Annotated in this window: 106 protein-coding genes and 2 pseudogenes (1 of these 108 running past the window's edge); 44 read left to right on the top strand and 64 right to left on the bottom strand. The window is 70.3% G+C overall.

Features of this window, described 5'->3' with window-relative positions:
- Together J7E87_RS20460 and J7E87_RS20455 are read left to right on the top strand one after the other, a co-directional pair.
- A protein-coding gene (locus J7E87_RS20460) for an ABC transporter ATP-binding protein (RefSeq protein ID WP_215095917.1) crosses the window boundary here: on the top strand, positions 1–432 show its end. It extends 1302 nt beyond the left edge of the window; the window shows 432 of its 1734 coding nt (coding positions 1303–1734); its start codon lies off the left edge, out of view; it ends in the stop codon at positions 430–432.
- Positions 429–2354 (top strand): ABC transporter ATP-binding protein, encoded by a 1926-nt coding sequence (locus J7E87_RS20455; protein WP_215095916.1) that lies wholly within the window; start codon positions 429–431, stop codon positions 2352–2354. Before J7E87_RS20460 ends, J7E87_RS20455 begins: the two co-directional genes overlap by 4 nt.
- A 126-nt stretch (positions 2355–2480) precedes the next feature.
- On the opposite strand, the pseudogene J7E87_RS20450 reads toward J7E87_RS20455, so the two are convergent.
- The 5 genes and pseudogenes from J7E87_RS20450 to J7E87_RS20430 form a co-directional block, all read right to left on the bottom strand.
- Positions 2481–3699 (bottom strand): annotated as a pseudogene (locus tag J7E87_RS20450) (RNA polymerase sigma factor).
- A 94-nt stretch (positions 3700–3793) separates the two neighbouring features.
- Positions 3794–5698, bottom strand: coding sequence for a DNA primase (gene dnaG / locus J7E87_RS20445; protein ID WP_215095915.1), 1905 nt, complete (start codon positions 5696–5698; stop codon positions 3794–3796).
- Positions 5699–5733: 35 nt separating this feature from the next.
- Positions 5734–6996: an FAD-dependent oxidoreductase gene (locus J7E87_RS20440; RefSeq protein ID WP_215095914.1), complete on the bottom strand. Its 1263-nt coding sequence runs from the start codon at positions 6994–6996 to the stop codon at positions 5734–5736.
- A gap of 129 nt (positions 6997–7125) precedes the next feature.
- The gene (locus tag J7E87_RS20435; protein WP_215095913.1) at positions 7126–8478 is read right to left on the bottom strand and encodes a deoxyguanosinetriphosphate triphosphohydrolase; all 1353 of its coding nucleotides are present in this window, start codon (positions 8476–8478) and stop codon (positions 7126–7128) included.
- A gap of 46 nt (positions 8479–8524) precedes the next feature.
- The gene (locus J7E87_RS20430; protein WP_215095912.1) at positions 8525–9517 is read right to left on the bottom strand and encodes a sirohydrochlorin chelatase; all 993 of its coding nucleotides are present in this window, start codon (positions 9515–9517) and stop codon (positions 8525–8527) included.
- Positions 9518–9891: 374 nt separating this feature from the next.
- On the opposite strand from J7E87_RS20430, the gene J7E87_RS20425 reads away from it, so the two are divergent.
- The 3 genes from J7E87_RS20425 (at position 9892) to J7E87_RS20415 (ending at position 13414) form a co-directional block, all read left to right on the top strand.
- Positions 9892–10506: a vancomycin high temperature exclusion protein gene (locus J7E87_RS20425; RefSeq protein ID WP_215096050.1), complete on the top strand. Its 615-nt coding sequence runs from the start codon at positions 9892–9894 to the stop codon at positions 10504–10506.
- A gap of 51 nt (positions 10507–10557) precedes the next feature.
- The gene (locus J7E87_RS20420; RefSeq protein WP_215095911.1) at positions 10558–11139 is read left to right on the top strand and encodes a TIGR03086 family metal-binding protein; all 582 of its coding nucleotides are present in this window, start codon (positions 10558–10560) and stop codon (positions 11137–11139) included.
- Between the two features lie 166 nt (positions 11140–11305).
- A complete protein-coding gene (locus tag J7E87_RS20415) occupies positions 11306–13414 on the top strand; it encodes a molybdopterin oxidoreductase family protein (RefSeq protein ID WP_215095910.1) in 2109 nt (702 codons plus the stop codon).
- A gap of 7 nt (positions 13415–13421) precedes the next feature.
- On the opposite strand, the gene J7E87_RS20410 is transcribed toward J7E87_RS20415, so the two are convergent.
- The 3 genes from J7E87_RS20410 to J7E87_RS20400 form a co-directional block, all read right to left on the bottom strand.
- Positions 13422–13853: a gamma-glutamylcyclotransferase family protein gene (locus J7E87_RS20410; protein ID WP_215096049.1), complete on the bottom strand. Its 432-nt coding sequence runs from the start codon at positions 13851–13853 to the stop codon at positions 13422–13424.
- A gap of 2 nt (positions 13854–13855) precedes the next feature.
- Positions 13856–14179 (bottom strand): divalent-cation tolerance protein CutA, encoded by a 324-nt coding sequence (gene cutA / locus J7E87_RS20405; protein WP_215095909.1) that lies wholly within the window; start codon positions 14177–14179, stop codon positions 13856–13858.
- A 135-nt stretch (positions 14180–14314) separates the two neighbouring features.
- Positions 14315–15001, bottom strand: a complete 687-nt coding sequence (locus tag J7E87_RS20400) for an NADPH-dependent FMN reductase (RefSeq protein ID WP_215095908.1) — start codon at positions 14999–15001, stop codon at positions 14315–14317.
- Positions 15002–15358: 357 nt separating this feature from the next.
- On the opposite strand from J7E87_RS20400, the gene J7E87_RS20395 reads away from it, so the two are divergent.
- Complete coding sequence (locus J7E87_RS20395; RefSeq protein ID WP_215095907.1) at positions 15359–15865, top strand: hypothetical protein; 507 nt, start codon at positions 15359–15361, stop codon at positions 15863–15865.
- 97 nt (positions 15866–15962) lie between these two features.
- Complete coding sequence (locus J7E87_RS20390; protein WP_215095906.1) at positions 15963–16592, top strand: class F sortase; 630 nt, start codon at positions 15963–15965, stop codon at positions 16590–16592.
- 46 nt (positions 16593–16638) lie between these two features.
- Here the strand turns inward: J7E87_RS20390 and J7E87_RS20385 are convergent, their stop codons facing one another.
- Positions 16639–17424, bottom strand: a complete 786-nt coding sequence (locus J7E87_RS20385; RefSeq protein WP_215095905.1) for a TSUP family transporter — start codon at positions 17422–17424, stop codon at positions 16639–16641.
- A gap of 110 nt (positions 17425–17534) precedes the next feature.
- Positions 17535–18341, bottom strand: a complete 807-nt coding sequence (locus J7E87_RS20380; RefSeq protein ID WP_215095904.1) for a putative protein N(5)-glutamine methyltransferase — start codon at positions 18339–18341, stop codon at positions 17535–17537.
- A gap of 285 nt (positions 18342–18626) precedes the next feature.
- Between J7E87_RS20380 and J7E87_RS20375 the strand changes: the two genes are divergently transcribed.
- The 5 genes from J7E87_RS20375 to J7E87_RS20355 all read left to right on the top strand — a co-directional run bounded on the left by J7E87_RS20375 (position 18627) and on the right by J7E87_RS20355 (position 25418).
- Positions 18627–19880: an NAD(P)/FAD-dependent oxidoreductase gene (locus J7E87_RS20375; protein WP_215095903.1), complete on the top strand. Its 1254-nt coding sequence runs from the start codon at positions 18627–18629 to the stop codon at positions 19878–19880.
- A gap of 10 nt (positions 19881–19890) precedes the next feature.
- Positions 19891–22473 (top strand): nitrite reductase large subunit NirB, encoded by a 2583-nt coding sequence (gene nirB, locus J7E87_RS20370; RefSeq protein WP_251017712.1) that lies wholly within the window; start codon positions 19891–19893, stop codon positions 22471–22473.
- Positions 22470–22853 (top strand): nitrite reductase small subunit NirD, encoded by a 384-nt coding sequence (gene nirD, locus J7E87_RS20365; protein WP_215095902.1) that lies wholly within the window; start codon positions 22470–22472, stop codon positions 22851–22853. Before nirB ends, nirD begins: the two co-directional genes overlap by 4 nt.
- Positions 22854–22901: 48 nt before the next feature.
- A complete protein-coding gene (locus J7E87_RS20360; RefSeq protein WP_215095901.1) occupies positions 22902–23825 on the top strand; it encodes an oxidoreductase in 924 nt (307 codons plus the stop codon).
- A gap of 435 nt (positions 23826–24260) precedes the next feature.
- On the top strand, positions 24261–25418 hold the full coding sequence (locus J7E87_RS20355; RefSeq protein WP_215095900.1) for an alkaline phosphatase PhoX: 1158 nt from the start codon (positions 24261–24263) through the stop codon (positions 25416–25418).
- On the opposite strand, the gene J7E87_RS20350 is transcribed toward J7E87_RS20355, so the two are convergent.
- From J7E87_RS20350 to dusB, 3 genes are all read right to left on the bottom strand, one after another.
- Positions 25415–26407, bottom strand: a complete 993-nt coding sequence (locus J7E87_RS20350) for a helix-turn-helix transcriptional regulator (protein WP_215095899.1) — start codon at positions 26405–26407, stop codon at positions 25415–25417. The two genes, J7E87_RS20355 and J7E87_RS20350, sit on opposite strands and share 4 nt — an antisense overlap.
- Before the next feature lie 522 nt (positions 26408–26929).
- A complete protein-coding gene (ppdK, locus tag J7E87_RS20345) occupies positions 26930–29662 on the bottom strand; it encodes a pyruvate, phosphate dikinase (protein WP_215095898.1) in 2733 nt (910 codons plus the stop codon).
- A 584-nt stretch (positions 29663–30246) separates the two neighbouring features.
- The gene (dusB, locus tag J7E87_RS20340) at positions 30247–31392 is read right to left on the bottom strand and encodes a tRNA dihydrouridine synthase DusB (RefSeq protein WP_215095897.1); all 1146 of its coding nucleotides are present in this window, start codon (positions 31390–31392) and stop codon (positions 30247–30249) included.
- Positions 31393–31444: 52 nt separating this feature from the next.
- On the opposite strand from dusB, the gene J7E87_RS20335 reads away from it, so the two are divergent.
- The 4 genes from J7E87_RS20335 to J7E87_RS20320 all read left to right on the top strand — a co-directional run bounded on the left by J7E87_RS20335 (position 31445) and on the right by J7E87_RS20320 (position 37636).
- On the top strand, positions 31445–32899 hold the full coding sequence (locus tag J7E87_RS20335) for an MFS transporter (protein ID WP_215095896.1): 1455 nt from the start codon (positions 31445–31447) through the stop codon (positions 32897–32899).
- Positions 32900–33050: 151 nt separating this feature from the next.
- Positions 33051–35552, top strand: a complete 2502-nt coding sequence (locus tag J7E87_RS20330; RefSeq protein WP_215095895.1) for a LuxR C-terminal-related transcriptional regulator — start codon at positions 33051–33053, stop codon at positions 35550–35552.
- A 155-nt stretch (positions 35553–35707) separates the two neighbouring features.
- Positions 35708–36436 carry a dioxygenase gene (locus tag J7E87_RS20325; protein ID WP_215095894.1) on the top strand — a complete coding sequence of 243 codons (729 nt, stop codon included), beginning with the start codon at positions 35708–35710 and terminating at the stop codon, positions 36434–36436.
- Positions 36437–36466: 30 nt separating this feature from the next.
- Positions 36467–37636 (top strand): hypothetical protein, encoded by a 1170-nt coding sequence (locus tag J7E87_RS20320; protein WP_215095893.1) that lies wholly within the window; start codon positions 36467–36469, stop codon positions 37634–37636.
- Here J7E87_RS20320 and J7E87_RS20315 read toward each other — a convergent pair.
- Positions 37626–38489 carry a helix-turn-helix transcriptional regulator gene (locus J7E87_RS20315; protein WP_215095892.1) on the bottom strand — a complete coding sequence of 288 codons (864 nt, stop codon included), beginning with the start codon at positions 38487–38489 and terminating at the stop codon, positions 37626–37628. The two genes, J7E87_RS20320 and J7E87_RS20315, sit on opposite strands and share 11 nt — an antisense overlap.
- A 101-nt stretch (positions 38490–38590) precedes the next feature.
- Here J7E87_RS20315 and J7E87_RS20310 point away from each other — a divergent pair, with 101 nt between their 5' ends.
- Positions 38591–40030, top strand: a complete 1440-nt coding sequence (locus J7E87_RS20310) for an MFS transporter (protein WP_308312981.1) — start codon at positions 38591–38593, stop codon at positions 40028–40030.
- An 87-nt stretch (positions 40031–40117) separates the two neighbouring features.
- On the opposite strand, the gene J7E87_RS20305 is transcribed toward J7E87_RS20310, so the two are convergent.
- Positions 40118–40318: a DUF6243 family protein gene (locus J7E87_RS20305; protein ID WP_215095891.1), complete on the bottom strand. Its 201-nt coding sequence runs from the start codon at positions 40316–40318 to the stop codon at positions 40118–40120.
- 252 nt (positions 40319–40570) lie between these two features.
- Here J7E87_RS20305 and J7E87_RS20300 point away from each other — a divergent pair, with 252 nt between their 5' ends.
- Positions 40571–41587 carry an aldo/keto reductase gene (locus J7E87_RS20300; protein WP_215095890.1) on the top strand — a complete coding sequence of 339 codons (1017 nt, stop codon included), beginning with the start codon at positions 40571–40573 and terminating at the stop codon, positions 41585–41587.
- Between the two features lie 50 nt (positions 41588–41637).
- Positions 41638–42222, top strand: coding sequence for a TetR family transcriptional regulator (locus tag J7E87_RS20295; protein WP_215095889.1), 585 nt, complete (start codon positions 41638–41640; stop codon positions 42220–42222).
- A gap of 71 nt (positions 42223–42293) precedes the next feature.
- On the opposite strand, the gene J7E87_RS20290 is transcribed toward J7E87_RS20295, so the two are convergent.
- Positions 42294–42497 (bottom strand): hypothetical protein, encoded by a 204-nt coding sequence (locus tag J7E87_RS20290; protein ID WP_215096046.1) that lies wholly within the window; start codon positions 42495–42497, stop codon positions 42294–42296.
- Between the two features lie 198 nt (positions 42498–42695).
- Complete coding sequence (locus J7E87_RS20285; protein ID WP_215095888.1) at positions 42696–44078, bottom strand: glycine--tRNA ligase; 1383 nt, start codon at positions 44076–44078, stop codon at positions 42696–42698.
- Positions 44079–44222: 144 nt separating this feature from the next.
- On the opposite strand from J7E87_RS20285, the gene J7E87_RS20280 reads away from it, so the two are divergent.
- The 4 genes from J7E87_RS20280 to J7E87_RS20265 are packed head-to-tail and all read left to right on the top strand — an operon-like array spanning position 44223 to position 47400.
- Positions 44223–45212, top strand: a complete 990-nt coding sequence (locus J7E87_RS20280) for a metal ABC transporter substrate-binding protein (RefSeq protein WP_215095887.1) — start codon at positions 44223–44225, stop codon at positions 45210–45212.
- Between the two features lie 38 nt (positions 45213–45250).
- Positions 45251–46015, top strand: a complete 765-nt coding sequence (locus J7E87_RS20275) for a metal ABC transporter ATP-binding protein (RefSeq protein WP_215095886.1) — start codon at positions 45251–45253, stop codon at positions 46013–46015.
- Between the two features lie 2 nt (positions 46016–46017).
- Positions 46018–46911: a metal ABC transporter permease gene (locus tag J7E87_RS20270; RefSeq protein WP_215095885.1), complete on the top strand. Its 894-nt coding sequence runs from the start codon at positions 46018–46020 to the stop codon at positions 46909–46911.
- A gap of 54 nt (positions 46912–46965) precedes the next feature.
- Complete coding sequence (locus tag J7E87_RS20265; RefSeq protein WP_215095884.1) at positions 46966–47400, top strand: Fur family transcriptional regulator; 435 nt, start codon at positions 46966–46968, stop codon at positions 47398–47400.
- A 217-nt stretch (positions 47401–47617) separates the two neighbouring features.
- Here J7E87_RS20265 and J7E87_RS20260 read toward each other — a convergent pair whose 3' ends face one another.
- The 3 genes from J7E87_RS20260 to J7E87_RS20250 are packed head-to-tail and all read right to left on the bottom strand — an operon-like array spanning position 47618 to position 49554.
- Positions 47618–48463 carry an isoprenyl transferase gene (locus J7E87_RS20260; RefSeq protein WP_215095883.1) on the bottom strand — a complete coding sequence of 282 codons (846 nt, stop codon included), beginning with the start codon at positions 48461–48463 and terminating at the stop codon, positions 47618–47620.
- 22 nt (positions 48464–48485) lie between these two features.
- The gene (gene recO / locus J7E87_RS20255) at positions 48486–49232 is read right to left on the bottom strand and encodes a DNA repair protein RecO (RefSeq protein WP_215095882.1); all 747 of its coding nucleotides are present in this window, start codon (positions 49230–49232) and stop codon (positions 48486–48488) included.
- A gap of 52 nt (positions 49233–49284) precedes the next feature.
- Complete coding sequence (locus J7E87_RS20250; protein ID WP_215095881.1) at positions 49285–49554, bottom strand: DUF1905 domain-containing protein; 270 nt, start codon at positions 49552–49554, stop codon at positions 49285–49287.
- A gap of 106 nt (positions 49555–49660) precedes the next feature.
- Between J7E87_RS20250 and J7E87_RS20245 the strand changes: the two genes are divergently transcribed.
- From J7E87_RS20245 to J7E87_RS20235, 3 genes are all read left to right on the top strand, one after another.
- Positions 49661–49912: a type II toxin-antitoxin system VapB family antitoxin gene (locus J7E87_RS20245; protein WP_215095880.1), complete on the top strand. Its 252-nt coding sequence runs from the start codon at positions 49661–49663 to the stop codon at positions 49910–49912.
- A complete protein-coding gene (locus J7E87_RS20240) occupies positions 49913–50326 on the top strand; it encodes a PIN domain nuclease (protein ID WP_215095879.1) in 414 nt (137 codons plus the stop codon).
- 135 nt (positions 50327–50461) lie between these two features.
- Complete coding sequence (locus J7E87_RS20235; RefSeq protein WP_251017710.1) at positions 50462–52978, top strand: SpoIIE family protein phosphatase; 2517 nt, start codon at positions 50462–50464, stop codon at positions 52976–52978.
- On the opposite strand, the gene J7E87_RS20230 is transcribed toward J7E87_RS20235, so the two are convergent.
- The 4 genes from J7E87_RS20230 to J7E87_RS20215 all read right to left on the bottom strand — a co-directional run bounded on the left by J7E87_RS20230 (position 52958) and on the right by J7E87_RS20215 (position 55739).
- Entirely contained in the window at positions 52958–54601 is a 1644-nt protein-coding gene (locus J7E87_RS20230; protein ID WP_308312980.1) for a transposase, read from the bottom strand. The genes J7E87_RS20235 and J7E87_RS20230 overlap by 21 nt on opposite strands.
- The gene (locus J7E87_RS20225; protein ID WP_215095877.1) at positions 54598–55170 is read right to left on the bottom strand and encodes an IS607 family transposase; all 573 of its coding nucleotides are present in this window, start codon (positions 55168–55170) and stop codon (positions 54598–54600) included. The genes J7E87_RS20230 and J7E87_RS20225 overlap by 4 nt, the downstream gene beginning before the upstream one ends.
- 117 nt (positions 55171–55287) lie before the next feature.
- On the bottom strand, positions 55288–55503 hold the full coding sequence (locus J7E87_RS20220; protein WP_215095876.1) for a hypothetical protein: 216 nt from the start codon (positions 55501–55503) through the stop codon (positions 55288–55290).
- Entirely contained in the window at positions 55500–55739 is a 240-nt protein-coding gene (locus J7E87_RS20215) for a hypothetical protein (protein WP_215095875.1), read from the bottom strand. The genes J7E87_RS20220 and J7E87_RS20215 overlap by 4 nt, the downstream gene beginning before the upstream one ends.
- Before the next feature lie 206 nt (positions 55740–55945).
- Here J7E87_RS20215 and J7E87_RS20210 point away from each other — a divergent pair, with 206 nt between their 5' ends.
- Together J7E87_RS20210 and J7E87_RS20205 are read left to right on the top strand one after the other, a co-directional pair.
- Positions 55946–56689, top strand: a complete 744-nt coding sequence (locus tag J7E87_RS20210; protein ID WP_251017747.1) for a DUF5753 domain-containing protein — start codon at positions 55946–55948, stop codon at positions 56687–56689.
- The gene (locus J7E87_RS20205) at positions 56671–56946 is read left to right on the top strand and encodes a DUF397 domain-containing protein (protein WP_215095874.1); all 276 of its coding nucleotides are present in this window, start codon (positions 56671–56673) and stop codon (positions 56944–56946) included. Before J7E87_RS20210 ends, J7E87_RS20205 begins: the two co-directional genes overlap by 19 nt.
- Here the strand turns inward: J7E87_RS20205 and J7E87_RS20200 are convergent.
- Positions 56897–57739, bottom strand: coding sequence for a hypothetical protein (locus tag J7E87_RS20200; protein ID WP_215095873.1), 843 nt, complete (start codon positions 57737–57739; stop codon positions 56897–56899). The two genes, J7E87_RS20205 and J7E87_RS20200, sit on opposite strands and share 50 nt — an antisense overlap.
- Positions 57740–58061: 322 nt before the next feature.
- Between J7E87_RS20200 and J7E87_RS20195 the strand changes: the two genes are divergently transcribed.
- The gene (locus J7E87_RS20195) at positions 58062–59423 is read left to right on the top strand and encodes an FAD-dependent oxidoreductase (protein WP_215095872.1); all 1362 of its coding nucleotides are present in this window, start codon (positions 58062–58064) and stop codon (positions 59421–59423) included.
- Between the two features lie 276 nt (positions 59424–59699).
- On the opposite strand, the gene J7E87_RS20190 is transcribed toward J7E87_RS20195, so the two are convergent.
- Complete coding sequence (locus tag J7E87_RS20190; protein WP_215095871.1) at positions 59700–60392, bottom strand: TerB family tellurite resistance protein; 693 nt, start codon at positions 60390–60392, stop codon at positions 59700–59702.
- Positions 60393–60760: 368 nt separating this feature from the next.
- On the bottom strand, positions 60761–62521 hold the full coding sequence (gene leuA, locus J7E87_RS20185) for a 2-isopropylmalate synthase (protein WP_215095870.1): 1761 nt from the start codon (positions 62519–62521) through the stop codon (positions 60761–60763).
- A gap of 297 nt (positions 62522–62818) precedes the next feature.
- Between leuA and J7E87_RS20180 the strand changes: the two genes are divergently transcribed.
- Positions 62819–63886: a M4 family metallopeptidase gene (locus J7E87_RS20180; RefSeq protein ID WP_215095869.1), complete on the top strand. Its 1068-nt coding sequence runs from the start codon at positions 62819–62821 to the stop codon at positions 63884–63886.
- Positions 63887–63911: 25 nt separating this feature from the next.
- On the top strand, positions 63912–64178 hold the full coding sequence (locus J7E87_RS20175) for a protealysin inhibitor emfourin (RefSeq protein WP_215095868.1): 267 nt from the start codon (positions 63912–63914) through the stop codon (positions 64176–64178).
- 183 nt (positions 64179–64361) lie between these two features.
- Here J7E87_RS20175 and era read toward each other — a convergent pair whose 3' ends face one another.
- The 18 genes from era to hrcA form a co-directional block, all read right to left on the bottom strand.
- Positions 64362–65312: a GTPase Era gene (gene era / locus J7E87_RS20170; protein ID WP_374195203.1), complete on the bottom strand. Its 951-nt coding sequence runs from the start codon at positions 65310–65312 to the stop codon at positions 64362–64364.
- 242 nt (positions 65313–65554) lie between these two features.
- A complete protein-coding gene (locus J7E87_RS20165) occupies positions 65555–65908 on the bottom strand; it encodes a cytidine deaminase (RefSeq protein ID WP_215095866.1) in 354 nt (117 codons plus the stop codon).
- An 85-nt stretch (positions 65909–65993) separates the two neighbouring features.
- Positions 65994–66677 (bottom strand): hypothetical protein, encoded by a 684-nt coding sequence (locus J7E87_RS20160; RefSeq protein ID WP_215095865.1) that lies wholly within the window; start codon positions 66675–66677, stop codon positions 65994–65996.
- Positions 66678–66815: 138 nt separating this feature from the next.
- Positions 66816–67172 carry an MmcQ/YjbR family DNA-binding protein gene (locus J7E87_RS20155; RefSeq protein WP_215095864.1) on the bottom strand — a complete coding sequence of 119 codons (357 nt, stop codon included), beginning with the start codon at positions 67170–67172 and terminating at the stop codon, positions 66816–66818.
- Positions 67169–68452, bottom strand: a complete 1284-nt coding sequence (locus tag J7E87_RS20150) for a hemolysin family protein (RefSeq protein ID WP_215095863.1) — start codon at positions 68450–68452, stop codon at positions 67169–67171. Before J7E87_RS20150 ends, J7E87_RS20155 begins: the two co-directional genes overlap by 4 nt.
- On the bottom strand, positions 68449–68946 hold the full coding sequence (ybeY, locus tag J7E87_RS20145; RefSeq protein WP_215095862.1) for an rRNA maturation RNase YbeY: 498 nt from the start codon (positions 68944–68946) through the stop codon (positions 68449–68451). The genes J7E87_RS20150 and ybeY overlap by 4 nt, the downstream gene beginning before the upstream one ends.
- Before the next feature lie 12 nt (positions 68947–68958).
- Positions 68959–70017, bottom strand: coding sequence for a PhoH family protein (locus tag J7E87_RS20140; RefSeq protein WP_251017709.1), 1059 nt, complete (start codon positions 70015–70017; stop codon positions 68959–68961).
- 139 nt (positions 70018–70156) lie between these two features.
- Positions 70157–71266: a PfkB family carbohydrate kinase gene (locus tag J7E87_RS20135; RefSeq protein WP_215095861.1), complete on the bottom strand. Its 1110-nt coding sequence runs from the start codon at positions 71264–71266 to the stop codon at positions 70157–70159.
- A gap of 288 nt (positions 71267–71554) precedes the next feature.
- Entirely contained in the window at positions 71555–72853 is a 1299-nt protein-coding gene (locus J7E87_RS20130) for a glucarate dehydratase family protein (protein ID WP_215095860.1), read from the bottom strand.
- Between the two features lie 623 nt (positions 72854–73476).
- Entirely contained in the window at positions 73477–74478 is a 1002-nt protein-coding gene (locus J7E87_RS20125) for an adenosine deaminase (RefSeq protein ID WP_215095859.1), read from the bottom strand.
- A 16-nt stretch (positions 74479–74494) separates the two neighbouring features.
- Positions 74495–75403, bottom strand: a complete 909-nt coding sequence (locus J7E87_RS20120) for a ribonuclease Z (RefSeq protein ID WP_215095858.1) — start codon at positions 75401–75403, stop codon at positions 74495–74497.
- Positions 75404–75418: 15 nt separating this feature from the next.
- Positions 75419–75778 (bottom strand): histidine triad nucleotide-binding protein, encoded by a 360-nt coding sequence (locus J7E87_RS20115; protein ID WP_215095857.1) that lies wholly within the window; start codon positions 75776–75778, stop codon positions 75419–75421.
- An 88-nt stretch (positions 75779–75866) separates the two neighbouring features.
- Positions 75867–79064, bottom strand: coding sequence for a S41 family peptidase (locus tag J7E87_RS20110; protein WP_215095856.1), 3198 nt, complete (start codon positions 79062–79064; stop codon positions 75867–75869).
- A 46-nt stretch (positions 79065–79110) separates the two neighbouring features.
- On the bottom strand, positions 79111–79644 hold the full coding sequence (locus J7E87_RS20105) for a hypothetical protein (RefSeq protein WP_215095855.1): 534 nt from the start codon (positions 79642–79644) through the stop codon (positions 79111–79113).
- Between the two features lie 292 nt (positions 79645–79936).
- A complete protein-coding gene (locus J7E87_RS20100; protein WP_215095854.1) occupies positions 79937–80680 on the bottom strand; it encodes a 16S rRNA (uracil(1498)-N(3))-methyltransferase in 744 nt (247 codons plus the stop codon).
- Entirely contained in the window at positions 80680–81750 is a 1071-nt protein-coding gene (locus J7E87_RS20095; RefSeq protein WP_215095853.1) for a nitronate monooxygenase, read from the bottom strand. Before J7E87_RS20095 ends, J7E87_RS20100 begins: the two co-directional genes overlap by 1 nt.
- A gap of 247 nt (positions 81751–81997) precedes the next feature.
- The gene (gene dnaJ / locus J7E87_RS20090) at positions 81998–83131 is read right to left on the bottom strand and encodes a molecular chaperone DnaJ (protein WP_215095852.1); all 1134 of its coding nucleotides are present in this window, start codon (positions 83129–83131) and stop codon (positions 81998–82000) included.
- Positions 83132–84157, bottom strand: coding sequence for a heat-inducible transcriptional repressor HrcA (hrcA, locus tag J7E87_RS20085; RefSeq protein ID WP_215095851.1), 1026 nt, complete (start codon positions 84155–84157; stop codon positions 83132–83134).
- A gap of 163 nt (positions 84158–84320) precedes the next feature.
- Here hrcA and J7E87_RS20080 point away from each other — a divergent pair, with 163 nt between their 5' ends.
- Entirely contained in the window at positions 84321–85040 is a 720-nt protein-coding gene (locus J7E87_RS20080) for an MBL fold metallo-hydrolase (protein WP_215095850.1), read from the top strand.
- A 10-nt stretch (positions 85041–85050) separates the two neighbouring features.
- The gene (locus J7E87_RS20075; protein ID WP_215095849.1) at positions 85051–85863 is read left to right on the top strand and encodes a DUF3097 domain-containing protein; all 813 of its coding nucleotides are present in this window, start codon (positions 85051–85053) and stop codon (positions 85861–85863) included.
- A 38-nt stretch (positions 85864–85901) separates the two neighbouring features.
- Here the strand turns inward: J7E87_RS20075 and hemW are convergent, their stop codons facing one another.
- Positions 85902–87134 (bottom strand): radical SAM family heme chaperone HemW, encoded by a 1233-nt coding sequence (gene hemW / locus J7E87_RS20070; RefSeq protein WP_215095848.1) that lies wholly within the window; start codon positions 87132–87134, stop codon positions 85902–85904.
- 40 nt (positions 87135–87174) lie between these two features.
- Positions 87175–89127, bottom strand: coding sequence for a SpoIIE family protein phosphatase (locus J7E87_RS20065; protein ID WP_215096043.1), 1953 nt, complete (start codon positions 89125–89127; stop codon positions 87175–87177).
- A 230-nt stretch (positions 89128–89357) separates the two neighbouring features.
- Between J7E87_RS20065 and J7E87_RS20060 the strand changes: the two genes are divergently transcribed.
- Positions 89358–93482: a HAMP domain-containing protein gene (locus J7E87_RS20060; RefSeq protein ID WP_215096042.1), complete on the top strand. Its 4125-nt coding sequence runs from the start codon at positions 89358–89360 to the stop codon at positions 93480–93482.
- Between the two features lie 10 nt (positions 93483–93492).
- The gene (locus tag J7E87_RS20055) at positions 93493–94077 is read left to right on the top strand and encodes a two-component system response regulator (protein WP_215095847.1); all 585 of its coding nucleotides are present in this window, start codon (positions 93493–93495) and stop codon (positions 94075–94077) included.
- A gap of 89 nt (positions 94078–94166) precedes the next feature.
- Here the strand turns inward: J7E87_RS20055 and J7E87_RS20050 are convergent, their stop codons facing one another.
- Positions 94167–96056 (bottom strand): long-chain fatty acid--CoA ligase, encoded by a 1890-nt coding sequence (locus J7E87_RS20050; protein ID WP_215095846.1) that lies wholly within the window; start codon positions 96054–96056, stop codon positions 94167–94169.
- 406 nt (positions 96057–96462) lie between these two features.
- Complete coding sequence (gene lepA, locus J7E87_RS20045) at positions 96463–98331, bottom strand: translation elongation factor 4 (RefSeq protein WP_215095845.1); 1869 nt, start codon at positions 98329–98331, stop codon at positions 96463–96465.
- Between the two features lie 212 nt (positions 98332–98543).
- Between lepA and rpsT the strand changes: the two genes are divergently transcribed.
- Positions 98544–98810 (top strand): 30S ribosomal protein S20, encoded by a 267-nt coding sequence (gene rpsT, locus J7E87_RS20040; protein WP_215095844.1) that lies wholly within the window; start codon positions 98544–98546, stop codon positions 98808–98810.
- A 425-nt stretch (positions 98811–99235) separates the two neighbouring features.
- Here the strand turns inward: rpsT and holA are convergent, their stop codons facing one another.
- From holA to J7E87_RS20020, 4 genes and pseudogenes are all read right to left on the bottom strand, one after another.
- The gene (gene holA / locus J7E87_RS20035; protein ID WP_215095843.1) at positions 99236–100222 is read right to left on the bottom strand and encodes a DNA polymerase III subunit delta; all 987 of its coding nucleotides are present in this window, start codon (positions 100220–100222) and stop codon (positions 99236–99238) included.
- 43 nt (positions 100223–100265) lie between these two features.
- A complete protein-coding gene (locus tag J7E87_RS20030; RefSeq protein WP_215095842.1) occupies positions 100266–100511 on the bottom strand; it encodes a hypothetical protein in 246 nt (81 codons plus the stop codon).
- An 11-nt stretch (positions 100512–100522) separates the two neighbouring features.
- A complete protein-coding gene (locus J7E87_RS20025) occupies positions 100523–101299 on the bottom strand; it encodes an arylamine N-acetyltransferase (RefSeq protein WP_215095841.1) in 777 nt (258 codons plus the stop codon).
- 101 nt (positions 101300–101400) lie between these two features.
- Positions 101401–104100: pseudogene (locus J7E87_RS20020) on the bottom strand (ComEC/Rec2 family competence protein); the annotation flags it as partial.
- A gap of 185 nt (positions 104101–104285) precedes the next feature.
- Between J7E87_RS20020 and J7E87_RS20015 the strand changes: the two are divergent.
- Genes J7E87_RS20015 through J7E87_RS19985 form a run of 7 tightly spaced genes read left to right on the top strand, consistent with a single transcriptional unit; the run spans position 104286 to position 106658 of the window.
- Entirely contained in the window at positions 104286–104636 is a 351-nt protein-coding gene (locus J7E87_RS20015; protein ID WP_215095840.1) for a hypothetical protein, read from the top strand.
- A complete protein-coding gene (locus tag J7E87_RS20010; protein WP_308312979.1) occupies positions 104633–104995 on the top strand; it encodes a hypothetical protein in 363 nt (120 codons plus the stop codon). Before J7E87_RS20015 ends, J7E87_RS20010 begins: the two co-directional genes overlap by 4 nt.
- Positions 104992–105288: an HNH endonuclease gene (locus tag J7E87_RS20005; protein WP_215095839.1), complete on the top strand. Its 297-nt coding sequence runs from the start codon at positions 104992–104994 to the stop codon at positions 105286–105288. The genes J7E87_RS20010 and J7E87_RS20005 overlap by 4 nt, the downstream gene beginning before the upstream one ends.
- Positions 105285–105560 (top strand): hypothetical protein, encoded by a 276-nt coding sequence (locus J7E87_RS20000; RefSeq protein ID WP_215095838.1) that lies wholly within the window; start codon positions 105285–105287, stop codon positions 105558–105560. The genes J7E87_RS20005 and J7E87_RS20000 overlap by 4 nt, the downstream gene beginning before the upstream one ends.
- Positions 105557–105709 (top strand): hypothetical protein, encoded by a 153-nt coding sequence (locus J7E87_RS19995; RefSeq protein WP_215096060.1) that lies wholly within the window; start codon positions 105557–105559, stop codon positions 105707–105709. Before J7E87_RS20000 ends, J7E87_RS19995 begins: the two co-directional genes overlap by 4 nt.
- 8 nt (positions 105710–105717) lie before the next feature.
- Positions 105718–106260, top strand: coding sequence for a hypothetical protein (locus tag J7E87_RS19990; protein WP_215095837.1), 543 nt, complete (start codon positions 105718–105720; stop codon positions 106258–106260).
- On the top strand, positions 106257–106658 hold the full coding sequence (locus J7E87_RS19985; RefSeq protein WP_215095836.1) for a hypothetical protein: 402 nt from the start codon (positions 106257–106259) through the stop codon (positions 106656–106658). Before J7E87_RS19990 ends, J7E87_RS19985 begins: the two co-directional genes overlap by 4 nt.
- 154 nt (positions 106659–106812) lie before the next feature.
- Here J7E87_RS19985 and J7E87_RS19980 read toward each other — a convergent pair whose 3' ends face one another.
- The 4 genes from J7E87_RS19980 to J7E87_RS19965 all read right to left on the bottom strand — a co-directional run bounded on the left by J7E87_RS19980 (position 106813) and on the right by J7E87_RS19965 (position 109939).
- Positions 106813–107388, bottom strand: a complete 576-nt coding sequence (locus tag J7E87_RS19980) for a hypothetical protein (protein ID WP_215095835.1) — start codon at positions 107386–107388, stop codon at positions 106813–106815.
- A gap of 970 nt (positions 107389–108358) precedes the next feature.
- The gene (locus tag J7E87_RS19975; RefSeq protein ID WP_215095834.1) at positions 108359–109201 is read right to left on the bottom strand and encodes a helix-turn-helix transcriptional regulator; all 843 of its coding nucleotides are present in this window, start codon (positions 109199–109201) and stop codon (positions 108359–108361) included.
- On the bottom strand, positions 109198–109734 hold the full coding sequence (locus J7E87_RS19970) for a DUF6879 family protein (RefSeq protein WP_215095833.1): 537 nt from the start codon (positions 109732–109734) through the stop codon (positions 109198–109200). Before J7E87_RS19970 ends, J7E87_RS19975 begins: the two co-directional genes overlap by 4 nt.
- Before the next feature lies 1 nt (position 109735).
- Positions 109736–109939, bottom strand: a complete 204-nt coding sequence (locus tag J7E87_RS19965) for a hypothetical protein (protein ID WP_215095832.1) — start codon at positions 109937–109939, stop codon at positions 109736–109738.
- 178 nt (positions 109940–110117) lie between these two features.
- Here J7E87_RS19965 and J7E87_RS19960 point away from each other — a divergent pair, with 178 nt between their 5' ends.
- On the top strand, positions 110118–110432 hold the full coding sequence (locus J7E87_RS19960) for a hypothetical protein (RefSeq protein ID WP_215095831.1): 315 nt from the start codon (positions 110118–110120) through the stop codon (positions 110430–110432).
- 293 nt (positions 110433–110725) lie between these two features.
- Here the strand turns inward: J7E87_RS19960 and J7E87_RS19955 are convergent, their stop codons facing one another.
- From J7E87_RS19955 to J7E87_RS19925, 7 genes are all read right to left on the bottom strand, one after another.
- Complete coding sequence (locus tag J7E87_RS19955; RefSeq protein WP_215095830.1) at positions 110726–111370, bottom strand: hypothetical protein; 645 nt, start codon at positions 111368–111370, stop codon at positions 110726–110728.
- Positions 111367–111687 carry a PadR family transcriptional regulator gene (locus J7E87_RS19950; protein ID WP_215095829.1) on the bottom strand — a complete coding sequence of 107 codons (321 nt, stop codon included), beginning with the start codon at positions 111685–111687 and terminating at the stop codon, positions 111367–111369. The genes J7E87_RS19955 and J7E87_RS19950 overlap by 4 nt, the downstream gene beginning before the upstream one ends.
- A 237-nt stretch (positions 111688–111924) precedes the next feature.
- A complete protein-coding gene (locus J7E87_RS19945) occupies positions 111925–112146 on the bottom strand; it encodes a hypothetical protein (protein WP_215095828.1) in 222 nt (73 codons plus the stop codon).
- 79 nt (positions 112147–112225) lie between these two features.
- On the bottom strand, positions 112226–112600 hold the full coding sequence (locus tag J7E87_RS19940; RefSeq protein ID WP_215095827.1) for a hypothetical protein: 375 nt from the start codon (positions 112598–112600) through the stop codon (positions 112226–112228).
- Between the two features lie 14 nt (positions 112601–112614).
- Positions 112615–113298, bottom strand: a complete 684-nt coding sequence (locus J7E87_RS19935) for a hypothetical protein (RefSeq protein ID WP_215095826.1) — start codon at positions 113296–113298, stop codon at positions 112615–112617.
- A gap of 5 nt (positions 113299–113303) precedes the next feature.
- The gene (locus J7E87_RS19930; RefSeq protein WP_215095825.1) at positions 113304–113936 is read right to left on the bottom strand and encodes a helix-turn-helix domain-containing protein; all 633 of its coding nucleotides are present in this window, start codon (positions 113934–113936) and stop codon (positions 113304–113306) included.
- Positions 113920–114324, bottom strand: a complete 405-nt coding sequence (locus tag J7E87_RS19925) for a hypothetical protein (protein WP_215095824.1) — start codon at positions 114322–114324, stop codon at positions 113920–113922. The genes J7E87_RS19930 and J7E87_RS19925 overlap by 17 nt, the downstream gene beginning before the upstream one ends.
- Positions 114325–114391: the final 67 nt, after the last annotated feature.

Raw genomic sequence — 114391 nt, 5'->3', positions numbered from 1 at the left:
GGCGCGAGCGACGACGAGCTGTGGCAGGCGCTGGAAGTCGCGCAGGCCGCCGGCTTCGTACGGGATCTTGAGGGCGGGCTCAACGCGCCCATCGCGCAGGGCGGCGCCAATGTCTCCGGCGGGCAGCGCCAGCGCCTCGCGATCGCCAGGACCCTGGTGCAGCGGCCGGAGATCTACCTCTTCGACGACTCCTTCTCGGCGCTGGACTACGCGACGGACGCGGCGCTGCGCGGGGCGCTGACGCGCGAGACCGCCGAGGCGACTGTGGTGATAGTCGCCCAGCGGGTGTCCACCATCCGCGACGCAGACCGCATCGTGGTCCTGGACGAGGGGCAGGTCGTGGGGACCGGCAGCCACCACGAGTTGATGGAGAGCAATGAGACCTACCGAGAGATCGTGCTCTCGCAGCTGACGGAGGCGGAGGCCGCATGAGCGGGCCGGGCGGACGGATGATGATGGGGCCGGTCGAACGGTCCATGGACTTCATGGGTTCGGGCAAGCGGCTGCTGCGGCAGCTCGCGCCGGAGCGGGCGACGCTGTGGGTGATGCTCGCGGCGGCTGTGCTGAGCGTCGCGTTCGCGGTGGTCGGGCCGAAGATACTCGGGCAGGCGACCGACCTGGTCTTTGCGGGGGTCGTCGGCCGGGAAATGCCGGCGCAGACCAGCAAAGAACAGGCGATCGCCGACCTGCGGGACAAGGACCGGGGCGCGCTCGCCGACATGCTGTCCGGTGTGGACTTCACGCCCGGCGACGGCATCGACTTCACCGCCGTGGGCCATGTGCTGCTGGTGGCACTGGTGGTGTATCTGGCAGCGGGGCTGCTGATGCTGGTGGCGACGCGGCTGTCGATCCGGGTGATCAACCGGACCGTGTACCGGATGCGGGAGGACGTGCAGGCGAAGCTGTCGCGGCTGCCCCTGTCGTACTTCGACCGGGCCAAGCGCGGCGAGGTGCTCAGCCGGGCGACGAACGACATCGACAACATTTCGCAGACGCTGCAGCAGACCATGGGGCAGCTGATCAACTCGCTGCTGACAATCGTGGGCGTGCTGGCGATGATGTTCTGGATCTCGCCGCTGCTCGCGCTGGTCGCGCTGGTGACGGTGCCGGTGTCGGTCTTCGTGGCCACGAAGGTCGGCAAGCGTTCGCAGCCGCACTTCGTGCAGCAGTGGAAGACCACCGGCAAACTCAACGCCCATATCGAGGAGATGTACACCGGCCATGCGCTGGTGAAGGTCTTCGGGCGCCAGAGCGAGTCGGCGCAGGGCTTCGCCGATCAGAACGAGGAGCTGTACGAGGCGGGTTTCAGGGCCCAGTTCAACAGCGGGGTGATGCAGCCGCTGATGCTCTTCGTCTCGAACCTCAACTATGTGCTGGTGGCGGTCGTCGGCGGACTGCGGGTCGCGTCCGGAGCGCTGTCCATCGGCGATGTGCAGGCGTTCATCCAGTACTCCCGGCAGTTCTCGATGCCGCTGACGCAGGTCGCCTCGATGGCGAACCTGGTGCAGTCGGGCGTCGCGTCGGCCGAGCGGATCTTCGAGCTGCTGGACGCGGACGAGCAGGAGGCGGACGCTCCGTCGGCCGAGGGCCGGTCCGGGCAGCCGCTGGGGCAGGTCTCGCTGGAGAAGGTCGCCTTCCGGTACGACCCGGACAAGCCGCTCATCGAGGATCTGTCGCTGAGCGTGGAGCCGGGTCATACGGTCGCGATCGTCGGCCCGACGGGTGCGGGCAAGACGACGCTGGTGAATCTGCTGATGCGGTTCTACGAGGTCACGGGCGGCCGGATCAGCCTGGACGGCATGGACATCGCGAAGATGTCGCGGGAGGAACTGCGCTCCGGCATAGGGATGGTGCTGCAGGACACCTGGCTGTTCGGCGGCACGATCGCGGACAACATCGCGTACGGCGCGTCCCGCGAGGTAACCCGCGAGGAGATCGAGGAGGCGGCGCGCGCGGCGCACGCCGACCGTTTCATCCGTACGCTCCCCGACGGCTACGACACGGTGATCGACGACGACGGCTCGGGCGTGAGCGCGGGCGAGAAGCAGCTGATCACGATCGCGCGGGCGTTCCTGTCCGACCCGGTGATCCTGGTGCTCGACGAGGCGACGAGCTCGGTCGACACCCGTACCGAGGTGCTCATCCAGAAGGCGATGGCCCGCCTGGCCCACGGGCGTACGAGCTTTGTCATCGCGCACCGGCTCTCCACCATCCGGGACGCGGATGTGATCCTGGTGATGGAGAGCGGCGCGATTGTCGAACAGGGCACGCATGAGGGACTGTTGGCGGCGGGCGGGGCGTATGCGCGGCTGTACGCGGCGCAGTTCGCGCAGGCGGTGGTGGAGGTGGAGTAGGGGGCAGGGGGTGCCGGGGGCGGGGGCGCCTGCGGCGGGCTTCACCCCACCCCGCCCTCCCCCTACGGCCTGGCGGCCGTGGGAGGGCGGGGTGGAGAACAAGCCCCGCGCAGCGGACCGCGCCCCTCAGTCCAGGTAGCCCCGCAGCTGGTCCGCGAACGCGTGGTCGCGCAGCTTGTTGAGGGTCTTGGACTCGATCTGGCGGATGCGTTCACGCGTCACGCCGAAGATCCGGCCTATCTCCTCGAGCGTGCGCGGCCTGCCGTCGACCAGCCCGTACCGCAGCTGGACCACCTTGCGCTCGCGCTCGCCGAGGGTGGAGAGCACCGCCTCCAGGTGCTCGCGCAGCAGCAGGAAGGCGGCCGACTCGACGGGGGACGCCGCGTCGCCGTCCTCGATGAGGTCCCCGAGGGCGACATCGTCCTCCTCCCCCACCGGCGCGTGCAGGGAGACCGGCTCCTGGGCCAGCCGCAGTACCTCGCTGACCCGCTCGGGCGCCAGGTCCAGCTGGACGGCGACCTCTTCGGGGGTGGGTTCGTAGCCGCGCTCCTGGAGCATCCGGCGCTGGACCCTGATGACCCGGTTGATCAGCTCGACGACATGGACCGGGACACGGATGGTGCGTGCCTGGTCCGCGAGAGCCCGGGACATGGCCTGGCGGATCCACCAGGTCGCGTACGTGGAGAACTTGTAGCCGCGGGCGTAGTCGAACTTCTCGACCGCCCTGATCAGGCCCAGGTTTCCCTCTTGGACGAGGTCGAGCATGGTCAGCCCGCGGCCTACGTAGCGCTTGGCGACGGAGACGACGAGCCGGAGGTTCGCCTCGATCAGCCGGCGCTTCGCCATCCGGCCCATGACCACCAATTTGTCGAGGTCGACGGCGAGTTGGGAGTCGTCGATGTCGGGGGTCTTGCCGAGTCGCTCCTCGGCGAACAGACCGGCTTCGACGCGCCGCGCCAGTTCGACCTCCTCGACGGCCGTGAGCAGCGGAATTCTGCCGATCTCCCGCAGATACTGACGGAACAGGTCGGATGACGGCCCGCTGCTGTCGATGCGGCCGACCCGTCGTTCCGGAGGCTCGGGAACTTCCACCGGATCCTCGACGACGGTCTCCGGGACCGCTTCGGGAACGGGAACCTGCGCGGAGACGGCCGCGACAGCATCGGTCTCGGTCAGGGTCTGGGTCTGCACGGGGGCGACCTCCAGGTGATCGCTGCCGGTTCGGGGGCGTGCGGCAGCGGGACGGAGGCGGCCGGGCCGCTTTCCGTCCCGTACACGATGAACGGATCCGCGGGGGTGAGGGGCCCACTGGTGTGGACCGGCCGCGCTCCGGGGACTCAGGCACCGCACCCCAGTGTGGGGTACGACACATCGCTGCCACGAGGGGCGTGCGGCTACTTTTTGAGTCCAGTGCGTGACCGGACGGTTACCCATGCACGCTAGAGGGCGGCGGCGCCCTGGTTGCGCAGGGACTGTGCGTACTGCTGGAGCACCCACAGTTCGTTCGCCACGGCCGTGTGGTGTTCCGGCTCGGCGTTCGGGCCGAGGCGGGCGAGGGTGCCCTGGACATCGCCGATGCGGCGGTCGACCGCGCGCAGGCGGACCTGGACCAACTGGGTGCCGGCGTAGGTCTCGTCGACCGTCCTGGCGTGGATGGCCTCCACGGCGAGCTCGGTGACCATGGCACGCACCGTGTCGTTCGGTGCGACGTCGCGGACCCGGGCGAGGTAGTCGGGGCTGTCCTGGGTGCCCTGTTCGGCGCCGCCCGCCTCGGCGATGGTCTGGCGGACCGCGGCGTACGGCGGGGCGGTGAACTCGTCGACGCCGTACGCGTCGAAGGCCGGGGAGACCAGGTCCGGGTGCTGGAGAGCCAGCTTGAGCAGTTCGCGTTCGGTGCGGTGGGTGGGGCTGCGCAGATTGAGGGCGGGGCCCGCGGGGGTCTGGTGGGCGCCCTGCCGCTCGTACGACTGAGGGGCGCGGGACGGGGTCGCCGGGCCGCGGCCGCCGCGGTCGCGGGCCCAGCGGGCGAGTTGGGCGACCCGCTTGACCACGAACTGGGTGTCGAGGATGCCGAGAATGCCGGCCAGTTGCACCGCCGACTCGTGCTGGATGGCGATGTTCTTGATGCCTGCGACGATCGGCGCGGCCTCGTCCAGCGCGGCGGCCCGGCCGGCAGGCGTCTCCAGATTGTGGCGCAGCACGCTGTGGCGGATGGCGAACTCGAAGAGCGGCGTGCGCGTTTCGACCAGTTTCTGAACCGCGTCGTCGCCCTCGGCCAGGCGCAGTTCGCAGGGGTCCATGCCGCCGGGTGTGATGGCGATCGAGGTCTCGGCGGCGAACTTCTGGTCGTCCTCGAAGGCGCGCAGCGCGGCCTTCTGCCCGGCCGCGTCGCCGTCGAAGGTGAAGATCACCTCGGCGGTGGCGTTGTCCATCAGCAGTCGGCGCAGGATCTTGATGTGGTCGCCGCCGAAGGCCGTTCCGCAGGTGGCGATGGCGATGGTGACCCCGGCCAGATGGCAGGCCATGACGTCGGTGTAGCCCTCGACGACGACGGCCCGGCTGGTTTTGGCGATCTCCTTCTTGGCGAGATCGATGCCGTACAGCATCTGGGACTTCTTGTAGATGCCCGTCTCAGGGGTGTTGAGGTACTTCGGGCCGTTGTCGCTCTCGTACAGCTTTCGTGCCCCGAAGCCGACAACATCGCCCGAGATGTCGCGGATCGGCCACATCAGCCGCCCGCGGAAGCGGTCGATGGGGCCACGGCGGCCGTCCTGGGCGAGGCCGGAGAGGATCAGCTCCTTGTCGCTGAAGCCCTTCCCGCGCAGAAAACGGGTGAGGTGGTCCCAGCCCTGCGGGCTGTAGCCGACGCTGAAGTGCTGGGCGGCGGCCTGGTCGAAGCCGCGCTCGGCGAGGAACTTGCGGCCGGTCTCGGCCTCGGAGCCGTTCTCCAGCTGCTCGATGTAGAACTGCGCGGCGATCTTGTGCGCCTCGACCAGGCGGATGCGCTCGCCCCGCTGGTGGGTGGGGTTGTACCCGCCCTCCTCGTAGCGCAGGGTGATGCCCGCCGTCGCGGCGAGGCGCTCGACCGTCTCGGAGAAGGAGAGATGGTCGATCTTCATCACGAAGGCGATGGTGTCGCCGCCTTCCTGGCAGCCGAAGCAGTGGAAGAGACCCTTGCTCGGGCTGACCTGGAAGGAGGGGGACTTCTCGTCGTGGAAGGGGCAGAGCCCCTTGAGGTTTCCGCCACCGGCGTTGCGCAGCTGGAGGTACTCAGAAACGACGGCGTCGATCGGGACCGCGTCCCGGACCGCCTTCACGTCGTCATCGTTGATCCTGCCTGCCACACGCGGAAGTCTACGGTGGCGCGATGACACTCCCGTCAGCTGTTGAGGGAAGTCAGCGGTACTGAAGGGTCGGCGAGGGCGTCCGGGGCCACCGGGCCGCCGGAGCGGATCAGCTGCTGGATCGGGTCGGTGACATCCCACACATTGACGTTCATCCCGGCGAGCACCCGGCGGTCCTTCAGCCAGAAGGCGATGAACTCCCGCTTCCCGACGTCGCCGCGGAGCACCACCTGGTCGTACGAGCCGGGCGGCGCCCAGCCCGAGTACTCCAGGCCCAGGTCGTACTGGTCGGAGAAGAAGTACGGGATGCGGTCGTACGAGACGTCCTGGCCGAGCATCGCGCGTGCGGCGGCCGGGCCACCGTTGAGGGCGTTCGCCCAGTGCTCGACCCGCAGCCTGGCCCCCAGCAGCGGGTGGTGGGCGGCCGCCACGTCGCCCGCCGCGTAGATGTCGGGGTCGGAGGTGCGCAGGCTGCCGTCGACGGCGACGCCGCCGCCGTGTGCCCGGTCCGCGAGCGCGAGGCCGGCGGCTTCGGCGAGGGCGGTGCGCGGGGCGGCGCCGATCGCGGCGAGTACGTCGTGCGCCGGGTGCTCCTCACCGTCGTCGGTACGGACCGAGAGGACCATGCCGTCCTGGCCGGTGATCTCGGTGAGGCGGGCGCCGAAGCGGAAGCGGACGCCGTGCTCGCGGTGCAGTTCGGTGAAGACCTGGCCGAGCTCCGGGCCGATGACGTGGTGCAGCGGGGTGGGTTCCGGTTCGACGACGGTGACCTCGGCGCCGTAGCCGCGGGCGGCTGCCGCGACCTCCAGGCCGATCCAGCCCGCGCCCGCGATGACCAGATGGCCGTTGTCGCGGCCGAGCGCCGTGAGCACCTGGCGCAGCCGGTCGGCGTGGGCGAGGCGGCGCAGATGGTGGACGCCGGCCAGCTCGGTGCCGGGAATGTCCAGGCGGCGCGGCTCGGCGCCGGTGGCCAGCAGCAGCTTGTCGTAGTGCAGGACTGTGCCGTCGCCGAGGCGCACGGACTTGGTGTCGCGGTCGACCGCGACGACGGTCTGGCCGAGGTGCAGTTCGACGTCGGCCCGGGCGTACCAGGCGGGCTCGTGGACGAAGACGCTGTCGCGCTCCTCCTTGCCCGACAGATAGCCCTTGGACAGCGGCGGCCGTTCATAGGGGTGGTCGCGTTCGTCACCGATGAGGATCACGCGGCCGGTGAACCCTTCGGCGCGGAGGGTCTCGGCGGCCTTGGCTCCGGCGAGTCCACCACCGACGATGACGAATGTCCGATGTGCGTCGACCACTTGATGCCTCCTCTTTGCTTCTACGCTGCGCAGCCTTCAGCGAGCGTCCCGCACAGAGCGTTATGGCGAAAGAGGGAGTGCGCCTTGGGCGTGTCATCCCGGACGCGCCCCGGGGGCCCTCCCGGATGCTCAGCGGCGGGCCGTGAGCTGGGCGTGGAGGGTGCGGGCGGAGTCGTCGGTGAGCGAAGCGAGCTGGTCGACGATCACCCGCTTGCGCGCCCGGTCGTCGGGAGCGGCGTCGAACAGGGCGCGGAATTGCGGGTCGAGGCTCTCGGGTGCGCGGGCGGTGAGCGCCTCGGCCAGTTCGGCGAGCACGATCCGCTGGTCGGCGCGGAGCGTCTCCTGTTCGGCGCGCTGCATCACATAGCGGTCGGCGACAGCCTTGAGGACGGCGCATTCGTTGCGGGCTGCGCGCGGAACGACCAGCTCGGCGGCGTACCGGGTGAGCCGCCCGGATCCGTACGCCTGGCGGGTCGCGCCCTCGGCGGCGAGGCAGAAGCGGCCGATGAGCTGGCTGGTGGCGTCCTTCAGCCGGGCCTGCGCGACCGACGAGCCGTCGTAGTGGTGCGGCCACCACTCCTGGTCGATGAGCCGGTCCAGGGCCTCGGCCAGCTCCTGCGGATCTGTGTCCTCGGGTACGTACCGCCCGATCGCCACCCGCCAGATGTCGCTGCGCTCCGGTTCCGCGAGGAGGAGGTTGGGGTCGATATGGCCGGCGTGCAGTCCGTCCTCGAAGTCGTGCACGGAGTACGCCACGTCGTCGGCCCAGTCCATGACGTGGGCCTCGAAGCACTTGCGGTACGCGGGGGCGCCTTCGCGGGCCCATTCGAAGACCGGCAGGTCGTCCTCGTAGACACCGAATTTCACCGAGTCGGGGTCGGTGGGGTGTCCGCCGCGCGGCCAGGGGTATTTGGTGGCCGCGTCCAGGACTGCCCGGGTGAGGTTGAGGCCGACACTGACGAGCTCGCCGGTCCCCGCCGCGGCGGGGGCTGATGTCGCCGTGCGGTGGACGAACCGCTTGGGCTCGATACGGGTCAGCAGGCGCAGCGACTGGGCATTGCCCTCGAAGCCGCCGCAGTCCTTGGCGAAGTCGTTCAGCGCCTGCTCGCCGTTGTGTCCGAACGGCGGGTGGCCCATGTCGTGGGCGAGGCAGGCCGCCTCGACCAGATCGGCGTCGCAGCCGAGCGCCGCGCCCAGTTCCCGTCCGACCTGGGCGCATTCCAGGGAGTGGGTGAGCCGGGTGCGGGGGCTGGCGTCCCAGGCCTGGTTGCGGGTGCCGGGGGTGACCACCTGGGTCTTGCCGGCGAGCCGGCGCAGCGCGGAGGAGTGCAGCACGCGCGCGCGGTCACGCTGGAAGGCGGTGCGGCCCGGGCGCTTGTCCGGCTCGGGAGCCCACCGTGCGGTGGCCGCCTCGTCGTAAGCGCCGTCGAGGGCGTCGGATGCGTCGGGGCCGGATGAGGTGGTGCCGGTGGTGCCTGCCATGCACCGAAGGTAACCGGAGCCGGTGACAGGCGGGCGACGTGGTGGGCTAGGCAGGGGCGAGTTCGCGCCGCTGCGAGGGGTACGCGGTGCTCAGGGCCTCGTCGTAGCGCTGCAGCAGCAGCCGGGCCAGCGCCGGGTGCGGGCCGAGCGGGTCGGCGGCGATCCAGGGCGCGGCGGCGGCGCTGCGGGTGGCGAACAGGCCGGGGAACGCGAAGTAGGAGGCGACGGCGATGCGGTGGCGGCCGCGGGCGGTGAGCGCGCGCACGGCCGCGGGGACGGTGGGCCGGGCAGCCGAAGCGTAGGCGGGAACGACCGGCACGCCGCCGAGGCGCTCGCTGAGCAGTTCCGCGGTGCGCCGGGTGTCGGACGCGGAATCGGGGTCGCGCGAGCCCGCTGCGGCAAGGACCACTCCGGCGCCGCGGCTGGTGCCGTCCTCGGGCCGCCAGCCGGCCTCGGCCAGCCGTGAGCAGAGCGCCTCCACCAGGAGGGGGTGCGGGCCGAGTGGGGCGGCGATGCGTATGTCCGCGCCGGGTACGGCCGCCACTGCCCGCGGCAGATCGTGCTTGACGTGGTAGCCGCGGCTGAGCAGCAGCGGTACGAGGACGGCACGGGTGCCGGCCGCGCGCCGTTCGCCTTCGAGCGCGGCGAGGGTGGCGGGCAGCAGCGGCTCGTTCAGCTCGATGTGGCCGAGGCGGACGTCGAGTCCGGGGCGCAGTTCGCGGACCCGGTCGAGGAGCTCGGTGGCGGTGTGCAGGGCGCGCGGGTCGCGGCTGCCGTGCGCGACGGCGACGAGGGTGGGCCGTTCGGTCGGGGGCATACGCCTGCGGGCTCCGTTCAGTGTGACGTGGCTGAGTTGGCTGCCGAGCTGGTCGGTGATGCGCAGGAGCAGCTGCGCCGTGGTGTCCAGCGGCGCGGCGTCGAGGGGCCGCGGATCGAGGAGCTTCGTGTCCAGGGACCGCGGGTCGAGGGGCGTCCGCTCGAGGGGCACGGACTCACGGTCGGGTGGCAGGGACTCGTGAAGGTACGCCGGCTCCGTCATGGACCGATCCTGACGTGCCGAGGTTGCAGGGTCATTGCGTGAGGGTGACGGGTGTTTTCCGCGGGCTCACCGGCTCCCCCGCGGCGTTGTCAGACCCGTCTCCTACGGATCGAGCGCGGCGGGAGAGAGAACTGCGCGCCGGGACCGCCCTTCGGGACCGGATCACGTCACGCCGGCCCACGGCGTGCAGCCGCTCAGGCGGCGCCACGGCCGGCCCACAGGCGCGACCGTGATCAGAACGCCGATCAGGCCAAACAAGTGCCCGGCCGAACCGATCCGGCCCGATCCGCGTCTGACCAGGCGTGAAGGTGACACTACGACTTCCAAAAGCACCCCGGACCCGGCACGCCCAGCGGCGGATCGCGCAGACCGTCATGCTCGCCTGCGTCCTCGCGCTCGCGCCCGCGACCTGGATGCACGCCGTCGCCGACAGCCGCGTCCGCACCGTCGCTCAGGTCCCCGCCCAGGATGTCGCCGTCGTCTTCGGGGCCGGGCTCTGGAAGGGCCGCCCCATGCCCTATCTCGCGCACCGGCTGGACGCCGCCGCCGAGTTGTACCGGGCAGGCAAGGTCAAGGTCGTGCTCGTCACCGGCGACAACAGCCGCGTGGAGTACGACGAGCCGGACGCCATGCGCACGTATCTCACCTCCCGCGGCGTGCCGGACAAGCGGATCGTCAGCGACTACGCCGGGTTCGACACCTGGGACTCCTGCGTACGCGCCAAGAAGATCTTCGGGGTCCGGCGCGCGGTCCTGGTGACCCAGGGCTTCCACATCCGGCGGGCCGTCGCGCTCTGCCGGGCGGCGGGGGTCGAGTCGTACGGCATCGGGGTCGCCGAACCCCACGACGCCACCTGGTACTACGGCGGGACACGGGAGATGTTCGCGGCCGGCAAGGCGGCGCTGGACGCCGCGTTCACGCCGGATCCCCGCTTCCTGGGGGCCGAGGAGCCCGGTGTGAGGGAGGCGCTGGCCGCAGCCGCCCGGTGACACGCGGCGACAGACTCGCGTCGGCATCCGCGGCGCGCGACAGTGAACCGTATGGAAAACGACGTAGCAACCCTGCTCAACCGGCACTCCGAGGCGCTCGCGCTCTTCACCGAGCGTGTGCACGCCGTACGGGCCGATCAGTGGGACGACCCGACGCCCTGCACCGAGTGGTCAGTACGCGATCTCGTCAACCATCTCACCTCGGAACAGCTGTGGGTGCCGGACCTGGTGACCGACGGAGTCGGCATCGACGACGTGGGCGACGCGTACGACGGCGATGTGCTCGGCGCCCACCCGCGGGCCAGTTGGGACGCGGCGGCGCGCGCCGCGCGGAGGGCGTTCGGGGCGTCGGGGGCGCTGGAGCGGACCGTGCTGCTGTCGTACGGCGAGACCCCCGCGGTGGCGTACTGCGCGCAGATGATCACGGATACCGTCGTGCACAGCTGGGACCTGTCCCGTGCGATCGGCGCGCCGGAGCGGCTGCCGGACGCGCTCGTGAGCTTCGCGCTCGACGAGGTCACTCCGTACGCCTCGGAACTGTCCAAGTCCGGTCTTTTCGCCCCGCCGATCGAGCCGCCGCCGGGCGACAGCCACCAGACCGTGCTGCTGGCGCTGCTCGGCCGCCGCGCGTGAGGAGTGGCGCCCGGGCGAGGCGGCTCGGGGCGGCGCGGTCCGGGGCGGCGAGCGTCGGGGCGGGGAGAGTTCCTCACGGGGCGGCAGGGCGCGGGCGGAGATGGGCGTACCCGGACCGTAATCCGGCGCGCCCGTCCGCGTAACACGGGCGTCCCAACCTGGCCGTATGTCCGAAACCACCACCCAGGCCGCCGGCCCGGCCACGCCGACCCACTGCCCCTACTGCGCCCTGCAGTGCGGGATGAGTCTGCGCGGCGGACCCGAGGCGGTCGAGGTGGTGGAGCGCCCGGACTTCCCGGTGAACCAGGGCGCGCTGTGCGGCAAGGGCCGCACCGCGCCCGCGCTGCTCTCCTCCCGGGTGCGTCTGACCGAGCCCCTGGTCCGTCGCCCCGCCACAGGCAGGCTCGAGCCGGCCACCTGGGAGGAGGCCCTTGGTACGGTCGCGGCGGGACTGCGCCGTACGAGAACGGAGTACGGCCCCGACGCGGTCGGCGTCTTCGGGGGCGGGGGCCTGACCAATGAGAAGGCGTACGCGCTCGGGAAGTTCGCGCGCGTCGTGCTGGGCACCTCACAGATCGACTACAACGGGCGCTTTTGCATGTCGTCGGCGGCAGCCGCGCATCAGCGCGCGTTCGGGCTCGACCGCGGGCTGCCGTTCCCGCTGGAGGACATCCCGCGCACCGGGTGTGTGATCCTCGTAGGCTCGAATCTCGTCGAGACGATGCCGCCCGCGCTGCGGTATCTGACCGAACTGCGCGACAACGGTGGCACGTTGATCGTCGTCGACCCGCGGCGGACCAGGACGGCGGAACAGGCCGACCTGCACCTCGCGCCCCGGCCCGGGACGGATCTGGCGCTCGCGCTCGGGCTGCTGCACCTGGTGGTCGCCGAGGGGCGTACGGACGAGGACTTCATCGCGTCGCGCACGAACGGCTGGAGTGAGGCACGGGCCGCGGCGATGGCTCACTGGCCGGAGCTGGTGGAGCGGATCACGGGCGTGGGCGTACCCCAACTGCGAGAGGCCGTGGGGATGTTCTGCGGCGCGGAGTCGGGCATGGTGCTGACCGCCCGCGGTCCCGAGCAGCACTCCAAGGGCACGGACACGGTGAGCGCGTGGATCAACCTCTGCCTGGCGACGGGCCGCGCGGGCCGGCCGCTGTCCGGCTACGGCTGCCTGACCGGTCAGGGAAACGGTCAGGGCGGCCGCGAACACGGCCAGAAGGCTGACCAGTTGCCGGGCTATCGCAAGATCGACGACCCCGCGGCGAGGGAGCACGTCGCCCGGGTCTGGGGGGTTGATCCTCAGACGCTGCCCGGCCCGGGGCGCAGCGCGTACGAGCTGCTGGACGCGCTGGGCGGGGACGTGAAGTCGCTGCTGCTGATGGGCTCCAACCCGGTGGTCTCCGCGCCCCGGGCCGGGCATGTGGAGGAGCGGCTGCGCTCGCTGGACTTCCTCGCGGTCGCGGACGTGGTGCTGTCGGAGACCGCGGCGCTCGCGGATGTGGTGCTGCCGGTCACGCAGTGGGCGGAGGAGACGGGCACGACGACCAGCCTGGAGGGCCGTGTCCTGCTGCGCCGCCAGGCGGTGGCGGCCCCGCCGGGCGTACGGAGCGACCTGGAGGTGCTGGGCGGGCTGGCGGCTCTGCTCGGCCACGAGAAGGGCTTCCCGGCGGACCCGGAGGAAGTCTTCGAGGAACTGCGCAGGGCGTCGGCGGGCGGTCCGGCGGACTACTCGGGCATCACATACCGGAGGATCGCGCAGGAGGACGGGGTGTTCTGGCCGTGCCCCGAGGAGGGCATCGGAGACCACCCCGGCACGCCCCGGCTCTTCCTCGAACAGTTCGCGACCCCCGACGGGCGCGCCCGCTTCGTCGCCGTGGCGCATCGGGCAGCGGCCGAAGAGGCCGACGAGGCGTATCCCGTGCTGCTCACCACCGGGCGGGTCGTCTCGCAGTACCAGTCCGGGGCGCAGACCCGGCGGGTCGACGAGCTCAATGCCGCCGCCCCCGGGCCCTTCGTCGAGCTGCATCCATTGCTCGCCGAGCGCCTCGGGGCGGTCGAGGGCGAGCCGCTCGCCGTCGTGTCCCGGCGCGGGAGGGCCGTCGGGCCCGCCCGGATCAGCGCGGGGATACGGCCCGACACCGTCTTCATGCCGTTCCACTGGCCGGGCGAGGGCCGGGTCAACTCGGTGACGAACCCCGCGCTCGACCCGACCTCGCGGATGCCGGAGTTCAAGGTGTGCGCGGTCCGGGTGGAACGCGCGCACGGGGCGTAGCCGCAGTTCAGCTGCTCAGCCGGCCGCACCAGTCGCCGCCCCGGATGCGTGTGCCCTGCGCCCGCAGCTCTCCGGCCACCCCCGGCGCCGCGACGTACACCCAGGCGCGTACGGCCGTGCCGTCCGGGCGCAGGACGTCGCGGGCCAGCCGCTCGTACAGATTGCGCGGGTGGCCGGGCGCGGTGTACTCCTCCAGGTGGTCGAGTACGGACAGCAGCTCGCGGTACTCCCCCGGGGCGGCAGTCACCAGCTCCCCCGCGACCGTGCCGTCACCGGCGTCGAGGACGGCGTACGGATAGCCGGGGCCCTCGTACAGCACCGCACCCGCGAGCACCGCGGGCTCTTCCGTCGCCGTTCGGCCGTGCAGGAACAGATCGTGGTTGCACTCGCCCGGGCGCAGCGTGCCGTAGACGAAGAACGGGAGCTCGTGCGCGGACATCGTCACGGTGCCATGGTCTCCGCGTCGATCCACGCCAGATACGCGGCGCTGCCGCCCACCACCGGCGTCGCGATGATTTCCGGCGTCTCGTAGTCGTGCGCGGCGGCCAGATGCGCCTCCAGCGCCGGATAGCAGGCCTGCGTGGTCTTGAAGAGGACCTGCCACTCCGCCGCGGTCTCGATCGCGTCCTTCCATCGGTAGACGGAAGTGACCGGCGCGGAGATCTGCGCGCACGCCGCCAGTCTCGCCTCCACCGCGCCGCGCGCCAGATCCTGCGCCTTCGCGGCGCTGTCAGTCGTGGTCAGTACGGTCAGCGCCTGGGTCACTGACGGGCTCCTTCTGATCGCGGTCCACTACCGGTCAGACCACCGTACGCACGGCTGCAGCGCAGCGTCACGGCACCCGCGACACGCCCTTCCGGCGGCGATCGTCCGCGTGCGTCGATCATCGTGGTCCGCCCCTCAACCGGCGTACGGGTGGCTGGACTTGGCGATCCGCAGGGCGTGCCCCCACCAGGCGAGCCGGTCGAGCATCGTCTTGGCGGCGGCGTCGCAGGCGGCGGGGTCCTTGTGCCGGCCCTGTGCGTCGAAGTGGGCGCCGGCGTGATGGAAGGAGACCGTGTCGCGGACGGTGACGGCGTGCATCTCGGCGAAGACCTGGCGCAGCTGCTCGACGGCACGCAGGCCGCCGGAGATTCCGCCGTACGAGACGAAGCCGACGGGCTTGGCCTGCCACTGCGTGAAGTGCCAGTCGATGAGGTTCTTGAGGGCGGCCGGGAAGGAGTGGTTGTACTCGGGGGTGAGGACGACGAAGGCGTCGGCGTCGGCGAGCTTCGGGGAGACCTTGGCCAGTTCGGCGCGGACGGCGGGGCCGGGGTTGTAGGAGAGGACGGTGGGCAGGTCGGCGTCGGCAAGGTCGATCAGTTCGACGGTGAAGTCCTCGCGCTCGGCGGCCCGGGAGAGGAACCAGTCGGCGATGACGGGGCCGAAGCGGCCTTCGCGGTTGCTGGAGAGGATGACGGCGAGCTTCAGCGGCGCGGCGCGGTCGGGCCCGGTTCCGGACGGGGTCCCGGGCGCGGTGTCAGGCGTCGTTTCAGACGTGGTTTCAGGCGTGGTTTCAGGCGTGGTTTCAGGCGTGGTGAGGTCCATGAGGATGAGACTCGTATCTCAAGCATGGTTGAGGTCAAGCCCTTGCCTGCCGCGCACGGATGGACGGATGGACAGATGAAGGGCCTGACCCCGGGGCGGGGGCCCGGACACCCCGCCCCAGCCGCCTGGCCCGTCGGCCGGGATCCGCCCTCACCCGTTCGGCACGGCCGGGGCAAACTCCCCCATCTGATTCACCATCACACGCAATGACCTGCGACAACGTCCCATGTCCAGCACGACACGCCGATCCTGCCCGTCAAATCTGATTGCCCATCAGCAGGCGTGGTCGGCGGGCTGCGCCTTACCTCAAGGAGAAGACGCTCAAGTCGCACCACCGCGCTTCTCCGGAGGACCGCCATGCGCACCACCGCCCGCCTGCTGGCCGCTACCGCGGTGGCAGCCGCCACGATAGGGCTCGGCGCCCACGGGGCGTACGCCGGGGACTTCGCGGTACTGGAGGTGTTCCCGTCGATCGTCGCGCCGGGCGCGATCATCACCGTGAACACCCCCGCCTGCGGTCCCGGCGGCCGCGGCGTCGGAAACGCGCGGGCGCTGGGCGCGGGCGAATTCCGTCTGGCGCCCAGTACGCACAAAGAGGTCGCGGTAGGCCGGTTCACGGTCCCGCACCACACCGAGCCGGGGACCTACGCCATCGAGGTGAGCTGTAAGAACGGCAAGCGGGTCACCGGGGACCTCGTGGTGCGCCACGACAAGCAGCCGAGCGGCCGTGTGCATACCGGCGTCGGCGGCAGCGTGGGCCCGGACACAACCCAGATCGCGGCGGGCGTGGCCGTACTGGCCGCGGCCGCCGTCGGCGGAACCCTGCTCCTGCGCCGCCGGGCGAGCGGCGCGCAGGGCAGCTGACGGGGCGGTCTTGACCGCCCCGGGGGACCGCCGTGTCCCCGCTCCCGTCAGGCCCCCGGGCCTGCCGGGAGCGGGCGAGACCGCACCCGGAGGACCGATGAGCGCCAAGGGCAACGGCTGGTTCATAGCCCTCGCCGTCTGCGCCGGCCTGTGGCTGGTCCAGAACGGCTCCGAGAACGTGACCCCGCCGGTCCCGTCCGCCGCGGAGGCCTTCGCGGCCGGTCCCGGCCACCACACCGACGCGGCCGCCGACCCGCTGCCGCCGTCTCCTCCCCTGCGGCTGCGCATACCGGAAATCAGGGTCGAGGCCCCGGTCACGGGTCTGGGCCTCGACAGCGAGGGCAGCCTCGAGGTGCCACCTGCCGCCGACCGCAACCTCGTGGGCTGGTACCGGGACGGCACGCCCCCCGGCGCCAAGGGCACGGCGATCGTCGCCGGCCATGTCGACAACGCGAAGGGCCCGTCGGTCTTCTACAACCTGGGCGCGCTGAAGAAGGGCCACCGGATCGAGGTGACCCGGCGGGACGGCCTCACGGCCGTGTTCACTATCGATGCGATCGAGGTGTACGAGGCAGCCGCGTTCCCGGACAAGAAGGTGTACGGGCCCAGCGGCCGGGCGGAGCTGCGGGTGATCACCTGCGGGGGCGGCTTCACGCAGCAGACGGGCTACATGGGGAATGTGGTGGCGTTCGCGCACCTGATCGGCGTACGGCCACCGCCGGCGTGATCGTCCGCGCTACGGCGCCGATCCGCCTGAGTCGGCCGGCACCCCGCTACGCGGTCCACTGGTCGAAGGCGAGCTTCGCGACGAGCGAGAAGACCACGACGAGCAGCACTCCGCGGACGAACTCGCTGCCCTTCCTGAGCGCCATCCTGGCGCCGAACATGCCGCCCGCCAGGTTGAACACCGCCATCAGCGCAGCCAGTTGCCACATCACCGTGCCCTGGTAGGCGAACATCGCGAGGGCCCCGCCGTTGGTGCAGACGTTCACGATCTTGGCGGTGGCGGACGCGGTCACCAGATCGAGATGGAGTACGGCGGTGAGCGCGAGCACCAGGAACGTGCCGGTGCCCGGCCCGAACAGGCCGTCGTAGAAGCCGATTCCGCCGCCGACGAGCACGATCGCGGCGATCATGCGGGCGCGGCCGACGGTGCGCCGGTCCGCGTCCGGTGCGGTGCCGAAGGTGGGGCGCAGCATCACAAAGGCCGCCACGCCGAGCAGCACCACCATGATCACGGGCCGGAGTACGTCGCTGCTGATCCCGGCCGCGAAGAACGCGCCGCCCATCGAGCCCGCGAGGGCGGCGAGCCCAATCCGTACCGCCGTCTTCACCTGAACCGGGGCCTTGCGCACATAGGTGATCGCGGCGCCCGATGTGCCGACGATGGCGACGGCCTTGTTGGTGCCGAGGATCTGCACGGCCTGGACGTGCGGCAGGCCGAGCAGCATGGCCGGCAGGAGGAGCAGCCCGCCGCCGCCCACCACCGCGTCGACCCAGCCCGCCGCGGCGGCGGCGAGGCAGAGAAAGACGAGCATGGTCAGCGATATGTCGGGCATGATCGCGACCCTACGGACGAGATGGGTGTGGCGTCCATCAATCCCGGGAGAGTTGAGCGACGTCTGAGGTTCCGCCGGCGGGCGAGCAGTCGGCACAGGTCGGCCGCGGATCAGGCCCGGGAGAATTCCGCGGGCCTGGTTCCGATGACGACGGTGGCGTACAGCTCCTCGCAGACAGCCACCCGCGGCACCAGCCCGCTGCCGGCGAAGGCCTCGACGGCCCGCGGCGCCTGCCGCTCGCTCGTCTCGACGAGCAGGCACCCACCGGGCGCCAGCCACCGCGGCGCCTCACCGGCCACCCGCCGCAGCACGTCAAGCCCGTCCGCACCCCCGTCCAGCGCCACCCGCGGCTCGAATTCGCGCGCCTCCGGGGGCAGCAGCTCGACCTCCTCGGTCGGTACGTACGGCACATTCGCGGCCAGCACATCGACCCGGCCCCGCAATGCCGCGGGCAGCGGCGCGAACAGGTCGCCCTCGTACACCTGGCCCCCGACAGCCCCGACATTGCGCCGGGCGCACCGCACCGCGGCCGGGTCGACATCGGCGGCGTACAGCTGGGCCTCCTGCAGTGCCGCCGCCAGCGCGACGCCCACCGCACCGGAACCGCAGCACAGATCGACGACGACGGCGCCCGGCCCGGCGAGCCCGACGGCCTGCGCCACGAGGAACTCGGTGCGCCGGCGGGGCACAAAGACCTCGGGCTCCAGGACCACCCGCAGACCGCAGAACTCGGCCCACCCGAGGACGTGTTCAAGGGGCAGCCCGGCGACCCGGCGGTCCACCATGGCGGCGAGTTCGGACGGCGTCAGTGCCGTGGAGAGAAGCAGTCGCGCCTCGTCCTCGGCGAATACACAGCCGGCGGCGCGGAGTTTGGTGACAATGACGGATTGAGCAAGAAGTGACGGTGAAGCCGACATGGAAGCCTTTCGGGAAGCCTGTGGGCGCTCCCGCGGGGCGGTCACCTATGCCGGATCGACCGCGCTGCCGTGAGATGAGAGCACCCAGCCTGCACGTGCGGTAATGGGTCTCACCTCCTAGGACGGTCCACTGCTGGAGAGGGGAACACTACCCGAGCGGGCGGGCGGCGGGCGCGCGTATCCCGGTTCCCCTCACACACTCGCCGCCGGCGTGCTGAGGGCAGCGTTCCTCACGGGAAACAGACGAGAACCTGCCGGGTAACAACGAAGCCGCAGGCTGCGAGCATGGCTTCAGAGATCGTGGTGATCGGCGGCGGCACGGCGGGCGCAGAACTGGCCCGCCGGCTCAGCTGCGCGGGCGTGCCCGTCACCGTTCTCGGCGAGGAGCCGCACGCTCCGTACAACAGGGTGCTGCTCGCGGAAGTCCTCGCCGGGCGGTACGGCCCCGAGGTCATCGCCCTGCCGGAGGTTGCGGTACGCCGCGGCGTGCGGGCACTGGAGATCGACCGGGACCGGCGTCTTGTGCACTGCGCGGACGGCACCTCGGTGGCGTACGACCGGCTGGTGCTGGCGACCGGTTCCAACCCGGTGCTGCCGCCCCTTCGCGGCATCGGCGACGGGCTCCCTGACGGGGTGCACCCCTTCCGTACGCTGGACGACTGCGCGGCACTGTCGGCCGCCGTACGTCCCGGCATCCGCGCGGTCGTCGTCGGCGGCGGGCTGCTCGGCGTCTCGGCGGCCAGGGCGCTGGCCGCGCGCGGCGCGAAGGTGGTGCTCGCCCAGCAGGGCGAGCACATCATGGAGCGCCAGCTGGACGTTTCCGCATCGGATCTGCTCCGCCTCCACCTGGAGGCACTGGGTGTGGAGATCCACACGGAGTGCCGGGTGAGGGGCCTGCACTGCGGCCCCGACGCGGCGGTCAGTGCCGTCGAACTCGCCGACGGGTACGCACTGGACGCGGAACTCGTCGTCCTCGCGTGCGGCGTGCGCCCCAGGGTCACTCTGGCGCTGGACGCCGGGCTGGAAGTCCGCAAGGGCATTATCGTCGACGACGAGCTGCGCACCTCGGACCCGTACATCCACGCCATCGGCGACTGCGCGGAACACGCGGGCATCGTCCAGGGCCTGGCCGGCACGGCACTGGAGCAGGCGGACGTCCTGGCCTCCGTACTCACCGGCACAGCCGCCCGCTACACCGGCACCCGCGCCCTGACCCGGCTGACCCTGACGGGCCTGGCAGTCCCGCCCGCGGCAACCGCAACCATCACTTCCGGCGCGGCCGGCACCGCCGCCGGCCCTCTCGATCTCGCCGCTTTCGGCGATCCGACGCCCCGCCCGGGGGACGACGTCATCCAGCTCGCCGACGCCACCCGGGGCGCGTACCGCAAGGTCGTCGTCCGCGGGGACCGGCTCGTCGGCGGGGTGCTGCTCGGGGATCTCGCCGCGGTCGGCGCGCTCGCCCGGGCCTGGGAGGGCAACGAGGCCCTGCCGGACTCCGTACCCCTGCTCCACCTGCTCACCAATGATGGAGGCCTCTGACATGCCTGCGATGCCCACCCCCGCAATCGTGGTCGTCGGCCACGGGATGGTCGGCCAGCGATTCCTGGAGGCCCTCGCAGAGCGCGGCGTCGCCGAGCGGGCGCGGATCGTCGTGCTGTGCGAGGAGCCCCGCGCCGCGTACGACCGGGTCCAGCTGACCTCGTACTTCTCGGGCCGCACCCCGGACGACCTCTCCCTGGTCGAGGGCGACTTCATGGAGCGCCACGGTATCGAGCTGCACCTCGACGACCCGGCCGAGACCATCGACAGGGCGGCCCGCACGGTCACCTCGCGCGCCGGGCGGACCTTCACCTACGACACGCTCGTCCTCGCCACCGGCTCGTACCCCTTCGTACCGCCGGTGCCGAACAAGGACGCCGCGGGCTGCTTCGTCTATCGCACGATCGAGGATCTGCTCGCGATCGAGGAGTACGCGAAGACGGCCACCACCGGCGCGGTCGTCGGCGGCGGACTGCTCGGCCTGGAGGCGGCGGGCGCGCTCAAGGGGCTGGGCCTCAAGACGCACATCGTGGAGTTCGCACCCCGGCTGATGCCGGTGCAGGTCGACGACGGCGGCGGCGCTGCCCTGCTGAAGACCATCGAGCGCATGGGGCTGACCGTCCACACGGGCACCGGCACCCAGGAAGTCACCGTCGACGAGTCGGGTGCCGTCAACGGCATGGCCCTGTCGGACGGTTCGGTCCTCGCCACCGACCTGGTGGTCTTCTCGGCGGGCGTACGGCCCCGGGACCAGCTCGCCCGCGACGCGGGCCTGGCGGTGGGCGGGCGCGGCGGCATCGTGGTCGACGACCAGTGCCGTACGTCCGACCCCGCGGTGTTCGCGATCGGCGAGTGCGCGCTGGCGTCGGACGGCCGGGTGTACGGACTGGTGGCACCCGGCTACGAGATGGCCGAGACGGCGGCTGCCGCGCTGGAGGGCTCGCTGGAGGGCGACGTCAAGTCCTTCACCGGCGCGGACATGTCGACCAAGCTCAAGCTGCTGGGCGTGGACGTGGCCTCCTTCGGTGACGCGCACGGCGCGGCCGACGGCTGCCTCGACGTCGTCTACTCCGACTCCCGCTCCGGCGTCTACAAGAAGCTGGTCATCGGCCCGGACGGCGAACTGCTCGGCGGCGTACTGGTCGGCGACGCCGACTCGTACGGCATGCTGCGCCCGCTCACCGGCTCCGTCCCGCCGATCTCGCCCGAACAACTGGTGCTGCCCGCGGGGCTCGGCGCCCCGGTCGCGCTCGGCCCGTCCTCGCTGCCCGACGACGCGGTCATCTGCTCCTGCCACAACGTCACCAAGGGCACCATCCGCGGCGCGGTCACCGAGCACTCCTGCACGACCGTGCCCGAGGTGAAGAAGTGCACCAAGGCCGGTACGGGCTGCGGCAGTTGCGTCAAGGTGCTCGGCCAGCTGGTCAACGCCGAGCTGGAGGCGTCGGGCGTCGAGGTCGACAAGGGCCTGTGCGGCTGCTTCGGGCAGACCCGCCAGGAGCTGTACGAGATCGTGCGTGCGCTGCGCATCACCTCGTACGCGGCACTCCTCGACTCGCACGGCCGTGAGGCGGCGAAGGGCGGCAACGGCTGCGAGATCTGCAAGCCGACCGTCGGCTCGATCATCGCCTCGCTGGCCCCCACTATCGGCGCCGACGGCTACGTCCTGGAAGGCGAGCAGGCGGCGCTCCAGGACACCAACGACCACTTCCTCGCCAATATGCAGAAGAACGGCTCGTACTCGATCGTGCCGCGCATCCCGGGCGGTGAGATCACCCCCGAGAAGCTGATCGTGATCGGCGAAGTGGCCCGCGACTACGGCCTCTACACGAAGATCACGGGCGGCCAGCGGATCGACCTCTTCGGCGCGCGCGTCGACCAGCTCCCGCAGATCTGGGCGCGCCTGGTGGACGCGGGCTTCGAGTCCGGGCATGCGTACGGCAAGGCGCTGCGCACCGTGAAGTCCTGCGTGGGCCAGACCTGGTGCCGCTACGGCGTGCAGGATTCGGTCAAGATGGCCATCGATCTGGAGCTGCGCTACCGGGGCCTGCGCTCCCCGCACAAACTCAAGTCCGCGGTCTCCGGCTGCCAGCGCGAGTGCGCGGAGGCGCAGAGCAAGGACTTCGGCGTCATCGCCACCGCCAACGGCTGGAACCTGTACGTCGGCGGCAACGGCGGCGCGACCCCGCGCCACGCGGATCTGCTCGCCCAGGATCTCTCGGACGCGGAACTGGTCCGGCTCATCGACCGGTTCCTGATGTTCTACATCCGCACCGCGGACCGGCTCGAACGCACCTCGACCTGGCTGGAGCGGATCGACGGCGGGCTCGGTCATGTACGGGATGTGGTCGTCCATGACTCGCTGGGCATCTGCGCCGAGCTCGAAGCGCTGATGGCGGACCATGTCGCCGGCTACCGCGACGAGTGGGCCGAGACCATCAACGACCCGGAGCGGCTGCGCCGCTTCGTCTCCTTCGTGAACGCGCCCGAAGTCCCGGACCCGACGGTGAAGTTCGTGCCCGAGCGCGACCAGGTCAAGCCGGACCTGCCGGTACTGCAAATCCGTACTCTGGAAGGAACCGCTGCCCGATGACGATCGCCCCTGAGAAGACGGACACGCAGGTCCAGCTCCGCCTCGGCGGTGAGTGGCTCGCACTCTGCTCACTTTCCCTGCTGACCCCGGGCCGCGGCGTCGCGGCGCTGCTGCCCGACGGCCGCCAGGTCGCGGTGTTCCTGGGCCGCGACGGCAGGTCGTACGCCATCGACAACCGGGACCCCTTCAGCGGGGCGCAGGTCCTGTCCCGGGGTCTGGTCGGCTCGTCGGCCGGGAGGCCCTTCGTGGCGTCGCCGCTGCTCAAGCAGCGGTTCGACCTGGCGAGCGGGGACTGTCTGGACGACGAGTCGGTGTCGGTGACGTCATACGAGGTACGGCTGGGCACGGACCTGGCCGTCGACAGTGGCTCCGCTGCCTGATCGTTCGTAGGGTGGACCTACCAAGGTTCCCTAGCGAGGAGTTCAGCCATGTCGGGCTGGAACGCGAGCGACATCCCCGACCAGGGCGGACGTACCGCTGTGGTCACCGGAGCCAACAGCGGCATCGGACTCGTCACCGCACAGGAGCTGGCCCGCCGCGGCGCGCGAGTGATCCTCGCGTGCCGCAGCGAGGCCCGCGGCAAGCAGGCACAGGAGCACATAGCCCGCCGGGTCCCGGGCGCCGACGTACATTTCCGGCCCCTTGACCTGGCGGAACTCTCCTCCGTACGGGAGTTCGCGGCGAGCTATCCCTACGAGAGCCTCGACCTGCTGATAAACAACGCCGGTGTGATGGCCCTGCCCTACGGCAGGACGGCCGACGGCTTCGAGACGCAGTTCGGCGTCAACCACCTCGGGCATTTCGCGCTGACCGGGCTGCTGCTGCCGAAGCTGCTCGGCACCCCGGGCGCGCGGGTGGTGAGCCTGTCCAGCTTTATGCACGCTCTGGCCAATGTCGACATGGGCGATCTCAACAGTGAGCGCCGCTACCGCCGCTGGGTCGCCTACTCCCGCTCCAAGACGGCGAACCTGCTCTTTGTCCACGAACTGGCCAGGCGGCTGGGCGCGGCGGGCTCCGACGTCGTCGCGGCCGCTGCCCATCCGGGCTACGCGGACACCAATCTGCAGACCGCGGGCGCGCGGCTGGAAGGCAAGAAGGCGACCGAGCGGTTCATCCGGGCCGGCAACCGGATCATGGCGCAGCCTGCGGAGTCGGGCGCGCTGCCGACGCTGTACGCGGCCACCGCGCCGGGCGTGCGGCCGGACTCCTTCACCGGGCCGAAGCTCCTCTGGCGGGGTGCGCCCGCGCCGTCGAAGCGGGCGAAGTGGACGCGCAACGACGCGGCGGGCGAGCGGCTGTGGGTGGCGTCCGAGCAGCTCACGTCGGTGACGTACGAGGGCCTCAAGGCCTGAGGAGCAGGCTGGGCGCCGACTGCAGCCCTCCGCTGGTGCCGCTCACGGAGATCCAGGCGCCCGGCCCGTACGCGACGTGGACACTGCCGGCTTCGCTGCCCTGCTCCACCCGGATGAGCAGGGCACGCTGCTGCCGATCTCGTACGAGTAGCGGCCTTCCTCTTCGCTGTCGGCGCGACGCCCCTCGTCGGCCGCGTGTACCGACATTCCGCCTGATCCCGGCACAACCCATGTAGCGGACACGCCCTGACGGTATGCCCGATCGGTTCCGGACTCCCGGCAACGGTGCCGATGGCCGAAACCCCGCACATTCGACCGCTGTGCGTCACCTGTCGTTGACGTACAGTCAATTCGCCACTCGTAGGTTCCGGAAGCGCGGGACCCCATGGCGCCGACCGGTGCCACGGGGCGGTCACCACCACCCTGGAGTGACAAGTGGAACGTCGCAGCTTCCTGCGCGGAGCAGTCATCGGCACTTCCGTGGCCGCCTTCGGCGGCACCCTGATGCGCGGTGCCGCGTACGCGGCCCCCGCCCAGAACGGCCCCGGCCCGTACGGCTCACTGGGCGCGGCCGACGCCAACGGCATTCAGCTGCCGAGCGGGTTCACCAGCCGGGTGATCGCCCGCTCCGGGCAGACCGTCTCCGGCACTTCCTACACCTGGCACAACGCCCCTGACGGCGGCGCCTGCTTCGCCGACGGCAGCGGCTGGATCTATGTCTCCAACTCGGAGATCAACCCCGGCGGCGGCGCCAGCGCCGTGAAGTTCAACTCCTCCGGCACCATCACCAGCGCGTACCGGATCCTCTCCAACACCCGGCAGAACTGTGCCGGCGGCGCCACCCCTTGGAACACCTGGCTGTCCTGCGAGGAGGTCTCCCTCGGCTACGTCTACGAGACCAACCCGTGGGGTGGCACCAGCACCCGCAGAGACGCCATGGGCAAGTTCAAGCACGAGGCCGCCGCCGCCGACCCGGTGCGCCAGGTGATCTACCTGACCGAGGACGAGTCCGACGGCTGCCTCTACCGGTTCATCCCCACCACCTGGGGCAACCTCTCCTCCGGCACGCTCCAGGTGCTCAAGGCCGGCACCGGCACCTCCGGCAGCTTCACCTGGGGGACCGTGCCCGACCCGGACGGCTCGCCGACCGCGACCCGCAACCAGGTCTCCGGCGCCAAGCGCTTCAACGGCGGCGAGGGCTGTCACTACGCAGGCGACACCGTCTGGTTCACCACCAAGGGCGACAACCGCGTCTGGCAGGTCAACCTGCTGAACAGCACCTACGAGCTGGCCTACGACGACAACCTGGTCAACCCCGGTCCCGCCCCACTGACCGGCGTCGACAACATCACCGGCTCCTCCTCCGGCGATCTCTTCGTCGCGGAGGACGGCGGAAACCTGGAGATCTGCATCATCACGCCGAACGACGTCGTCGCAGTGTTCCTGCGGATCACCGGCCAGTCCTCCTCCGAGATCACCGGACCGGCCTTCTCTCCGAACGGCCAGCGGCTGTACTTCTCCAGCCAGCGCGGTACGAGCGGCTCCTCGTCCGGCGGCATCACCTACGAGGTGACCGGGCCCTTCCGCTCCTAGCCCGCGGCCTCCGCAGTGGCGCCGCCCCGCAGCAGGGCGGCGCCCAGCGGAGTGAGGGTGTGCAGTACGGCGTTGCCGTGGCGCAGCGTCACCACCAGGCCCGCCTCGCGCAGGACCGCCGCGTGCTGGCTGGCCGAGGCGAGCGACACCCCTGCCCTGCGGGCGAGTTCACTGGTCGTACAGCCGAAGCGGATGGCCTGCAGGATGGCCGAGCGGGTGTGTCCGACCAGCCGGCCGAGCGACGGGCCGCCCGTCTCGCCGAAGGCGGGGGCGCAGCTGTGGACGGCGGGGTAGACCAGGACCGGCGGGAGCGCGGTGTCCCGGTAGACCACCGGGTTGCCGCGGCAGAAGAACGAGGGCTGGAGCAGCAACCCCCGACCGTCCAGGTGCAGTTCGCGCTCCACAGGATAGTCGGCCTCCAGCACCGGCGCCCGCCAGCGCAGTACCGGCGGCAGCGAGTCGAGCAGTTCGCCCGCGCCGCCGTCGAGCAGCGCCCGGCCGCGTACGGCACGCTCCGCCTCGACCCTGGCCTGGATGTGCGGCCAGTACGGCTCGACGGCGGCGCGGTAGTAGCCGCGCAGGCCTCCTACGAGCCGGGCGAGCGGCTCAGAGCCGCCTTCGGCGAGCGCGGCGAGCGGGCCGGGCAGCACTGGCACACCGCCCCGTCCAGAGGCCGCCAGAGCCAGCTCGGAGTGCAGCCGGGCGGGCGGGGTCGCCCGCACCGCCTCCAGCCCCGCGTCCAGCCCGCAGCCCCCTTCGGGAGGCGTGAGAAAGTCCGGGAAATAACCCCGTTGCGGAACCAGCGGAGCAATCAGACGTGTTTCACCATTCAACCGGGCGCGGGCTTCCGATCGCCATTCTCCGAACACGAGCACGCGGCGGCGCTCCCGCAATCGGTGAAAGCTGAGAATCGTTTCCCACAACACATCAGGGCGGACCGCCATCCGCACTCTGGCTAGGTCGTCGCCAGTGAAATGGATACGTAGCACCGAACCCCCACATGTTGCATCCGCAATCGCCCCCGCCACTGAGTATGCACGCCATCACAGGACGTTACCACGGTGTTTCAGCCACAGTTGAAACGCCTCGCGAGGGGTGGGTGGGAACCGAAAGGCTGTACGACGTCGGGCAGGAAACTTTCTGTCACCGATGGACGTGCGAAGACCGTGGGGGGCTTTGCGCGACCGGCGGCGGGCGACAGAGGGTGCGGCTCCCTGTCCGGCACGGGTAATGGGGCGCGGTCGGCGGATGGGGATCCGCGGGCCGCGCTCCGCCCGTTGATTTTCGCGTAGCGAAATGGCAGGAATTCGATTGCCGGAAACGGCCCGTCGGGCAATGTCAAGAATTCAACGGGACTTTACCGAAAGGTCGAAAGAACATGGAAGGGGCGGGCGCCCCGCACAAGGCGCCCGCCCCTTCCCCTTCGGTGTTCCGGAGCCGCCACCGGGTCGGTGAGGGTCGGGGTACCGACTGGGGGCGAACCCCCAGACCCCGGCGACGGCTCCGGCGTCTTATCGCGAGTCGCTGCCCCGCTCCTTCGCGGACGCGGACGCCGCGCGGCCGGCCTCCAGGCGCGCCACCGGGATGCGGAACGGCGAGCAGGACACGTAGTCCAGACCCACCTCGTGGAAGAAGTGCACCGACTCCGGGTCGCCGCCGTGCTCGCCGCACACGCCCAGCTTCAGGCCGGGGCGGGTGGCCCGGCCGGCTTCGACCGCGCTGCGGACCAGCGCGCCGACGCCGTCCCTGTCGATGGTCTCGAACGGGGAGACCCCGAAGATGCCCTTCTCCAGGTACGCGGTGAAGAACGAAGCCTCCACGTCGTCGCGGGAGAAGCCCCACACGGTCTGGGTGAGGTCGTTCGTGCCGAACGAGAAGAACTCGGCGGCCTCAGCGATCTGGCCGGCCGTCAGCGCGGCGCGCGGCAGCTCGATCATCGTGCCGATGGTCAGCCTGAGGTCGGTGCCGGTGGCTGCCTGCACCTCGGCGATGACCCGGTCGGCCTCCTCACGGACGATCTCCAGCTCCTGAACGGTGCCCACCAGCGGGATCATGATCTCCGGGCGCGGGTCGCCCTTGGCGTTCTTGCGCTCGGCCGCGGCCTCGGCGATCGCCCGTACCTGCATGGCGAACAGACCCGGGATGACCAGACCGAGACGTACACCGCGCAGGCCCAGCATCGGGTTCTGCTCATGGAGCTTGTGCACGGCCTGCAGCAGGCGCAGATCGTTCTCGTTGTGGTCCTTGCGGGCCTCGGCGAGCGCGACTCGTACCGAGAGCTCGGTGATGTCGGGCAGGAACTCGTGCAGCGGCGGGTCGAGCAGCCGGACCGTGACGGGCAGTCCGTCCATCGCCTCGAACAGCTCGATGAAGTCCTTCTTCTGCAGCGGCAGCAGCGCGTGCAGTGCATGCTCGCGCTCGTCGTCGGTGTCGGCGAGGATCAGCTTCTCGACCATCTCGCGGCGCTCGCCGAGGAACATGTGCTCGGTGCGGCACAGGCCGATGCCCTGCGCGCCGAACCGCCGTGCGCGCAGCGCGTCCTCGGCGTTGTCGGCGTTGGCCCGTACGCGAAGGCGGCGTACCCGGTCCGCGTAGGCCATGATCCGGTGCACGGCGGCGACCAGCTCGTTGGCGTCGTCGGCGCCCGCGTGCATCCGGCCCTCGAAGTACTCGACGACCGGGGACGGCACGACGGGCACCTCACCGAGGTAGACCTTGCCGGTGGAGCCGTCGATGGAGACGACGTCGCCCTCCTCGATGACGGTCCCGTTCACGGTGAGCCGGCGCCGCTTGGTGTCGACCTCGAGCTCCTCGGCGCCGCAGACACAGGTCTTGCCCATGCCGCGGGCGACGACGGCGGCGTGCGAGGTCTTACCGCCGCGGGAGGTCAGGATGCCCTCGGCGGCGATCATTCCGTCCAGGTCGTCGGGGTTGGTCTCACGGCGGATGAGGATGACCTTCTCGCCGGAACGCGACCACTTGACCGCGGTGTACGAGTCGAAGACGGCCTTGCCGACGGCCGCGCCGGGCGACGCGGCGATGCCACGGCCGAGCAGCTCGGGCCCCTTCCCGCCGCGTGCTCCTTCGTCTGCGAAGCGGGGGAACATCAGCTGCGCGAGCTGTGCGCCGTTGACGCGCTGAAGGGCCTCGGCCTCGTCGATCAGGCCCTGGTCGACGAGCTGGGTGGCGATACGGAAGGCGGCGCCGGCGGTGCGCTTGCCGACCCGGGTCTGCAGCATCCACAGCTGGCCGCGCTCGATGGTGAACTCGATGTCGCACAGGTCCTTGTAGTGCGTCTCGAGGGTTTCCATGATCTGCATCAACTGGTCGTACGACTTCTTGTCGATCGACTCCAGATCGGCGAGCGCCACGGTGTTGCGGATGCCCGCGACGACGTCCTCGCCCTGCGCGTTCTGCAGGTAGTCGCCGTAGACGCCCTGGTGGCCGCTGGCGGGGTCGCGGGTGAAGGCGACACCGGTGCCGGAGTCGGGGCCGAGGTTGCCGAAGACCATGGAACAGACGTTGACCGCGGTGCCGAGGTCGCCGGGGATGCGCTCCTGGCGGCGGTAGAGCTTGGCGCGGTCGGTGTTCCAGGAGTCGAAGACCGCGTGGATGGCGAGGTCCATCTGCTCGCGCGGGTCCTGCGGGAAGTCGCGGCCCGCCTCGCGGGAGACGATCTTCTTGAACTGCTTGACCAGCTTCTTCAGATCGGCGGCGTCCAGGTCGGTGTCGACGGTGACCTTCTTGGCGGCCTTCGCATCCTCGAGCGCCTCCTCGAAGAGCTCGCCGTCCACTCCGAGGACCGTCTTGCCGAACATCTGGATCAGGCGGCGGTACGAGTCCCAGGCGAAGCGCTCCTCGCCGGCCTGCTTCGCGAGCCCGACGACCGACGCGTCGGAGAGGCCGATGTTGAGGACGGTGTCCATCATGCCCGGCATGGAGAACTTCGCGCCTGAACGCACCGATACGAGAAGGGGGTTGTCGGCCTGGCCGAGCTGCTTCCCCATCGTCTTCTCGAGGGCGTCGAGGTGGGAGCTGACCTCGTCACGCAGTGCCGCGGGCTCCTCGCCACTGTCGAGGTAGACCTTGCACGCCTCGGTGGTGATCGTGAAGCCCGGAGGGACGGGCAGCCCGAGATTGGTCATCTCGGCGAGGTTCGCGCCCTTGCCGCCGAGCAGGCCCTTGAGGTCCCTGTTGCCCTCGGTGAAGTCGTAGACGAACTTCTGATCTTTGTTTTCCGACACGGGTCTCGACTCCTCGAGGACTCGGTGGCTGCCCTGACGGCGAGGAACATACCCAGATCGAAGGCGTCTGGGTACGTCCACCTGGCCGTCATACGGCCGTAACCACTCCTCCGCCACCAGATCGAAAGTACTTGGTGGACTGTTGGAGCATCAGTGTGTTTTCAAGACTCGAAGCCATCGATACTCAAGGTGACGGATACCGCGGGTAGCGCCACGCATGGCGACGAGTCGCCCGACCGAATGAACCCAGGAAGGGTGGCACTGCGTGCCACTCCTCCGAGAGGTGCAGTCGTCGTCAATTTGCTCATCTGAGCGCCACCCTTATCAAGGGTGGCGAGAATCACGCGACAAACGAGCGTCCTGTCCCATCATCCGGACCCGCGTAACACACCGCAACACACGGCTGAGTCCGTACTGCTTGCCCGGCCGGGAGCGCTAACCCACGGCCGCCGAGGGGTGGCACTCAGGGCCACCTGATCCGCGTCTCGGTGCCGCCGGCCTGCATCAGATGAGCGCGCTACGGGTGCGCCGGGCCCCGGGCGGACCCGGGCCGCCCCTCAGCCCGGTCGGACCCGGGCCGCCGCTCAGCCGCCCGACGTGTCCAGTTCCGCTTCCGCGCTCACGCCCGCGCAGTCGTACGGGTCCTTCAGCCAGCCGTCCGGCAGGACCACCCGGTTGTTACCGGACGTACGCCCCCGCGGGCCGTCCGCGCCCGCCGGCCACGGCTGGTCCAGGTCCAACTCGCCGAGAAGCGCGTCCAGTTCCGCCAGCGACGATGTGATCGCCAGCTTCTTGCGCATCTGAGAGCCCACCGAGAAGCCCTTCAGATACCAGGCCACGTGCTTGCGGAAGTCGATCACGCCGCGCGCCTCGTCACCGATCCACTCCCCCAGCAGCTCCGCGTGCCGCCGCATGACGACCGCGACCTCATTGAGCGTCGGCGTCGCATAGTCGTCCCTGCCCTCGAAAGCCGCCACCAGATCGCCGAACAGCCACGGCCGCCCCAGGCACCCGCGCCCCACGACCACCCCGTCGCACCCCGTCTCGCGCACCATCCGCAGCGCGTCGTCCGCCGACCAGATGTCGCCGTTGCCGAGCACCGGGATCTCCGGGACGTGCTCCTTCAGCCGGGCGATCGCGTCCCAGTCCGCCGTGCCGCCGTAGTGCTGCGCCGCCGTACGCCCATGCAGCGCAATCGCCGTCACACCTTCCTCGACCGCGATCCGGCCCGCGTCGAGATACGTGATGTGGTCGTCGTCGATGCCCTTGCGCATCTTCATCGTCACCGGCAGATCTCCCGCGCCCGTGACCGCCTCGTTCAGGATCGCGCGCAGCAGTGGCCGCTTGTACGGCAGGGCAGAGCCGCCGCCCTTGCGCGTCACCTTCGGGACCGGGCAGCCGAAATTCAGGTCGATGTGGTCGGCCAGATCCTCGTCCACGATCATGCGAACGGCCTTGCCTACGGTCGCCGGATCCACTCCGTACAGCTGGATGGACCTGGGCGTCTCCGTCGCGTCGAAGTGGATGAGCTGCATGGTCTTCTCATTGCGCTCGACCAGCGCCCGCGTCGTGATCATCTCGCTGACGAACAGCCCCTTACCGCCGGAAAACTCACGGCAGAGGGTGCGGAAGGGCGCATTCGTGATGCCGGCCATGGGCGCGAGCACCACGGGGGGCTGCACGGCGTGCGGGCCGATCCTGAGCGTCGAGGAAGGGGCGAGCGAGGTCATTGGCCCATTGTCGCGCACTGCCGAAGTCGTTGGTCAGCCGTACGATCCGCGTATGCCCGAGCTCACACACCGGCGGCAACTGCTCGTGCTGGCGATCTGCTGTATGAGCCTGCTGATCGTCAGCCTGGACAACACGGTCCTCAATGTCGCGCTGCCCTCCATGCGCGAGGAACTGGACGCCTCCGTCGCGGGCATGCAGTGGACTCTCGACGCATACACCCTGGTCCTGGCCTCCCTGCTGATGCTCGCCGGTTCCACCGCCGACCGGATCGGCCGGCGCAGGGTCTTCCAGGCCGGGCTCGCGCTGTTCACCCTCGGCTCGCTGCTCTGCTCCCTCGCCCCCAACCTCGAATCGCTCGTGGCCTTCCGAATGGTGCAGGCCGCCGGTGGCTCCATGCTCAACCCGGTCGCGATGTCGATCATCACCAACACCTTCACCGACCCGCGCGAGCGCGCTCGTGCCATCGGCGCGTGGGGCGGTGTCGTCGGCATCTCCATGGCCGCGGGCCCCCTCGTCGGCGGACTGCTCGTGGACAGCGTCGGCTGGCGGTCGATCTTCTGGCTCAATCTGCCCGTCGGCCTCGCCGCAATCCTGCTGACCTGGCTCTACATCCCGGAGTCCCGCGCTCCGAAGCCGCGCCGCCCCGACCCCGTCGGCCAGCTGCTGGTCATCGCGCTCCTCGGCTCGCTCACGTACGCGATCATCGAGGCGCCGTCGGCCGGCTGGACCTCGCCCCTCATCCTGGGCTTCAGCGCGCTCGCCGTCCTCTCGCTCGCGGGACTGCTGCTGTACGAGCCGAGGCGCGCCGAACCGCTGATCGATCTGCGCTTCTTCCGCAGCGCGCCGTTCAGCGGGGCCACCGTCATCGCGGTCTGCGCCTTCGCCTCGCTCGGCGGGTTCCTCTTCCTGAACACGCTCTATCTGCAGGACGTCCGCGGCCTGTCCGCACTGGACGCGGGGCTGTACATGCTGCCGATGGCCGCCATGACCCTCGTCTGCGCACCCCTGGCAGGTCGGCTCGTCGGCAGCCGCGGCCCCCGTCTCCCCCTGGTGATCGCCGGCATCGCCATGGGCGCGACGGGCGTGCTGTTCGCCGCCTTCGAGGCCGAGTCCTCCGATGCGATGCTCTTCGCCGGATACGTCCTGTTCGGCCTCGGCTTCGGCATGGTGAACACGCCGATCACCAACACCGCCGTCTCCGGCATGCCCCGCGCCCAGGCCGGGGTCGCTGCCGCCGTCGCCTCGACCAGCCGGCAGATCGGGCAGACCCTCGGCGTCGCCGTCATCGGAGCCGTACTGGCCGCCGGGGTCTCGTCCGCCTCGTACGCGGAAGGCTTCGTCGCGGCGAGCCGCCCCGCCTGGTGGGTCATCGCCGGATGCGGCCTGTGCATCCTGGTGGTCGGCGCGCTGACCAGCGGTGTCTGGGCGCGGGAGACGGCACGGCGCACAGCGGACCGCCTGGAAGTGCGGGACCTGGACCACACGCCGTCCACAGCGGCCGCATAGTCGGCGCCGAGCCCGGCGCGTAGGGCAGTGGGGCCCGTACGCAGTAGGGGGGCCCGTACGGCATCGTGGGGCGCGGCCGGCAGTGGGGCGTGGCTCACCTTCGTACGGACACGGTGGTGCCGGCCACGGTCGTTGGGCAAGGATTCGGGAGATGAGCCCGAGTCGCACGTGCGAGACATGCGGGAGAGAACTGCCCGGTCGTGGCCGGCGTCCGGGCGGCAAGCCGGCACAGGGCGGCCGGCCCGCCCGCTACTGCTCGGACGCATGCAGACAGCGCGCCTTCCGCCGACGCTCCGCACGGCAGCACGGCGCGGCCACCCCGGCCACGCCCGCCCCCGGCCGGGACCTGCCGAGGGCACTGGACTCCTTCGTCGGCCGCGGGCCCGAACTGTCCCGGCTGCGCGCCCTGTCGAGGTCGTCACGGCTGCTGACGCTCACCGGCCCGGGCGGGGTGGGCAAGACACGTCTGGCGCTGGAGTTCGCCGCCGGTCTGCGCGGGGCCGGGGACGGCCGGGTCCGTCTCGTCGAGCTGGACTCGCTCCACGACGGCGGCCGGCTGGCTCAGGCCGTGGCCGCCGCGCTCGGCGTGGGCGAACGCGGCGGCAGGACCGGCGTCGAGGTGCTCGCCCATGCTCTGGGCGACCGCTCGACGCTGCTGATTCTGGACAACTGCGAGCATCTGGCCGAGGCGTGCGCACAGCTGGCCGCGGCCCTGCTGAGCCGGTGCCCCCGGCTGCGTATCCTCGCGACCAGCCGAGAGGTGCTGCGCGTACCCGGCGAAGTCGTGTTCCGGGTCGGCGAGTTGTCCCTGTCGCCGCCCGGCGGGGACGACGACCCGGCGGCCGTACTCCGGGCGGACGCGGTACGGCTCTTCGTGGAGCGTGCCTGCAGCCGCGCCCCCGGATTCGCGCTGGACGCCGCCAACGCCCGTACGGTCGCGGAGATCTGCCGACGGCTGGACGGCATGCCGCTGGCCATCGAACTCGCGGCACGCCGCACGGGCGCCCTCCCGCTGACCGACGTCCTGACCGGACTGGACGACCAGCTCGCCCTCCTCACGGACGGCAGCAGAACGGGGCCCGGGCGGCACCGCGAGCTGGCCGCCGCGATCGACTGGAGCCATCGATTACTGGATCCCCAGGAGCAGACGCTCTTTCGTCGGCTCGCCGTTCTCGTCGGCGGATTCGACGCGGAGGGAGCGGCCGCGGTCTGCGCGGACGGCGAGATGCAGCCGCGGCACGTCCTGCCGGTGCTGTGCGCGCTGGAGGCCAAGTCCTTGATCGTACGGCTGCCGGGCGACGGCGAAGGCACCGCGAGATTCAGGCAGTTGAGCGCCATCCGCGCCTACGCTCTGGACCGCCTCGAGGAGTCCGGCGAACTGGACGGCACCTGGCAGCGGGCCGTCGACTGGCTGACCGGACTGACGCGGCCGACCGCGGACCAGGTGTTCGCCGACCAGGCCGACGGGCCGCTGACCGAGGAACGGGACAACCTCGCCGCGGCCCTCGCCCACACCGCCGACCGCGACGGCGCACCGCACATCGGGCTCGCATTGGCGCTGGCGCGGGTGCGCTTCCAGCAGGAACAGCTGACGGCCGCCCGCGCACTGCTGACGGAGGTGCTGGCGCGGGACAGTTGCTCCCCGCAGGGCGGTGCGGCTCTGGCGCTCGCCGCGCGGGCGGCCTGTCAGCAGGCGGACCCGGCGGCCGCACTGCGCTTCGCGGAACAGGCGGTGGCCGCCGAGCGACGGCGTGACAATCCCGCGGGACTCGCCAACGCGCTGGACGCGCGGGCTGCCGCCAAGCTGAGCCGCGGCGAGTTCTCCGAGGCGGTCGCCGACTTCGCGGAGTGCCTGGCCGTCGTCGTCACGCTCTGCAGCCCCCGGGACGAGGCGTGGTGTCGGCATCACCTGGCCTGGGCGCTGCTGCATGCCGGCAAGGCGGCCGAGGGCGACGCGCTGATGGCTTCCTGCCTGCCCGTGCTGAGGAAGCGGCAGCCCTGGTGCCAGGCGTCGGCCGCGCTGCACACCGCCGGTGCGATACGGCTCGCCCTGGGCGAACTCGAAGCGGCGCGGGGGCTGTTCGCCGAGTCACTGCGCACCGTGCCCGGCGAGAGCTTCCACGCGCTGTATCCGCTCGAAGGACTGGCCATCGTGGCGGCCGAACAGGGCGACATGAAGCGGGCGCTGCGGCTGTTCGCCGCCGGCGCGCAGGCGCGACGGCGATTGGACACCGAGCCGGAAGCCGAGTGGCAGCGGCAGGTCGGGGCGGCGGCCGCCCGCGCGAAGGCGGCGCTGCCCGCCGCGGCGCGGGAGCGGGAGCTGGCCGGCGGACGCGGGCTGCGCTGGGAGGCGCTGCTCGCGTACGCGCTACGGGCGGGCGACGACGCCACTTCCGTCGACGGCGCCGACGCCGGCGGCGTCTCCCCGCTCACCGGCCGGGAGACGGCGGTGGCCGCGCTGGTCGCCGAGGGCCTGACCAACCGCGAGATCGCCGCACGGCTGGACCTGTCGGTGAGCACCGTCGCCACGCACCTCGACAAGGTCCGCGACAAGCTGGGCATGCGGTCCCGGACGCGGATCGCGCTGTGGGTGGCCGGAAGGGAACGGCGCGGCGCCGCGGACGACGCGCTGCGCCGGGACGAGCTTTCGTAACGCCGAGAACCCACCGGTCATCTGATCGATCCGCTCGGTCACGACAGCGGCCAGGCTGACTCGGAACAGGGCATTCCAAGGACTCGTAGGCGTGAACCCGGTCCTTCCCCCCACGGAATGCCCTGCCTGGCGATCGAATCCGGCAAGGAGACGCGATGCGGCACGACCACGATGCGGACGGCGAACACACCGGCTCACGAAGGGCGTTCATCAAAGCGAGCTCGGTGGGACTGACCGCCGCCGCCCTCGCGGCGACGGGAGCCGCGCCCGCAGCCCCCGCCCCAGCCTCCGCCCCCGCGGCCCCCGTGACCGCGGTGACCGCGGCACTTCGGGCGGGGCGACCCCTGGCCGTCACGCCCGCCTGCGACGGTCACGAGACCCCGGAGTCGACGGAGGGCCCGCTCTTCAAACCGCAGTCCCCCGAGCGGGGAGACTTCATCACCCCGGCCATCCGCGGAGTGCGGCTCGACTTCACCGGTGTCGTCTACGACACCACCTGTAAGCCCCTGCCCGGGACGCTCATCGAGTTCTGGCAGTGCGACCAGAACGGCGACTACGACACCGCCGGCTTCTCGCTGCGCGGCCACCAGTACACCAACAGCAGGGGCGGCTTCCGGCTCAGCACGATCATCCCCCGTGACTACTGGGGCCGTTGGGGCCGACGAGCGCCCCATATCCACACCCAGGTCCAGGCCCCGGGCGGACCGGTGCTGATCACGCAGCTGTACTTCCCGGACGACACCCAGGCGTACGGCAGGGACTTCGCCGCGCTCAACGCCGCCGACGGGCTCATCAACCGGGCCTGCACGATCGCCCTCACAGGTCCGCAGAACAGCGCCTACACCGGCGCCTTCGACTTCGTCATCAAGACCACGGTCCAGTAGCCGACCGCCGATCACCGAAGGATTTCCGTGATGCATACGAGCAAGTCATCCGGGCGCCCGCACCTCGGCCGGTCGCCCATTCTGGCGGCGCTGGCCGCAGGCGCCATCGCGACCGGCGGCCTGGTCGTCGCCGGCACGGGCTGGGCCGGTCCCGCACCCGCCCCCACCGGGTCGGACGCCGCCCTCCCCTCGTCACCGGCGCGGGCCGGGCAGTGGAGCCCAACACCGGTCCCCGTGACGAAGGGCGACCTCACCGCCGTGGCCGCCCTCAGCGACAAACAGGCGTGGGCCGTCGGCTACCGGCTGAAAAGCTCGACCGAAGTGGAGGCGCTGGCCCTGCGCTGGAACGGCACCTCCTGGGCCCAGGAGTCGACCCTGCCGGGCGGCAGCTTCCCGCAGGCGCTCGCCGTCCGCTCGGCCAAGGACATCTGGGCGGTCGGCGCCAACACGGCGCACTGGGACGGCACTTCGTGGACCACGCGCAACCTGGACCGGGACCCGGCCGGCCGGGTAGTGCCCGACGCGGTGGCGACGACGTCCGACGGAAAGGCATGGACAGCCGGCCGGGCGGTGCCGCAGTCCATCAAGAACGCTGTACCGGCCATCCAGTCGTGGGACGGCTCGGCCTGGCGCCGGCAGTCCTTGCCCGACGTCGGCAAGGGCGAACTCACCAGCCTCGCCGCCGTCGCGCCCGACAACATCTGGGCGGCGGGCACGGTCTACGGCACCGGCACCACCGATCAGACCGCCCTGCTGCTGCACTGGGACGGCACGTCCTGGAAGCGCGTCGACGCTCCCGCGGTCAAAGGCGGCGAAGACCCCTTCCTCAGCGCCATCACCGCACTGGGCGCCGACGACATCTGGGCCGTGGGCGGCGTGAACTCCAAGGGGCCGGATCGCCCCTACGCGCTGCACTGGGACGGCAAGAAGTGGGCCGCCGTCACCACACCCGACATCGCCGACGGCCGGCTCCGGGCGATCGGACGAGCCGGGGACGGCACGCTGTGGGCGGTCGGCGGCAAGGGCGCGGTCTCAGTCGCCCTGCGCTGGAACGGACAGCAGAGCCGCTGGGAACAGAGCGCCGACCCCGCCGTGGTGGTACGGGGATTCAGCACGGTCCCGCAGAGCGCCGACCTGTGGACCGTGGGCATCGCCAAGCAGGGCGACCTGGTCCCCGCGGTGACCCGCTTCACGGGCTGACGCCTGCGACCGCGAGCGCCTGAAGCTTCTCCAGGCGCTCGCGGGAGTCGTCGTCGAGGGGAACGTAACTGACCAGGCGGGGACCGGCCGCGGGCCCGAGCCAGAGGTTGTTGTGCTCGAGGTGCAGCAGGCCGACATGGGCGTTGTGGATGTACTTCGTCCTGCCGCCCTGGCCGACGACCTCATGGCGCGCCCACACCTCGCGGAACTCCGGCGAGGCCGACTCCAGCCGGGCGAGCAGCGCCTTCCAGGCGGGCTCGGCGAGATGTTCGGCCATCGATGCGCGGAACCTCGCGGCCATCATCCGGGTGGCGTCCGCGAGATCGGCGACCGCCGCCCGCCAGCCGTCATTGGTGAAGGCAAGGATCATGCAGTTGAGGTCCTCCCGAGGCAGGGAGTCGAGGTCGCAGAACAGCCGTCCGTAGGTGCGGTTGTACGCGAGGATGTCGTAACGGCTGTTCATGATGCAGGCGGGAATCGGCTCGAGCTGCTCAAGCACCTGCCGCAGCGCCGGGGTCACGGTCGGGCAGGGCGTGCCGGGCGCCGGGTCGGCGATGCCGGACAGCGCAAAGAGATGGGAGCGCTCGCTCGGGTCGAGGAGCAGGGCGCGGGCGATGGCGTCGAGGACCTGCGGGGAGACCTGGATGTCCCTGGCCTGTTCCAGCCAGGTGTACCAGGTGACTCCGACGGCCGAGAGCTGCGCGACCTCCTCGCGGCGCAGACCGGGAGTGCGCCTGCGGCGGCCGCGCGGCAGGCCGACCTGCTCGGGGGTGATGCGCTCGCGACGGCTGCGCAGAAAACCCGCGAGCTCATGCCTGCGTACGTCGGACTCCTGCACCATCGTCGTCGTCATACTCCCAGGATGCCGAACGCCCCACCCCATTGCCAGGTACCGCCTGTACCAGGATAGAGAGACTCTGGTACCAGGCTACGCGGCCGAGCATCGTTGAGGACGTGAGTAAGTCCAGTGTCCTTTCTCCAGTCCCCGTCCGCGCCGCCGCCGGCCCGAGCGGACCGGCCCTCGGTCCGCTCGGGCTGTTCACCCTGCTGCTCGGCGCGGCACTCCCACTGATCGACTTCTTCATTGTCAACGTCGCCCTGCCGACCATCGACCACGACCTGGCAGCGGGCCCCGCACTCCTCGAACTGGTCGTCGCCGGCTACGGGCTGTCGTACGCCGTGCTGCTCGTCCTCGGCGGACGGCTCGGGGACATGTACGGTCGCCGCCGGCTCTTCCTCGTCGGCATGGCGGCCTTCGGGCTGACCTCACTGGCCTGCGGACTCGCTCCGGACGCCTGGACGCTGGTCGGCGCACGGGTGGCACAGGGCGCGGCGGCCGCGCTGATGCTGCCACAGGCGCTGGCCACCATCCAGGCGGCGACGGCCGGACCGCGCAGGGCCAGGGCGATGGGCCTGTACGGAGCGACCGCCGGTCTCTCCATGGTCGCCGGACAGATCCTGGGCGGCGTGCTGGTCGCCGCGGACATCGCGGGCACCGGCTGGCGGGCGATCTTCCTGGTGAACGTGCCGGTGGCGCTGCTCGGCCTGGTGCTCGCGGCCCGCTCGGTCCCGCGGACGCGCTCGGAGTCCCCGGCCCCCGTCGACGTCCCCGGCACCGCGCTGCTCGCCGTGGCCCTGCTGACGCTGCTGGCGCCACTGACGGAGGGACGGGCCGCGGGCTGGCCGCTGTGGACCTGGATCTCGCTCGCGGCCTTCCCCCTCGCGGCGGTCGCCTTCTACCGGGTGGAGCGGCGCGCGGACCGGCAGGGGCGCACACCGCTGGTGCCGCCGAGCCTGTTCGCGCTGATCCCGCTGCGGCGCGGGCTCGCACTTGTGCTGCCGTTCTCGATCGGCTTCGGCGGCTTCATGTTCGTGATCGCGGTAGCGCTGCAGCAGGGGCTCGGGATGGGGGCCGTGGCGTCCGGCATGGCGCTGGTGCCGATGGCGCTGGCGTTCTTCGTGGCGTCGCTGGCGGGGCCGCGCCTGGTCGTGCGGTACGGGACCCGGATCGTGACGGCGGGCGGAGTGCTGCAGGGCCTGGGCATCGCGCTGCTGGTGCTGGCCGTGTGGCGCGGCTGGCCGGACCTGGGCTTCGTACAACTGCTGCCGGGCGTCGCTCTCGCCGGGTTCGGCCAGGGGCTCCAACTGCCCGTCATCTTCCGCATCGTGCTCTCCGAGGTGCCGACGGAGCGGGCGGGCGTGGGCAGTGGGGTGATGGTGACGACGCAGCAGTCCGCACTGGCACTGGGCGTGGCCACACTGGGCTCGCTGTTCCTGGCGCTGGCCGCGGAGGCGGGGATGCGCCAGGCACTGTCCGTCACGCTGCTGGTGCAGCTGGCGATGGTCGCGCTGACTGTGCTGCTGAGCCTGCGCCTGCCGCGCACGGTGGACTGACTCGGTGGACTGACCCGGTGGGCTGACCAGCACCGGACATGGCCGTGGGCCCGGACCGCATCGCGCGGTCCGGGCCCACGGTCCTGATCAGGCCTGCTGCTCCTGCGGCGCATCGGGCGTGCTGTCGCCCAGGGCGCGCTCGCGCATCTTGCGCACGAGGTCCTGCTTCTGGTCTGCGGCCGTCTTGCGATCGGCGTTGCGCGCGGGACCGTTGCCCTGCTGGTCGGCTCGGGACAGCTTCTTCCGCTGTCCGCCCACGCCGAGGAGGTTGTTACGGCTCTTGGCCACGGGGTTCTCCCATCGTGGTGAGAAGTGACTCGGGAATCATCAGACGGGGGCGGGACTGGGCCGCCGCCCTCTCACTCGTAGATCTGGAAGAACGAAGACATGCAGGTGACGGTACCTCGCCAGGGAGCCTCGCGATAACCAGTTTTCGGACGAGGCCCACGGACTGAGGACGCATGACGAATGACAGATATTGAAATCTGTCATTCGTCATGCCATAGTTGATATCCGTCACCTCACCGAACAGGAGCCGTCATGACCACCCCGCTCCCCCTTCACACCCTCGGATCCACCGGCCCCCAGGTCCCCCCGCTCGGCCTCGGCTGCATGGGCATGTCCGCGCTGTACGGCGAGGCCGATCGCGCCGAGTCCATCGCCACCATCCACGCTGCTCTCGACGCGGGCATCACGCTTCTCGACACCGGCGACTTCTACGGCATGGGGCACAACGAGCTGCTGATCAACGAGGCGCTGCGCACCGCCCCCGCGGCCCTGCGCGAACAGGCGCTCACCAGCGTCAAGTTCGGCGCCCTTCGCGACGCGGCCGGCGGCTGGGGCGGTTATGACGGCCGGCCCGCCGCGGTGAAGAACTTCGCCGCGTACTCCCTCCAGCGGCTCGGCACCGACCACATCGACATCTACCGCATCGCCCGCATCGACCCGGACGTCCCGATCGAGGAGACGGTCGGCGCGATCGCCGAACTGGTCGAGGCGGGCCATGTGCGCCACATCGGTCTCTCCGAGGCCGGCGCCGAGTCGATCCGCCGGGCCGCGGCCGTGGCCCCGATCTCGGACCTGCAGATCGAGTACTCCCTGATCTCGCGCGGCATCGAGGAGCAGATCCTGCCCACCACGCGCGAGCTGGGCATCGGCATCACGGCGTACGGCGTGCTGTCCCGCGGTCTGATCAGCGGCCACTTCGCCCGCGACCGTGAGCTCGCGCCTGGTGACTTCCGCGGGATGAGCCCGCGCTTCCAGGGCGAGAACCTCCAGCACAATCTGGATCTGGTCGAAGAGCTGCGCAAGATCTCCGAGCAGAAGGGCGTCAGCGTCGCGCAGATCGCGATCGCCTGGGTGCTCTCCCGCGGCGAGGACATCGTGCCGCTCGTCGGGGCCCGTAGCCGGGACCGGCTCACCGAGGCCCTGGGCGCGCTGGACGTCACCCTGGACGCCGACGAGCTCGCCGCGATCGAGCGGGCCGTCCCGGCCGGTGCGGCCGCGGGCGACCGTTACCCCACCGCGCAGATGGCGCACTTGGACAGCGAGCACTGACGGGCCGGTACCGTCTGGATTCTTGTCCAGCGAAAGGCAGCACAGACGCGATGACGCCCGAAGCACTGACCCCCGAGCGGATCCTCGAGGCGACCGAGGATGTTCTGCGCCGCTACGGCCCGGCGAAGGCCACGGTCGTGGATGTGGCCCGCGCGCTCGGCGTCAGCCATGGCAGCGTCTACCGCCACTTCCGTACGAAGGCGGCGCTGCGCGAGGCGGTGACCAGCCGCTGGCTGGAGCGGACCGTGGTGGAGCTGGCGAAGATCACCAATGGCACGGAGCACCCCGCCCCGGTCCGGCTGCGCTTCTGGCTGACGACGCTGTTCGAGGCGAAGCGGCACAAGGCCGGTGACGATCCGGAACTGTTCGCCACATACAGCGTGCTGATCGAGGAGAACAGCGGCGTCGTGGAGGAGCACATCCGCGAGCTGGTGACGCAGCTGCGGGAGATCATCGAAGAGGGCGTACGCGCCGAGCAGTTCGCGTTCATGGAGCCGAGCGTGGCGGCGCAGGCGGTGTTCGACGCGACGGCCCGTTTCCATGATCCGGCGTATGCGCCGGAGTGGCGGAAGCCGACGATCGACGGCGAGTTCGCGGCGGTCGCGGATCTGGTGCTGCGCGGCCTGAGCGCCTGAAGCCAGGCGCCCACGCCAAAAGGCCCGGGCCAAAAGGCCCGGGCCAAAGCGTTGAGGCCGGAGCGTTCAACTCACGCGCTCGGGTCGACCGTCGCCTGGTGTGCCTCGGCGAGGTGTTCCTCGGCCTTGAGCCACGGCAGGAACTGCGCCCCCTTGCGCCAGCCGCAGGTGTCGCAGGTCAGCGTCCGCTGCATGCCCGACTTCTGCACGTGCACTATGTGTTCGCGGCCGTGCCCATCCCATCTGCTGACCTTGCTGGTGGTCATGGACGGCATCGTGTCCTCCTGGTGACGACTGCGCCCAGTGTGCAGCAGGGACAACATCAACAGCAGATTCTTGTCGCGCTGTTGTCCCATGCGTAGCCCAGCGGGCGTTCAACGGGCGCTCAGGCGCTACCTTCCAGGAGCTGTGAGCGGTATGACAAGGCCGGCCGGGCTGTGGCCCGGCCGGCCCTTCGTCTACCTCCGCGGGCGTCAGCAGCCGATCAGGCGGCTGGCGAGGTAGCCCTGGATCTGGTCCAGGGAGACCCGCTCCTGCTTCATGGTGTCGCGCTCGCGCACGGTCACGGCGTTGTCATCGAGGGTGTCGAAGTCGACGGTGACGCAGAACGGCGTGCCGATCTCGTCCTGGCGACGGTAGCGGCGGCCGATGGCACCGGCGTCGTCGAACTCGATGTTCCAGTTCTTGCGCAGGTCGGTGGCGAGGCCCTTGGCCTTCGGCGAGAGCTGCGGGTTGCGGGACAGCGGCAGCACCGCGACCTTGACGGGCGCGAGGCGCGGGTCGAGACGCATCACCGCGCGCTTCTCCATGACGCCCTTGGCGTTGGGGGCCTCGTCCTCGTTGTACGCGTCGAGGAGGAAGGCGAGCATGGCGCGGCCGACACCGGCAGCGGGCTCGATGACGTACGGGGTCCAGCGCTCGCCGGCTTCCTGGTCGAAGTACGACAGGTCCTGGCCGGACGCCTTGGAGTGCGCGGTGAGGTCGAAGTCGGTGCGGTTGGCGACGCCCTCGAGCTCGCCCCACTCGCTGCCGCCGAGCTGGAAGCGGTACTCGATGTCCGCGGTGCGCTTGGAATAGTGGGAGAGCTTCTCGGCCGGGTGCTCGAACCAGCGCATGTTCTCGTCACGGAGACCGAGGTCGCGGTACCAGTTCCAGCGCTGCTCCATCCAGTATTCCTGCCACTGCTCGTCCTCGCCGGGCTTGACGAAGAACTCCATCTCCATCTGCTCGAACTCGCGGGTGCGGAAGATGAAGTTGCCGGGCGTGATCTCGTTCCGGAACGACTTGCCCATCTGGGCGATGCCGAACGGCGGCTTCTTGCGGGAAGTCTGCTGGACCTGGCCGAAGTTGGTGAAGATGCCCTGGGCGGTCTCGGGGCGCAGATAGGCGACGGAGCCGGAGTCCTGGGTGGGGCCGAGGTGTGTGGAGAGCAGGCCGGAGAAGTTCTTGGGCTCGGTGAAGGTGCCCTTGTTGCCGCAGTTGGGGCAGTTCAGGTCGGCGAGGCCGCGCTCGGGGGCCCTGCCGTGCTTCTCCTCGTACGCCTCCAGCAGGTGGTCGGCGCGGAAGCGCTTGTGGCAGGAGGTGCACTCGGTGAGCGGGTCGGTAAAGGTGGCGACGTGGCCCGACGCCTCCCAGACCTCACTGGCAAGGATCACCGACGAGTCGATACCGACGACGTCCTCGCGCGAGGTGACCATGTAGCGCCACCACTGACGCTTGATGTTCTCCTTCAGTTCGACACCCAGCGGCCCATAGTCCCAGGCGGCCCGCTGACCGCCGTAGATCTCACTGGACGGGTAGACGAAGCCACGGCGCTTGCTCAGGTTGACGATGGTGTCGATCTTGTCGGCGGCCACGGTGCTCTCTTCATTACGACGACGACGAACGGCGAATGCTTCAGGTTACCGGCGGCCCGGCCCCCTGGATCAAATCGGTTCGGAGGCAGGGGGCCTCGGCAGCTTTGTTGACAATCGTTTCCAGTTTTGTTGAAAATGACTGTCATGAACGTACGCCGCCTCATACCCACCACAGCCGCTGCCGGAGCCGTCGCCCTCGGCCTCATGGCCGTCTCCGCCTGCTCCAGCTCCGATGCCGCCGCCGGCGGCAAGAACGGCGACAAGCTGAAGGTGGTGGCGTCCTTCTATCCTATGCAGTATCTCGCGGAGCAGATCGGTGGCGACCACGTCTCCGTCTCCACTCTGACCAAGCCGGGCGTGGAGCCGCACGACCTGGAACTGGGGCCCCGCCAGACCGCCGAGCTGAACGAAGCCGGCTACATCCTCTACCTCAAGGGCATCCAGCCCGCCGCCGACAAGGCCATCGCCCAGTCCGAGGCGAAGAACAAGGTCGACGCCGCCACACTCACCAAGCTGGAGCACCACGGCACCGAGGGCGGCCATAGCCACGGTGGCGAGGAGCCCGGCCACGAGGAGCCCGGCCACGACGAGCACGCCCACGAGGACGAGGCGGGCGCCGATCCGCACATCTGGCTCGACCCCGTGAAGTACTCCGAGGTCGCCAAGGGCGTCGGAAAGTCCCTGGAGAAGGCCGACCCGGACCACGCCGCGGACTACCGGAAGAACACCGACGAGCTGGTCAAGAAGCTGAACGGGCTGAACGCGAAGTTCCAGCAGGGTCTGAAGAACACCGCGACCAAGACCTTCATCACCACCCACTCAGCCTTCGGCTACCTCGCGGAGCGGTACGGCCTGGACCAGGAGGGCATCGCGGGCCTGGACCCCGAGTCCGAGCCCAGCCCGGCCCGTATCAAGGAGCTGCAGGACGTCGCCAAGAAGGACAAGGTCTCCACGGTCTTCTTCGAGACGCTCGCCAGCGACAAGACCGCCAAGACCCTCGCCAAGGACGCCGGTCTGAAGACGGACGTCCTCGACCCGCTCGAGGGGATCACGGACAAGTCCAAGGGCCGTGACTACCTCGAGGTCATGGACTCGAACCTCGCCGCGCTGCAGAAGGCTCTCGGCGCGAAGTGACGCGCAAGGCACGCAAGACAGCATCGGAGGCGCACGGCATGACCATGGAGCCCGTCATATCCGTCCGCGGGGCTCAGGCCACGCTCGGCTCGCGGCCCGTGCTGCGCGGCATCGACCTCACCGTCCAGCGCGGCGAGGTCGTCGCGCTGCTCGGGGCCAACGGCTCGGGCAAGTCCACCGCCGTACGCTCCCTGATCGGCCAAGTGCCGCTCACCGGCGGAGAGATCGCCCTGTTCGGCACGGAGCTGCGGCGCTTTCACGCGTGGTCGCGCATCGGTTACGTACCGCAGCGCACCACCGCGTCGAGCGGCGTGCCCGCGACGGTGCGTGAGGTCGTCTCCTCCGGGCGTCTGTCGCGTACGAGGCTGGGCCGGCTGTCGAAGGCCGACCGGGCGGCGGTGCAGCGTGCCATAGATCTCGTCGGGCTCGGCGACCGCGCCAAGGACTCGGTGGACGCCCTCTCCGGCGGCCAGCACCAGCGGGTGCTGATAGCGCGTGCGCTGGCCTCCGACCCGGAACTGCTGATCATGGACGAGCCGATGGCGGGCGTGGACCTGGTCAGCCAGGAGATCCTGGCCGGCACATTGCGCGAGCAGGTCGCGGCCGGGACCACCGTGCTGCTGGTGCTGCACGAGCTGGGCGCGCTGGAGCCCTTGATCGACCGCGCGGTGGTGCTGCGCGACGGCTGTGTGGTCCATGACGGGCCGCCTCCGCAGGCCGTGGGCCAGCACGCGCTGCCCGGCCACGACCACGTACATCCGCATGCGGCCGACGAGCCGCTCCGCACGGGACTGCTGACCTGATCATGGAAATCCTCGAGACGGCCTTTATGCAGCGGGCGCTCATCGCCGCCGTGCTGGTCGGCATCACCGCGCCGGCCGTCGGCATCTATCTGGTGCAGCGGCGGCAGGCCCTGATGGGCGACGGCATCGGTCATGTCGCGCTGACCGGCGTCGGCCTCGGCTTTCTGCTGTCGACCAACCCGATATGGATGGCCACGGTCGTCTCGGTCGCGGGCGCGATCACGATGGAGCTGATCCGGGCGTACGGACGCACCCGCGGCGACATCGCGCTGGCGATGCTCTTCTACGGCGGCATGGCGGGCGGCGTCCTGCTGATCAACATCTCGGACGCCGGGTCCACCGCGAATCTGAGCTCGTTCCTGTTCGGTTCGCTGTCCACGGTCTCCGACGAGGACCTCACCGCGATAGCGGTGCTCGCCGCCTTTGTGGTGCTGGTCTCGCTGGGGCTGCGCAGGCAGCTGTTCGCCATCAGCCAGGACGAGGAGTTCGCGCGCGTGACCGGTCTGCCGGTGCGTGCGCTGAATCTGCTGATCGCCGTGACCGCGGCGGTCACCGTCAGTGTGGCAATGCGGGTGGTAGGGCTGCTGCTGGTCAGCGCGTTGATGGTGGTGCCGGTGGCCGCGGCTCAGCAGATTTCGCGGTCGTTCAAGGCGACGTTCGCGGTGGCGGTGGGGATCGGCATCGCCGTCACGCTGGCCGGAACGGCCACCTCGTACTACCAGGACGTACCGCCGGGCGCGACGATCGTCCTGCTGGCCATAGCCATCTTCGTGACGCTGACCGCGCTGGCGACGCCCCTCGCCAGACGGCGTGCGCGAGCCTTGGAGGCGAGCGAGGCCGAGTGCACCATGGAGGGGCCGGGCACACGACGGCCGGGTGACGACGTCAAGGTCTGACCCCGGGCCTGGCAGAATGGCCCGACACTGTGCGGGCTAAGCAAGGAGGCACCTGTGACGACGGCGCCAATCGGTGGGAACACCGCCCCGGTGCGAGGCCGGTCGACCCGGCAGCGTGCCGCGGTGGCTGCGGCGCTCGACGAGGTGGATGAGTTCCGCAGCGCGCAGGACTTGCACGACATGCTCAAGCACCGCGGCGATTCGGTGGGCCTGACCACGGTCTACCGCACGTTGCAGTCGCTCGCGGACGCGGGCGAGGTGGATGTGTTGCGCACGTCCGACGGCGAGTCCGTCTACCGGCGTTGCTCGACGGACGACCATCACCACCATCTGGTGTGCCGGGTGTGCGGCAAGGCGGTCGAGGTCGAGGGGCCGGCGGTGGAGCAGTGGGCGGAGACGATCGCGGCGCAGCACGGTTACGTGAATGTGGCGCACACGGTCGAGATCTTCGGCACATGCGCGGAGTGCGCGGCGTCCGCCGCAAAGTAACCGGGGCTCCGCCCCGGACCCCGGTCCTCAATCGCCGGACAGGCTTGAACATCAAGCCTGTCCGGCGATTGAGGACACAAGGGGCCGGTCGCCACTGAACACCCGCGGCACCCGCCGTCCGCGGCGCGAAGCTGCCACTCTCGGGAGCGGGGCCCCCACCCGTCCGTCCCGTCAGGGTTTTCGGGAAGGGTTGGGGTGGGGGAAACTCACCGCTCGCTCACGCGGACGTGCCCTCTTCGCGGCCCCGCATCGCTTCCAGTTCCTCGTTCGGGATCGCCCCGCCGAACCGCCGGTCCCGCTGTGCGAACTCCAGGCACGCCCGCCACAAATCCCGCCGGTCGAAGTCCGGCCACAGCACGTCCTGAAAGACCATCTCGGCGTAACTGCTCTGCCAGATCAGGTAGTTGGACGTGCGCTGCTCACCGCTCGGGCGCAGGAACAGGTCGACGTCCGGCATGTCCGGGTAGTACAGGTACTTCTGGATCGTCTTCTCGGAGACCTTCGACGGGTCGAGCTTGCCGGCCTTCACATCCGCCGCGATGGCGGCCGCGGCGTCGGCGATCTCGGCGCGCCCGCCGTAGTTGACACAGAAGTACAGCGTCATCGCGTCGTTGTTCTTGGTCTGCTCCTGCGCGACCTGGAGCTCCTGGACGACCGACTTCCACATCTTCGGCATCCGGCCGACCCAGCGGATACGGATGCCGAGCTCGTCCATCTCGTCGCGGCGGCGGCGGATGACGTCGCGGTTGAAGTTCATGAGGAAGCGCACCTCGTCGGGCGAGCGCTTCCAGTTCTCGGTGGAGAAGGCGTACAGGGAGAGGTTCTTGACGCCCATCTCGATGCAGCCCTTCAGGACGTCGAGGACGACGCCCTCGCCGACCTTGTGACCCTCGGTGCGCGGCAGGCCACGCTCCTTGGCCCAGCGGCCGTTGCCGTCCATGACGCACGCCACATGGTTCGGCACCAGCTCGCCGGGGATCCTCGGCGGGCGCGCGCCGGAGGGGTGCGGCTCGGGGACCTTGTACTCGCGGCGGGACCTGCCCAGGATTCCGCGTCGTGCCATGCGGTTCACATCTCCTATTTCTCTACTTCTCGACGTACCTCAGCGAGCGCAGGCCGCGCTCCAAGTGCCAGTGCAGATAGGCGGACACAAGCCCGCTGCCCTCCCTGACGTGGCGCGCCTCGCACGCGTCCGCCGTGGGCCAGTCTCCGGTCAGCAGCGCACTGAGCAGACCGATGGCCTCCGCAGAGGGTACGACGCTGCCGGGAACCCGGCAGTCGCCGCATATGACGCCGCCGGCGGCGACGGAGAAGAAACGGTTGGGCCCGTGCATTCCGCACTTCGCGCAGTCCTCGAAGCTGGGCGCGTAGCCGTTGACGGCGAGGGAGCGCAGCAGGAACGCGTCAAGGATGAGATTCGGCGCGTGCTCGCCGCGGGCGAGGGTGCGCAGGGCTCCGACGAGGAGGAGGTACTGCTGGACTGCGGGCTCGCCCTCGTGGTCGGTGAACCGCTCGGAGGCCTCCAGCATGGCGGTGCCGGCGGTGTAGCGGGCGTAGTCGGTGACGATGCCGCCACCGTACGGAGCGATGGTCTCGCTCTGCGTGCACAGAGGGAGCCCGCGGCCGACGAGTTCGCTGCCCCGGGCGAAGAACTGCACATCGACATGCGAGAAGGGCTCGAGCCGGGCCCCGAACTTGGACTTGGTCCGCCGCACGCCCCGCGCGACCGCGCGGACCCGCCCGTGCCCGCGCGTGAGCAGCGTGATGATGCGGTCGGCCTCGCCCAGCTTCTGGGTGCGCAGGACGACGCCGTCATCACGGAACAGGCTCATGCGGCCATTGTCCCGTACGGACCGCTGTCGGTTGACCGGGTCCGGTCAGCGATCAGTCGTTCACCCTCTCCTCCAGGCGGACCGTCACGCTGTCCCCGGCCTCCTTGCCGATCGCCTTGCGTACGTCCGCCTTCACGGGCAGCTTGTGCGTACCGTCCCCCAGAGCCATGAAGGAGCTCCGGAACGGATGCCCGTCGATCGTCCCCCGGACCTTGACCAGGCCCCGGGTGCCGAAGAACTCGACCGACTCGGGCCACACCAGATAGGTCCAGCCGCCCTTCGCGGGGCTCTTCTGCAGCGTTGCGCTGAATTGTTTGTCCATGCGAGTAGGACGGCGCGAAGCGAGAGAACTCATCGCCCGCCGCGCAGTATATAGAGACGCAGGTATACTGATATACCCGAGCGTATACATCACGGAGGAGGGCCCCATGAGCCGCACCGTCATCGATCTCGACGACGACGCCCTCGAAGCAGCCGCCAAGGAGCTCGGCACCGCCACCAAACGGGACACCATCAACACGGCACTGCGCGAGGTGACCGCTCGCTACCGGCGGCTGCGCTCCCTCGAAGAGGCCCGCGAGCTCGTCGCGGAAGGCGCGCTGGACATGGACATCCTCCTGGACAAGCGCAGATACCGCAGCGGACAGGACGAGACCGCCGTCTCGCCCGGGAGCGCGTGAGTGAGCGTCGCGGACTACCTCATCGACACCTCCGCCCTCGCCCGTGTCCTGCTCGGCCGGACCACGGCCGAGTGGGACGAGAGGATTGGCGCCGGTCTCGTCGCGATCTGCGACTTCACGGAACTCGAACTTCTCTACTCCGCCCGTTCGACCGCGGACCGGGAGCGGCTGAGGAACGCCGTCCACGCCCACTACGCCTGGTGCCCGATCCCGGACGGCATCTACCGGCGGGCACGTGCGGTGCAGGAACTGCTCACCGCCAAGGGTCAACACCGCAGCGCCGGCCCCGTCGACCTCCTTGTGTCCGCGGTTGCCGAGGAGGCCGGTCTCACGCTCCTGCACTACGACCGGGACTTCACCACGATCGCCCGCGCCACGGGACAACCGGAGCGCATGATCAGCCTCCGGGACTGACCCCTCCGGCGGAGCGACGTCCGGCCGGGTTTCGCAATGGGCCATTCCATACGAGAATTGGAGAGACACTCCTGACGTGCAGGCCACGCCACCATCGCAGCGATCGAGGCCAGCGTGTCGTCCAGCGATACCAGGTTGAGTACGCGCCCCTTCGGCACTACGAGCGCCGAAGGCGCGGCAGAGCGTGACGACGCACTGGCTGACGCCGTCCTCAGAGCCGTAGAGGTGACCGGTGCCCACGCCGGGAGTGTGTTCCTGATCTCTCGCAACCGTCACACGCTGGTACTCGCAGCGGCTGCCGGGATGCCGCCATCCCTGCTCGGCGGCTGGCGGCGGATTCCGGTGAACAGTCCCATTCCGGTGGCGGAGGCGTTCCGCTCGGGGAGGACGGTCCATCTGGTCGACGCCGATGAGACCATGCGGCGATTTCCCCAGCTCGCGGTGTCATTGCCCTACCCCTTCGGCTCCGCCTCCGTACCGGTCACGGCGGGGCGGGAAACCTTCGGGTCCATGGCCGTGGTGTGGGCCGCCAGGCCCGGAGGGGAAGGGCTGTCCAAGGCGCAGCGACGGCAGTTGCGTACCGCGGCCGCCCGCCTCGGTGTATCGCTCGCCGGGCTGAGCGCGCGCGGCGCCGATATCGGATGCGACATGGAGACCGCCCCGGTGGAGGTCCCGGTGCCGGCCGCCTCGGCGGTACGGGTAGGCCTGTTCGACTGGAACCTCGACACGGGAGCCCTCGCGGCGGATGCCACGTTGTGTGCGATCTTCGGCCTCGCCCCGGACGAGTACGACGGACAAGTGGCCACGCTGGCGGCCAAGTTGCACCCCGCCGACCGTCCCGGTTTCCGGGCCGCCGCCCGTACCGCGGTCGAGGGCGGCCGCGTCCTGGGCCAGTGCCTGCGCGTGCCGGAGAAGGGCGGCGGCCACCGCACCATCGAGCTGTGGGGCCGGATACCTGAGACCAGCACGGACGGAAAGGCCAGGCCCCACCTGGTGGGCGGGGTCCTCGACCTCGGGGCCTCGACGTCCGCCGTCGCCGCCATCGAGCGGCTCACGGACGGCTTCTTCTCTCTCGACCGGGAGGGATGTGTGACGTACGCCAACCACAGTCTGCTGCGGCTGATGCGCGTACGCCGGGAGGATCTGATGGGCCGGCGTCCCTGGGACGTCCTTCCGTGGCTTGCCGATCCCGCCTACGAGGACCGCTTCCGGGCCGCCAGGATCTCCCAGCAGCCCGTCTCCTTCCTGGCCCAGCACCCCGACCAGTGGCTCGTGTTCTCCCTCCGCCCGGATGCGCAGGGCATGACCGGCTGGGCAGCGCCGGCCGGACAACCGGTCCCGGCCGGGGCCCAGCCCGGATCACCACCCGAGGAGGCGGGAGAGGCCACCCCGTCCTCGCGGCCCGTGCCGACGCGCCTGGGTGCCATCTATCGCTTCCTTCAGATGAGCAGCGCCCTGACCGAGGCGGTCACCGCGCGCGAGGTGTGCGATGTCGTCGCCGACCAGCTCCTGCCCGCCGTCGGCGGTCATCGGCTGGCGATATACGTGGTGCACGAACGGCACATGCGTCTGCTGTCGCAGCGCGGCTACCGCGAGAGCTTCCTGGAGCAGTTCGACGGCAAGCCGCTGCAGCACGCCCGGGAGCCCGTGACCGGGGCGCTGACCTCCGGGGTCCCGCTGTTCATCGAATCGCGGGAGGAGTTCTCGCGGTCCTATCCCGAGCTCCCCACCGAGTCCAGCTCCTTTGTGTTCCTGCCCCTGATCGCCTCCAACCGCCCCGTGGGCGCATGCATCCTGGGCTACGACGAGGTCCATCGGTTCTCCACCGAGGAACGAAGCCTCCTCACCGCCATGAGCGGGCTGATCGCCCAGGCAGTGGAACGTGCCAGGCTCTACGACGCCGAATTCGCCCTCGCCCGGGGCCTGCAGAACGCGCTGCTTCCGCACCGACTGCCCACAGTGCCGGGCGTCCGCGTCACCGGCCGGTACCTGCCCGGTACCCGCGGGATGGACATCGGCGGCGACTGGTACGACGCGATCCCCACCGAGCGCGGAGTCGCGCTGGTCGTCGGAGACGTCGAGGGCCACAACGTCGCAGCCGCAGCCACCATGGGCCAGCTGCGAAGCGCGGTACGAGCCTTCGCCTCCGCGGGCCACCGACCGAGCGATGTGATCGCCGGGATCAACCGGCAGCTCCTCGATCTCGGCGGCGGGCTCCTCGCCAGCTGCTGCTACGTCCTGCTCGACCCGGGCCCGGGAGTCGCGCGGGTGGTCCGCGCAGGCCACTGCCAGCCCCTGCTGCGCGGGCCCGGCGGGCACACCGAGTTCCTGGATCTGCCGGGCGGCCCGCTGCTCGGAGTGGACCACACTGCCGAATACCCGGAATCGGAGCTGCGTGTCCAGCCGGGCTCGGTCCTGGCCCTCTACACGGACGGACTGATCGAGGCGCGCGAGTCCGACATCGGTGTGGGCATGGACCAGCTGCGGACCACGCTGGCACATGCATGCGTGGGCTCCCTGGAAGACCTGGCCGACGCACTCCTGCAGGACGCCGGCCAGTCCCCGAACCGAGTGGACGACATCGCGCTGCTACTCACCGCCTACGCCCCTGTCTCGCCTCCCACACCGTTCCTAAAATCTGAGCGGGAGTGAGTCCTGTTGCCAGGGCCCATGCTCAGTCGCGTGTCCCGAACGGTGTTGGACACGCTGGTTCCCCGCTGTGACCGCACGGCCGGTCGCCGCCCTCGGGGGGCTGGTTCCGTTCCGTGTCCGGCGGAGTCCCTCACGCCCCCGGGTGCCCGGTTCGGCCTGGACGTTCCGATGCCCGTCACCATCGCTCTGGTGGTGGCGGGGCGGTTTCGTCCGTCGCCGGATCGGGTGCCCGAGGGCGCGCCTTCCGATAGCGATTCCCGCGGCATCATGGCGGGATATCGCACGCTTACTGCTGGTCAGGGGCGTTTTCCAGTGCTCGGCGCCCCACTTGCTGGTGTAGGCCGCGTCGACGGCGACCATGGCGAGGCCGTGTTCGGCGGCCATGTTGACCAGCCGGGCCTTGACCTTGGCGGTGGGGATGCCGTGGATGAGCTGCCTCAAGCGCTTCTTGCGGCCGAACTTCTCGCGGGTCTTCCTGTCGGAGAAGTCCAGATCTTCGACGGCGATCGCGGCGACACCGATGCGTGTGGCCCAGCGCAGCAGCCGGCTGAGCGCGTGCCGCAGCTGGGCGTCGCGGTGGTTCGCCGACCCGGTGAGGTCATACCCGAAGCGTTGCGGGTTCCCGGTCGGGTTGCCGTGCTTGTCGAGGAGGTAGGCGGCGAAGTGGTCGGCGTTGGTGTCCACGCCGATCAACCCGCCCGCCCGTGCGGCCTTGAGTGGGATGGCCTGGACGACGGGGCGTTTCCACGATGCGGTCAGGTACCAGCGGCTCTTGACCGTGTCGTAGTGGATCTCGTACGCGACCGCCCGGTTCCCGGTGATGCGGTCGGCCCACTCATCGCCCCGGTATGCGAAGGAGACCCGGCCGGACAGGACGTACCGGCCTCGCGGCGCGTTCGCCAGGTGCTCCAGCGGCTTGGGCAGCTTGATGCTGACCTCGCCGTCGGGGGTGACGCGGATCGTCTCGTTCCCGAACCGCTTCCCCGACTCCCCGTCCGCGCTCAGGAACCAGCGAGCCGCCTCCCAACGGTCCCGCCATCCGGCCTCGGTGAGCCCGGCGGCGGCGAGGTTGTGCCGGTTGCGGGCGAGCTTCTTCCCGCCGCGCACGACGTGCACCCGCCCGGTCGCGATGTCCTCCTCCACGGCCGCGAGACGGGCGTGGAGGATGTTCAGGCGGCGGGACTTGTGGAACCACTCGCCCTGCGACCGGTACCCGCCCGGCTTCCCCTTGGTGCCCTTTTCCCCGACAGGTAGGGACAGACGGTGGAGGAGCATGCGGATGCCGTCGTAGAGCGTGTCCCGGTAGGCGAACTGGCCGCGACGGGCGAGAGCGTACTGGTCGTGGGTGCCCTTGGTGACCGCGCCCGCCCACCGGGACGACGACCGGGCCGTCAGACCCTGCTTACGGCCCGCCCACGTGTCCTTGTTCCGCTCGAAGCCGGCCCGGGAATACAGAGCGAGGTCAGCGGCGGCGAGACCGCCCATGTGGGCGCCGATCAGCCGGATGACCTTGTCATCGGCAGGCGCGAGGTCCTTGACGCGGGTGCGGATCGCGACACCCGTCGCGTCCTGGACCACGAACGGGTCCCGGATCGGACGGAACGGCTTCTTGCGCTCGCTCACTCCGCAGCCGCCTCAAGCGCTTTCTGCGCGCGGTTCCTCGCCGAGCGGCGGCCGTACAGACGGGCGCAGAACGAGGTCAACACCTCGGTCATGTCGCGGACCAGGTCATCCTCGAACTCACCCTCGTCAAGAATGACCAATCGGCGACCGTGCGCGGCCAGCGCGGCCTCGACGAGCTCGACGTTCATCCGGCCCAGGCGGTCCTTGTGCTCGACGACCACCGTCGTCACCGACGGGTCGGCCAGCAGACGGCGGACCTTGGCCCGCGAGCCGTTCATGCCCGAGGCGACCTCGGACTCGACGCGCACGACCCGGTGTCCGGCCTTCGCCGCCCACTCCACCAACCGAGTGGTCTGCCGTTCCAGATCGGCTTTCTGGTCGTGGGAGGAGACCCGGGCATACAGACCCACACCACCGACGACACCGACGGCCTGGTTGGCCTCGACGTTCACCAGGATCGTGCGCGGACCCACCCGCATCGCAGGCACCGGCATCGTTCCCTCACGGAACCAACGGCGCGCGGTCTGCGGATGGATGCCCTGAGCCTTCGCCCACTCGGTCAGATTCACAAAACCGACCGTAGAGACGTATCACTCGTGATCGCTAATAAATGCTCATTCTTCCCTAGAACGAGTGCAGTTCACACCCCTGCGCCGAGTGAGCGAAGCAGGCTCGGGACGGCGACGTCAGGTCACCTCGCCCCTGCTGCGGGCGTTCACATACGCCGTCGTCGCACTGATCCGCTCCGCCGCGGTCGCGGGCCGCACGTCGTCCGGCTCGCAATCCCACTCCCGGCCCCCGCCGACCGGTCTCAGCAGCAGCCGGTGGCCCGCCTCCCCCATGAGCCGGCCCACCTGTCCGGTGCGGATGTCGACGACGTAGGACCCGACGGGCGGCGTCACCGTGCGACTCCTCCTTCCTTCGGCAGTACTGCCGTGAGCACGCGGACGATGTCGATGGTGCAGCGCCCCAATTCGACCAGGGGACAGGGCGCCTCCCGTGCGTACGAAGCGGGCTCCAGGCGCAGCGACGGCAGGGTAATGCCGGACCGTTCCAGAGCCGTACGCAATTTGTTCACAGCTTCCTCCGCCTCTTCGATGCATTCCACCGAGTGCCGCGGGTTTTCCTTGCGAGCCATGAGACTTCCCTGCCCGATCCGACTTCACGTTTCGCATTACAACGGTGACGGGCCGCGGCTATCCTCGACAGGGGTATGCGCACTACAACTGGGCAGCTGCACAAGGGGGTTGATTTATGGCCAACGGTTCACGGCAGGCGGCTTGGGAGTTCTTCGGGGCCGAGTTGAAGCGGCTGCGCGAGGAGGCGGGATTCACTTAGTCGGCCCTGGGCGCGCGGGTTTTCGTGTCGGGTGGGTACGTCGGTCAATTCGAACAGGCCATTCGGAAGCCGCAATTGGATGTGGCGCAGCGGATCGATGAGACGCTGCAAACCGGAGGCTTTTTCGAGCGGATGTGCCGGAAGCTGATCAGTACTTCGCGGTACGCGGAGTACTTCGCCGCCGCAGCGGAGCTGGAGGCGCTGGCGACGAGGATCTGCGAGTTCGCGCCGACGGTGGTGCCCGGGCTCCTCCAGACCGCGGAATACGCCCGGGCGGTCGTCCTGGCGAGCAATCCGCTCGCCGCCGACGAGTACGTCGAGGAGACGGTCAAGGCGCGCCTGGACCGCGCGGAGATCCTTAAGGACGCTGCACGGCCCGAGTATTGGGCGATCCTGCACGAGACCGCTCTGCGCATCCCGGCGGGCGGCCCCGCCACGATGGCGCGCCAGCTGGACCACCTCGCGGCGCTGGTCCGCGAGCGCAAGACCCTCATTCAGGTGCTGCCGTACGCAGCGGGTGCGCACCCTCAGATGGGCAAAATGCTGACGCTCATGGAGTTCGAGGACGCACCGCCAACCGCCTATACAGAGGCGGTGTATTCGGGGAATCTGCTGGACAATCCGGCCCTGGTGAAGCGGGTGCAGGGCACATACGATCTACTGAGGGCCGCCGCGCTGTCGCCGGAGGCGACCCTGACCCTGGTCGAGTCGGCGGCGGAGGACCACAGACGATGCGTGAGTACGACCTGAGCACCGCCCGGTGGCGCAAGAGCACCTATAGCGGCGGCGCCGGCGGGGAGGACTGCGTCGAGGTCGCGTACGACTTCGTGGGCGCAGCCGAGTGGCGCAAGAGCACCTACAGTGACGGCGACGGCGGCAGTTGCGTCGAAGTCCTCGACAACGTCCCCGGCGTCGTCCCCGTCCGCGACAGCAAGACCCCCGACGGCCCCGTCCTCGTCATCGGAGCCGCCAGTTGGACCGCTTTCGTTGAGGGTGTCCGCCGCTAGAGCGTGCCATCTCCGCGTCCTTGTTGATGGCGCGGGCCATGATCACCCCGATGAGGATCAGCCCGACGCCGAACCAGGACGCCGCGGCGTCGAAGATCAGTGAGACGACGCCCACCGGGATGATCAGGCCCGCCAGCGGGATCAGCAGGTTGCGCACCGGCGGCGGGGGTTCACCGCTGCAGTGCCGGCTGCGGACGACCTGTGGGTACCACTCGGTGAAGCTCAGCGCGGCGACGATCGCCGCGATCTGGATGATCCACGCGGTCCAGAGGTTGTTCGGGTTGTGCAGGACCAGGTCGCCGAAGCCGCCCGCGATGGCCGCGACGAGGAAGGCCGCGCCCCAGATGCCGGTGATCACTTGGTTGGTGTGGAGGAACTCCGGTGACTTCCAGTACTCCGGGCCGACCCGTTCGCGTGCGTACTGCATCGTGAAGGGCACCCGCACGGCCATCGAGCCGAGGGCCAGGACCACCAGCGCGAGGTTGGAGATCTCGCCCGCGTACGTTTCCAGCCATCTGAGGGTGCCCGGCGACGCGGCGGCTCCGACTCCGGCGAGCACGGCGAAGAAGACGAGGTCCGCCACTTCCAGGATCTTGAGCGAGGTGCCCCGGTAGAGCATCCGCGCCCAAACGAAGAGCGCCACCGACATCGCGAGGGCGAGGGCGACCGCCAGCTCGAAGCGGCCCGGACCGACCAGGGCCGAGAAGATGATCCACGGGGACATCCCGACGACCGGGCTCTCGAGCGCGGCGGCGAGACGGCCGCCGGGTGCCGTGTTTGCGACAGCGTTCATTGCGGGGGCCCCTTCACCCGGGCAGATCCTCCTGGTTCCAAGCTTCCCGCGTGCTGCCCGGCGGCGCGATAGGAGCGCGGCCGGAACCGGTCGGGTACGGGGCCCTGCGGGTGATCCTGGGGCGACAGGTTAGGGTGTCCTTACCCCGCCCCTCCCGGGTACCGGGTCATAGATCAGCCTTATGGGTTCATAGGCACAGGGCGGGTACCGCGGTGGGAGCGCCGTTGCCAGGGTGGCGTAGGAGAGTCGGCTCCCTCCGCACCCGCCGGACCGTCTCACTCTCCGGGTCACGCCCGTGGACCTCGTTCGAAGGGAACCATTCATGCCCCGCCCTCTGCGGATCGCGATCGTCGGTGCCGGCCCCGCCGGGATCTACGCCGCCGACGCACTGCTGAAGTCCGAGGCCGCTGTCGAGCCCGGCGTCTCCATCGACCTCTTCGAGCGGATGCCTGCGCCGTTCGGGCTGATCCGGTACGGCGTCGCGCCCGACCACCCGAGGATCAAGGGCATCATCACCGCCCTCCACCAGGTGCTCGACAAGCCGCAGATACGTCTCTTCGGAAATGTCGACTACCCGAACGACATCGGCCTGGACGATCTGCGTGAGTTCTACGACGCGGTGATCTTCTCCACCGGCGCGGACGCGGACCGGGCGCTCGACATACCCGGCATCGAGCTGGAGGGCTCGTACGGAGCCGCCGATTTCGTTTCCTGGTACGACGGTCACCCGGATGTGCCGCGCAGCTGGCCGCTGGAGGCCGAGAAGGTGGCCGTGCTCGGCGTCGGCAATGTCGCCCTGGACGTGGCGCGCATCCTGGCGAAGACCGCGGACGAGCTGCTGCCGACCGAGATCCCGCCGAATGTGCACGAGGGCCTCGCCGCGAACAAGGCACTCGAGGTGCATGTGTTCGGGCGGCGCGGCCCCGCGCAGGCCAAGTTCAGCCCGATGGAGCTGCGGGAGCTCGACCACTCGCCGACCATCGAGGTCATCGTCGACCCCGAGGACATCGACTACGACGATGGTTCCATCGCCACCCGCCGTGCCAACAAGCAGGCGGACATGGTCGCGAAGACGCTGGAGAACTGGGCGATCCGGGACGCCGGCGACCGGCCGCACAAGCTGTTCCTGCACTTCTTCGAGTCGCCTGCCGAAGTAATCGGCGAGGACGGTCGCGTGGTGGGGCTGCGTACGGAGCGCACCCAGCTGGACGGCACGGGCAATGTCACCGGCACGGGCGAGACGCGCACGTGGGACATAGGGGCCGTCTACCGCGCCGTCGGCTATCTCTCCGACGAACTGCCCAAGCTGCCCTTCGACTTCCTCACCGGCACGGTCCCGCACGAGGGCGGCCGGGTCATCGAGGGCGGCGAGCACATGAGGTCGACGTACGTCACGGGCTGGATCAAGCGCGGCCCGGTCGGCCTGATCGGCCACACCAAGGGCGACGCGAACGAGACGGTCGCCAACCTGCTGGACGACCACGGCAACGGCCGCCTGCACGCTCCCGTGGCGCCGGGCGAGGAGGCGGTCGTCAACTTCCTTGAGGCCAGGGGTGTTTCGTACACCACGTGGGAGGGGTGGCACCGGCTGGACGAGGCGGAGCGGGCGCGGGGTGCGGCGGAAGGCCGCGAGCGCGTGAAGATCGTCGAGCGTGAGGCGATGCTGCGGGCGAGCGAGGCCTGACCGGGCAGGGCGGAGCCTGGGGCTCCGCCCCCGCGCCCCGGCGCCTCAAACGCCGGCCGAGGCGGGATTCGGGCCTCGGCCCCGTATCCCGCGCCTCAAACTCCCCCAGACTTCGTCCGGGGGGACCCCCACGAGGCTTGGTTTCGGGGCTCCGCCCCGGACCCCGCTCCTCAATCGCCGGAGGGGCTGGAGTGTGCCGTACTGGGGGTCCCACCACGCCCGCCAGGGCGTGGGGGAGGGTTGGGGAACAGCCCCGTAGAACCCCCCTCGCCCCCGTTAGAACGGCGTACGCGCCGCCGCCAGCAGCCGCGCCGTATCGTCCGCGCACAGCCGCAACGCCGCGCCCACCGTCGCCAGCACGTCCCGCTCCGCCGGGCTGTACGGCCCGTCCGCGAGGGCGATCCGCGCGCCCTGGAGCAGGATCGACTCGCGGCCCGCGGGGGCCAGATGCGGCGAGAGCGGCTCCAGCGCCTCGTGGAGCTCGATGGCGAGCGCGGCGCCGTAGGGCCCGGTGTCGGTGACGAAACGGCCGGTGTCGGCGGCGAGCGCCTCGATCAGGCCCGTGAGCTGGTCCTCCGTGCAGTCGTCGAGGCCGGCTGCGCGAACCGTGGCGACGGCGGTCCGGCAGACCGAGCGGGAGGAGGTGCCTCCGGCGGCGAGGACGGCCAGGGCGACGGTGTGGACGGCGTCACGGAGCATCGCGGAGAAGCGGGCGGTGGTGGGGTGGTCGAGGGTGTCCATGCCGAAGTGGCCGTGGCAGGCGGCGCATTCGACGACCGGACCCGCCGAGCCGCGCGACAGCAGGGGCACTCCGAGGACGGTGAAGCGGCGACGGCCGGTGCGGCGGCGGTAGTTGCGATCGCCTCCGCAACCGGGGCAGAAGAACTCACCGTCGCCCACAGTGTTCCAGGAAGTATGAACGCCGCAGACCAACACTTTTCGGCCGAATAGCCCTCGGTCTGGCTGCACGTCGCACCTCCGTAACTCCCCCGTAGCCCTTTGGGCACGGGGGCGCCCCCACGGCAACGTTGCCGCGTTGACGTGATGTTAGCCACACCGGTGAGGTGGCGTCAGCACCCAGGCATGAGTACAGCTGGACATGGCCGATCCTCGCCCTCGCGCGGCGCCCGGGAACCGGCACCGTTGTCCCGTGCGTCAGCACCCCATCAGCCTGCCCGGCTGCCCCTTCGGTCGCGTTCAATCGCACGCGCGGCCATGAAGTACTGAGTGGAAAGCGACCCTCGACAGGGACCCTCAACGGGCTTGAATCTCAGGCCCGGACGTCACAGCGACGGCCGACCGGGCGGACCCGGTCGGCCGTCGCTGCTCCCCGCGTCCTAGCGAGTGGCCCTGTTCACCGCGGAGACGACCGCCTTCAGCGACGCCCGCGTCGTGTTCGCGTCGATGCCGATCCCCCACAGCACCTTGCCGTCGATCGCGCACTCGATGTACGACGCCGCCTGGGCGGAGGCGCCCTCGCTCATCGTGTGCTCCTGGTAGTCCAGCAGCCGGGCGTCCACGCCCACCGCGTTCAGCGCCTCGAAGAAGGCCGAGATCGGGCCGTTGCCGGAGCCGGTCAGCACGGTTTCCACGCCGTCCACGACCGCCTCGACGGTCAGCGTGTCGACGCCGTCGGTGTCGGTGGTGGTCTGTCCGGAGCGCAGCTGGATACGGCCCCAGGCGTTGTCCGGGTTCGGCAGGTACTCGTCCTGGAAGACCGACCAGATCGCCTTCGGCGTGACCTCGCCGCCCTCGGTGTCCGTCTTCGCCTGGATGATCTTCGAGAACTCGATCTGCATCCGGCGCGGCAGGTCCAGCTTGTGGTCGTTCTTCAGGACGTACGCGATACCGCCCTTGCCGGACTGCGAGTTGACCCGGATGACTGCCTCGTAGGAACGGCCGACGTCCTTCGGGTCGATCGGCAGATACGGCACGGCCCACTCGATGTCGTCCACCGTCTTGCCCTGAGCGGCCGCGTCGGCCTCCATGGCGTCGAAGCCCTTCTTGATGGCGTCCTGGTGGGAGCCGGAGAAGGCGGTGTAGACCAGGTCGCCCGCGTAGGGGTGGCGCGGATGGATCTCCATCTGGTTGCAGTACTCGCTCGTACGGCGGATCTCGTCGATCTGTGAGAAGTCGATCTGCGGGTCGACGCCCTGCGAGAACAGGTTCATGCCCAGCGTCACCAGATCGACGTTGCCGGTGCGCTCGCCCTGCCCGAACAGGCAGCCCTCGATCCGGTCCGCGCCCGCCATGATCGCCAGCTCGGCGGCGGCGACGGCGGTGCCGCGGTCGTTGTGCGGGTGCACGGACAGGCAGATGTGCTCGCGGCGCGACAGATTGCGCGACATCCACTCGAAGCGGTCGGCGTGCGTGGACGGAGTCGAACGCTCCACCGTGGCAGGCAGGTTGAGGATGATCTCGCGTCCGGCCTCCGGCTGCCAGACGTCACAGACGGCCTCGCAGACCTCCAGCGCGAAGTCCAGCTCGGTGTCGGTGAAGATCTCCGGGCTGTACTGGTAGCCGAAGATCGTCTCGTCGGTCAGGATCTTGTCCGCGTACTCCATCACCAGCCGCGTGCCGTCCACGGCGATCTGCTTGACCTGCTCCTTCGAGCCGCGGAAGACGACACGGCGGAAGGTGGGCGCGGTGGCGTTGTACAGGTGGACGGTGGCCCGGTGCGCGCCGCGCACCGACTCGACGGTGCGCTCGATCAGCTCCTCGCGCGCCTGGGTCAGGACGGAGATCGTCACGTCCTCGGGGATCGCGCCCTCTTCGATGATGGAGCGTACGAACGCGAAGTCGGTCTCGCCGGACGACGGGAAGCCGACCTCGATCTCCTTGTAGCCCATGCGTACGAGCAGGTCGAACATCTCGCGCTTGCGGGCCGGCGACATCGGGTCGATCAGGGCCTGGTTGCCGTCGCGCAGATCGGTCGACAGCCAGCGGGGGGCCTTGGTGATCCGCTCGTCGGGCCAGGTGCGGTCGGGGATGTCCACGGCGTCGTACGTGCCGTACTTGTGGATCGGCATCCCGGACGGCTTCTGGGAGTGGGTCGCGTTGGTGACGGGCGTGGGGCGACCGACAGAAGTGTCAGACATTTGCGTAGGGCTCCTCGGGGTCCATCAAGTTGGACGGCCGACTGAGGTCGAAGCAGCAGCAGATCCCGCGGGGAGGGGGTCGGCCTACGACTACAGGCCCTCGCCGCGGCAGCTAAGAAGAAGCAGCCCGAAACGCATGATGCAGAGCACTCTAGCCGAGGCTGCGGTGACCGGACGTCCCGTATCACTATGCGGGACGAAACTTCGGTTACGGCCAAACGGTGATCCATCACTCCATTTCGTCAATCATGGTGGCAACTAGTGACAGCCTGATGACCGAGTGCAACAGTCGCCCGCATGGACGCCAACGCCCGCCGGGTCAACCCGGCCTTCTGCACCATCGTGCCGCCCCATGTCCTCGACAAACTGGCCCGCGCCCAGGATCCCGCGATCGCCGAGCCCGCCGCCCGCACGCTCGAGCACGACGCCCTCCAGCGCACCCGCCGCCGGATCACGACCGTCCGCGGCCTCGCTCCGAGCGTGAGCGGCGTCGCGCCGGACAAGCCGAACCGCACGATCTACGACGCCCGGCACCGCGAGACCGTACCGGGCGAGAAGGTGCACTCCGAGAACGACGAGCCCGCCAAGGACGCCACGGTCAACCGTGCCCACGCGGGCCTCGGCGCGACCTTCGAGCTGTATCTGTCGGCGTACGGCCGCCGCTCCATCGACGACTCCGGCCTGCCGCTGAACGCGACCGTGCACTACGGCGAGAAGTACGGGAACGCCTTCTGGGACGGCGAGCGGATGGTCTTCGGCGACGGCGACGACGATCTGTTCCTGGACTTCACGCTGCCGGTGGACGTGATCGGTCACGAGCTCACACACGGCGTCACGCAGTACACCGCGAACCTGGAGTACTTCAGCCAGTCCGGCGCGCTGAACGAGTCCATGTCGGACGTCTTCGGCTCGCTGATCAAGCAGTACTCCCTCGGCCAGAGCGCCGACCAGGCCGACTGGCTGATCGGCGCGGGCCTGCTCGGCCCGAACGTCACGGGGGTCGCGCTGCGCTCGATGAAGGAGCCGGGCACGGCGTACGACGACGATGTCCTCGGCAAGGACCCGCAGCCCGCGAAGATGGAGGACTACGTCAGGACGGGTCGCGACAACGGCGGCGTCCACATCAACTCGGGGATCCCGAACCACGCCTTCTACCTGGTCGCAACCGCGCTGGGCGGCAGTGCGTGGGAGCGGGCGGGCCAGATCTGGTACGACGTGCTGACCGGCGGCGAGCTCTCGACGACCGCGCAGTTCGGCGACTTCGCGGCCCTCACGGTGGCCGCCGCGCGTTCGCGCTACGGAGAGGGCGCGGAACAGGAGGCTCTGCTGAAAGCGTGGTCCCAGGTCGGGGTGCCTACCAACTGAGCCGTTCTCGTACTAGACAGGACCCATGCGTATCCAGGTAAGGCGCACGGGCGGATTCGCCGGCATCGAGCGGTTCGCCGAGGTGGACACCTCCGGGAGGACCGATGCGAGCGAGTGGCAGGTCCTGGCCGAGCAGGCGGTGGCCGGCGGCCGGGGCACGCCACCGGTCGGCGTGCCGGACGGGTTCAGCTACCAGATCACGGTCGACAGCCGGACGGTGTACTGCTCCGATCCCCGGCTGTCCGATGCGCAGCGGCAGCTGATCTCGCGCGTCCTCAAGGAAGGCTCCTGAAGGGCACGGGCACCGAGGCGGAAGCGGCCTCGACGTCCGTCCCCCTGAGCGATCGCGAAGTCCCGGACGAGCGCCCGCAGCGCCTCGTCCGGGGTGCGCGGGCCGGTGAACCAGCCCGCCCGCTCCAGCCGCGCGAGGCCGTGCGGCCGGCACCACCGATAGCGCCGTCAGCGCCGTTGTGGGTCAGAACCCCAGCTTGCGCAGCTGCTTCGGGTCCCGCTGCCAGTCCTTGGCGACCTTCACATGCAGGTCGAGGAAGACCGGCGTGCCCAGCAGCGCCTCGATGTGCTTGCGCGACTTCATGCCGACGTCCTTCAGGCGCTGGCCCTTGGGGCCGATGACGATGCCCTTCTGGCTCGGGCGCTCGATGTAGATGTTCGCGTGGATGTCCAGCAGCGGCCTGTCCGCCGGGCGGTCCTCGCGCGGGATCATCTCCTCCACCACCACCGCGATCGAGTGCGGCAGCTCGTCCCGTACGCCTTCCAGCGCGGCCTCGCGGATCAGCTCCGCGACCATGACCTGCTCGGGCTCGTCGGTGAGATCGCCCTCCGGGTAGAGCGGGGGGCTCTCCGGCATCATCGGGATGAGCAGCTCGGCCACCAGCTCGACCTGCTTGCCGGCGACCGCCGAAACAGGGACGATCTCCGCCCACTCCATGCCCAGCTCCGTGCCGAGCCGGTCGATCGCGATCAGCTGCTCGGCGAGGGTCTTGGAATCCACCAGGTCGGTCTTGGTGACGATCGCGACCTTCGGCGTCTTCTTGATCCCCGCGAGCTCCTTGGCGATGAAGCGGTCGCCGGGGCCGAGCTTCTCGTTCGCGGGCAGGCAGAAGCCGATCACGTCGACCTCGGCCCAGGTCGTGCGTACGACATCGTTGAGGCGCTCGCCGAGGAGCGTGCGCGGCTTGTGCAGGCCGGGGGTGTCCACCAGGATCAGCTGCGCGTCGGGGCGGTGCACGATGCCGCGAACCGAGTGCCGGGTCGTCTGCGGCCGGTTGGAGGTGATCGCCACCTTCTGGCCGACAAGAGCGTTCGTGAGGGTGGACTTGCCCGCGTTGGGGCGGCCGACGAAGCAGGCGAAGCCGGCCCGGTGGGGACCGTTGTTCTCATCAGTACGAGCGCTCATGGCGCCCATTCTCCCTGATGTCATGAGCCCGCGAGTACGCGCGCCCGTCGTCGCCGCAGCCACGCCCCTGCGCCCGCCCCCGCAAGAGCCGCCACGAGACAGGCGGGCGGCTCTGGCCGGTGCCCGGCACCGGGGGCTGCTGGTGGGTGAGTTGGACGTTCTCGGCCCCGAGCGCGGGGGCGGTGGGCTTGCGCTCCCGCGGGGCGGCCGGCCCGGTACGGTCCCGCGGCGCGACCCCGGCGGCGGCGTCCTCAGCCCGCGGTGACCGACGCCTTGAGCTCCCCGTCCGGCCCGGCGAGCAGCACCGGCGTCGCGGGCCCGCCCAGGTCACGTACCGCGGCGCGGTCCTCGCCGGAGGCGGAAGCGGCTTCGGAGACGACGGCCGCGGCCTCCAGCGACTTCGCGCCGCTGGCCACCGCCATGGCGACTGCGGTCTGCAGCGCGCTCAGCTTCAGCGAGTCGAGCGCCACGGTCCCGGCGACGTACGTACGCCCGGTCTCGTCCCGTACCGCCGCACCCTCCGGCACACCGTTACGGGCCCGGGCGCTGCGCGCCAGCGTGATGATCTTGCGGTCCTCGGGGCCGAGGTCGTTGCTCTGCGTCATGCCCCGAGCATAGATCGACGGGTTCAGACCAAAACGGCGAGGGCCCGGAGCACCGGGACCCTCGCCGCCGGCCGTGCCGCCGAGATCAGCTCTGCGCGGCCTTGGTGAACTTGTCGCCCGCCAGCTTGGCCAGCGCGTCGAAGTCCTTGTGGCCCGAGGCGTCGGCCGGAACGTGCGCGACCCGAGTCGCGCCGGCGCCCTGGCGGGCCACCATGACGTTTATCTCGAATTTCACCTCGGCCATCTCCGGGAACACCATCTTCACCCGGAAGGCAAGGGCCTCCTCGCCGGCCTTCGGCGCCGTGATCTTCTCGGTCTTGACGGAGGCCTTCATGCCCTCCATCTCGAAGGAGAAGCCCTTGCAGGTGTCGAGCGCGGTGGAGATCGCCTTCACGAAGTCGGTGGGGCCGTCGCTGTTCGGGTAGGTGAAGACCTGCTGGGCGAGCGACTTGTCACCGGCCTCGAACTCCTGGTCCCCGCCGACCGTCGCACCGGCGATCTTGTCGGCGAAGGTGCCGGCGATCGCCTGACACTCGGGCTTGTCCGCCTTCGGGTTGTCGTTCGTGGGCTCGGGCTTGCTGACCTTCCAGCCGGTCGGCAGGTCCCCCAGCTCCAGCGTCGCGGCCTTCATCTGCGCGGCTGTCAGCGGGGTGGGCGCCGGCGCCTCCCTGGCCTTGTCGCCGTCGGAGGATCCGCCGCAGGCCGCCGCGGTGAAGCACAGCGCGGAGACGGCAGCGGCGGCAGCGCCGCGGCGCATACGGGTACGCATGAGGTGGTAACTCCCCTGAAATTCGGATCCTGAATGCCGGATCACATGGCTCATGGGGAGCTTCCCCCCTCCCCGGTAACGGGCAGAGGATATACATACGCGCAGCTCAGCCTGCCACCGGATACCGGGGGCCAGTTGCTACGCCGGCCGGTCCAACCGGAGCCGCTGTGCCTTCGGCAGGCCCGCGACCACCAAGTCGTAGGAGTCCTCGACGAGTTCGTGGACCATCCGGTCCGGGAGCTCGCCGACCGTCACGGTGTTCCAGTGGCGTTTGTTCATGTGATAGCCGGGGACGATCGCCGGGTGGTCCGCGCGCAGTTGGACCGCGATCTCCGGCTCGCACTTCAGGTTCACTCTGAGCGGCTGCGCGTCCAGCGCGCTGAGGGCGAAGAGTTTGCCCAGAACCTTGAAGACCGACGTCTCGGGCCCGAAGGGGAACTCCTCCACCGCCGCGTTGAATTCCAGGCAGAACGCCCTGAGTTCCTGCGGCGTCATAGGGGCTTCCTCTCCTCCGGCTCCGACAGCACCGTGACGATCTTGTTCCGGCGGCCGGCCGGCGACTCCGCAGTCAGCCGCAGCGTACGGCCGTCCGGCAGGTCCACCAGCGCGGACGCCCCCGCGATCGGCACCCGGCCGAGCGCCTTCGCCAGCAGGCCGCCTACCGTCTCCACGTCCTCGTCGTCGAGTTCGTCGAGTGCGTACAGCTCGCCGAGGTCGCCGATGTCGAGCCGGGCGGTGACCCGGAAGCGCCCGTCCCCGAGGTCCTCGACCGGCGGCAGTTCACGGTCGTACTCGTCCGTGATCTCGCCGACGATCTCCTCCAGGATGTCCTCGATGGTGACGATCCCGGCCGTGCCGCCGTACTCGTCGATGACGACGGCGACGTGGTTGCGCTCCTGCTGCATCTCGCGCAGGAGATCGCCCGCGTTCTTGGTGTCGGGCACGAACATCGCGGGCCGCATCGCCGTGGAGACCAGATCGGATTCCGAATCGCGGTTGATGTGCGTCTTGCGCACCAGGTCCTTGAGGTAGACGACACCGACGATGTCGTCCTCGTTCTCCCCGGTGACGGGGATGCGCGAGAAGCCGGAGCGCAGCGCGAGGGTGAGCGCCTGGCGGATGGTCTTGTAACGCTCGATGCTGACCAGGTCGGTGCGCGGGACCATCACTTCGCGTACGAGCGTGTCGCCGAGCTCGAAGACGGAGTGCACCATGCGGCGCTCGTCGTCCTCGATCAGCGACTCCTGCTCGGCCAGGTCCACCATCGCCCGCAGCTCGGCCTCGCTCGCGAACGGGCCCTTGCGGAAGCCCTTTCCGGGCGTGAGCGCGTTGCCGATGAGGATCAGCAACTGCGGGACGGGACCCATGACCCTGGCGAGCGGGAGCAGGACGTACGCCGCGGCCGTGGCCGTGTTCAGCGGGTGCTGGCGGCCGATGGTGCGCGGTGAGACGCCCACCGCGACATACGAGACGAGCACCATCACGCCGATCGCGACGAGCAGCGCCTGCCAGGTCTCGCCGAACTCCTCCAGGCAGGCGTAGGTGACCAGCACCCCGGCCGCCATCTCGCACGCGACCCGCACCAGCAGGGCGACATTGAGATAGCGGGTCGGGTCGGCGGCGACCTGCGCGAGCTTCTCGGAGCCGCGCCGCCCGGAGCGTACGGCCTCGGCGGCGCGGAAGCTGGAGACGCGGGCGATGCCCGCCTCCGCGCAGGCCGCCAGCCAGGCCACTACGACCAGCAGGATCGCGCCGAGGACCAGTTGGCCGGTCATGAGACGGTCGGCGCCGGGGACGGACCGGTGAGGCCCTTCTCCGCCCGCCAGCCGTCGATGATCGCCGCCTGGAGACCGAACATCTCGGCCTTCTCGTTGGGCTCCTCGTGGTCGTAACCGAGCAGATGCAGCAGCCCGTGGACGGCCAGGAGCTGGAGTTCCTCGTCCATGGAGTGCTGCGTCGGCGCCTCTTCGCCCTGCTTCTGGGCGACTTCGGGGCAGAGCACGATGTCGCCGAGGAGCCCCTGCGGGGGCTCCTCGTCGTCCTTGACCGGCGGACGCAGCTCGTCCATCGGGAAGGACATGACATCGGTCGGACCGGGGAGGTCCATCCACTGGATGTGCAGTTGTTCCATGGCCTCGGCGTCCACGACGATCACCGAGAGTTCGGAGAGCGGGTGGATGCGCATCCGCGCGAGCGCATAGCGGGCGACATCGAGGATCGCCTGCTCGTCGACCTCGGTTCCGGACTCGTTGTTGACGTCGATCGACATGGCGCGCTCTGACTACTTCCCGTGTTGACCGTTTTGACCGTCGTACTTTTCGTACGCGTCGACGATACGGCCGACGAGCTTGTGCCGGACGACATCCTGACTTGTGAGCCGGGAGAAGTGGACGTCGTCGACGCCCTCCAGGATCCCCTGGACCTGGCGCAGTCCGCTCTTCGTGCCGCCCGGCAGGTCGACCTGGGTCACGTCACCGGTGACGACGATCTTCGAGTCGAAGCCGAGCCGCGTCAGGAACATCTTCATCTGCTCGGCGCTGGTGTTCTGCGCCTCGTCGAGGATGATGAACGCGTCGTTGAGCGTCCTGCCGCGCATGTACGCCAGCGGCGCCACCTCGATCGTGCCCGCCGCCATCAGCCGCGGGATCGAGTCGGGGTCGAGCATGTCGTGCAGCGCGTCGTACAGCGGGCGCAGATACGGGTCGATCTTCTCGTACAGCGTGCCGGGCAGGAAGCCGAGCCGCTCGCCCGCCTCCACCGCGGGACGGGTCAGGATGATGCGGTTGACCTGCTTGGACTGCAGGGCCTGGACCGCTTTGGCCATGGCGAGGTACGTCTTGCCGGTACCGGCGGGGCCGATGCCGAACACGATCGTGTGCTTGTCGATCGCGTCGACGTACCGCTTCTGGTTGAGGGTCTTGGGGCGGATGGTCCGGCCGCGGCTGGAGAGGATGTTCTGGGTGAGCACCTCGGCCGGCGTCTCGACCGCGCCATTGCCGCTCTCGCTGGATCTGAGCATGGCGATCGAGCGTTCCACTGCGTCCTCCGTCATCGGCTGCCCGGTGCGGAGCACCAGCATCATCTCGTCGAACAGGCGCTGGATCAGAGCGACTTCCACCGCGTCGCCGATCGCGCTGACCTGATTGCCCCGGACATGGATGTCGGCCGCCGGGAAGGCCTTCTCGATCACGCGCAGCAGGGCGTCACCAGATCCCAGGACCGTCACCATCGGATGCTTGGCGGGGACGGTGAAGTGGGCTCGTGCCTGACCGTGCGGCGGGGGCTCCCCCACGCCCTCAGGGCGTAGGGGGCGGGTCTGGGCGTTGGGTGTCTGAGTCATGGGCCGGCTCTGTGGCCTGCACATACCTCCCGTTGCAGGGTTCTCGCTGCTCGACAACCTCTGGGACACAAGCCTACGACCTGACACTGACAAGACCGAGGGCTTTTACGGCGGGGTGCGGCCCGGACCGCGCCGAGGCTCAGGCCGAACGGCCGAAGCCGATGGTCGGCACGGCCCTGCGCAACGGCCAGGGCCTGGTCGGGGCGGGTAGCAGCGACTCCAGGAAGGCGTACCGGCGCAGGGCCGCGGGGTCCTGGTCCTCGCAGCCCTGGACGTACTGCCACCAGGCCGCGACCTCCGACCAGCCGGGCGCGGAGAGCGATCCGCCGAACTCCTGCACCGACAGGGCGGCGGTCAGCCCGGCGAAGGCGAGGCGGTCGGCGAGCGGCCACTCGGCGAGGGTGCCGGTGACGAACCCGGCCACGAAGACGTCCCCCGCGCCGGTGGGGTCGAGGGCCTCCACCGCGATGGCCGGGACCTGGGCGCTCTCGCCGGTCGCGCCGTCCACTGCGTACGCGCCCTCCGCGCCGAGAGTGACGACGGCAAGGCGCACCCGCTCGGCAAGGGCGTGGGCGGCGGCGAGCGGGCAGTCGGTGCGGGTGTAGCGCATCGCCTCCTCGGCGTTGGGCAGGAAGGCCTCGCAGTGCTCCAGATCGGCGAGGTCGGCCGGATCCCAGCGGCCCGTCTCGTCCCATCCGACATCGGCGAAGACGCGGGTGCCCTTGTGCGCGGCCTGGGCGATCCAGTCGGCGCGCCCGGGGGTCAGCGAGGCGATGGCGGCGCGGGCGGGCGGCGGGCAGTCGGGCTCGGACTCACTCGGCGGGGCCTCGTGGCCGTGGGAGACCATGGTGCGCTCGCCCTCGTACGCCATGGAGACGGTGACGGGCGAGTGCCAGCCGGGGATCGTGCGGGAGAGGGAGAGGTCGATGCCTTCGCCCTGTTCGAGGGCGTCCCAGCAGTACTCGCCGTAGTGGTCGTCCCCGAAAGCGGCGGCGAGCGAGGTCCGCAGCCCGAGCCGGGCGAGCGCGGTGGCCATGTTGGCGACGCCGCCGGGGCTGGACCCCATGCCACGGGCCCAGGACTCGGTGCCGCGGATGGGGGCGGAGTCGAGGCCGGTGAAGATGATGTCGAGGAAGACGCTGCCGGTGAGGTAGACGTCACACCTGGGATCGGCGGGGGTGCGCAGCGCCGCGAGCGGGTCGAGGCACGCGGCGGTGTGATCCAGTTGCTGTGCGTGTCGAGTGGTCACCGTGCCGCTCCCGGTACGTGGTGCAGATCAGGCCAGTCTGCCTGATGGACAGGGGAGCGCGGGTGCGGCGGAGGCGGCGGGTGCGGCGGGGTGCGGAGCCGGGGAAGTCTCCCCACCCGGCCCTCCCCCTACGGCCTGGCGGCCGTGGGAGGTACCCCCATCCCGAACCGGGGCAAGCCCCGGACCCCGGACGACCTTCGGGCGGGTCCTCGATCTCCCTCACGTCCACCGGGGCGCAGGGGGAGGGTCCGGGGCGGAGGGGGAGGGTCCGGGGCGGAGCCCCGGCCGTCACCAGCGGGGGACCGGCGGCGCGGTCCAGCCGGGCTCGGCGGCCCGCATCGCCGCCGCGTCGTCGCGGTCGCGCATCGCGCCGTCGTCTTCGAGCCAGCGCCGGTGGAGGCGGGCCAGCCGCACACGGTCGAGTTCGACGCCGAGGCCCGGAAGATCGGAGACGGCCAGTCGACCGTCCTTGAATTCGAGGCGCTCGGTGATGACGTCCTCGCTCTGCCAGGGGTAGTGGCTGTCGCAGGCGTAGTCGAGGTTGGGGACGACCGCGGCGACATGGGTCATCGCGGCGAGGCTGATGCCCAGATGGGTGTTGGAGTGCATGGACAGGCCGACGCCGAAGGTCCGGCAGATCGCGGCCAGTTCACGGGTGTTGCGCAGCCCGCCCCAGTAGTGGTGATCGCTCAGGACAACCTGCACGGCACCCGCGGCGAAGGCCTCCGGTATCTCGGCGAAGGTCGTCACGCACATGTTCGCGGCCAGCGCCATCTCCGTCCCCGCCGCGACCTGTGCCATTCGGGCCGTCGTGGACGCCGGGTCCTCCAGATACTCCAGTATGTCGGCCAGCTCCCGCGCGACCCGCAGCGAAGTCTCCACGGACCACGCGCCGTTGGGGTCAAGCCGCAGCGGCTGCCCCGGGAACGCCTCCGCCAGGGCGCGGACCGCCGCGATCTCCTCATCCGGCTCGAAGACGCCGCCCTTGAGCTTGAAGGAGGCGAAGCCGTAGTCGCGGGCGAAGCGCCTGGCCTGGGCGACAACGCCCGCCGGGTCGAGTGCCGCGCCCCAGTCGTCGGGCTCCCCCGCCCCGCCCGGGTGTGCGGCCCAGCGATAGAAGAGATAGGCGCTGTAATCGACGGCGTCGCGCACCTTGCCGCCGAGCAGCGCGTGCACGGGGAGCCCGAGTGCCTTGCCGAGCGCGTCGAGGCAGGCGACCTCGAAGCCGGAGACGACGGAGAGCCGCAGCTTGTCCGCCGTCTGCACGCCACGCAGTCCCCCGGCGTCGACGGCGTCCGCGCCGCTGGCCTCGGGCGAGTCGCCGCACACCAGGGCCGCAAGCCGGTGCAGCCCGTTCACATCACTGACCCGGCGGCCCGGCAGCGCGTCCGCCAACGGGGCGGCCAGATCGAGGTACTTGGTGTCGCCGTAGGTCTCGCCGACGCCGGTGACACCGCCCGCCGTGACCACCTCGACGACAAGGCGGGGGGTGTACGGCTGGTGCACGCCCTGGGTGTTGAGCAGCGGCGGGTCGGCGACGAGGATCGGGGTGAGCCGCACCTCGGTGATCGTCAGGTCCTGCGTCATGCGTCCGCTCCTACGAGGTCGAGTCCGTCTGCCGGCAGCGTTGCGGGGTCCCCGAGGTCGACGCGCCCGGGTTCGGCCAACGGCGCGCGCCCCGGCCCGACGGCCTTCCGCGCAGCCTGGCCGCCGCCTTGACCTCTGTCCCCCTATATAGATGACGTACATGGATGAGAATGGAGACTAGGTACACGAACAATTGGCGTCAATGGGCGGGGAGTTGAGAGGCGAGCTCGGCAAGGCGCTGCTCGAGGAGCGGCCAGACGCTGAACTCCCGCCGCGGGAAGGGTGCGTTGGGGTGCCTCACGCCCAACACCCACGCCGACAGGACAGCCCTGGAGGCGGACCCGTCCACGATCCGGGAGCGCGGCGGCGCCACGCGCGGGAAATCAAGCCCCGCCGGCGTTTGAGGCGTGGGGCCCCCAACGCCGGCCAGGGCGTAGGGGGAAGGCCGGGGGCAGAGCCGCGAAACAAGCCCCGTGGGGGTCCCCCGGACGAAGCCCGGGGGAGATTGACAAGCCGGCCCCGGGGCGGAGCCTCGTACTCAAGCCCCGCCGGCGTTTGAGGCGTGGGGATCCCACCACGCCCGCCAGGGCGTAGGGGGAGGGTCCGGGGCAGAGCCCCGGTGCCTACTCCGGCGCGGTGAACTCGTACGCCTCGACCTCCGCGATCAACCGCCCCCTCCGCTCCTCGTCGTCCTCCAGGAACGACGCCACGAACGAGTTGCGCGCCAGCTCACGCAGCTTCTCCTCGCCCAGCCCCAGCGCCTCGTGCACCGCGTGGAACGTGTCCCCCACATAGCCCCCGAAGTACGCGGGGTCGTCCGAGTTGACCGTGCACAGCAGCCCCGCGTCCATCATCCGCGCCAGTGGGTGCTGTTCCAGGGTGTCGACGACCCGCAGCCGGACGTTCGACAGCGGGCAGACCGTCAGCGCAACCCGCTCCCGCGCGAGCCGTTCGACCAGCTCCGGGTCCTCCATGCAGCGCAGACCGTGGTCGATGCGCTCCACACCGAGGATGTCCAGGGCCTCGCGGATGTACGCCGGCGGGCCCTCCTCGCCCGCGTGGGCCACCTTGCGCAGGCCGAGCGCGGCAGCCGCCTCGTACACCTCGCGGAACTTCGACGGCGGGTTCCCGACCTCCGCCGAGTCCAGGCCGACCGCGGCGATCCGGTGCAGATACGGCTTCGCGGCGTCAAGCGTCTCCATCGCCGATTCGGCCGACTCGTCCCGCAGGAAGCACATGATCAGCCGGGTCGAGATGCCGTGCCGCTCCTCGCCGCCGTCGAGCGCGCGGGCCAGGCCCTCGATCACCGTGGCGAGCGGGACGCGGCGGGAGGTGTGCGCCTGTGGGTCGAAGAAGATCTCCGCGTGGCGTACACCCTGGGCCGCGGCGCGCTCCAGATAGGCGTCGGTGAGCTCGAAGAAGTCGTCCTCGGTGCGCAGGACGGCCATCAGGCTGTAGTAGACGTCGAGGAAGGACTGCAGATCCTCGAAGAGGTACGCGGCGCGCAGCTCTTCGGTGTCCTTGTACGGCAGCTCGACGCCGTTGCGCGCGGCGAGCGCGAAGGCCAGCTCGGGTTCGAGGGTGCCTTCGATGTGGAGGTGCAGTTCGGCTTTGGGGAGGGGCACGGCGTTCTCGTCTCGGTTACGGGTGACGTTTGGGGAAAGGGACGCGAAGCAGGTCGTGAGCGACGGTCAGTTCCCCCTCGAAACCGGCCGCGCGCGCCTGCCGCTCAAATTCTTCGGGTTCGTTGTACCGCTGCGAGAAATGCGTCAGGACCAGGTGCCGCACGTCCGCGTCACGGGCCGCCCGGGCCGCCTGCCCGGCGGTCAAGTGGCCGTGGTCCGCGGCGAGATGCTCGTCACCGTCGAGGAAGGTCGACTCGATGACGAGCATGTCGCAGCCGTCCGCGAGCGCGTGCACGCCGTCGCAGAGGCGGGTGTCCATGACGAATGCGAAGCGCTGCCCCCTGCGGAGCTCGCTGACCGCGTGCAGCGGGACGCCCCCCACCTCGCCCTCGCGCTGGAGCCGGCCGACGTCCGGGCCCTTGATGCCGTACGGGGCGAGCTTCTCGGGCAGCATCCGGCGGCCGTCCGGCTCGACGAGGCGGTAGCCGTACGACTCGACGGGGTGCGAGAGCCTGCGCGCCTCGATGGTGTACGACGCGGACTCGGCCATGACGCCGTCGCGGGCGACCGGGGACGCGATCAGCTCGACCGTCTCGCGGTAGGCCGTCGCGTACCGCAGCCGGTCGAAGAAGCGCTGCCCACTGGCCGGATAGTGCGCGGACACCTCGTGCGGGACCCGGTCGAGGTTGATCCGCTGGATCACCCCGGCGAGGCCGAGCGAGTGGTCGCCGTGGAAATGCGTGACGCAGATCCGGTTGATGTCGTGCGCGGCGACCCCGGCACGCAGCATCTGGCGCTGGGTGCCCTCGCCGGGGTCGAAGAGGATGCCCTCGCCGTCCCACCGCAGGAGGTAGCCGTTGTGGTTGCGGTGTCGCGTCGGGACCTGGCTGGCGGTCCCGAGCACGACGAGTTCTCGTACGGACAAGGTGAGTCGGCTCCGCTATCCAGGGGGCCACGCGAGGCCGCGGCCGCCCAGCAGGTGGGCGTGGGCGTGGAAGACGGTCTGTCCCGCGCCGGTGCCGGTGTTGAAAACGATCCGGTACCCGGCGCCATGGACCTTCTCCTCGGCTGCGACCTCACCGGCCTCCCGCACCACATCGGCGACAAGCTGCGGCTCGGCGGCGGCGAGGGCCGCGGCGTCCCGGTAGTGCGCCCTGGGGATGACCAGGACGTGGGTGGGGGCCTGGGGGTTGATGTCGCGGAAGGCGACGACGGTCTCGGTCTCCCGCACGATGGTGGCCGGCACCTCCCCCGCGACGATCTTGCAGAACAGGCAGTCAGCCTGCGGTTCTCCCGCCATGCCCGGGTCCTCCTCGCGTGAGTCCAGTACAACCGGCATCGTATCGAGTGATCGGGATCGTGGTGCTGTGCGCCGGGGCCCGCACCCCCTACGGCAGCGCCGGAGGCGACTTCGCCGGGTTCTCCGTCAGCACCGCCAGCGCCATCCGGACCGCCTCGTCCAGTTGCGGATCGCGGCCGGCCGCGTGGTCCTGAGGGGACATCACCACCTCCACGTCGGGGTCCACTCCGTGGTTCTCCACGTCCCAGCCGTAACCCTCCAGCCAGAACGCGTACTTGGGCTGTGTCACCAGCGTGCCGTCCACCAGCGTGTACCGGCTGTCGATGCCCACCACGCCGCCCCAGGTCCGCGTGCCGACCACCGGGCCGATGCCCAGCGCCTTGATCGCCGCGTTGACGATGTCGCCGTCCGAACCGGAGAACTCGTTCGCCACCGCGACGACCGGGCCGCGCGGCGCGTCCTGCGGGTAACTGTGGGGCTGCATCCCGCGCGGCAGGTCCCATCCCACGATCCGGCGCGCCAGCTTCTCCACGACCAGCTGGGACGTATGCCCGCCGCGGTTCTCCCGTACGTCCACGACCAGGCCCTCGCGCGCCACCTCCACCCGCAGGTCCCGGTGGATCTGCGCCCAGCCCGGCGCCTGCATGTCGGGGACATGCAGATAGCCCAGCCGCCCGCCTGACTTCTCGTGCACGTACGAACGCCGGCCGGACACCCACGCGTGGTAGCGCAGCGGCTCCTCGTCGGCGAGCGGGACGACGACGGCGTGCCTCGGATCGCCGCCGCCCGCCGGGGAGACGGTCAGTTCGACCGGCTTGCCCGCCGCGCCCACCAGCAGCGGCCCCGGCCCGGCGATGGGGTCCACCGGGCGGCCGTCCACCGCGAGGATCGCGTCGCCCGCGCGCACCGCGACGCCCGGCGCGGCGAGGGGCGAGTGGGCCTTCGGGTCGGACGTCTCGGACGGCAGGACGCGGTCGATGCGCCACGCGCCGTCCGCCGCCCGGGAGATGTCCGCGCCCAGCAGCCCCTGCCGCGTCGAGCTGTGCCCGTACCCGCCGCGTGGTGTGACGTACGCGTGCGAGGTGCCGAGCTCGCCCTGCACCTCCCACAGCAGGTCCATCAGATCGTCGTGGGTGGCCACCCGCTCGAGCACCGGGCGGTAGCGGTCGAGTACGCCGTCCCAGTCGACGCCGCCGAGGTCCGCGCGCCAGAAGTTGTCGCGCATGAGCCGGCCGGCCTCGTCGTACATCTGCCGCCACTCGGCGGCCGGGTCGACTCTGGCGCGTACGCGCGCGAGGTCGACGGTGATGTTGGTGTCGCTGTCCTCGTCACGCGAGGCCCTGCGGTCGCTCGGCACCACCTTGAGCTTGCCGTCGGTGTACAGCAGCACCCGCTTTCCGTCGCCGCTGACCTGGAATCCCGTGGCGTCCGAGGAGAGTTCCTCGATCTGCTGCTGGACCAGGTCGTACCGCTCCAGCGTGGTCTTGGGCCCCGGGTCGTCGGGCGTGGCGCGGGTCGTGCCGAGGACGCCCCGCAGCGGATGGTGCAGCCACAGCAGCCCGTCCTTGGCGGCGCGCAGCGTGGAGTAGCGGGCCGCTTCGACCGGGAACGGCACTATCCGGTCGGCGAGCCCGTCGAGGTCGATACGGGTCACCGGCGCGCCGGTGTCCTCGCCGTCCTGCTGCCGCTGGTCCTTGTCCGCCTCGAAGGCCCGCCCGTGGCGCTGCGGTCCGAACGGCGACGGCGTCGCCGCCGCGAGTGTGATCAGGTGCGGGCGGCAGCCGCCGACGAAGGCGAGGTCGAAGACATGCGTGTCGTAGACCGGGTCGAAGGCGCGCTCGGAGAGGAACGCGAGGTGCTTGCCGTCGAGCGTGAAGGTGGGCTGGAAGTCGCAGAAGCGCAGCGGAGTGGCCTCGGACACCGACAGATCGGCGGTGCCCGCGAGCTTGAGCTGGCGCAGCGGGTCCGGCCCCGGGTGCGACCAGGCGAGCCAGCCGGAGTCCGGCGAGAAGGCGAGGCCGGTGGCGTCACCGTGCTCGCTGCGGTCGACCTCGCGGACCTCGCCCGACTCGCGTTCGACGAGCAGTACGCGGCCGTCGTGCGAGGCGACGGCTGCACGGCTGCCGTCGGGAGCTACGGCCAGGCCCAGGACCCGGCCGAGCCGTCCCGCGCCGAGCCTGCGCGGCGTCGCGCCGGGCGCCGTGCCGGTGGCCGGGGCGAATTCGAGGGCGTCGTCGCCCTCGGCGTCGGTGACCCAGACGACGTGCTCCTCGCCGTCGACCCGGAAGGTCCGGGGCAGCCTCGCCCGTACGCCGGGCTCCACGGCGAGCGCCCGCGCGGGCCCCTCCCGGTGGGTGACCCAGTGGACGCCGCCGCGGATCTCCACGGCGCTGCCGCGGCCCGTGTGGTCGGGCGTGGCGGTGCCCAGGTTGTGGTCGGCCTTGACGGGGCGGGGCCGAAGATCGGTGCGCTGGCCGCCGAGCCGGATGTCGAGCCGACGGGGCTCGGCGGCGTCGAGGTCGTCGAGGAGCCACAGTTCACCGGCCGAGGCATAGACGACTCGGCTGCCGTCGGTGGCCGCGTGGCGGGCATAGAAGCCGTCAACTCCGGTGTGCCGCCGCAGATCGGACCCGTCGGCCAGAGACGAGTACACCGCCCCCACGCCTTCGTGGTCGGAGAGGAAGGCGATCCGGTCGCCCGCCCACAGGGGGTACTCGATGTTCCCGTCGAGCTCCTCATGCAGGCGTACGAACTCCCCGTCGTCGGCCCGGTCGATCCACAACTTGCCCGCCGTACCGCCCCGGTAGCGCTTCCAGGCGGCGGCCTCACGCCCCATGGTGGCGGAGAGCAGAACGGTGTGCGGCCCGTACGCCACGTCGCCCACGGGCCCGTACGGCAGGACGGTGGCGAGTCCGCCGTCGAGCGGCACCGCTCGCGCCCAGCTGCGGCGCAGCGAGGCCTGTCCGTACGTACTGATCGCGAGGACCTCGCCGTCCGGGGTCCAGCCGCGGACGGATGTCCTTCCGCTGCCCCAGTATGTGAGGCGGTCCGCGGGTCCGCCGTCGATGGGCGCGAGATGCACCTCGGGCGCGCCGGCCAGCTGCGACGACCAGGCGATACGCGTGCCGTCGGGCGAGATCCTGGGATGGTTCACCGGGATGTTGTCGGCGCTGACGCGCCACGCCCGGCCGCCGTCGAGCGGGGCGACCCAGACGTCGTCCTCTGCGGTGAAGGCGATCAACTCGCCGTGGACATGCGGATACCGGAGGTAGGCAGGGTGCGTCACACAGTCACCCTAGGCAGGCGGCGGCCGCTCGGTCACGGCTTTGGGATCACTTGCGTGGCGGATCGGGCGTCGCGGTGACGGTCACGGTGACGGTGACGGTGGCCGTGGCACCCGGGGCCTCGCTCGGCGAGTGGCCCGGCGGCCGGGTGGGCGAACGGGTGGGCGCGCCGGAGCAGTTGCCGAGCACGGTCGCCCGGAAGACGACCTTGCGGTCGACCTTCGCGATCAGGTCGCCGCGTACGCACTTGCCCGAACGCTCCTCCGTCACCTTGCCCTTGAGCGTGATGTCCTGCTCCGAGTCGGTCTCGCCCTGGCAGTCGACGGTGGCGACGCCCGACGGGGAAGGAGATTTGGGCGATGCGGAACCGGCTTTGCCTTCGTCGATCCTCGCCGTACAGCTGAGCCAGCGCACATCGAAGCCGAGGCGTTCCAGCGTACTGGTCGTCGTCTTGTCGGTGGTGACGGCGACGGCGACGGAGCTCAGCCCGCCGGCCGCCGGCTCACAGGCGGTGACACCTGCAACTGCGGCCCCGGCAAGGCAGATTGCGGTGAGGGTGCGCGGGCAGCGTCTTCGTCTCATGGCCCCCATGAGTGGCAGCCTCCCACTGCGCCCCCGCCTGTGGTAGACCACTTGCCGCCACGCATCGAACCGGGGCGGAGCCCCGGACCCTCGCCCTACGCCTGGCGGGCGTGGGGGACCCCACGAGGCTGGATATTCGCCCGGCGCGCGTGGAGTTCCGGCCGGATGGGCGGAACTTTTGAGCCCGTCGTGAGCACCCGGACGAAGTCTGGGGGAGTTTGAGGACAACGCCCGGAGGGCGTACTGGGGGTCCCCCACGGTTACGGGATGGGGGTACCCGCAGGCGACCCCGTCAGGACCAGCGGCCCGTGCGCCCCAGCAGCAGCGCCGTCGCCGCCGTACCCGCCGTCGACGTCCGCAGCACGCTCCGCCCAAGCCGGTACGGCTTCGCACCCGCGTCGGCGAACGCCGTCAACTCCTCCAGGGACACGCCCCCTTCGGGCCCCACCACCAGCACGATCGACCCCTCGGCCGGCAGTTGCGCCGTGGCCAGCGGCTCTGCCCCCTCCTCGTGCAGGACCGCCGCGAAATCGGCTTTGGCGAGAAGTGCCGCAACCTGCTTGGTCGTTGCGGCGTCCGCGATCTCGGGGAAGCGGAGCCTGCGTGACTGCTTGCCCGCCTCGCGTGCCGTGGCCCGCCACTTGGCGAGCGCCTTGGCGCCCCGCTCGCCCTTCCACTGTGTGATGCAGCGCGCGGCCGCCCACGGCACGACCGCGTCCACGCCGGTCTCCGTCATGGTCTCGACGGCGAGTTCCCCGCGGTCACCCTTGGGCAGGGCCTGGACGACGGTGATACGGGGCGTCGGCTCGGGCTCCGTGGGGAATTCGAGCGGCTCGACGATCAGCCGGTCCTTGCCCTCGGTCCGCAGGACGACGCCCGCGGCACCGCGCCCGTGGCCGTCCGTGAGCACGATGTCCTCGCCGGACTGCAGTCGGCGTACGGAGACGGCGTGCCGACCCTCGGGCCCGTCCAGGGTGAGGACCGCACCCGGCCGTACGCCCTCAAGGGAGTCGACGACGAATACGGGCGCGGTCATCAGGAACGGCCCAGGGCCAGCGCGGCGCGCGCGGAGTCCAGTTCCGCGACGAGGACCTCGACCAGCCGGCCGGCGGGCAGATCGCGCGCCATCTTGTGGCCCTGCCCGGCCCAGAGCGCCATGCCCTGGGGGTCGCCCGCCTTGGTGGCGGCCTTGCGCAGAGGGCTCGTGAGGTGGTGGACCTGGGGGTAGGCGGCGGGGGCGTACCGGCCGTGCTCCCGCATGAAGCGGTTGACCAGACCGCGGGCGGGCCGCCCGGTGAAGGCGCGGGTGAGTTCCGTGCGTACGAACAGGGGGTTGGTCATGGCCTGCTTGTGCAGCGCGTTGGCACCGGACTCGGGGCAGACCATGAACGCCGTCCCGAGCTGCGCCGCCACCGCGCCGGCCGCGAGCGCGCCGGCGACCTGACCGCCGCGCATCAGGCCGCCCGTGGCGATGATCGGCAGCTGCACGGCCTCGCGGACCAGCCCGATGAGCGAGAGCAGCCCGATGCCCGAGCCGTCGGCCGCGGGGTCGTCGCGATGAGTGCCCTGGTGGCCGCCGGCCTCGATGCCCTGCACGCACACGGCATCCGCGCCTGCCCGCTGCGCGGCCTGCGCCTCTTCGGGCGTGGTGACGGTGACGACGGTGAAGGTCCCGGCCTTGGCGAAGGAGTCGAGCACCTCGCGGGTCGGACAGCCGAAGGTGAAGGAGACAACCGGAACCGGATCGTCGAGGAGGATGGCGAGCTTGGCCTCGTATCCGTCGTCGCTCCCCGAGTCGGGGTCGCCGAGCGGTGTCTCGTACCAGGCGGCCTCACCGGCGAGCTGATGCCGGTAGACCTCGACGGCCGCGGCGTCGGCGGTGTTGGCCTGCGGCATGAAGAGGTTCACGCCGAAGGGCCGCCCGGTGAGCCCGCGGACCTGTTTGACCTCTTGGTACATGCCGTCCGCGGTCTTGTACCCGGCAGCGAGGAACCCGAGCCCACCGGCGTCGGAGACGGCGGCGACGAGTTGTGGACAGGATGCGCCGCCCGCCATGGGGGCCTGCACGATCGGATAACGGCAAAGATCGGTCAGTGCGGAGGACATGAACGCATCGTGCCACGTCGCGTGCGCCCGGCCGAATCGAGTGCGGCGAGCGGCCCCCCGGCTTTCCGACGCCCCCGGTCGAGGGGCAACGGTGGGGTGGTGGGCACCGCGCTCCCAAGCCACGCCGTCCGCTCCCCGACGGCGGGACCCCCGGGACCCGGACCGCCTCCGCGGCCCACGGCCGCTGCCGCCGAGCGGCGCAGGCGCAGACGCGGGCCGGTCCTGACCGACCCGCACCCCGTACGGGCTACCGCCCGTTGAACGCGTCCTTCAGGCGGGAGAACAGGCCCTGCTGGCCCGGCTGGAACTGGCCGGTCGGCCGTTCCTCGCCGCGCAGCTTCGCCAGGTCCCGCATCAGCCGCTCCTGCTCCGCGTCCATCTTCGACGGGGTCATCACCTCGACGTGCACGATCAGGTCGCCGCGGCCGCCGCCCCGCAGGTGTGTGATGCCGCGCCCGTGCAGCGGGATCGACTGCCCCGACTGGGTGCCCGGGCGGATGTCGATCTCCTCGATGCCGTCCAGCGTTTCCAGCGGACACTTCGTGCCCAGCGCCGCCGCCGTCATCGGGATGGTGACCGTGCAGTGCAGATCGTCGCCGCGCCGCTGGAAGACCGGGTGCGCCAGCTCGTGGATCTCGACGTACAGATCACCCGCGGGACCGCCACCGGGGCCGACCTCGCCCTCACCGGCGAGCTGGATGCGCGTGCCGTTGTCGACGCCGGCCGGGATCTTCACCGTGAGCGTGCGACGGGACCGGATACGGCCGTCGCCGGCACACTCCGGGCAAGGCGTCGGCACGACCGTGCCGAAGCCCTGGCACTGCGGGCACGGCCTCGACGTCATGACCTGGCCCAGGAAGGACCGGGTCACCTGCGAGACCTCGCCGCGGCCGCGGCACATGTCGCAGGTCTGCGCCGAGGTGCCCGGCGCCGCGCCCTCACCGGAGCACGTCGTGCAGACGACCGCCGTGTCGACCTGAATGTCCTTGGTCGTACCGAAGGCCGCCTCGTTGAGGTCGATCTCCAGCCGGATCATCGCGTCCTGGCCGCGCCGCGTACGCGACCTCGGCCCGCGCTGCGACGCCGTCCCGAAGAACGCGTCCATGATGTCCGAGAAGTTCCCGAAGCCACCGGCTCCGAAGCCGCCCGCGCCCTGGCCCGCTTGCGACAGCGGATCCCCACCGAGGTCGTAGACCTGCTTCTTCTGCGGGTCCGACAGCACCTCGTAGGCGGCGTTGATCTCCTTGAAGCGCTCCTGCGTCTTCGGATCCGGATTCACATCCGGGTGGAGTTCGCGCGCAAGGCGGCGGAATGCCTTCTTGATCTCGTCCTGCGATGCGTCGCGGCGCACGCCGAGTACGGCGTAGTAGTCCGTGGCCACTTACGACTCCGCCAGGATCTGTCCGACGTAACGTGCCACTGCGCGTACCGCTCCCATCGTTCCGGGGTAGTCCATGCGGGTCGGTCCGACCACGCCGAGTTTGGCAACTGCCTCGTCGCCCGAACCGTAGCCGACCGCGACCACGGACGTGGAGTTGAGGCCCTCGTGGGCGTTCTCATGACCGATCCGTACCGTCATGCCCATGCCGCCCGATTCCTCGGCCTCGCCGAGCAGCTTGAGAAGCACCACATGCTCCTCGAGCGCCTCCAGCACCGGTCTGATCGTCAGCGGGAAGTCGTGCCCGAAGCGGGTCAGATTGGCGGTGCCGCCGATCACCAGCCGCTCCTCGGTCTCTTCGACCAGGGTCTCGAGCAGGATCGCCAGCACCGTGGAGACGGTGCCGCGGTCCTCCGGGTCGAAGGAGTCGGCCAGGTCCTGCACCAGCTGCGGCACATCCGCGAAGCGGCGCCCGACGACCCGGCTGTTGAGCCGGGCCCGCAGGTCCGCGAGCGATGTGTCACCGAACGGCGCAGGGCAGTCGATCATACGCTGCTCGACCCGTCCGGTGTCCGTGATCAGCACCAGCATCAGCCGGGCGGGCGCGAGGGAGAGGAGTTCCACGTGCCGGACGGTGGACCGGGTCAGCGAGGGGTACTGGACGACGGCGACCTGCCGGGTCAGCTGCGCCAGCAGCCGTACCGTGCGGCCCACGACGTCGTCGAGGTCGACGGCGCCGTCCAGGAAGTTCTGGATGGCACGGCGCTCGGGCGACGACAGCGGCTTGACACCGGCCAGTTTGTCGACGAAGAGCCGGTAGCCCTTGTCCGTCGGGATTCGGCCGGCGCTGGTGTGCGGCTGGGCGATGAACCCCTCCTCCTCCAGCACCGCCATGTCGTTGCGGACAGTGGCCGGTGAGACGCCGAGCTTGTGACGCTCGGTGAGCGCCTTGGAACCGACGGGCTCCTCGGTGCCGACATAGTCCTGGACGATTGCGCGCAGCACCTCGAGTCTGCGTTCACTGAGCACCGCGCACACCTCCAGCTGTGGTCTCTTGCGCCTGCTTGGCACTCGATGCATACGAGTGCCAGCCTTTCAGGTGCCAGTGTACGGCCGTGGGGTACGCCCCTAGCAAGGGCGGCCGACGACCGTACCGTGCGACATCGCTGGTCGTTGCCTATAGCGTCCCGGTATGGACGTCCGTTGGGAAGAGTTCGGCTGGGAGGGTCTGGCCGAGGGGGTGGGCCGCCGGCGGATGCCGGTCTGGGACGCGACTGTCGGTCTGATAGCCGGTGAGCGCGGTGTCCTCATGTACGACACGGGCTCCACGCTCCGCGAGGGCGCCGAGCTCCGCACCCAGGCGCAGGCACTGCTGGGCCGCCGGGTGACGCATATCGCACTGAGCCACCCCCATTTCGACCATGTGCTGGGGACGGCGGCGTTCGCGGGGGCGGAGGTGTACGGCGCGGTGGGTGTGGCAGACCTGATGCGGCGGGAGAGGGAAGAGATCCGCGGCTCGGCGGTACGCGAAGGGGTGGCCGCCGACGACGCGGCCCAGGCGGCCGACCTGCTGGTGGTGCCGCAGCACATGGTGTGCGGGGAGTGGACGCTGGAGCTGGGCGGCCGTCAGGTGCTGCTGGCGAATGTGGGCCCGGGGCATTCCGGCCACGATCTGGCGGTCCTGGTGCCGGGCAGCCCGGAGGTGGTGTTCTGCGGCGACCTGGTGGAGGAGTCGGGCGAACCGCAGGCGGGCCCGGACGCGATCCCGTCCCGCTGGCCGGCCGCGCTGGACCGGCTGCTGTCCCTGGGCGGCGAGGACGCGGTGTACGTGCCGGGGCACGGGGCGGTGGTCGACGCGGCGTTCGTACGCGCCCAACGCGACGCGCTGGCGGCGCGCTTCGGGGTGTCGTAGCGTCTGCCGAATGCGCAGCTACAGCCCCGATCTGACGCCACCTTGGAAGAAGCAGCAGCCGGCTCCCGAGGTCCCCGCCGACCCGGACCTGGTCGTGGAGGAGGTGGGTACGGGCTTCTGCGGCGCGGTGATCCACTGCGAGGCGGGGACGGTGACCCTGGAGGACCGCTTCGGCAAGCACCGGGTGTTCCCGCTGGCCCCGCGGGGCTTCCTGCTGGAAGGCCGCGTGGTCACCCTGGTCCGCCCGGCGTCTTCGTCCCCGGCCCGCCCGGCCCGTACGGCCTCGGGCTCCCTCGCGGTCCCCGGCGCCCGCGCACGGGTCGCCCGCGCCGGGCGCATCTACGTGGAGGGCCGCCACGACGCCGAACTCGTCGAGCGGGTCTGGGGCGACGACCTGCGGATCGAGGGGGTGGTGGTGGAGTACCTGGAGGGCATCGACGACCTCCCCGCGATCGTCACCGGCTTCGCCCCAGGTCCGGACGCGCGCCTCGGGGTCCTGGTGGACCACCTGGTCCCCGGCTCGAAGGAGTCGCGCATCGCGTCCGAGATCTCCAGCGCCCACGCCCTGGTGGTGGGCCACCCGTACATCGACGTGTGGGAGGCGGTGAAGCCGTCCTCGGTGGGCATCCGCGCCTGGCCGACGGTCCCGCGCGGCCAGGACTGGAAGACGGGCGTCTGCCGTGCGCTGGGCTGGCCGGACAACAACACGGGGGCGGCGTGGCAGCGGATCCTGTCGGGGGTGCGGTCTTACAGAGACCTGGAGCCGGAGCTGCTGGGGCGGGTGGAGGAGCTGATCGACTTCGTGACGACGCCAGGGGGGTGACCCGGGGTTTCTTCCCAGGCCCCCGCAGGGCTCACCCGTCAGTCCACCAGGTCCCGCACCACCGCGTCCGCCAGCAGCCTCCCCCGCAGCGTAAGAACCGCCCGCCCCTCGGCGTAAGCCCCACGCTCCAGCAGCCCGTCCGACACCGCCCGCCCCGCCGCCGCGAGGCCCGCCGGGTGCAGCAGTGACAGTTCGCAGCCCTCCCGCAGGCGCAGTTCCAGCAGGACGCGCTCCACCCGGCGGTCCTCCGGGGGTAGCAGCTCGCGCCCGGCGCCCGGTGACCGCCCCTCCGCGAGCGCCGCCGCGTACGCGCCCGGGTGCTTCACGTTCCACCAGCGCACTCCGCCCACGTGGCTGTGCGCGCCCGGACCCGCGCCCCACCAGTCCGCACCGCGCCAGTACAGCTCGTTGTGCAGGCACCGGCCGGCCGCCGTGGTCGCCCAGTTGGAGACCTCGTACCAGTCGAAGCCCGCCTCCCGCAGCACCGAGTCCGCGATCAGGTAGCGATCCGCGTGGACGTCGTCGTCGGTCATCGGCACCTCGCCCCGGCGGATGCGCCGGGCCAGCTGCGTGCCCTCCTCCACGATCAGCGCGTACGCCGAGATGTGATCGGGTCCCGCGGACACCGCCGCCGCCAGCGACGCACGCCAGTCGTCGTCGCTCTCCCCCGGCGTGCCGTAGATCAGGTCGAGGTTCACATGGCCGAAGCCCGCCTCCCGCGCCTCCGCGACGCACGCCTCCGGCCGGCCCGGCGTATGTGTGCGGTCCAGCACCTTCAGTACGTGCTGCCGCGCGCTCTGCATCCCGAAGGAGATCCGGTTGAAGCCCCCGGCGCGCAGCTGGGCGAGATACTCCGGATCCACCGACTCCGGATTCGCCTCGGTGGTGATCTCCGCGTCGTCCGCGAGCCCGAATTCGTTCCGTACGGCATCCAGCATCCGTACGAGATCCCCCGCGGCCAGCAGCGTCGGCGTACCGCCCCCGACGAACACCGTCCGCACCTGCCGGGGGTCGTCGCCCAGCACCTTGCGGGCCAGCCGGATCTCCTCCGCGACCATCTCGGCGTAGTTGTCGCGGGAGGCCAGCACGCCGCCCGAGCCGCGCAGCTCGGTGGCCGTGTAGGTATTGAAGTCGCAGTAGCCGCAGCGCGTCGCGCAGTACGGCACATGCAGGTAAAGGGCGAGCGGCCGGTCCTCGGCTCCCTGGAGCGCGGACGCGGGCAGCGCCCCGTCCTCGGGCATGGGCTCACCATCGGGCAGTACGGAAGGCATGCCACCCATTGTCCGTCACCTCGTCCAGCGCCCCGAACGGCTACTGCGCCTGGAGCACCAGCAGCGCCAGATCGTCCCCCGGCGGCGTCTCCCCGAACTCGTACACCGCCTGCCTGATCCGCTCCGCGACCCCCTGCGCGGTGAGCCCGGCGCACCCCGCGAGCACCCGCTCGAGCCCGTCGCTGTCGTCGAACATCCGCGGCCCGGAGCGCCGCTCGGTGACCCCGTCCGTGACGCAGAGCAATGTGTCGCCGGGCTCCAGATCGAAGGTCTGGCTCTGGTACGCCACGTCGTCGATGACCCCGAGCAGCACCTGCGGATGGGCCGCCGTAAGCACCCGGCCGTCGGGGCGCAGCAGCAGCGGCAGCGGATGACCCGCGCTCGCCAGGGTGCATCGCACGCCGCCCTGCGGAGAGCGCACCAGCTCGCCGTAGAGCAGGGACAGGAAACGCGCCTGCGGCCCCTCCGGCACGTCCTGCCCGCCCGCCGCGGCGACCATGAGGGCGGCGGCCTCGGCCGCTTCCATCGCGTCGTCGAGCAGCAGGCCGTTCAGCCGGTCGAGCACCTCGCCCACCTGGTATCCCTCGCGGGCGAGGAGCCGCAGCCACGGGCGGGCGAGGCCGGTGACGACGGCGGCCTCGGGCCCGCTGCCCTGGACGTCGCCGAGCATGAAGCACCAGCGGCCGCCGGAGCCGGCCGGGAAGATGTCGTAGAAGTCGCCGCCCGCGACGCCGTCGTCACTCGGCTCGTAGACCAGGAACCGGTCGACGCCAGGGATCTCGCCGACCTTGCCGGGGAGCAGCCCGCGCTGGAGGACCTTGCTGATGGTGGCCTGCCGGGTGTACTGCCGGGCCGCGCTGATCGCCAGGGCGACCCGTCGCGCGAAGTCCTCGATCAGTGCGGTCACTTCGTCGGGTACGCGCGCCAGTCCCTGCCGTGCCACGAGCAGCGTGCCGAGGCCCCGTCCGCCCGCGACGAGCCGGAAGGCGACCGCCGAGCCCTCCCCCGCGCCGGGCTCGCCGTCGCGGGGCCAGGGGATCGGCACAGGACCGTTGCCCGGGGTGTCGGGCAGCAGTGGCGGCTCCTTTTCCAGGGCCTCGCGCAGCTTCTCCATACGGGACTCGTCGCCGTGCCAGACGCGGGCGAGCCGCGGCGCAAGCCCCGCCGCACGGCTGGTACCCCAGCCCGAGCGCCCGCTCTCGCCGTCCAGCCAGATGGCGCACCAGTCGGCGAGCCGCGGGACCAGCAGCTGTGCGGCGAGCGCGGCGACCATGTCCTCATCGAGCTGTCCGGCGAGCAGGTCGGAGGCTTCGGCGAGGAAGGAGAGCGCTCCGCGGCTCACCCAATCCTGGTCCTCACGGACGGTGCGCCGCGGCGCGGGGGCGAGGATCTCGGCGGCGCGCAGCCCGCGCTGCAGCGCGGGTTCGGCGCCGGGCAGGGGGCAGGTGTCCCAGCCGTCGACGGGGAGCCTGGCCCAGACGGTCTTGAGGGCCGCGAGATAGGTGATGCCCCAGCGCTCGGCGAGCGCGCCGACGAGGTGGAGGCCGCGGCCGTACTCGGGGGTGCCGGAGCGGTCCGCGTCGTGCGGTTCGTTGCGTACGGCCCTCACCGGGTGGTGGTCCGAGACCTCGATCACCAGCGCGGCGGGTTCGCTGTCGGCCGACTCCTCGAGGCGGCAGAGGAGTTCGACGGTGGTGCCCGCGTGTACGACGGCGTTGGTGACGAGTTCGTTGACGATCAGGACGGCGTCGTCCGCGAGCCGGTCCGTGCTGTGATTTCCCGGCGGGCAGCCGGCGGTCCCTCCGCTTCCCCGGCAGAAGGCGCAGGTGGCGAGCAGCCCGAGGTTGGTCCAGTCGGCGAGGGCGGCGCGCACGAAACGGCGCGCGGCGGACGGCGCGAGCGGGTTGCCGGGCAGGCTGGTGCGGGAAATCGACCGCGCGTCGTCCCGTAGTGGATACAACGGCGTTGCGCGTTGGCCGGTGTCGCGCTGCATCGGAATGGGCCCCACAGTGCGGCTCCTGGTCGGTTCTGGCAATGCGCCGCTTATGACACCGACAGAGTGACAGACTGAGCCTGCCCATAAGCGTCGAGTCACCGAAGTGGGCGGGAATGAACAAAGATATTGCGTTGTCACCCCCGCAGCCGGCCTCCCGGCTGCCGGCCCAGCCGCCCCCGGACGGCGCCTGGATCCGTGTCTCGGAACTCCGCCCGCTGCTGGCCGCGATGACGGCGTTACGGGACGGCGACTTCCGGATACGGGTGGCCGAAACCCATGAAGGCATGTCCGCGGAACTGGCCGCGATGTTCAACCAGATCGCCGTGCGCAACAAGCACTTCGCGGACGAACTGACACGCGTACGCCGCGAAGTCGTTCGGCACGGCAGGCTGGACGACCGGCTGTCGGCCAGCCCCGGCCAGGGCGCCTGGACCTCCGGTGTGAACAGTACGAACGCGCTGCTCGACGCCCTGGTGGTGCCCGCGGCGAACGCCGCCCGGGTGCTGGACGCGGTGGCGGGGGGCGATCTGACCCAGCGGGTCGATCTGCACGACGGCAACCGCCAGTTGCGCGGGGATCTGCGCCGGCTGGGCCGCGCGGTCAACAAGATGGTCGACCAGCTCTCACTGTTCACGGGTGAGGTGACGCGGGTCGCGCGCGAGGCCGGCACCGAGGGGCGGCTCGGCGGCCGGGCCAAGGTGCAGGGCCTGTCCGGGAGTTGGCGGGACGTCACAGAAGCCGTCAATACGATGGCGTCGCGGCTGACGGCCCAGGTGCGGGACATCGCGGCGGTGACCACGGCCGTTGCGCGCGGCGATCTGACCCGTACGGTCACGGTCGAGGCGACCGGCGAGCTCCTTGAGCTGAAGCTCACCGTGAACACGATGGTCGACCAGCTCTCGGCCTTCGCCGACGAGGTGACCAGGGTGGCCCGCGAGGTCGGCACGGAAGGCCAGTTGGGCGGCCGCGCCCAGGTCCGCGGCGTGTCCGGGGTCTGGAAGGACCTCACGGACAACGTCAACTTCATGGCGTCCAACCTGACGTCCCAGGTCCGCAACATCGCCCAGGTCACCACCGCCGTCGCCAACGGCGATCTGTCACAGAAGATCACGGTCGACGCGAAGGGCGAGATCCTCGAACTCAAGTCGACCATCAACACCATGGTCGACCAGCTCTCCGCCTTCGCCGACGAGGTGACAAGGGTCGCCCGCGAAGTCGGCACGGAAGGCAACCTCGGCGGCCGCGCCCAGGTCCGCGGCGTGTCCGGCGTCTGGAAGGACCTGACCGAGAACGTCAACTTCATGGCGGACAACCTGACATCGCAGGTCCGGAACATCGCACTCGTGTCGACTGCCGTCGCCCAGGGCGACCTCGGCAAGAAGATCACGGTCGAGGCGAAGGGCGAGATCCTCGAACTCAAGTCGACCATCAACACCATGGTCGACCAGCTCTCCGCCTTCGCCGACGAGGTGACAAGGGTCGCCCGCGAAGTCGGCACGGAAGGCAACCTCGGCGGCCAGGCCCAGGTCCGCGGCGTGTCCGGCGTCTGGAAGGACCTCACGGACAACGTCAACTTCATGGCGTCCAACCTGACGTCCCAGGTCCGCAACATCGCCCAGGTCACCACCGCCGTCGCCAACGGCGACCTCTCCAAGAAGATCACCGTCGACGCCCGCGGCGAAATCCTGGAACTGAAGGACACCGTCAACACGATGGTGGAGCAGCTGAGTGCCTTCGCCGACGAGGTGACAAGGGTCGCCCGCGAGGTCGGCACGGACGGCCGGCTCGGCGGCCGGGCCCAGGTCCTCGGCGTCACGGGCCTGTGGAAGGACCTCACCGACAACGTCAACTACATGGCCGACAACCTGACATCGCAGGTGCGCAACATCGCGCAGGTGGCGACGGCCGTGGCCCAGGGCGACCTCTCCAAGAAGATCGACGTGGACGCCCGCGGCGAGATCCTGGAGCTCAAGACCACCATCAACACCATGGTGGACACGCTCTCCTCGTTCTCCTCCGAGGTCACCCGGGTGGCCCGCGAGGTGGGCTCGGAGGGACAGCTGGGCGGCCAGGCGCGCGTCGAGGGCGTGTACGGCACCTGGAAGCGGCTGACCACCAATGTGAACGAGCTCGCGCTCAACCTCACCACCCAGGTCCGCGCCATCGCCGAGGTCGCGTCCGCCGTCGCGCAGGGCGACATGTCCCGCTCCATCACCGTGGAGACGCGGGGCGAGGTCTCCGAGCTCAAGGACAACATCAACCTGATGGTGTCCAACCTCCGTGAGACGACCCGCGCGAAGGACTGGCTGGAGTCCAACCTGGCCCGTCTGGCCGGTCTGATGCAGGGCCACCGCGATCTCATGGAGGTCGCCGACCTGATCCTCCGTGAGCTGACCCCGCTGGTGAACGCGCAGTTCGGCGCCTTCTTCCTGGCCGACCCCGACCAGAACGGCACTCCGTCCCGTACGACGTCCACCACCAAGGGACTCGCCTTCATCGCCGGATACGGCTCCGCGCAGTCCTCCACCGTCGACACCACCGGAATGCCCGGTCACGGCCTGGTCCGGCAGGCGGCCCTGGAGAAGAAGCGCATCCTGCTCGAAGAGGCTCCGCCGGACTACATCAAGATCAACTCAGGACTCGGTGAGGCGTCCCCCGCCAGCGTCGTCATCATCCCGATCCTCTTCGAGGACAAGCTGCTGGGCGTCATCGAGCTGGCGTCCTTCTCCCGCTTCTCCGACGTCCACCTGGCCTTCTTCGACCAGTTCGTCAACACCATCGGCGTCGCGATCAACACCATCATCGCCAACTCCCGTACGGAGTCGCTGCTCGGCGAGTCCCAGCGGCTCGCGGTCCAGCTCCAGGAGCGCTCCGACGAGCTCCAGCGCCAGCAGGCGGAACTCCAGCGCTCGAACGCGGAGCTGGAGGAGAAGGCGGCTCTGCTCGCGACTTCCTCTCAGTACAAGTCGGAGTTCCTGGCGAACATGTCGCACGAGCTGCGCACCCCGCTGAACTCCCTGCTCATCCTGGCCCGGCTGCTCTCCGACAACCCGGACGGCCATCTGTCCGACCAGGAAGTGCAGTTCGCCACCACGATCCACCGCTCGGGCTCCGATCTGCTCCAGCTGATCAACGACATTCTCGACCTGTCGAAGATCGAGGCCGGCCGGATGGACGTACGCCCGAAGAAGCTGCCGCTGATCAAGCTGCTCGACTACGTGCACGCCACCTTCCGGCCGATCACACTGGACCGGGGGCTGGCCTTCGAGGTCGGCGTCAGCGAGGACGTGCCACGCGAGATGTACTCCGACGAGCAGCGGCTCCAGCAGATCCTGCGCAATCTGCTGTCCAACGCCATAAAGTTCACCTCCTCCGGCCGCGTCGAACTGAGCGTGAACAGGATCAAGGACCCCGACGACAAGCTGCTCAAGGGCACGGACGACCTGATCGCCTTCGCCGTCACCGACACCGGTATCGGTATCGCACCGGAGAAACTGCCGGTGATCTTCGAGGCATTCCAGCAGGCCGACGGCACCACCAACCGCAAGTACGGCGGCACCGGCCTCGGCCTGTCCATCAGCCGGGAGATCGCGAGGCTGCTCGGCGGCCGCATCATCGCGGAGAGCGAGCCGGGCCGCGGCTCCACATTCACCCTGTACGTGCCCGTCCTCTATCCGGGCCAGGTGGGCGGCGACAGCGACGGTTCGTACGACGGCCACGCTCCGCACGGCGGCCATGACGTCCATGACGTGCCGCTGACCTCGCCGGAGCGGCACTATGCCGAGCAACATCTTCAGCGCCCGGACCTGGACGACGGCTGGCCGACGACCACCAAACTGGAGGAGTGGAAATCGGGCAATGCGGGCCGCATTCTGGCGGGCCGTCGCGTCCTCATCGTCGACGACGACATCCGCAACGTATTCGCGCTCACCCATGTGCTGGGCCGGGTGGGCATGCCCGTGCTGTACGCGGAGAACGGCCGTGAGGGCATCGAGACCCTGGAGCGCAACCCCGACGTCGAACTGGTCCTGATGGACATCATGATGCCCGAGATGGACGGGTACGAGACGATCGAGGCGATCCGGCGCAGCCCGCTCTGGACGGCCCTGCCGATTGTCGCCCTCACCGCCAAGGCGATGCCCGGGGACCGCGAGAAGTCGATCGCGCGGGGCGCCAATGAGTATGTGCCGAAACCCGTCGACGTGGACCGTCTGCTGACGGTCGTCTGCGCCCTCCTCGACCCCGAGGGCGGGTCGGCCGAACCGGACGGCCGGGCATCGGCGGATTCACCCGCGATACCGGGACAGCCGAGCGGCGATGGAGAGCCCGCTGTCCCGCCGACCATCACGTGAGGCAAACACGATGAGTACAGAGGCGGTCACCGCCGATCGCGCGAGCATCCTCCTCGTGGACGACATGGAGGACAATCTCGTCGCCCTGGAGGCAGTACTGGGGTCCCTCAACGAGCCGCTGGTCAGGGCACGTTCCGGGGAGGAGGCGATGAAGGCGCTGTTGCGGCAGAAGTTCGCGGTGGTGCTGCTGGATGTGCGGATGCCGGGCATGGACGGCTTCGAGACGGCGTCCAACATCAAGCGTCTCGACCAGACGAAGGACGTCCCGATCATCTTCCTGACCGGGACGGAGGCGGACAGCGGCTATGCGTTCCGTGGGTACGCGACGGGGGCTGCGGACTATCTGACCAAACCCTTCGACCCTTGGGTGTTACGGGCGAAGGTGAACGTGTTCCTCGATCTGCACCGCAAGAACCAGCAGTTGGAGCGAATGCTGGCGCGCGAGCAGGAGCAGCTGAGGCAGATAGCGAAGCGGCTGACGGCGATAGAGACGGAGCTGGGGCGCAGCGGCCCGCGCGATGTGCCGGAGGTCCGGGTGCAGCTGGCCCGCATGGAGGAGATCCTCAAGGACCTGCGCCGCGGGCGGAGCCAGTAGCCCGTCCGGGGGTGCCCCCGGACGGGCTGAAGATCAGCCCGTCCGGCGATTTGAGGACGAGGGTCCGGGCTGAGTCCCGGCGGCGCGGGCTACGCCTCGCGGGAGCCCGCGTACATGTCCTCGATCAGGTCCTTGTACTCGCGCTCGACGACCGGCCTCTTCAGCTTGAGGCTGGGCGTCAGCTCACCGTGCTCGATGTCCAGGTCGCGCGGGAGCAGCCGGAACTTCTTGATCGTCTGCCAGCGCTGCAGCCCCTCGTTGAGCCGCTTCACATAGCCTTCGATGAGCTGCTCGGCCTGCTTGGTGGCCACCACCTCGGCGTACGACTTGCCATCCAGGCCGTTCTCCTTGGCCCAGCCGAGGATGGTCGGCTCGTCCAGCGCGATCAGCGCGGTGCAGAAGTTACGGTCCGCGCCGTGCACCAGGATGTTGGAGACGAACGGGCACACCGCCTTGAACTGGCCCTCGACCTCGGCCGGCGCGATGTACTTGCCGCCCGACGTCTTGATCAGGTCCTTCTTGCGGTCCGTGATCCGCAGATAGCCGTCCGCGGACAGTTCGCCGATGTCCCCGGTGTGGAACCACCCGTCGGACTCCAGGACTTCCGCGGTCTTCTCCGGCAGCCGGTGGTAGCCCTCCATGATGCCGGGGCCGCGCAGCAGGATCTCGCCGTCGTCCGCGATGCGCACCTCGGTGCCGGGCAGCGGCTTGCCGACGGTGCCCGTGCGGTACGCCTCGCCCGGGTTGACGAACGACGCCGCGCTCGACTCCGTAAGTCCGTAGCCCTCCAGGATGTGGATCCCGGCGCCGGCGAAGAAGTAGCCGATGTCGGGCGCGAGCGCGGCGGACCCGGAGACCGCGGCGCGCAGCTGCCCGCCGAAGGCATCGCGGAGCTTGGAGTAGACGAGCACGTCGGCGACCTTGTGCTTGGCGCTCAGCCCGAAGGGCGCGGAAGCCGTGCCCGTACGGCGGAAGTTGTCCTGCGCGGCCTTCGCGTACTCGCGCGAGATACCGGCCGCCCACTGGAAGATCTTGTACTTCGCGCCACCAGCGGCCCGCGCCTTCGCCGCGACACCGTTGTAGACCTTCTCGAAGATGCGCGGCACGGCTGCCATATAGGTCGGCTTGACCACCGGCAGATTCTCGATGATCTTGTCGACCCGGCCGTCGACCGCGGTGACATGGCCGACCTCGATCTGTCCGGAGGTCAGCACCTTGCCGAAGACATGGGCGAGCGGCAGCCAGAGGTACTGCACGTCGTCCTTGCTGATCAGCCCGGTCGCTGCGGTGGCCCTGGCCATGTACGACCAGTTGTCGTGCGGCAGCCGCACGCCCTTGGGCCGTCCCGTGGTGCCCGACGTGTAGATGAGCGTCGCCAGCTGGTCGGCGGTGATCGCCGCGACCCGCTCCTTGACGGCTTCGGGGTGCTTGTCGAGGTACTTCGCGCCGCGGGCCTCCAGATCGGCGAGCGAGAGCACCCATCCCTCGGGGTCGTTCTCGTCCGGCTCCACGCCCGCCGTGTCGATGACGATGACGTGCCTGAGCTCCGGCAGCTCGGCCCGCCGCTCGCGGGCCTTGGCCAGCTGGGTCGCGTCCTCCGCGATCAGCACCCGGCTCTCGGAGTCGGCGAGGATGTACGCGGACTCCTCGGCGTTGGTGGAGGGGTAGACGGTTGTGGTCGCGCCGCCCGCGCACATCACGCCGAGGTCGGCGAGGATCCACTCGACCCGGGTGGCGGACGCGAGCGCGACCCGCTCCTCGGGCTGTACGCCGAGATCGATCAGACCGGCCGAGATGGCGAAGACCCGCTCGGCGGCCTGGCCCCAGCTCAGCGACTTCCAGTCGTCGGGCCCCTGGCCGGCGGCGGGGGGCACCGGATAGCGGTAGGCCTCTGCGTCCGGCGTGGCCGCCACGCGCTCGGTGAACAGGGTCGCCACTGAGGGCGGTCGGTTCTCGATCAAGGTATGTGTGTCGCTCACGACGTCCTCCGGGCCTGCGGCAGTACAGCGCAACTGGCTGATTGTTTAACTGGCGAGTAACCATCGAGCCGTGATCAGGGTAGAGCGCGCAATCGCGGGGCGTAAGAGGCTGCGGGCTGCCGCTTGATAACGAACAGACCCCTGTCTCACTGACTGGATGCCATGGTCGGTGTATGCCTCATCTATCAGGCACTGTCTGCACAGACACGCCAAAAGCGCCCGTCCGGACCCCCGGTCGGGCGCTTTCGCGTGAGGTGCGGTGCGTGCGGGACGCGATGCGAGGCGACGTGCGGCTATGTCATGGCCGCGGCTGCGCTACTTCTCGCCTTGCCGCGCGCTACTTCTTCGCCACAGCGCGTGCTGCTTCTTCGCCTTGCCGCGCGCTACTCCTTCGCCTTGCCCCGCGCTACTTCTTCGCCTTACCGCCGCTCTCGTCGCTGGAGAGCACCGCGATGAAGGCCTCCTGCGGAACCTCCACGCTGCCCACCATCTTCATCCGCTTCTTGCCTTCCTTCTGCTTCTCCAGCAGCTTCCGCTTACGGGAGATGTCACCGCCGTAGCACTTGGCGAGGACGTCCTTGCGGATGGCGCGGATGGTCTCGCGGGCGATGACCCGGGAGCCGATGGCGGCCTGGATGGGCACCTCGAAGGCCTGCCGCGGGATGAGCTCCCGGAGCTTGGCGACGAGCCGCACGCCGTACGCGTACGCCGCGTCCTTGTGCGTAACGGCGGAGAAGGCGTCGACCTTGTCGCCGTGCAGCAGGATGTCGACCTTGACCAGGCTGGCGGACTGCTCGCCGGTGGGCTCGTAGTCGAGTGAGGCATAGCCGCGGGTCTTGGACTTCAGCTGGTCGAAGAAGTCGAAGACGATCTCGGCGAGGGGGAGGGTGTAGCGGATCTCGACCCGGTCCTCGGAGAGGTAGTCCATACCGAGCAGCGTGCCGCGGCGGGTCTGGCAGAGCTCCATGATCGAGCCGATGAACTCGCTGGGCGCGAGGATCGTGGCCCGTACGACCGGCTCGTGGACCTTGTCGATCTTGCCCTCGGGGAACTCGCTCGGGTTGGTGACCGTGTGCTCGGTGCCGTCCTCCATGGTCACGCGGTAGACCACGTTGGGGGCGGTGGCGATCAGGTCCAGGCCGAACTCGCGCTCCAGGCGCTCGCGGATGACATCGAGGTGCAGCAGACCGAGGAAGCCGACGCGGAAGCCGAAGCCGAGGGCCGCGGAGGTCTCCGGCTCGTAGACCAGCGCGGCGTCGTTCAACTGCAGCTTGTCGAGGGCCTCGCGGAGGTCCGGATACTCCGAGCCGTCCAGCGGATACAGGCCCGAGAACACCATCGGCTTGGGGTCCTTGTAACCGCCCAGCGCCTCGGTCGCGCCCTTGTGGAAGGAGGTGATCGTGTCACCGACCTTGGACTGCCGGACGTCCTTCACACCCGTGATGATGTAGCCCACCTCACCGACGCCGAGACCGTCGGCCGGGGTCATCTCCGGGGACGAGACGCCGATCTCCAGCAGCTCGTGGGTGGCGCCGGTGGACATCATGCGGATGCGCTCGCGCTTGTTGAGCTGACCGTCGATGACACGGACGTACGTCACGACGCCGCGGTACGAGTCGTAGACCGAGTCGAAGATCATCGCGCGGGCGGGGGCGTCGGCGACGCCCACCGGCCCGGGGACGTCGCGGACCACGCGGTCCAGCAGTGCCTCCACGCCGACGCCGGTCTTGGCCGAGACCTTCAGGACGTCCTCCGGCTGGCAGCCGATGAGGTTGGCGAGCTCCTCGGAGAACTTCTCCGGCTGGGCGGCCGGCAGGTCGATCTTGTTGAGGACCGGAACGATCGTGAGGTCGTTCTCCATCGCCAGATAGAGGTTGGCGAGGGTCTGCGCCTCGATGCCCTGGGCGGCGTCGACCAGCAGGACGGTGCCCTCACAGGCCGCGAGCGAGCGGGAGACCTCGTAGGTGAAGTCCACGTGCCCGGGGGTATCGATCATGTTCAGGATATGAGTCCTGGACTGGTCGGGGCCCTCGGAGGGAGCCCAGGGCAGCCGAACCGCCTGGGACTTGATCGTGATGCCGCGCTCGCGCTCGATGTCCATGCGGTCGAGGTACTGAGCGCGCATCTGCCGCTGATCGACCACACCGGTCAGCTGGAGCATCCGGTCGGCGAGGGTCGACTTGCCGTGGTCGATGTGCGCGATGATGCAGAAATTGCGGATCAGCGCCGGGTCGGAACGGCTCGGCTCGGGCACGTTGGTAGGAGTCGCGGGCACGCAGGGTCCTGATTCTTGAGACGTCGGGCGTCTCGTTCTCGGGCGATGTCGGATCGGGATCGATACGTAGAGCTTCTATGGTCCCACGGCTGCGGGGCAGAGCTCGGTTTGGGCCGGTCGATGGGCGACTGGTAGCCTGGGCAGCTGTGTCTCGTGGCCTCTCATGTACGAGACGCACACTCAAAGATCATCGAACCTGAAAAGGCTCTTTCGTGGCGAACATCAAGTCCCAGATCAAGCGGAACAAGACGAACGAGAAGGCGCGCCTGCGTAACAAGGCCGTCAAGTCGTCGCTCAAGACCGCGATCCGCAAGGCCCGTGAGGCTGTCGCCTCGGGCGACGTCGAGAAGGCCAATGTGGCCGTCCGTGAGGCGTCGCAGAAGCTCGACAAGGCCGTCTCCAAGGGTGTCATCCACAAGAACGCCGCCGCCAACAAGAAGTCGGCGCTGGCCTCCAAGGTTGGCTCCCTCCAGGGCTGAACCTCTTGATTGTCGCCGGTAAGGACTCAGCGGGCCCTCTCTTCCGCTCCTGACCCGGCACCCAGCGCCGCACGCGGCCTGCGTTCGCCACGCGGGTGCGGCGCACACTTTTCGAACTGCGAGCCCCGGTGGCCGTCCTTCCCCAGGACGGCAACCGGGGCTTTCGGCGTTGTGGGGTGTGGGGGTGGGGCTGGGGGCGGTGGCCGGGCGGGGCCGGCGGGCTGGGTCGGTGGCCGGGCGGGGGCTGGCGGGCCGGGGCGGGAGCTGGCGGGCGGATCGGGGCGGGGCTCGCAGCTGGCGCCGCGGGGACGGGGGTAACCCCCGTCAGGGCCCGGCCCGGCTCAGCGGCGGGGAGCCGGGAGCCCTAACTGGCGCCGCGGGCGATAACCCCCGACAGGGCTCGGCCCAGCTCGGCCCAGCTTGGCTCAGCGGCGGGAGCGCGCCGCGCGGGCGATCGCCACGACCGCCTTCTCCAGCGCATACTCCGGGTCGTCACCCCCGCCCTTCACCCCCGCGTCCGCCTCCGCCACCGCGCGCAGCGCGAACGCCACCCCGTCCGGCGTCCAGCCCCGCATCTGCTGCCGTACCCGGTCGATCTTCCACGGCGGCATGCCCAGCTCACGCGCGAGATCGGCGGGCCGCCCGCCGCGGGCCGACGAGAGCTTGCCGATCGCCCGCACCCCCTGTGCCAGAGCGCTCGTGATCAGGACTGGCGCGACCCCCGTCGACAGCGACCAGCGCAGCGCCTCCAGCGCCTCAGCCGCCCGCCCCTCCACCGCACGGTCCGCGACCGTGAAGCTGGAGGCCTCGGCCCGGCCGGTGTAGTACCGCCCGACCACCGCCTCGTCGATCGTGCCCTCGACGTCGGACGCGAGCTGCGAGACCGCGGCGCCCAGCTCCCGCAGATCGCTGCCGATCGAGTCGACCAGGGCCTGGCACGCCTCAGGCGTCGCCGACCTCCCCAGCGCGCGGAACTCGGACCGTACGAACGTCAGCCGCTCCGCGGGCTTCGTGGTCTTGGGACAGGCGACCTCGCGCGCCCCCACCTTGCGGGCAGCGTCCAGCAGGCCTTTGCCCTTCGCGCCGCCAGGGTGCAGCAACACCAGGGTGATCTCCTCCGCGGGCGCGTCGAGATACGCCTTGACGTCCCTGATCGTGTCCGCGGACAGATCCTGCGCATTCCGCACGACGACGACCTTGCGCTCGGCGAAGAGCGACGGGCTGGTCAGCTCGGCCAGCGTGCCCGGCTGAAGCTGGTCGGCGGTGAGGTCGCGTACGTCCGTGTCCGCGTCGGCTGCCCGGGCGGCCGCCACCACTTGCTGCACGGCACGGTCGAGGAGCAGATCCTCCTGGCCCACGGCGAGTGTGACGGGGGCGAGGGGATCGTCGGTCGAATTCTTCCTGGTGGCCATCGCGGTCCAGCATCCCACGCGGCACTGACACCGCCCTCTCCGCTCAGGGCTCTTCGCGCCAGCCGTCCCACTCCTCCGCGAACTCGTCCAGCTTCGCCGGGTCCAGCCGCCCGTCCGGGTCCTCGACGACCAGCAGCCACTGCGCGTCCTCTGCGTCGTCCTCGCCGGCCAGCGCGTCTCGCAGAAGCAGCGGCTCCTCGGCGACGCCGAAGCGGTCGCCGAGCGCCTCGGCCGCCTCCTCCGCGGCGTCGCGGTCGGGCAGCACCAGCACATGTCTCACAGCACTCACAAGGACATTGTTCAGGTCGCCCTCCCCGGGGCTGTCGGCAGGCGGTCGAGCAGCAGCCCGAAGTGATCGCGATAGGCCGCGAGCACCGCGGCATCGTCGGCCAGCGGCTGCTCATGCCGCTCACCGTGCACGGTGGTGATCAGCTTGCGGCCGCTGAGCGTGATCCGTCCCTCGGCGGTGAGCCGGGAGCAGACGACGGACTGAGTGAAGTGCGAGTGGGGCGAAGTGCTGTGCCACCAGGCCCCGGCCCGGAAGTCGTCGAGGACGCGGGGCCGTGTGTCGAGGCGGAACTGCGGCTTGCCGTCGCGGTAGACGTCGAGATCCCCGTACTCCGGATCCTCGACGATCCGGAACGTCCCCGCCGGGTCCTTCTGATCTCCCCTCTCCTCGAAGGCGAGCGGATGGTGGCTGTGGTCGCCGAAGCCGACGTCGGCCAGCCAGGGTCCGGTGGAGTCCACCGTCTCGACGAGCAGGGCGAGATGGTCGTACGGGATACCGAGCCGGCCCTCGTCGCCGAACACGCGGCCCTGGAGGAGCGTGACGGTGAAGCCGAGGTCGCACAGCAACGCGGCGAACGCGCCGTTGAGTTCGTAACAGAATCCGCCTCGCCGCGCGTCCACGATCTTGGCGAGAAGCGCCTTCTCGTCCAGCACGATGTCCTCGCCGAGGTGGATGGAGAGGTTCTCGAAGGGCACTGTCCGCAAGTGCCGCAGTTGCAGATCGCGCAGCGCCCCGGCGTCGGCGCGCTCGGGGCGGCTCGCACCGATACGGCGGAGGTAGGCATCCATGGGACGAGTGTGTCCCGAGAGGCGCCCGCGCACCATCGCTCCCTGGTCCTAGGCCTGTCGGCCGAGGCGTGGGGGGCCGAGTGCGGCGGTGGGTCCGGGCCTCGCGGGACCGCCCGCAGATCTCGCCCGCCGCGTCCGGTCACCGCGATCGCTCCGTCCGTGTCGGTACGCATCACCACCGCTCCCCCTGCCTGCAGCGCGGCGACCGTGCGTGGCGCAGGATGGCCGTACATATTGCCGCGGCCTGCGGAAATCAGCGCCAGCCGCGGGCGCACGGCGCGCAGCAGGCCAGGATGTTGGTGGGCCGAGCCGTGGTGGGCGACCTTGAGGACATCGACCGGTGGGAGCGCCGGATGGGCCCGCAACAGCCCTCGCTGGGCCGGTGGTTCGAGGTCACCGAGAAGCAGCAGGGTCGGGCCGCCCTCGATCCGTACGAACAGCGTGACGCTGGCGTCGTTGGGTCCCTCCGGCACAGGCCCGGAGCCCGCGCCGGAGCCGGAGCCCGCGCCGGAGCCGGAGCCCGCGCCGGAGCCGGAGCCGGAGCCGGAGCCGGAGCCGGAGCCGGGGGCAGGGCCGGAGCCGGGGCTCCGGCCAAGGGCTGACGGTGGCCACAGGACCTGCCAGGCGAGCGGCCCGACCCGGCGCCGCTCCCCCGGTCCCGCGCGGATCACGGGCACCCCGGCCGCAGTCGTCGTTCTCTCCACGAACTCGCTCTGGTCCCGAGGCTCGTCGAACGTCGTCGTCTGCACTGCTCCGACGGCCCTGCCCCGCAATACGCCCGGCAGCCCCCGGACGTGGTCGGCGTGGAAGTGGGTCAGAAGGATCAGCGGAATCCGGGTCACGCCCAGTGCCCGCAGACAACGGTCGGCCAGCGCCGGGTCGGGGCCCGCGTCCACGACCACGGCGGTGCCGGCGCCCGCCGCGAGCACCGTGGCGTCGCCCTGCCCGACGTCACACATCACGAACGTCCAGCCCGGCGGCGGCCAGCCGGTGATCATCCTGGTGAGCGGGGCCGGGCGCACGACGGCGAGCAGGAGCAGCAGCGCGCAGAGGGCGGCCGCCCAGGGGTGCCGCGGCAGCCGACGGGCGAGGAGCACGACCAGGGCCGTGGCGGCGGCCAGCAGCAGCCCGCCGCGCCAGCCGCCCGGCCAGGCCGTCTCCGCCCCCGGCAGCGCCGCCCCGGTGCGAGCCACGGAGGCGATCCACCCGGCGGGCCACCCCGCGCAGCGCGCCAGCAGTTCGGCGACCGGCATGGCCACCGGTGCCGCGGCGAGAGCGGCGAAGCCGAGAACCGTGGCCGGGGCGACCGCGAGTTCGGCGACCAGATTGCAGGGGATCGCCACCAGGCTGACCCTCGCCGCGAACACCGCCACCACGGGAGCGCACAGGGCCTGCGCCGCGGCGGCCGCGGCCAGGGCCTCCGCGAGCCGGGGCGGCACCCCTCTCCGTTGCAGCGCCGCGCTCCAGCGGGGGCCGATGGTCAGCAATGCGCCGGTGGCCAGCACGGAGAGTACAAAGCCGTAACTCCGGGCGAGCCACGGGTCGTACAGGACGAGCAGCAGCACCGCGGTGGCCAGCGCCGGAATCAGCGACCGGCGGCGTCCGGTGCCGATGGCGAGCAAGGTGACGGCACCGCAGGCGGCGGCCCGCAGGACGCTCGGCTCGGGCCGGCACACAACCACGAACGCGAGCGTGAGCGCGCCACCCAGAAGCGCCGTCCCTCGCAGGGTGATGCCCAACCGGGGTGCGAGACCCCGCCGTTCGGCCAGCAGAGCCGTGCCCGGCGGCCCGATCAGCAGGACGAGTACGACGGTGAGGTTGCTTCCGGATACGGCGAGAAGGTGCGTAAGGTCGGTCGCCTCGAAGGCGCCCTGCAGCTCGGGCGTGATCCGTGACGTATCGCCGACGACCAGCCCTGGCAGCAGGGCCCGGGCGTCCGGGGCGAGCCCGTCGGTGGCCGCGCGCAGTCCGGCCCGTAGTCCGCCGGCCGTGCGCTGGAGGGCGGTTGGCGGGCCGGTGATCCGCGGCGGACCGTCCCCCTGCAGCCTCAGTACGGCGGCGAACCTGTCGTCGGCGTGCAAGGGCGGCGCGAGCCGTCCGGCCAGCCGCAGCCGGGTCGAGGGCAACAGCCGCAGCCACGGCGTCTTGGACGCGGACGATTCGCCCGATGGCACGATCACCAGGATGGGCGTCCGGGTCTCGGTGACCGCGCCACCGGGTGCTGTCACGCGGGTCACCTCGGCGTCCAGCACGATGGATCCTCGCACCGTCTGATCGCCGCGGATCCGGGGCCGGGTCACTCGCGGTTCAACGGTGACCGTCAACTCAAGGGTGACGTACGCGTATTGGTCTGCCAGAGCCGGCAGTGGCCCGCGCCGCAGATCCGCGCTGTGCAGTCCGGCCGAGGCCGCGCCCGCCCCGGCGCACAGCAGCATCGCGGCGACGGCGGTGGCGTTGAGCCGACGCCTGCGCCTGCTGATCCGTGCGCCATCGCCGGCCGGCGCGGGATCCCCACTCGCTCCAGCCGCCATCGCTCGCAGGGCCCGGGCTGCCCGCACCGCCCGGGCCGCCCTCGGAGCCAGTAACAGCCCCGCGGCGACAACGCAGGCCGTCGCGCCCACCGCTGTCCACCACCCGCGCGCGCCAACCGCTACAGCCGCAGCGGCCCACGCCGCCAGCGCCGGGGGCACCAGCCGCAAGTCTGCCGGCCCCTCCTGCCACGGGTCGGAAGCCCCCAGCCGGTGGCCCGAAGCAGCGTGCACCGCCGCACGGGTCGCGGCCGCCGTCACAGTTGTGGTCATGGCTGTCGTCGTGGCTCCCGTCGTCGCCGTCGTCATGGCCGCACCAGAGGCTGCAGGTCCGCGAACCGGCGGTCGCCGATAGTGCAGTTGGAACCTATCTGATCCAACAGAACGGCCCCGCCACGGTGGTGGAACACCGCGACAGGGCCTGACCGAACCCTTGAACACGCAAGGAGAACGGCTCCATGGATCTTCCCATGTCCGCTGCCGTGCCCGGCAAGCCTGCTGACGAACTCCGCGGCCTGCTCGCGGCTGTCCTCGAAGCGCTCGACATCCCCCACCCCGCCACCATCGGCGACAGCGAAGTCCACCACCGGATCCTGGCCGACCGGGCCATGCACGCCGTGATCGCGCTCCGCAGCGCCCTCGGCAACCGGGCCCTGCTCGACATCGAGTGGACGACCGAGTACTTGCGCGAGCAGCTCGTCAAGCACCCCGCCACGGGCTACGTCACCAGTGACCAGACCCACGCAGCACTCGCCGAGGGCAAGACGTGGTCCGAGGCCGTCACCCTTCCCGCGGGGGAGGACCAGTGAGCGCGCTCCGCACCATCACGGTGCCCACCCTCGACTACGGGCCCGTCACCATGCCCGAACCCGCCTGGTGCGTCAGCGACCACCAGCCCGCCGGCTACCGCAACGACACCATCCACTCGGGGCCCGAGGTCACCCACGACTTCGACGGCCACGAGCTGTTCACCGCGAGCCTGGTCGGCTACCCGTACAGCGCGTCCGGCGGCCCGCGCCTCGGGGTGTCCGTCGACCTCGGCAGCATCGGCCAAACCCTCGACCCCACGGAGCTCGACAGGCTCGCCGCGGCATTCGTCGAGTCCGCGGTACGCCTGCGCGCCCTCGCCCGCGAGCTGACCGCGCTCAAGGCCGGTGGGGACCGATGAGCAGCCGACACCGCGCCGGATGCGTCAAGGGCGAACGAGGCCGGGCCCTGCGCTACCGCCTCGCCCGCCGCGACGGCCGGCAGTGCTTCTACTGCCGCACCCCATTCGCGGACATGACCAGGGCGACCCTCGACCACTACCTCCCCTACTCGTGGTGGGCCACGAACCGGCCCTTCAACCTCGTGTTGGCGTGCGAGCCGTGCAACACCCGCAAGGGCGACACGTTTCCCCTCGGGCTGCTCCTCGTGCTCCGTACGGCCGTGCACCGCGACGCGCTGGGGGTGGCAGCGTGAGCACCCCGCCTCTGCCCGGCAAGGGCCTGTCTGTGAAGACGGATCAGGAGCTGCACGACGACCTCGCGGTGATGATGGCCGCAGGTATGACCGCCTCCGCAGCGGTGAAACACGCGGTATCACTCATCGCCTCCGCCTACCGGCAGGCATGGGCCGCAGGCGCCGTCCCCAAGGGCGAGCAGCCGCGCATCATCGCCTATCAGGTCGGCCGGTACGCCCCTGGTGATACAGCGTCTGAGGCCGGTATGCCCGCACCTCACCAGCGGCGATGACCAGCATGGAAGCTGCGCTCTTCGCCGGTATGACGCTGCTCGCGCTGATCGGCCTCTGTGTCGTCGCGCTGTCCGACGTCCCGCGTATTACCGGGACCGTCGCCCTCGTGCTCACCCTCGCCGCCTTCGGGCTGGCCATCCTCCGATAGGACCCCGCATGGCCTCGCCCAACATCCCCATGACCCCGCTGGACATCCCCACCTACGGCCTCGTCTCCCTCGGCGGCGTCGTCGTCGGTCTCAGCCTCTTCGCATGGGACTTCTCCCGCTGGTGGGTCAGCCACAAGAAGCGGCTCGCCCTCAAATCCCTGCGCCAACTCGCCCCGTTCCTCCTCTGCGTGACGTACGGAACCCTGCTCATCCTGTCCGCCGGGGGCCTGATCGGCGCAGCCGCCGACTGGTCTCTGTGGGGCACGAACCAGGTCGGTGACGCCGTCCTCGTGTACGGCGTCGGCGGCACAAGGTCGGACGTCACCCGCTCGTCGCACCTCGCTCTCACCCCCGGCGGGCACGCCGTCGTGATCATCCTGACCGTCGTCATCATCGCCGTGTCGAGCCGCCGCGGCTTCCGCTGGGACTTCGTGCGCGGCACCCTCGCCGGGATCAGCCTCGGTCTCGCCTCCAGCGTGGCCGGCCTCATCGGCTTCCTCGTCGCGCCCGCCGTGTCGACGGCTGGTGACTACGTGGCAGGCCTGCTGTGAAGGCGCGTGCGGCCATCGTGGGCCGCCGCCTGTGCGTTGGGACGTGGCTCGCGCTGGAGGCGTGGGGCCGCTGGCTGTCCGGCAAGACGCACGCCGACCGATCCGGGCTGGTGCGCCTCGGTGTGGTCCTGCGCCGCCTGCTGGCGTCCGGGTTCGTCGCCGTGTTCTACGGCTCGATCATTCAGCGGGCTCCCGGCGGGATCTACCTCGTGCCTGTTGTGTGGGCGGTCGGCGCATGGCGCATGTCCGATTCGTCCGCCACTCCCCCACCGAGAGGGGTTGGCCCCTCTGACGGTGTTTTCGCTGATGAGGCGGCTAAGTCGGCGAGAGGGGCTCTCGACCCGAACCGGATCATGCACATCCTCCACCCAGCTGGCGAGGAGGTGAAAGAGCCGTGATCCGACGCCTGTTGGTCGCTGCGGCGGACCTCGTGTACTGCTCCGTCTGCGGCTGGTGGTACCCGCCGCACAGCCACTGACGCATGACCGCCCGCCCCAGGGGCACCCGCACGATCGGGCCCCGCCGCGCATCCCCCGTCGCGGCGGAGCCTTTCTATTGGCGGTCAACCTCACTGATCTTCTGGAAGCGATCCAGCTGCCAGGCGTTGCCGTGAACATCCACGAATGTCACCATCGGCTGACGATCATTGAGGTACTCGTTCGTGCCACGAGGTGAGTCGAAGACCCAAACGCCACCAGCCGGGATGGTGCTGGCCTCCTCGACGACCACCTCGTAGCTCGGCTTCTCCTGGAGAACCTCGGTCGGCTGATCCTCCCCGAAGGCGACCTGAACACTATTGATCGGCCCCTGGCTGGAGTTGGTGACCATGGCCACCCAGACAGCGGTATTCACAAGCGGCCGGCCACCGGGGCCTAGGCCTCCCTCTCCCTTCGTCACCACAGCCGTGAAATGGACCTGCCGCACCTGCTCCCAGCGCCTATCCTCAGCTGCTGCAATCAGTGCCCGCCGCTCAAGGTGCAAGTTCTCCGCTTGTTCTGCAATGAACTCTTGCTGCTCTGAGATCTGCTTCTGCTGGCTTTTCAGCGTGCTGCGCGCGTAGTACGCAGCTGCCGCCGCAAAAGCCCCCGCTACCCACGTGGGGGCGTCGCCCCAGTCGATCGACACCATGCGGCGACCGTAGCTTTGGAGTTGACGCCTGTCAGGTAGTCCCACAAGGGGCGTTATGCACCTGGTTGCATATCGCGCACGACGGCCCCCGAGCGCGGACACGCGTACGCGCTTCGGGGGCCGCCTGCTGCCCGCGCCCCGCCCACCCGGGGGCAGGGAGGCGCACCTCGCGCGGAAGCGCCACACGCAGGCCTCGGGGTCCGGCTACCGCCCGGGGGACTGGACACCAGACCGCCGAGTCTCAATATGCAGGCCCCGGCCTGCCCAGGGGGACGAGCGGCAGACCAGGGCCAGCCACCCACCCGCAGCCGATCGGCGTCGGCCACCGGCGGGAGATCATCAGCGGCGCTTCCTCGCGTGGCAGGAGCACCCGCACCGCAGCTCCTCCAGCGGCTTCTCCCACGCCGGCGCGCCCGAAAGCCGTATGACGCGCGGCCCGGGGCACTCGCCGCACTCGCCGATCCGGCACGCTGGCGCCTTCCCGTCCGCAGCCACGGCGGTGGTGGGCGCGGTCACTGGGGTTCCGGCCCGCGGTGCGGCCACGACTGGCGCGTGTACGCATGGAAGTGGTCGCCCTTGCTGTGCGGGGCCTGCGTGCAGCGTGTCTCGGTGCCCGGCTTCCGAATCCAGCAGTAGCAGGAGATCACGAAGCGGCCAGGGGTCGTGAACGGCTTCATGACGCGGCCCGCCCCCGTTCGGACAGCGGCGTCAAGTGGAGCTGTTCCATGCACGGGTCACACGCATACAGGTGGTACCCGCCCGGTCCGGACCCTTGATCCACCACGTCGATCAGAGTCGCGGTGCCGGACGGTCCCTTGTGCCAGTGGCAGTAGAGGGATGGTCCCGCTTCGGAGGCCCCCGAGGGGCGGGTGTTGGAGTCCATGACCGGGACCGTAGGGACGGCGGCCGGGCCAGCGCGCTCCGATTGCGCGGGATTGCGCGGGCCAGTCAGGCAGTTGGCCGAGGTTGCTCACACGGACTGGAACTGTGCCCGCGCCCTTGCAATCAGCCGGTGCGCCTTCGGCCCGTACGCCGCTGCCTCGTTGAGGCCATCCCACACCCGCCCGTACAGCTCGACGTCATCGGCAGACTCGTACTGCAACTCGGTGTTGACCGTCTCGACGATCACCCGCTCCTCGTCAAAGATCCAGAACCCGTGCTTCGGAGTCAGCGGCAGCGGTGCACCGAGGGGCACGATGCCGAGCTCCACCGTGCTCATGCCGATCAGCCCGACGAGGCGGTCCAACTGGCCGGCCATCACCTCGCGGGGGCAGATCAGCGCGTGCAGTGCGCCCTCCCACATCAGGACACGGAAGAGCTTGCCTGCCTCGTACAGCACCTCCTGCCGTCGCATGCGGGACTGCACGGCCGCTTCCGTATCGCGGGGCGACCGCATCAGCTCGGCGTTCTGGATGAGCAGGTGCCGGGCGTAGTCAGGTGTCTGGAACAGACCGGGGATGACGGTGGCCTCGTACCCGCGCATGGTCGCCGTGCGCTGGTACTCGACGACGTACCGGTCTTGCACGGAGCGGTGGCCCGCGGCGAGCTGCCTGCGCCATGAGCGCTGCTGGGACTCCAGCCCGCGGCGTCGGCTCTCCAGGTCCGCCGCTTGCGCGGGTGTGCCGGCGGCGCGGGCCCACTCTGCGAGGTCAGTCGCGGTCGCGGTCTGTTTCCCGTTCTCCAGCCTCGACACCTTCGAGCGCTGCCAGCCGAGCCGCGCGGCCATGTCCTTGCCGTTGAGCCCGGCCTCGGTGCGCAGCTCGCGCAAGCGCGCGCCGAGGGCGACCCTGGCGCTCTGAAAGTCCGTGCTCACACGGACGAACGTACCTGCGTCCACACCTCAGCAGTAGGGCGTGCAAGGGGCCAAGCGGCGTCCCGGGCTCGGCATGCGGCGAGCACCTCCGCGGCGTCGTCGACGAGCTCCACACCGATCGTGGTGTCTGTGTCGTCGATGTGCATGCGGACCAGGATGCGGGAGTCGAACAGCCACAGGTCGTGCTCCGGCAGCTCCAGCCGGTTCGCCTCGGCTCGGGTCAGTACGCGGATGTCCTCGCCGGCCACCACGTTCCCGGCCGCGGTCGCCATGAGGAACCGCTGCCCGTCCGTGGGCGGCTCGTCGATGATCCGCACACGGGAGAACCGGGCCCCTTCAGCTGCCCTCTGCCGCACGTTGACGTTCCACGGGTGGTCAGGCTCCGGCCGCGGCTCGATGCCGCACATGAACGCCTGGAAGCGGGCACCCTGCCGGTCCGAGGCGTACCCGCGGCGGGTCTCCAGCCGCCACGCGGTGCGCTCGAACTCCGAGAACAGATGGGTGATCTCCTCGAACGGAATCCGGGGTGGCACGTCACTCCTTGGGGGCGAAGCGGGTCAGAAGCTCGCGAGGGATGACGACGAAGGTCTCACCTTCGCCGACGTCGCGCAGCTGAGTGAGGTGCTCGGGGTCGGTCAGCCGGTTGCCCTGGACGACGATGTCACCAGTCTCCTCGACCTCGTACAGCGTGGGGCAGTTGCCGTGCTCGGAGGTGGTGCCGATGAACTTGAGCGTCATGGGGTGCTCCGTTCTCGCTGGTCGGAGCTCCAGCATGCGGCCAATGGTGGTGCGGTGGCCGCGAGTTGCGCGAGATTGCCGCTGGAGTCTGTCCGCCGGCCCGTTGCGCGCAACCCGAATGGAGGGAACGCCTTGCGCTTCGCGAGCGGAGGATCAGGTCTCCCGCCATGCTGACCTCATGAGCGAATACACGGGCCCTGCCGCAGTCATCGCGGACGGTACACGGATCGAGGTCGAAGTCGAACTGCGGAGCACGCAGGAGTACCACGAGACTCGGGCTGGCGGAGGGCGGGGGCATGTCCCTGGCCTCACATCGTGGGGCGGCAGGCTTAGCGCCTCCGGAGAGCCGGAAGCATGGGCCATCCAGGAATCCGACGAGCCGGAGATCGAGATCGGCAACCGTGTGGGCAAGTTCATCACTGTTGGCGGAGACCTGGGCACTGGCGAGCTAACAATCAAGGGCAGCGGGCCAGCCCCGTTCGGTGACGACTGATCTCACGACGCACGGGGGCGCCCCCGCTCGCCCGAAGGCGAGAGGGGGCTCAGCTCATTCGTGCCCGACCGCGGGCGCATCGTCCGCGGGCAGCCTGTGCGCGCGCAGGGGCGGGACGATCGACGTGTGCGGCGGGGCAGGCACGACCCCGTGCGCGCGGTGGGCGCTGTGGACCGAGTCCGGGATCATCCCCGCGGCGTAGGCCGGGGTGGCGACTCCCCCACACACGCGGCCGCCGCCTGAAGCCGCGCCCCAGCCCAGTGTCCGGCCGGCAAGACTGGCACCTCGGTGGGTCACTCCTGCGGAGACTCTGCCCTACAGGCGAGCTCGATCCCGCGGCGACGTCGAAGCCATCGAGTGAGGACATAAAGCCCACCGCCAAGGATCGCGCACGGCTCCCAGATCTCAGTGGCCAGCGCCGAAAGCCCACCATCGCGCACGATGTAGATCGCCTGCGCACCCACGACTGCGGCGATGAACCCGTGCGTCCGAGATTCGACGGCAAGCATCCAGTCCACTGGTCGCCACAGTCCGCCGAGTAGGTCATGGGCCCGCATTCGGATCGCCGCGACGACGAACCCCGAGGCGAGGTGACGCTGTTCCGTTGGAGTGAGCGGTAGACCGTTATTCGGGTCGCCAACCAGGTCGGCGAGCCAGGCATCGCGTAAGGCGCGCCGAGAACCTGCGAGGTGAGCGGCCATCGAGGCGACCCTCAGCGCCGACCTCGACTGCCGTCGGCGACTGCGCCCGTACCCCAACTCCTCCGTTACAAAGACGCGGATGGCGTGGAAAAGCCAACCAGCGGACAGCGCGATACTGACCCACAGGCCATTGTTCAGCAGTTGTGGCTCGTCACTAATCTCCTTAACCCAAAAGCCCGCCACATTGGTCGCCGACCAAGCCACCCCAATCCAGCTATAGCTCTTGTACCGCTTCACGCGTCACCGCCGACGAGCCCAAGCCCGAATCGGCGCTGTCGCGCGCGGCGCTCCCTGAGGGCATCCTGAGCATGCAAGCGACCGGTCCCCGTGAGCTCGTAGTAACGACGCGGAGGCCGACCGGGGTGCGGATCTGTTTCGTCTCGGCTCTCCACCCAGCCGCGATGTGCGAGGCGATCGAGTATGGGATAGACGGTCCCTGATCCTAGGTCAGCGTCACGGCAGATGCTCAGCCCCCACGCGGGGGCGTCATCCGTCGCGGCGAGGAGCACCTCCAGCACGGCGATAGTCGGCTTCGTGAGCCTCGGGGTTGACATGGCTCCAGTAGAGCATGTGTCGAGTACGACACACAACTTCCCTTGCCCCAGGGTCAGATGAGCCGCACGAAGCGCTCCGCCAAGGGCGGCGCATTTGCACACAGCCGCGAGCTCGGGTCCACCCACACGTGCGTCTGCGGGGGAACGATCGAGGTGTACGGCCGGGCCGGCGCCATCTCGGTAGCACGCTGCAAGGGCTGCGGGGCGCTGTGGGCGTCATCGTCGCCGCGTAGGGGGTCAGGGCGGCGACTCGTTCCACACCTCGGGCCCGCCGCCCCGCCACTCGATCAAGTCCGGATCATCGATCGCAGTGTCCGCCTCGGGCAGCCCCGCACGGCGCAGGAACTCCAGCAGATCGAACAGATTGGACGCGATGCCGACGCGCTCGCCGCGGATCGTCACCAGTCTGCCGCCCTCTGGCGACAGCGAATGAACGATCACGGGCGTTTCTTCAGCCATGCTCCCAGCGTCCTTCCGGACGGATCCGGACGCATCCGCACAGCGTGAAGAAATGCCCGCCCCGAAGGACGCGTCAAGGTCAGAGAGAGCCAGCGGCGAGGCCGGCAATCGCTTCGGCCAGGTGCTCACGGCACGCCCTGATGGAGGGCTGCCGGAAGTCCCCGTAAGTGCGGAGGGGCCAGACCGCGACGACGCTGTACCGCGTCTGCATGGGGTCAGCGCCGATGTGCTGCACGGAGCAGACGCCGATGGTGTCCACGGTGGCGGGGCCAAGGGTCCTGAGGGCGGCGTCAAGGTGGGGCAAGCAGACGACCCCGGACGGGCCGGGAACGCTGGTGCGACGCAGGTTGCTGGTCGTACCGCAGACGGCGCAGGCGTCGGGCACGACACCAGCGGCTGGATCGGCGGCGTCCAGTAGCTGGCCACCGATCAGGGTGCTGTCGACGTCCTGCATGGCCTGGCCCTCCCTCAGGCGGACGCGTCGGCGTCGTTCAGGGCCGCATCCAGGGGCGGCATCTGCGTCAGCACGCGCGGGACCATGAACTCGATGACCCCGAAGGCTTCCCGCAGTTCGGCGTAGTGGTCGGTGCCAGCGCCGAGCCCTACGGCGGCCGCCACGATGGCGGCGGGTCTGACGGACTCCACACGCGCGTACGGCTCGTGCACCGTGATTGCCAGTGCGCTGCCCTCGACGCCGTACCGGTCGCGCATCGCCCGGTTCGTGCTGGCGTCCAGGGCGGACAGTTCCAGGTCAATGCGGCGCAGGGTGCGGCCTGCCGTGCGGATACGGCTGTCACGCGCCTGGGCGACCGCGACGAGAGCGGCAGTGGCATCGACCACGGCACGCACGCAGGCGGCGAGTTCGCGGGGGTCGTCGTCACCAGCGATGTCGCGTGCGACGGCGGCGACCTCCTCGGCCCGTGCGCGCCGGTCGGCCTCCTCGGCCTCGGCGAGCTTGCGCTGAGCCGCGGTGATGCGCAGATCGGCGAACTCGGCGAGCTGCTTCGCCTCGGCGAGCTGCTTCGGTGTCACCTCGGGGTCGCCGCTGCGGACGCGCTCGGCCAGGGCCCCGCCGAGCTGCTGGGCTTCGGTCTTCTCCTGCTTGGCCGCGGCGAGTGCTGTGCGGGCGTCTGCGGGGCTGGTGGTCGTCACGGGGGTCACTCCTGCTCGGCTGACGTACGGGCGGTGGTGAGGGCGCGGTGCGCGACGATGGCGCGGCGCCCGGCGGACAGGGCGTCCCACGCGGGGGTGCCGTACAGGGCTGCGTCGGCTTCGATGCGGGCGCTGAACGCGTCCGCTTCGGCCTGCTGGGGCTTCGGCTGCTCGGCGAAGGCGGCGCCGACAGCGGCGCTCAAGCCGGGCCGTTGGGTCTCCTGCTCGGGTGGCATGTCGTGGCCCTTCCGGTAGGCGTTGAGGCTGTCTGCGTCGATGAGCCAGGCCGGGCCGGCGCGGCGGGCCCGTATCCGGCCCGTCCTGGCGAGACGCCGCATGTACTCGGTCGAGCACCCCATGAGTTGCCCGGCCTGTCGTGCGGTCAGTTCCACCATCGCCGTTTGTTCAGCGGGGGTTCCGGGGGCGGAACCTGTGGGCTGCTCGGCGGCGAGCTGGAGCGCGAACAGCAGCTGATGAGCGCCTACGGCGAGGGTGCCGCCGTTGGCCCGTACGCGGGCGGTCGTGCCGAGGACGAGCGTGCGCAGGACGTCGGGCACCAGCTCGGCCGGCACCAGGACCGATCCGTCCGGGCGGACCAGGTGCCGTGCACCGGGCGGCAGGTCAGGCCGCGTCGTCACCCTGCGGACCGTTCTCCGGGCGGCGTCCGAGGCCGCGCTCCAGCAGCCGGACGACCGTGGGGTTCGGTGCCTCGCCGCGGGCCTGCGCGCGGCGTACGGAGCCGCGCAACGCCCGGGTGGCCTTCGCCTCCAGGCGCGCCATCGCGGCCTTGTGGACGGCGGATTCCTCCAGCGCCTTGTTCGCCTTCACCGTGACCGCGTCCAATGCGGCAGCAGCCTCACGAACCAGGGCTTCGGCCTTCGCCGAGGTCTGCGGGTCCTTGTCGCGGAACACCTTGGCGACGGTGCGGCGGAAGCGGGCGTTCGCCGCGTCGAGTTCGGTCCGTCCGGGGTAGTGCCGGCCGCCGCGGGAGCCGGACCGGGGCGGGGTGTCGGGGGTGTCGGGCATGGGGGTTCTCCTTGTCGTACATGTACGGGCGTGATGCGCGCGAGGGGTCTGGAACCGGATGCGCGGC

Source organism: Streptomyces sp. ISL-1, assembly GCF_018614585.1.
GTDB lineage: Bacteria > Actinomycetota > Actinomycetes > Streptomycetales > Streptomycetaceae > Streptomyces > Streptomyces maoxianensis.
The sequence above is the reverse complement of the archived record's forward strand: the minus strand, read 5'-3'. Positions and strand labels throughout refer to the sequence as shown.

Excerpts from the sequence above, each read along its gene's own strand:
- J7E87_RS20455 (WP_215095916.1), top strand. The coding sequence starts at position 429 with ATGAGCGGGCCGGGCGGACGGATGATGATGGGGCCGGTCGAACGGTCC.
- J7E87_RS20435 (WP_215095913.1), bottom strand. The coding sequence starts at position 8,478 with ATGGCAGGCACCACCGGCACCACCTCATCCGGCCCCGACGCATCCGAC.
- J7E87_RS20430 (WP_215095912.1), bottom strand. The coding sequence starts at position 9,517 with ATGACGGAGCCGGCGTACCTTCACGAGTCCCTGCCACCCGACCGTGAG.
- J7E87_RS20425 (WP_215096050.1), top strand. The coding sequence starts at position 9,892 with ATGCTCGCCTGCGTCCTCGCGCTCGCGCCCGCGACCTGGATGCACGCC.
- J7E87_RS20420 (WP_215095911.1), top strand. The coding sequence starts at position 10,558 with ATGGAAAACGACGTAGCAACCCTGCTCAACCGGCACTCCGAGGCGCTC.
- J7E87_RS20415 (WP_215095910.1), top strand. The coding sequence starts at position 11,306 with ATGTCCGAAACCACCACCCAGGCCGCCGGCCCGGCCACGCCGACCCAC.
- J7E87_RS20410 (WP_215096049.1), bottom strand. The coding sequence starts at position 13,853 with ATGTCCGCGCACGAGCTCCCGTTCTTCGTCTACGGCACGCTGCGCCCG.
- J7E87_RS20400 (WP_215095908.1), bottom strand. The coding sequence starts at position 15,001 with ATGGACCTCACCACGCCTGAAACCACGCCTGAAACCACGCCTGAAACC.
- J7E87_RS20395 (WP_215095907.1), top strand. The coding sequence starts at position 15,359 with ATGCGCACCACCGCCCGCCTGCTGGCCGCTACCGCGGTGGCAGCCGCC.
- J7E87_RS20390 (WP_215095906.1), top strand. The coding sequence starts at position 15,963 with ATGAGCGCCAAGGGCAACGGCTGGTTCATAGCCCTCGCCGTCTGCGCC.
- J7E87_RS20385 (WP_215095905.1), bottom strand. The coding sequence starts at position 17,424 with ATGCCCGACATATCGCTGACCATGCTCGTCTTTCTCTGCCTCGCCGCC.
- J7E87_RS20380 (WP_215095904.1), bottom strand. The coding sequence starts at position 18,341 with ATGTCGGCTTCACCGTCACTTCTTGCTCAATCCGTCATTGTCACCAAA.
- J7E87_RS20375 (WP_215095903.1), top strand. The coding sequence starts at position 18,627 with ATGGCTTCAGAGATCGTGGTGATCGGCGGCGGCACGGCGGGCGCAGAA.
- nirB (WP_251017712.1), top strand. The coding sequence starts at position 19,891 with ATGCCCACCCCCGCAATCGTGGTCGTCGGCCACGGGATGGTCGGCCAG.
- nirD (WP_215095902.1), top strand. The coding sequence starts at position 22,470 with ATGACGATCGCCCCTGAGAAGACGGACACGCAGGTCCAGCTCCGCCTC.
- J7E87_RS20360 (WP_215095901.1), top strand. The coding sequence starts at position 22,902 with ATGTCGGGCTGGAACGCGAGCGACATCCCCGACCAGGGCGGACGTACC.
- dusB (WP_215095897.1), bottom strand. The coding sequence starts at position 31,392 with ATGACCTCGCTCGCCCCTTCCTCGACGCTCAGGATCGGCCCGCACGCC.
- J7E87_RS20335 (WP_215095896.1), top strand. The coding sequence starts at position 31,445 with ATGCCCGAGCTCACACACCGGCGGCAACTGCTCGTGCTGGCGATCTGC.
- J7E87_RS20330 (WP_215095895.1), top strand. The coding sequence starts at position 33,051 with ATGAGCCCGAGTCGCACGTGCGAGACATGCGGGAGAGAACTGCCCGGT.
- J7E87_RS20325 (WP_215095894.1), top strand. The coding sequence starts at position 35,708 with ATGCGGCACGACCACGATGCGGACGGCGAACACACCGGCTCACGAAGG.
- J7E87_RS20320 (WP_215095893.1), top strand. The coding sequence starts at position 36,467 with ATGCATACGAGCAAGTCATCCGGGCGCCCGCACCTCGGCCGGTCGCCC.
- J7E87_RS20315 (WP_215095892.1), bottom strand. The coding sequence starts at position 38,489 with ATGACGACGACGATGGTGCAGGAGTCCGACGTACGCAGGCATGAGCTC.
- J7E87_RS20300 (WP_215095890.1), top strand. The coding sequence starts at position 40,571 with ATGACCACCCCGCTCCCCCTTCACACCCTCGGATCCACCGGCCCCCAG.
- J7E87_RS20295 (WP_215095889.1), top strand. The coding sequence starts at position 41,638 with ATGACGCCCGAAGCACTGACCCCCGAGCGGATCCTCGAGGCGACCGAG.
- J7E87_RS20290 (WP_215096046.1), bottom strand. The coding sequence starts at position 42,497 with ATGCCGTCCATGACCACCAGCAAGGTCAGCAGATGGGATGGGCACGGC.
- J7E87_RS20280 (WP_215095887.1), top strand. The coding sequence starts at position 44,223 with ATGAACGTACGCCGCCTCATACCCACCACAGCCGCTGCCGGAGCCGTC.
- J7E87_RS20275 (WP_215095886.1), top strand. The coding sequence starts at position 45,251 with ATGACCATGGAGCCCGTCATATCCGTCCGCGGGGCTCAGGCCACGCTC.
- J7E87_RS20270 (WP_215095885.1), top strand. The coding sequence starts at position 46,018 with ATGGAAATCCTCGAGACGGCCTTTATGCAGCGGGCGCTCATCGCCGCC.
- J7E87_RS20260 (WP_215095883.1), bottom strand. The coding sequence starts at position 48,463 with ATGGCACGACGCGGAATCCTGGGCAGGTCCCGCCGCGAGTACAAGGTC.
- recO (WP_215095882.1), bottom strand. The coding sequence starts at position 49,232 with ATGAGCCTGTTCCGTGATGACGGCGTCGTCCTGCGCACCCAGAAGCTG.
- J7E87_RS20250 (WP_215095881.1), bottom strand. The coding sequence starts at position 49,554 with ATGGACAAACAATTCAGCGCAACGCTGCAGAAGAGCCCCGCGAAGGGC.
- J7E87_RS20245 (WP_215095880.1), top strand. The coding sequence starts at position 49,661 with ATGAGCCGCACCGTCATCGATCTCGACGACGACGCCCTCGAAGCAGCC.
- J7E87_RS20215 (WP_215095875.1), bottom strand. The coding sequence starts at position 55,739 with ATGGCTCGCAAGGAAAACCCGCGGCACTCGGTGGAATGCATCGAAGAG.
- J7E87_RS20205 (WP_215095874.1), top strand. The coding sequence starts at position 56,671 with ATGCGTGAGTACGACCTGAGCACCGCCCGGTGGCGCAAGAGCACCTAT.
- J7E87_RS20200 (WP_215095873.1), bottom strand. The coding sequence starts at position 57,739 with ATGAACGCTGTCGCAAACACGGCACCCGGCGGCCGTCTCGCCGCCGCG.
- J7E87_RS20195 (WP_215095872.1), top strand. The coding sequence starts at position 58,062 with ATGCCCCGCCCTCTGCGGATCGCGATCGTCGGTGCCGGCCCCGCCGGG.
- leuA (WP_215095870.1), bottom strand. The coding sequence starts at position 62,521 with ATGTCTGACACTTCTGTCGGTCGCCCCACGCCCGTCACCAACGCGACC.
- J7E87_RS20180 (WP_215095869.1), top strand. The coding sequence starts at position 62,819 with ATGGACGCCAACGCCCGCCGGGTCAACCCGGCCTTCTGCACCATCGTG.
- J7E87_RS20175 (WP_215095868.1), top strand. The coding sequence starts at position 63,912 with ATGCGTATCCAGGTAAGGCGCACGGGCGGATTCGCCGGCATCGAGCGG.
- era (WP_374195203.1), bottom strand. The coding sequence starts at position 65,312 with ATGGGCGCCATGAGCGCTCGTACTGATGAGAACAACGGTCCCCACCGG.
- J7E87_RS20165 (WP_215095866.1), bottom strand. The coding sequence starts at position 65,908 with ATGACGCAGAGCAACGACCTCGGCCCCGAGGACCGCAAGATCATCACG.
- J7E87_RS20160 (WP_215095865.1), bottom strand. The coding sequence starts at position 66,677 with ATGCGTACCCGTATGCGCCGCGGCGCTGCCGCCGCTGCCGTCTCCGCG.
- J7E87_RS20155 (WP_215095864.1), bottom strand. The coding sequence starts at position 67,172 with ATGACGCCGCAGGAACTCAGGGCGTTCTGCCTGGAATTCAACGCGGCG.
- J7E87_RS20150 (WP_215095863.1), bottom strand. The coding sequence starts at position 68,452 with ATGACCGGCCAACTGGTCCTCGGCGCGATCCTGCTGGTCGTAGTGGCC.
- ybeY (WP_215095862.1), bottom strand. The coding sequence starts at position 68,946 with ATGTCGATCGACGTCAACAACGAGTCCGGAACCGAGGTCGACGAGCAG.
- J7E87_RS20140 (WP_251017709.1), bottom strand. The coding sequence starts at position 70,017 with ATGACTCAGACACCCAACGCCCAGACCCGCCCCCTACGCCCTGAGGGC.
- J7E87_RS20130 (WP_215095860.1), bottom strand. The coding sequence starts at position 72,853 with ATGACGCAGGACCTGACGATCACCGAGGTGCGGCTCACCCCGATCCTC.
- J7E87_RS20115 (WP_215095857.1), bottom strand. The coding sequence starts at position 75,778 with ATGGCGGGAGAACCGCAGGCTGACTGCCTGTTCTGCAAGATCGTCGCG.
- J7E87_RS20105 (WP_215095855.1), bottom strand. The coding sequence starts at position 79,644 with ATGAGACGAAGACGCTGCCCGCGCACCCTCACCGCAATCTGCCTTGCC.
- J7E87_RS20100 (WP_215095854.1), bottom strand. The coding sequence starts at position 80,680 with ATGACCGCGCCCGTATTCGTCGTCGACTCCCTTGAGGGCGTACGGCCG.
- J7E87_RS20095 (WP_215095853.1), bottom strand. The coding sequence starts at position 81,750 with ATGTCCTCCGCACTGACCGATCTTTGCCGTTATCCGATCGTGCAGGCC.
- J7E87_RS20080 (WP_215095850.1), top strand. The coding sequence starts at position 84,321 with ATGGACGTCCGTTGGGAAGAGTTCGGCTGGGAGGGTCTGGCCGAGGGG.
- J7E87_RS20075 (WP_215095849.1), top strand. The coding sequence starts at position 85,051 with ATGCGCAGCTACAGCCCCGATCTGACGCCACCTTGGAAGAAGCAGCAG.
- hemW (WP_215095848.1), bottom strand. The coding sequence starts at position 87,134 with ATGCCTTCCGTACTGCCCGATGGTGAGCCCATGCCCGAGGACGGGGCG.
- J7E87_RS20065 (WP_215096043.1), bottom strand. The coding sequence starts at position 89,127 with ATGCAGCGCGACACCGGCCAACGCGCAACGCCGTTGTATCCACTACGG.
- J7E87_RS20060 (WP_215096042.1), top strand. The coding sequence starts at position 89,358 with ATGACGGCGTTACGGGACGGCGACTTCCGGATACGGGTGGCCGAAACC.
- J7E87_RS20055 (WP_215095847.1), top strand. The coding sequence starts at position 93,493 with ATGAGTACAGAGGCGGTCACCGCCGATCGCGCGAGCATCCTCCTCGTG.
- holA (WP_215095843.1), bottom strand. The coding sequence starts at position 100,222 with ATGGCCACCAGGAAGAATTCGACCGACGATCCCCTCGCCCCCGTCACA.
- J7E87_RS20025 (WP_215095841.1), bottom strand. The coding sequence starts at position 101,299 with ATGGATGCCTACCTCCGCCGTATCGGTGCGAGCCGCCCCGAGCGCGCC.
- J7E87_RS20015 (WP_215095840.1), top strand. The coding sequence starts at position 104,286 with ATGGATCTTCCCATGTCCGCTGCCGTGCCCGGCAAGCCTGCTGACGAA.
- J7E87_RS20005 (WP_215095839.1), top strand. The coding sequence starts at position 104,992 with ATGAGCAGCCGACACCGCGCCGGATGCGTCAAGGGCGAACGAGGCCGG.
- J7E87_RS19995 (WP_215096060.1), top strand. The coding sequence starts at position 105,557 with ATGACCAGCATGGAAGCTGCGCTCTTCGCCGGTATGACGCTGCTCGCG.
- J7E87_RS19990 (WP_215095837.1), top strand. The coding sequence starts at position 105,718 with ATGGCCTCGCCCAACATCCCCATGACCCCGCTGGACATCCCCACCTAC.
- J7E87_RS19980 (WP_215095835.1), bottom strand. The coding sequence starts at position 107,388 with ATGGTGTCGATCGACTGGGGCGACGCCCCCACGTGGGTAGCGGGGGCT.
- J7E87_RS19965 (WP_215095832.1), bottom strand. The coding sequence starts at position 109,939 with ATGACGCTCAAGTTCATCGGCACCACCTCCGAGCACGGCAACTGCCCC.
- J7E87_RS19960 (WP_215095831.1), top strand. The coding sequence starts at position 110,118 with ATGAGCGAATACACGGGCCCTGCCGCAGTCATCGCGGACGGTACACGG.
- J7E87_RS19950 (WP_215095829.1), bottom strand. The coding sequence starts at position 111,687 with ATGTCAACCCCGAGGCTCACGAAGCCGACTATCGCCGTGCTGGAGGTG.
- J7E87_RS19945 (WP_215095828.1), bottom strand. The coding sequence starts at position 112,146 with ATGGCTGAAGAAACGCCCGTGATCGTTCATTCGCTGTCGCCAGAGGGC.
- J7E87_RS19940 (WP_215095827.1), bottom strand. The coding sequence starts at position 112,600 with ATGCAGGACGTCGACAGCACCCTGATCGGTGGCCAGCTACTGGACGCC.
- J7E87_RS19925 (WP_215095824.1), bottom strand. The coding sequence starts at position 114,324 with ATGCCCGACACCCCCGACACCCCGCCCCGGTCCGGCTCCCGCGGCGGC.